This window comes from Burkholderia sp. BCC1993, assembly GCF_905339865.1.
In the GTDB taxonomy this organism is placed as follows: Bacteria; Pseudomonadota; Gammaproteobacteria; order Burkholderiales; family Burkholderiaceae; genus Burkholderia.
The window spans coordinates 1-115,343 of sequence record NZ_CAJPGZ010000021.1; the positions used below are offsets into that span (position 1 = coordinate 1).

The window sequence follows — 115,343 nt, forward strand, 5'->3', positions numbered from 1 at the left end:
GGGGGGGGGGGGGGCGGCTGGGGGGGGGGGGGGGGGGGGGGGGTTTGGGGGGGGGGGGGGGGGGGGGGGCGGGGGGGGGGGGGGGGGCCCGCCCCCCCGCGCCCGGTTTCATGGTCGCGCGTTTGCCTCGGTATTCGGCGTCAGGACGAAGTGCTAGGATGGAACGACACCGACGCCGGAGGCCAACGCATGACCCCCATCCTTTCTCCCGAAGCCATCGTGGCGCTGAAGTGGATCGACCAGTTCGGCGACAGCCGGCCGGTTCCCGCTGCGTTCGACGACGTCGTCTATGCGTTGCTGAACGAAGGGCTGATCTACCAGGCGGCGGCCGACCGTGTCGACCTGACCGCCGACGGCAAATCCGTTTTGTCCAACGAATACGATTGAGCGCACGGCGCCGGCCGCCGCGGCGGCCCGGCGCCGTGTCGCCACGGAGCGAGCGATGGAACCGAGAGGCAGCGATCTCGGCGATTTCAGCGAGCCGTACCGCGGCTACGAGATCGAGGTGAAGACCGAGCAGGTGTGGGACGGCGAGCATGCGCACTACCGCGTGCTGCAGGGCTCGGCCGTGCGGATCGACTGGCGGCTCGTGAAAGTCGACGGGATGCTGCTGACCGAACGGCGCGTGATCGAGCGCGTGCTCGACGAGGCGCGGCGGGCCGTCGACGCCGAACTGGGCGAGGGCGGGCCGGTCTAGTCAGGCTGCCGGGCCGGCCTGGTCGCGTTGCGGTAAAATGGCAGGTTGTCTCCCGCGCCGCTTGCTGCCCCGAATTCCATGTCCGTACCGTCCTCGCTTCCTCCCCGCCGCGTTTCCGTGGCGCCCATGCTCGACTGGACCGACCGTCATTGCCGGTCGTTCCATCGCACGCTGACGCGCGACACGTGGCTGTATACGGAAATGATCACGACGGGCGCGCTGCTGTTCGGCGACGCCCAGCGGCATCTCGCGTTCACGCCGAACGAATCGCCGGTCGCGCTGCAACTGGGTGGCAGCGAACGGGACGATCTCGCGCGCGCCGCGAAACTCGGCGAGCAATGGGGCTACGACGAGATCAACCTGAATTGCGGCTGTCCGTCCGAGCGCGTGCAGCGCGGTGCGTTCGGCGCGTGCCTGATGAACGAGCCGCAGCTCGTTGCCGACTGCGTGAAGGCGATGCGCGATGCGGTGTCGGTGCCGGTCACGGTCAAGCACCGGATCGGTGTCGACGCGGTCGAGGATTATGCGTTCGTGCGGGACTTCGTCGGCACGGTGGCGGAGGCCGGCTGCGAAACGTTCGTGGTGCACGCGCGCAATGCGATCCTGAAAGGGCTGTCGCCGAAGGAAAACCGCGAGATCCCGCCGCTCAAGTACGAGTATGCGTATCAGCTGAAGCGCGATTTCCCGTCGCTGGAGATCGTGATCAACGGCGGGATCAAGACGCTCGACGAAGTCGCGCAGCATCTCGAGCACGTGGACGGCGTGATGCTCGGCCGCGAGGCTTATCACAACCCGTATGTGCTCGCGGGTGTCGATGCGCGCTTCTACGGGTCGACTGCGGCGGTGCCGACGCGCGAAGAGGCCGAGGCGAAACTGATCGAATACTGCGCGGCGGAACTGAAGCGCGGCACGTATCTCGGCGCGATCGTGCGGCATGCACTCGGGCTCTATCGTGGCGTCGCGGGTGCGCGCGGCTGGCGTCGTGTGCTGTCCGACAACAAGAAGCTCGCGCGCGGCGATCTGGCCGTGTTCGACGAGGCGCGCACGTATCTGAACGACGCCGAAGAAATTTTTGAAAAAAATGCTTTGCAAGACGGAAAAGTCTTCGTATAATCTTGTTCTTCGCTGCTGAACACGAAACGAAACGAAACAGCGAAGAAACAAAGCAGTATCAGTGGTGGCTGTAGCTCAGTTGGTAGAGTCCAGGATTGTGATTCCTGTCGTCGTGGGTTCGAGTCCCATCAGCCACCCCAAAATTCTCAAACAAAACAGGCGCTTCGGCGCCTGTTTTGTTTTGTGCGGAAAATTCGATGCGATTGCATCGATTCGATGCCGCGCCATTTCCAGAGCGTTCTGCTCGCCATTCATCCATTTCGCGTCAGCCGACGAAAGCCGTTTCGATACTGAGACTGCGCGCCGGGTCACGTCACTCGTGCGCGGCCGATCCATCAAGCGGCCGCTGCTCATGAGCCCGCAAAGCGAAGCGGCGACCGGCTTCGCTCATCGTCTCGCAGATTGGCGGATTAAACCAATGACTTGGCACGAGCCGCCAATGCTTAATAGTCTTACATTCATGTAATGTATCGATTCCTCGTGCCCTTAGCTTTGCAGGGCCGTTCGGTCCCGACGCCCCGGAAGGCGTCGGGACATTTTTTTTGGCGGCGGTGCTGTCGAGGAATTGGAGAAAGCGGCAGGTGTCACGGTGAACTACGCGATAACCACGGCATGACGCGCACTGCCGCACGCGATTCCCTATTCAACCCGCCGTTGAAACGTCGCGATTGCTACACTTTCCCTGCCTCCATCGCACAACGAGAGCGACCCTCGCATGCCGGAAAACCGCACCATCACGCTGCGCAACGTGACACCACACGACGCGGAGCACATCGCTCGCTTGCACGCGCTGAGCTGGCAGAACGCATATAGCCATATCCTGCCGGCGGCCTATCTCGCCGATGAGGTGCCGACGGAGCACGCGACGCGGTGGCGAAACTATTTCGACCGTACCGAAGCGGAGTGGGGCCTCGTGCTGATCGCCGAGTCCGACGGGGCCCCGGTCGGTTTCGTCAGCGCCGAAAGGCCGGTCGATCCGGCGCGCGGCGTCCTGCTCGATTGCCTTCATGTGCATCCCGCGCATCACGGAGGCGGTACAGGCAAGCGCATGATCGAAGCCGTTCGCGCCTGGGCCCGCCATATCGGCGCGGACAAGGTTCATCTTTCGGTACTCGACGGCAACGTCCGCGCGATTGGCTTCTACGAGCACAACGGCTGGCGGTTGGCAGGCGTCGAAACCAGCGTCATCGGCCGCACGGAGGTCACCGACCGGATCTACGTGATCGATGCCGGCACCGAATCCCAAGGCTGCACGCTGCACGACCGCTGCCGCTGAAGATGAAGCGTCGCGTCCGTTACTCGCCGCAATACCGCACGAGCAAATCCGCTTCCGTTTCATGCACCTCGACAGGCAGGCTCGTTGCCCCTGCAAACGCCAGATAGCGCGCGCGATGCTGACCGTTCCGGAACGACGCGATGCCGACTTTCGATAGGCCCGGAAGGCCAAGCAGCGTCCGCGTTCTCGTCTCGCGAAACGTGATGAAGGGCATGTCGGGAATCCGGTTTTTGGCCGGATCGAGGAAATCGCGGATGCCGGCGGCCTTGCCGGGCGCCCAGTATTGAACCGACGGCAGCACATAGTCGGTCGTGTCGCGATCGGCGCACGCGAGCAGCTTCGTCAGGTCGACCGTCACGACGCGATGCCGCGAGTCGTCGGATGCGAATACCCGTTTGAGATGCGTATAGGCATAGGCCGGGTGTCCCGGAAGCTGGATGATCCAGACATCAACGCCGTCATGTTGTGCCCGAGCGACTGTCATTGTTTCCTTGGGTGGGGCAAGCGTTTTTTGTGGCCGGAGTGTAGCAGCGCGGCTGCGGCCGCGGAGCAGGCAGATACCCGGAATCGACCCGGCGCAATCATGCGCGAAAGAACGCGGCGCGGAATCGATCACGCAACGGGTATCGGGTACTGGACGGGGGCGGCCATGCATTTTCAGTCGAGGTCGACAGCTTGCGAGAATATCGCGATACTGCCTGTCGGCATGACGCGCGGTCCGGAATTCACACAAGATTCACGCGGCACGTGAAACCGGACTGGCGTGGCACATCAATAAGAACTGAGAGGGCGGATTGGCCGCAGAAAATCATGTCGCCTGAACTTGAGATCGAATATCTCGATTACCGCTTCACCGCGACGCTCGAAACCCGGGAAACGGGGCGGGTCGCCGTGGCCGACTGGCAACTGGATTCCGTTTCCCGAAGCAAGACGTTCGCGTGGGTCGTGTTCGACCGTTTTCTGAAACGCAACGACTTCGCCGACGAGGACGACGCGCGCGCCAGTATCGTCGACTGGCTGGAGCAACTGGTCAGCCCGCAGCGCGCGCCGCTCGTCGAAATCCCTGCTGCGAAGGCGGTCGTAGCCGGTGCTGCCGCTGGTACCGCCGGCGCGGTCGCCAGCGATGCTTCAGTCGAAGAAACCATCAGCGACGTCGTCGTCGAAATCGCCAGCGATCTCGACTGGATCGACATGATTGCAGAATGGTTCACGGACGGCCCGGCGTAGCGTCGGGTTCGCGCCGTTCCAGAACGAGTGGGTTAGATCGTGAAACGTCGTTTCACGAAAATCCGGAAAGAAAAGCGCGGATTCACGGAAAAACGGCATCATGCCGCTTTGACAATGCATGCGCGATACCGGAGCCTGGCGCGCGATTTAAAAATCGCCGATATAAATCAAAAAAATCCGGACTCGAAACATGAAAAGAAGAACGCTGCTGACTGCCGGCGCGATCGTCGCTGCGGCCAGTCTGGCAGGATGTACCGCGATGCTGTTCGAAAACGGCCGATACGAAGAGACGGTCGATCGATTCCTCGTCAGCGAGGACGGCAAGAAATTCGTCGTGCTCGGCAACCAATATCACTACATCTTCGACATGCCCGCGCATCTCGGCGCCGTGCTGGCCTCGTCCTACCGGAAGTCGATCCAGGCGGCGCTCTATGGATTCGTCGCGCAGGGCAGCCAGATCTCGGGCGAATACCGGCTCGTGCTTTCCCGCGCCGGCGTGACGGATGACGATTGGGCGCGCGCGCAGGCGGACGGCTTTACGACGTCCCGTCAAGGCGAGCTGAGCATGGAAGGCGCGCTGAACGGTTCGCGCTATCGGGCCGACGGGTTTGAGCAGGGCAAGACGTGGTCGTCGTTTTCCCATACCTACACGATTGAGGTCGACGATCGCCTGACCAAGGGCGACAAGGCCGTTCGCGTGCTCGCGACGCCGGTCACGCTGGCGGCCGACGGCGTGATGATGATCGGGGCCGTCGTGTTGTTCCCGGTGATCGTCGTGGTCGCCGCACCACTCGCCGGTGTCGCGCGCTGATCGTGACGTGCTACATGCGGTGCCGGGGCAGGCGGGCTTTCCGGTTGAAAGGGTGAGTTGCCGCACAGACGGTTGCACGGGCCACGATGACAATCTGGCCGGTTGACCGTTCTACCCCGGCCCGGTCAACCGTTACCCCGCTCGCTCGCGCAGGAGCGGGGGCTTTTTGCCCGCACGACGCATGCAAGCCGCGTCGGCGGAACTGGACAGGCGGACGTTTCGCGTCCCGGCATCCGTTCGCCTGATCCGTATGAATCGCATTCCTCGTGCCTGAGCGATCGCTTGGGCCGATCGCCGGTTGCGGCCGGCGATGCCTGGGTCCCGGCGGTACGCGGTCGCGCCGCCGGGATGCTTTTGGTCCCGAACCCGTCACGGTCCGATCGCGCGTCACGCGCGTGTCAGCGGAATCAGCCTGCCTGCTCGACGCTGGTTTCCCAGCCGTCGTATTCGCCGCCGAGCGAGTGCACCTCGCGATTGATCTCGAGTGTATGGTGCGTGATGTCGGCCAGCACCGTCGTGCCTTCGTGCGCGAACCGCACGGCTGATTTGCCGTCCTCGGTGGGCGCGACCGATTCGACCAGATAGCCTTTCGACTCGGCCCAGTCGGCGAACTGGTGCGCGTCGCTGGGTTCCGGGAAGTAGGCCCAGTGCATCACGCGCCGGCTCACGTCGCTCACGTCGCCTTTCTGCCGCAGCGCCTCGAGCACGCGCATGTCGCGCATCAGTTGCCAGTCGTCGTCGGTCGGGTAGAGCGTGCGCCAGTACGTTTCCTTGTCCGGATCGTCCTGATAGGCGTACTGAAGTGTGTAGGTCGTCTGTTCGGCCAGCGAGTCGACGATCTCGCCCGCGGCTGCTTCGTCGAACGGCACGTAGAACAGGAAATCCTGGTTGCCGTCGACCGTGATGCGGCCGACCTGCACGCCGTTTTTCGCGGTCACCGCGGCGTCCAGCAGATCCTCGATTTTCGTGAGATCGGCGAATTCGTCACCGCTCGGCAGGCCGTCGGGCGTCGGATGCGCAAGCGTGACGCGCACGCTGAGCAGCGACGCTCGCGGGTCGCTTTCGGCGATTTCCGCAAAGCCGTGATTGAAGCTGATGAAGGCCTGATGGTCGCCCATTCTGGCAGGGAAGGTTCCCCAGGCGTCGGTCATGTGTTTCTCCCGTGCACGATTGTCTGTTGACGGTTGCAAAGCGTCCCAATGTATCATCGAAAATCGCGTTGGCCGAAGCTGCGTGCCTGGGTGATCGCGCGTCCGGCGGGTCCGGTGGCGATCGAACGCGTGCTGTCGCGCCATCGCCGGTTTCCATCGTCGGGCGTTCGCCCGGCCGCATCCGTTTCGAAGGAGATTCCGATGTCGATGTTCGCGGTGAATGGTGTCCGAATCGATGTGCTCAGTGCGCGTGTGACGCACGTGCGCTGGGCGGCCGTCAATCCGGCCGACCGGTCGTGGGCGGCGACGCCAAGCGAGGCGTCGGTGGCGGAAGTGGCACGTGCGCTCGCGGCCGGCAACGACGTTCGCGCCGTATTTGACGAAGCGGACGGCACAGCGGTGGGGCCGAGGCTGAAGCGCGTGCTGTATCGCGACGCGTCGGAGGGGATCGAACTCGACATCGATGCGACGAGCGAGTCGCGCACGTTGCGCGACCTTCCGCAGATCTGAGCGGCGATCGGCGCGTGTTCCGACGAGCCGTGCCATCGCGCACGAGGCCATGCCCGGATGCGCGATCGCCCCATTGGAGGTCGCACGCTGCCTGATGCTCGCGCGTTGTCAGGCCGAACCTGTTCCGGCGCTTGTCGCGAACAAAAAAATGTCGTCCGGCGTGTCGATTTCCGTCGAGCCCGTCCGTCGTAGCATCGGAGGCGTGCGCATCGTGCGTCCGTCCCGATTTCCGACACGACAACCGACTGAAGGAGCGACCCCCATGGCCACATCCGTCAACCCGATCCCGGAAGGGATGCGTACGCTGACGCCGCATCTGATCTGCGCCGGCGCCGCCGCAGCCATCGACTTCTACAAGCGCGCGTTCAACGCGACCGAACGGTTCCGCCTGCCGACCCCGGACGGCCGGCTCGCGCACGCATGCCTCGCAATCGGCGATTCGACGCTGATGCTCGTGGATGAAATGCCGGAGCACGGCGCACTCGGGCCGAAGACGCTGAAAGGCACGCCGGTCTGCCTGCACCTGTTCGTGCCGGACACCGATGCGGCGATCGCGCAGGCCGTCGCGGCCGGTGCGACAGTCACGATGCCGGCCGCCGACATGTTCTGGGGCGATCGCTATGGGCAAGTTGAGGATCCGTTCGGCCATCGCTGGTCGATCGCGACCCACCAGCGCGACCTGACGCCCGAGCAGATCGCGGAAGCGATGGCGAGCGCGCCGCCGTGCGGAGCCTGACCGGGCCGGGCGAATCCGGTTGAACGCGACTGAACGTGGCTCATGGCCGCGCGTATCGGCGCGCGGCTCGTCCGCGCTCAGGCTTCACGCGTCGTGCGTTGCTGCCGGCCATGCAATTCGATGCCCGGTGCTCAAGCTGTCCGACGTGATGCCGTAAACAGGGCAAGATCAATCGTTCATCTATCGCACCATGGTTCGAATTCTGTACGCGGGGTATCTGGCGTTGGCGCTGTATCTGCTCTATCCGATGGTCCAGAACACGTTGACCTTCAGTGCGGACTGCGTACTCGATGCGTTGCCTGGCGGTACGCGCGATCGGCCGAAGCCTTCGGCAAGCGATGCGCGTGCGCATGCCGGCCGGTGCGTCGCGGCCACGCAGATCGCCGAGCGATCGCCCGACCTCCACTGATTTCAACTGATTCCAGCGATCGCGGCGCCGTCACGCCCGGTGCGCAGGCCATTCGGCCAGGTTGATCGCCATGCAATGCGCACCGATCATTGACGACATCACGACATCACGACATCACGACATCACGACATCACGACATCACGACATCACGACATCACGACATCACGACATCACGACGTGCGTCGGCTGCGCCGCACGCGAACGGCGCCTGCGATCGCGTGCGGCGAAGCGTCAGTACGACGAGCGGTACGGCGTGCCCTGGTCGAAGCGGCTTTGCCAATGCGCGAGGTAGCGCGACGCGAGTTGCGGATTGTTCCAGACCACGACGACGTTTTCGGAATTGCGGCTGGCTGCCGAAGCGCTGTAGTTGAACGACCCCGTCTCGACATGTTCGGCATCGATCACGAGGTACTTGTCGTGATGGATCGCATAGGCGTCGATCGTGCGCGTCGGAATGCCCGCGTTGACGAGCAGGTTCAGCGCCTGCTTGCTGCTCTTCGCGCGATTGCCCTTGTCGTCCACGACGACCGCGACATTCACGCCGCGTCGCTTCGCGGCGAGCAGCGCGCGCGTGACGGGCGGCGACGTGAACGAGTAGGCGGCCACGCGAATCGAGGTGCGCGCGGCGCCGATTGCCTTCAGCACGAGCGCCTCCGCACCGCCATCGGGCGAGAACGCCGATTCGACGGCCTGCGTGGCGGGCGCTTCATGGGTCGGGGTCGGCAGCAGTTGCGCGATGAAGTCGATCGCCTGCTGCAGCAGCGATTCGTCGTGCGTCTTGCCGAAGGCGGCGAAGGGAGTGGCGAGGAGGGAAGCAGCGAGGCAGGCGGCGGCGAGGCGTTTACGCGACAACATCTTGGACAGCGAATCTTTTTTGAGACAGCGGGCCGTGAGTGTAACGCAGACACGGCGGCGCGGTCACGCCCGGATGCGCATGGAAGACGCTGGATGGCTGCCTGCAGCGCTCGACGTGGTGATGTTCATCATGCCGCGCGGCGCCTGCATCGGCTCGGCGGTCGTGCCGGGTGACGGAAGTCGATGCGGTGCGCGTGTGTGCGCAGACGGCCCGGTCCCTGTGTGACGAAAGGCGCGCACGTGCGGGCGCAGGGTCAATGCGGCGTGCGATCGACGAGATCGGATCGGCAGACAGGGCGCGGCAACACGAACGATGCGCGTCGGGCGAAGACGCATGCAACACGCGCACACATGATGGCCGCGTCGCGCTGTCATGGGCGTACCCATGTGCGTACAGCCGGCGCTCGGCATGACGCGTCAGGCATCGAGCGGTCCGGCCGCCTCGCGTGCGACCCAGCCGGGCCCGGGTTCCGGCTGCACGTCGTGCGCGTCGAGCGGCTCGCCGCACGCCGAGCACACCGCGACCGCATGCATCAGCTGGCCACAGGTGCGATGGCGCAATTGCACCGGCGGCCCCTGGCCGTCGTCCTTCCAGCGATCGCCCCAGGTCATCAGCGCGAGCAGGGCCGGGTACAGGTCGAGGCCTTTTGCGGTCAACCGGTATTCGAAGCGCGGCGGGCGTTCCTGATACGCACGCTTGACCAGTACGCCTTCGTCGACGAGGCGCGCGAGCCGCTCGGCCAGTACGTGACGCGTGAGGCCCAGTTGCGTCTGGAATGCATCGAAGCGGCGACAGCCGAGAAAGGCGTTGCGCAAGATCAGCATGGTCCAGCGATCGCCGAGCACGGCAAGCGTGCGCGCGACCGAGCAGTTCAGCGTACCGATGTCATCCCATTTCATGATCGAGTCTCGTGCGACAGTTCAGCGAAGGAGCGGGTTCGATTATAGAACTGACCTTCGGTTGCACCGGGCGCCGGCTGCATTGACAAGCCCGGCGCGGTTATCAATAATCAGTTCTAATTTGGAACTTACTCGCGCGGCGACGCGCGTTCAATCAGGAGACAACCCGATGAATCCGCTTTCCCTGTCCGGTCTCGAACTGCTGCGCGCAGCGGCGGCAGGCGACGTGCCGCTGGCGTCGATCTCGGAGACGATCCCGATGCGGCCGCTGGACGTCGAGCTCGGTTACGTGAAGTTTTCTGCGCGGGCGGACGGCCGGCACCTGAATCCGCTCGGCGGCGTGCATGGCGGATTCGCCGCGACGGTGCTCGACTCGGTCACGGGCTGCGCGGTGCACTCGATGCTCGACGCGGGCGTCGGCTATGGCACGGTCGACCTGCACGTGAAGATGCTGCGTCCCGTGCCGCGCGACGTCGACCTGATCGCGGAAGGGCGCGTGATTCACCTGTCGCGTTCGCTGGGCGTCGCCGAAGGCACGCTGAAAACGCCGGACGACAAGATCGTCGCGCACGCATCGGCGACCTGCTTCATTCAGCGGCCGCAATAACGGGAGGCGTGGCGTCGTTACGGCCGGCGCGGCCGTTCGGCGTCATCCACCGGACGACGCGCGCGAAGGCGGCCGTATCCGCTCGGCGAGGGCTGAACGCACATCGAAGGCCGCCTGTAAGTGAACGCATCGGCCATCTGAAGCATTCGCTTCAATGTGATAGCGTTTCTGCTTTCCACTGACGCGACAGGAACAGCATGGAATACCGCACACTCGGCGATTCGGGCATCGAGGTCAGCCTGGTCGGTCTCGGCACGATGACGTGGGGCGAGCAGAATTCGGAGCGCGACGCGCACGAGCAGATCGATTACGCGCTCGGGCAGGGCGTCACGCTGATCGATGCCGCGGAGATGTACCCGGTGCCGCCGAAGCCCGATACCCAGGGCCGCACCGAGCAGTACATCGGCACCTGGCTCGCGCAGCATCGTGCGCAGCGCGACCGGATCGTGCTCGCGACGAAGATCGCGGGCCCGGCGCGGCAGCCGCACAATCCGCGCCATATTCGCGGCGAAGGCAACCAGTTCGACCGCAAGAACCTGACCGAGGCGCTCGACGGCAGCCTCAAGCGCCTGCAGACCGATTATGTCGACCTGTACCAGCTGCATTGGCCCGATCGCAGCACGACGACGTTTGGCCGCCCCGCGTATCCGTGGGTCGACGATGCGTACACGGTGCCGATCGAGGAAACGCTCGGCGTGCTCGCGGAATTCGTGAAGGCCGGCAAGATCCGCGCGATCGGCGTGTCGAACGAAACGCCGTGGGGCGTCGCGCAGTTCCTGCGCGCGGCCGAGAAGCTCGGGCTGCCGCGCATCGCGAGCATCCAGAATCCGTACAGCCTGCTGAACCGTACGTTCGAGAACGGCCTGTCCGAATTCACGCATCGCGACGGCGTCGGCCTGCTCGCCTATTCGCCGCTCGCGTTCGGCTGGCTGTCCGGCAAGTACGAGAACGGCGCGCGTCCGGCCGGCGCGCGCATCACGCTGTTCGAGCGCTTCCAGCGTTACAGCAAGCCGCAGGCCGTCGAAGCGACGTCGCGCTACGTCGCGCTCGCGAAGCGCCACGGGCTGTCGCCCGCGCAGCTCGCGCTCGCGTTCGTCAACAGTCGGCCGTTCGTGCGCAGCAACCTGGTCGGGGCGACGTCGCTCGCGCAACTGAAGGAGAACATCGGCAGCATCGGCGTGAAGCTGTCCGACGAGATCCTCGCCGAGATCGACGCGCTGCACGAGCTGCAGCCGAATCCGGCGCCGTAAACGTCACCGTAAACGGCGCGCGGCCCGTGTGGCACGGGTGCCGCGACGGGCCGCGTCAGGCGCGCATTGCCGCGCCGTCGTTTGCTTCGTGAGCGCGGTCAGCGCATCCCGAGCCGCGTGCGCGCGACCAACAGAGCGATGAGACTCAACACAGCGCAACCGATCAGGTACAGCGCCGGCGACAGCCGGTTGCCGGTCGCGCTGATCAGCCACGTGATCACGAACGGCGCGAAGCCGCCGAATAGCGTAACGCCCGTGTTGTAGCTGACGGCGAGACCGGTCGCACGGGTCTGCGATGGAAACAGCTCGGCCATCAGCGCCGGCAGCGCGCCGCAGTACGTCGCCTTCAGCAGCCCGATCCAGATCAGCGCGGCGAGCATCGTCGCGAACGACGCGTGATGCGTGAGCCACGCGAACGTCGGCCAGACGGTGACGAGCATCAGCACGGCGGCTGCCGCCATCACGCGGATCCGTCCGGTGCGATCGGACAGGTGGCCGACGAGCGGCGTGACGAGCGTCAGCACGAAACCGGTCGCGAGTGTCGCCGCGAAGCCCGTCGATGCCGGCAGCCCGAGCTGCTTGATCGCATACGTCGGCATGTACAGCACCATGTAGTTGATCGCGGTCGAGATCACGAGCACGCCGATCGACAGCAGCACGCGCATCTTCTGGTCCGCGAACAGTTCGCGCACGGGCGCTTCCGAGCGCGCCTGCGTCTTGAATTCGACGCCTTCGTCGACGTAGCGGCGGATGTAGAGCCCGACCGGGCCGATCGCGAGGCCGAACAGGAACGGCACGCGCCAGCCCCAGCTTTCGAGTTGTGCGGTGCTCAGCGTCGACGTCAGCAGTGCACCGAAGCCCGATGCGAGCAGCGTCGCGAGACCCTGGCTCGCGAACTGCCAGCTCGACATGAAGCCGCGCCGCTGCGGCGCGTGTTCGACGAGGAACGCGGTCGAGCTCGCGAATTCGCCGCCGGCGGAAAAGCCCTGCATCAGCCGCGACAGCATGATCCCGAGCGGCGCGAGGATGCCGATCGACGCATAGGTCGGCATCAGCGCGATCAGCAGCGTGCCGGCCATCATCATCGCGATCGACAGCAGCAGCGACGCCTTGCGGCCCGCGCGGTCCGCGTAGGCGCCGAGCACGAAGCCGCCGATCGGCCGGATCAGGTAGGACAGCCCGAACGTGCCGAGCGTGAGCAGCAGCGAGGTCGCCTCGCTCGTTGCGGGGAAGAACAGCTTGGCGATCGTTACCGCGAAAAAGCCGTAGACGATCAGGTCGAACCATTCGAGCGCATTGCCGATCGACGCGGCGAAGATGATGCGGCGGATCTTCGCGGCGCTGGGGCGCGCGGCGTCCTGCGAGGTCAGGGTGGTCGTATTCATCGTGTAAGCAGGTCCCGAGAAAGGGGGCGAAGCGCGTTACAGGGCGGCGCCGGCCGCGGCGGGTGCCGCGCGGCGAACGGGCGGCGCGGCGTCGCCGAGATCCCAGAAGAGGCCGGCCATCATCTGCAGTCCCTCGCGCACGACGCTCGCGAGCAGGTGCTCGTCGGGCGCGTGCTGCGAGCACGCCGGATACGAGTGCGGCACCCACAGCGTCGGCAGCCCGAGCGTGTCGGCGAACACTTCGTTCGGCAGCGTGCCGCCGAGGTTCGGCAGGATCGCGGGCTTCTTGCCGGTCGTGCGCGCGAGCGACGCGACGGCCCAGCGGACCCACGGATCGTCCGGCGGCAGACGCGTCGCCGGCGCGCCGCGTTCGACGTCGATCTCGATATCGGCGAAACCGTGCGCATCCAGATGCGCGCGCAGGTGCGCATGCAGCGCCTCCCAGTCGGTGCCGACCACGAAACGCAGCTGGCAGTGCGCATACGCGACGGGGGGAATCGCATTGACCGGATGGTCGGGATTGCCGGCTTTGAACGCGAGAATCTCGAACGTGTTCCAGCCGAACACGCGCTCGGCGGCGGAGAGGCCCGGCTCGCCCCAGTCGGCGTCGAGCGCCGGATCACCGGGGCCGCCGCCGACGGACAGGTCGGCGAGCGCGGCGCGCACGGCGGCCGGGATCGGCGGCGGGCGCAGCCCTGCGACGCGGATCGCGCCGCGCGCGTCGACGAGGCTCGCGAGCGCGTTCGCGAGCACGGTCGCCGGGTTGCGCAGCAGGCCGCCCCAGTTGCCCGAGTGATGGCCGCCGTCGCGGGCGCGCAGGCTGAGCTTGAAGTTGACGGAGCCGCGCGAGCCGAGGAACACGGTGGGGCGTTCGGCGGTGAGGCGGGGCCCGTCGGACGCGATCAGCACGTCGGCCGCGAGCGTGTCGCGCTCCTGGCGGCACAGTGCGTCGAGGCCCGGTGACCCGGTTTCCTCGCCCATCTCGATCAGCAGTTTCGCGTTGAAGCCGAGCCGGCCGCCGCGCGCGGCGAGCACGCTCGCCAGCGCGGCCAGGTTGATCGTGTGCTGCCCCTTGTTGTCGGCACTGCCGCGGCCGTACCAGCGATCGCCGTCGACGGTCAGCGTCCATGGCGACAGCGGCGCGCGCCATTGCGCGTCGTAGCCGCGCACGACGTCGCCGTGGCCGTAGATCAGCACGGTCGGCAGCGCGTCGTCCTCGTGGCGCGAGGCCAGCAGGAACGGGCCGCTGCCGTCGGCCGGGTTCTCGACGATCCGCGACGTGAAGCCCAGGCGCGCGGCCTCCGGTGCGATCTCGTCGGTCAGGTAGGCGCGCAGCGCGGCGCCCGAGCCGCTGTCCTGGCTTTCGGTGCGCAGGCCGACGCGGCGGCTCAGGGTCGTGAAGAACGCGCCCGATTCGAACTGGTTCAGCGCGTGCTGGATGGCGGCGGTACGGCTCAAGACGGGTCTCCTGTATCGGTTTTCCGGCGGGCGCGGCGCGCACGACCGGGAGTGCGATCGATTCTAGGAAGCCGTTTTTTTTGTCACAATGATCGAATTTCGAACATTTCTTTGCCGAAAAGGCAAAGCGGAACGGCCTGGGCGACGGGCCCGGGGGACAAAACGATGGCGGCTTTCCTGCATGGTCTTGCGCTGCGGTATTTCGTCGAAGTGGCGCGCACCGGGTCGATCAGCGACGCATCGGCGCGGCTGCACGTGGCCGTCTCGGCAATCAGCCGGCAGATTGCGAAGCTCGAGAGCGAGCTCGGCGCGCCGCTGTTCGAGCGCCGGCCGCGCGGGATGGCGCTGTCGGAGGCCGGCGAACGGTTGCTGGGCTTCGCGCAGCGCAGCCTGCTGGAGGCCGAGCACGTGATGAAGGAAATCGGCGGGCTGGAGGCGCTGCACGGCAGCCTGCTGAAGGTCGCCTGCTCGGAAGGGTTCGCGATCGATTTCCTGCCGGGTGCGCTCGCGGGCTTCAAGGCGCGCCACCCGGGCGTCGATTTCTCGGTGTGGGTCGTGTCGCCGGCGGAGGCGACGCGGCGAGTGCGCGACGGCGATGCCGACATCGGGCTGACGTTCAGCCTGGCGCCGGAGCAGGGCGTACGCGTCGAACACACGGAGCGTGCGCCGGTCTTCGCGCTCGTGCGGCGCGACCATCCGCTCGCGGCGCGCGACTCGGTGTCGCTCGCCGATGTCGCACGGCACCCGCATGTGCTGCCCGAGGCCGGCACGACGGTGCGCCAGCTGATCGACATCGCGTGCGTGCTCGACGGGCTCATGCTCGAGCCGGAGCTGACCAGCAACAACACCGCGGTGATGTACCGCTACGCGCAGCGTACCGGTGCGGTTATGTTCACCGGGCTGCTGTCGGTGCGGGACCGCTTCGATGCGGACGGCTTCGTCGTCGTGCCCGTCACGAACCCCCAGCTGCGCGAGCGCAGCATCCAGGTGCAGACCATGGCGGGGCGCGATCTGCCCGCGTCGGTGCGCGCGTTTCGCGACCATCTGATCGACGTGATGAGCGCCGCGTCGTCGCCCCCGGTTGCCGCGCGCGGCCCGAGACGCCCGAGCGTGAGATAATCGCGAATCCGCCTTCCATGCCCGTGCGGCTCGCCGAGCCGCATCGCCCCTGTTCGACGCCAAATTGAAGAACCTGATTGTTACCCTCGATCGCGCCGGCGAGTTCGACGAGATCATCGACGTGCGCACGCCGCTCGAATTCGCCGAGGACCACATCCCCGGCGCGCTGAACGCGCCCGTGCTCAGCAACGAGGAGCGCGTGATCGTCGGCACGATGTACCGCCAGGTGTCGCCGTATGAAGCGACGCGCGTCGGCGCGGCGATGGTCGCACGCAACATCGCGCGCCATCTCGACACCACGTTTGCCGACCGTCCGCGCAACTGGCGGCCGCTGATCTACTGCTGGCGCGGCGGCAAGCGCTCGGGTTCGATGACGACCTGGTTCAACCTGATCGGCTGGCAGGCGCGCCAGCTCGACGGCGGCTACAAGGCGTACCGCCACGCGGTGTGCGCGACGCTCGACACGCTGCCGACGCGGTTTCGCTATATCGCGCTCGTCGGTCATACCGGCTGCGGCAAGACGCGGCTGCTGAACGCGCTGCGCGACGAAGGGGCGCAGACGCTCGATCTCGAGGCGCTCGCGCGCCACCGCGGCTCGCTGCTCGGCGCGCTGCCGGGCAAGCCGCAACCGTCGCAGAAGGGGTTCGATTCGGGGCTCGTCGAGACACTCGGGCGTTTCGACCCCGAATGGCCGGTGTTCGTCGAATCGGAAAGCCGCAGGATCGGGCTCGTGCACCTGCCGATCGCGTTGATCGACGCATTTCATGCCGGGCCGTGGGTGCAGGTCGAGGCGGCGCACGACGAACGCATCGCGTTTCTCCTTGACGACTATGCTCACCTGTTCGACGAGCCGGCCGCGTTCAAGGCGCAGCTCCAGCGGCTGATCGGCCTGCACAGCCGTGACGAGGTGGCGCACTGGCATGCGCTGATCGATGCCGACGCGCGGGCCGACCTGTTCACCGAACTGATCGACAAGCATTACGATCCCGCCTATGCGCGCACTTACCGCGCCACGTACAACAAGCCGAACCGCGCACTGACGTTCGCTTTCCGGCCGAATGCGGCCGACGGGCGCGAGCAGGCGCGCGCGCTGCTCGACGCGCTCGCGCAGGCCGGGCTGCCGGCCTCGCCCGCCGCCGGCGGGGCGGCACGAGCCGACACCGACCACAACCCTACGACCACCACACGATGACGACCACACGCACCCAACCCAGTCCGGCGCTCGGCTGGATGACCTTCCTGCTGATCGCAGTCGCGGGACTGTTCTACGTGAAATGGTTCCCGTACTACAACAAGGCGTTCGTCGCCGCCGAGCATCATTCGATCGGCCAGTCGATCCTGATGGGCACGTCGGCGAGCGCGCCCGAGCCGTCGCTGAAGGCGGCGCTCGACTACGCATGGGCGTACGGCAAGGCGATCTGGCAGGCCATGGTGCTCGGCCTGCTGCTCGGTTCGGCCGTGCAGGCGCTGCTGCCCGCGCACTGGGTCGCGCGCGTGCTCGGCCGCACGGGCTTCGGCAGTGTCGCCGCGGGCGGCCTGCTGTCGCTGCCGGGCATGATGTGCACGTGCTGCGCGGCGCCGGTCGTCGCGGGCCTGCGTGCGCGGCACGCGTCGCCGGGCGGCGCGGTCGCGTTCTGGCTCGGCAACACGGTGCTGAATCCGGCCGCGCTGGTGTTCATGGGCTTCGTGCTCGGCTGGCACTGGAGCGCGTTGCGGCTCGTGCTCGGCATCGCGATGGTGTTCGGGATCGGCTATCTGCTGAACCGCATCGCGCGTCCTGAGGACCGCAGTATCGACGACGCGCAACTCGCCGCGCTGGTGGCCGAACAGGCTGCCGCAGGCAATCCGTTCGTCCGCTGGATGAAGCTGCTCGCACGCATGGCCGTGCGGCTCGTGCCCGAATACATCGTGCTCGTGCTGCTGCTCGGCGCGGCGCGCGCGTGGCTGTTCCCGCATATCGGCCCGGACATCGGCAACCATCTCGGCTGGATCATCGCGTTCGCGGTCGCGGGGACGTTGTTCGTGATCCCGACGGCCGGTGAAGTGCCGATCATCCAGGCGATGCTGTCGCTCGGCATGGGCGTCGGCCCGGCCGCCGCGCTGCTGATGACGCTGCCGCCCATCAGCGTGCCGTCGCTCGCGATGCTCGCGCGGTCGTTCAAGCCTTACATGCTGGCGATCGTCACGGGCCTCGTCGTCGTGTTCGGGATCGTAAGCGGGCTGCTCGCGATCGCATTCGGGTTCTGACGGACACCCGGACCGGACCGCGAGCGGGCGCGATGGCCGGACAAGTCCGGCTCGCGTGGCCGATCTCGGCGCGGGGCACGACATGCCCGGCTGCCGGCGACCGGACCTGCGTGATGGCCACTGCGGGCCGCTGCGGCGCGCGCCGACCGGTCCCGTCGCATGACCGTCGTATTCATCCGGCGCCGCCGCCTCACGCGCGCGGTGCCCTTTACAAGAAGCAAACAGGAAAACGCATGACCCAACCGAAGATTCATCCTCGACTCGAAAAGGCGCTGACGCGCGGCGATCTCGCGATCCGCCAGGCCAATTCCGCGCGGGCGACTGCCGTGCTGAACGCGCTCGGCACGATGATCATCGAAGCCTCCGCCACGATCGGCGTCGAGGCCAGCATCGAGATTCCGCAGGGCGACCGCATCTACGATCCGGTGAACGGCCTGTGGCCGCAGAAGATGCTGGTGTCGTTCGACGGTCCGGTCGACGAAGCCGACACGGAAGAACTGCGCGCGGTCTATCTGGTTGCCGACGATCCGGGTACGCAGTTCCGCGTCGAATGGCATCGCGCGGACGGCAAGCTCGGCCGCCACGAAGGCGGCCCGCTGGCGACCGTCGCATTCCTGACCGACGTCGAGATTCCGTGGAGCGACGACGACGAGTAACGCCGCCGCCGCTTCGTCGCCGCTTCGTCGCCGCTTCGTCGCCACTTCGTCGCCACTTCGTCGCAGCGAGCCGGCGCGCCGTGCGCGCCGGCCGTCAGCGCATCATGCGCCGCCGGAACAGCCACGCGGAGACGATGAATCCGCCGACCGCATAGCCGGCGAGCACCGCGAGATGCAGGCCGGCGTCCGTCGCCGGCCGGCCGAGCATCGCGGGCCGGATCAGTTCGACCGCGTTGGCGAGCGGCAGCACGTGCGCTGCATGCTGCGCGACGGGCGGCAACTGCGTGATCGGGAAGAACACGCCCGACAGCAGCAGCATCGGCGTCAGCACGAGCGTCTGATAGAACATGAAGAAGTCGTAGGACGGCGCGAGCGCGGTGACGATCATCGCGGTGCTCGCGAACGCGAGGCCGGCGAGCGCGATCACGGGTAGCGCCGCGAGCATCGACGGAAACCGCGCATAGCCGAGCAGGCCCGCGACGAGCATGATCGCCACGCCCGACAACAGCGCCTTGCTCGCCGCCCAGACGATCTCCCCGAGCACGATGTCGCCGAGCGCGAGCGGCGTGTGCATGATCGCTTCCCAGGTGCGCTGCACGTGCATCCGCGAGAAGCCCGAATACATCGACTCGAAGCTCGCGGACATCATCACGCTCGAACCGACCGTGCCGGCCGCGAGGAACGCGATATACGACACGCCGTCGACGTGGCCGAGCATCAGGCCGAGCCCGAATCCCAGCCCGAACAGGTAGATCATCGGATCGGCGAGATTGCCGAACAGCGACGCGAGCGCGAGCTTGCGCCACACGAGGTAGTTGCGCCGCCACACGGCGATCCAGTTGGTGGCATTCGCGGGCAGCGCGACTGCGAAGCGTGATTCGCGTGGCGGTGCGGACGGCGCGGCGGCGGAATAGTTGCGTGCGTCCATGATCGATCAGTCCTGCATTTCGCGGCCCGTGAGCCGCAGGAACACGTCTTCCAGATTGGCCGGACGATGCAGATAGCGCAATCCCGTGCGACCCTTGAGTCGGGCACTGAGCGGCTCGGGATCGCTCACGTAGCAGAACAGCGTCTCGCCGCTGATCTCGGTGCGTGTCGCGAACGGCGTCAGCTCGTCGCGCAGCGCGACCGGGTCCGGCCCGTAGATCTCGATCACGTCGCAGCCGATCTCCGATTCGATCAGCGCGTGCGGCGCGCCTTCGGCGATCTTGCGGCCTTCCTCGATCACGCACAGCCGGTCGCACAGGCGCTCGGCTTCCTCCATGAAATGCGTGGTGATCAGGATCGTCTTGCCGCGCGCGAGCAGCGAACGCAAGCGCTCCCACATCAGGTGCCGTGCCTGCGGATCGAGCCCGGTCGTCGGCTCGTCGAGCACCAGCACGTCCGGATCGTTGACGAGCGCGCGAGCAAGCGTCAGACGGCGCTTCATCCCGCCCGACAGCTCGCCGACCTTCGCATCGGCCTTGTTTTCCAGCTTCGCGAATTCGAGCAGCGGTTGCACCAGCGCGCGTGAAGCCTGCGCCGACATCCCGAAATAGCGGCTGAACACGAGCAGGTTTTCGCGGACCGTGAAGTCGGGGTCGAGGTTGTCGAACTGCGGGACGACGCCGACGCGCTGGCGCGCATGCCGCGCGCGCGACGGAACCGGTTCGCCGCACAGTGAAATGGTGCCGGCGTCGGGATACACGAGGCCGAGCAGCATCTTCAGCGTCGTGGTCTTGCCGGCGCCGTTCGGCCCGAGCAGGCCGTAGCATTCGCCGGCCTGCACGTGGAAGGACAGGTCGTTGACGACGAGCTTGTCGCCATAGCGCTTTTCGACGTTCCGGAAATCGATCGGTGCAACGGACATGGGCAGGTTGTCGTTGTAAGCGGGCGCGGACGCGTTTCGCGGCCGGCCGGATGGGCATGCCGGTCGGCGAACGGATCGGGCGAATGCGTGTCACATGGGCATGACCGGGGCGAACGCACGTCGAGGACGCGAACGGGCCATTCTAGTGCATCGGCTGCGTCTCTTCAGGGCGTGCACGCGCGGCACGGTGCATGCGCGCACGGATCGTGCACCGCATCATCGCCGACGCGCCCCGCGTGGCGAATCAGCGTTTTCCATCCCTTGCGTCCGGAATTGCGGCGCACCATGATGAGTGCATAGGGCACGTTGTCGCGATAGGGAGGTCTCATGGCTAGCTACAACAAGATTCTGCTGTGCTACGACGGCACGCTCGAAGGGCGCAAGGCCTTGCGGTGCGGTGCGAATCTCGCGCTGGACCTGAAGGCGGAAACGCATTTGCTGTCGGTCGTCGACATGCGCTCGAGCATCGCGCAGAGCGCGGGGCTGCTGACCGACGTCGCGTGCGGCCGCTTCGAGGAAACCGCGCGCGAGATCCTGCAGGAAGGCGTGAACTGGCTGCGCGAGCGCGGCGTCCAGGCGGAAGGCCATTTTGCGTTCGGTTATCCGATCGACGAAATCGCGAATCTCGCGACCGAGTTGAAGGCCGACCTCGTCGTTGTCGGCCATCGGTGCCGCAGCGGATTGTCGCGATGGTGGATGGGGTCGGGCAATACGCAACTGCTCGATCGCGTGAACTGCAGCATTCTGGTTGCGTGTTCGTCGGCGGAAGAGCAAAAGGCCGAGATCGCGCGCGAACGCGAAGCGGCCACCGCGAGCGGCAAGTGACACAGTGATCGTGTGACCGGCCGGGTTGTGCTGCGATCCGCGCCGGTTGCCCGCCATGCCGCCGCAGCGGCATCGATCCGATCGCGACCGCTCACGCGCGCAGGTCGATCGCGGACAGCTTCCACGAAAACAGGCCGAAGCGGTGGAAGATCGCCGCATAGCGCGTGCCGTCGGCACTGCGCTGGTAGGTCACGACAAATTCATCGATATTCCGGTAGCCGGCGCTCGTTTGCTGCGGATGGCGCGTGTCGCCCGGGCCGGCTGGCGCGGGTGCGGGGGCCGGCGCGGAGGCGACCGAGGCGGAAGCATTGCCGCCCGGTACGGGTGTGCTCGCGGGATTGGCCGGCGGTGCGGCCGATACGTTGCCAGGCACACCACCCGCCGGCGGGCCCGACCATTCGGGTGGCCGCTCGCCCGGATTACCGCGCGGGGGAATGCCGCTCATCAGCGCCGCGACGCCTTCCGGTGTCGCATACGCATCGACGAGCGGGCCGATCAATGCAGAGCCGATCAGCGCGCCAATCACCGCGAACGGGTTGTCCTTCTTCACCGCGTCGATCCGGCGCATCAACTCTTCCGTGACCTGCTGCTTCAGACTGACGCGCAGCGACGGAAAATCGACATATTCGCTGACCGATTGCGCATCGCGCGCATCGATCGCCGATTTCAGGCGACCGAGCGCGACATACGGCGATGCATACGCATAGCCGATCGCCACCAAAACGGCGACGGCCAGCACGACGATCAACAGGGGCTTGCGCCGCCACGCGCGGCCCGAAGATCCAGTCACGATGCCTCCGGTGCGGACAGGTTCCGCAATCAGAGACCGCCGTGCGTGGCCGATCGTTCCTCGTCGATGCAGCGATCGATCATCCGGCACACGGCATCGATCGTCCCGACCATGATCAGGCGCGACCGGCCGTGATAAACGCGCACGGGCGCACGGCGCGCCGGTTCCGCGTGATGCAGGCCGGCGTTCAGCGAGACCCGCGCGAAGGCGGGAAGCGCTGACGGCAGCAGCGACGCCTGCCGTTCAACTGCGACTTCTTGGCTCACCACGGGCGCCGCGGCGGACAGCGGCGCGCAGGGCGTGCGGCCGCGCAGGTGACGCAGGCGACCGAATTGACGGAAAGGCAGCAAACGGGAAAGGCGTTCCATGATGTTCTCCTCAGCGAGACCGATTGTCAGAGTTCGCCCGAGCGGATCAGCCCGACGGCGATGCCTTCCAGCGCGAATTCCGCGCTGCCGGCCTTGACGAAGATGTTTTCGTAATCCGGGTTCTCCGCGATCAGCTCGAGGCCGCCTGGCCGGCGCATCAGGCGCTTGACCGTGACGTCATCGCCAAGCCGCGCGACGATGATCTGGCCGTCCTTCGCTTCCGTGCGCTTCTGCACGGCGAGGAGGTCGCCGTCGAGAATGCCGGCGTCGCGCATCGACAGGCCGCGCACCTTCAGCAGGTAGTCGGGCTTGCTGGTGAACAGCGCGGGATCGCACGCGTAATGCTGCGAGATGTGCTCCTGCGCGAGGATCGGGCTACCGGCCGCCACCCGGCCGACGAGCGGCAGCGACAGTTGCATCAGGCCGGCATGCGGCAGCGTGAACTGATGGGGGGCGTCGTCGATGCCGAGCAGGCGGATGCCGCGCGACGCGCCGGCGGCCAGCTCGATCACCCCTTTGCGCGCCAGCGCCCGGAGGTGTTCCTCGGCCGCATTCGGCGAGCTGAAGCCCAGCTCTGCCGCGATCTCGGCGCGCGTGGGCGGGAAACCGGAGCGCTCGATCGCGCGGCGGATCAAGTCGAACACTTGCTGCTGACGGGCAGTGAGTTTGGTCATGGCTGAACTGTATGGATAGACAGTGAGCTGTATTTTTATACAGTACTTCGCGAATTTCAAGTGTTACTTGAAGTTCGACGCGATCGCGCCGGTTCCGACGTGATTTCGTGACGCCCGGGCGCCGGTTCATCTGCCTCAACCGTCCGTCCCGTCTGCGTTAGCACTTTTGAGTATTAAAAAATGAGGAACGATTATTTTTAATCATGTAACCCGTTCGCTAGACTGGCCCGACATCGCAATACCGACAACACTGGAGAACCAAGGATGGCGAAGCGCAATACGGGGCTGGTGGGCGGAGTGGGCCGCCTGATCGCAACACTCGCGCTGGGCGCGGCGGCGGCGCTGGGCGTCGCGACGCATGCCCAGGCCGATACGACGTTCCTGAACGTGTCCTACGACCCGACGCGCGAGTTGTACCAGGACTTCAACCAGGCGTTCGGCAAGGCGTGGAAGGCGCAGACGGGCGAGACGGTCAACTTCAAGCAGTCGCACGGCGGCTCGGGCGCGCAGGCGCGCTCGGTGCTCGACGGCCTGCAGGCCGACGTCGTGACGCTGGCGCTCGCCTACGACATCGACGCGCTCGCCAACAAGGGGCTCGTCAACAAGGACTGGCAGAAGCGCCTGCCGGACAACGCATCGCCGTACACGTCGACGATCGTGTTCCTGGTGCGCAAGGGCAACCCGAAAGGGATCAAGGACTGGGATGACCTGACCAAGCCGGGCATCTCGATCGTCACGCCGAACCCGAAGACGTCGGGCGGGGCGCGCTGGAACTACCTGGCCGCTTGGTCATACGCCGTCCACAAGCCGGGCGGCAACGAGCAGACCGCGAAGGAATTCGTGACGAAGCTCTACAAGAATGCGGGCGTGCTCGACTCGGGCGCGCGCGGTGCGACGACGAGCTTCGTGCAGCGCGGGATCGGCGACGTGCTGATCGCGTGGGAGAACGAGGCGTTCCTGTCGATCAAGGAATTCGGCACCGACAAGTTCGAGATCGTCGTGCCGTCGGTGAGCATCCTGGCCGAGCCGCCCGTTGCCGTGGTCGACAAGGTGGTCGACAAGAAGGGCACGCGCAAGCTGGCCGAGGCCTACCTGAATTTCCTGTACAGCCCGCAGGGCCAGGAAATCGCGGCACGCAACTACTACCGTCCGCGTTCGAAGAACGTGCCGGCGGACCTGACGAAGCAGTTCCCGAAGCTGAAGCTGTACACGGTCGACGACACGTTCGGCGGCTGGACGAATGCGCAGAAGACGCATTTCGCGGACGGCGGCGTGTTCGACTCGATCTACAAGCCGCAGTAACACCAGGCAGCACACCATAACGACAGCGGCGCGCCACGACAGCGCGCCGCATCCCCGACGGCCCGCCGGCGCGACTCCCCGCGCCGGCGTTTGCGTCGGACCCGTGAGCAGCAACGACCCAGCAAGAGCATCCGATGACGACGTACACCTTTCGCAAGCCGAGCGCGCTGCCCGGTTTCGGCGTGACGCTCGGCATCACGGTGGCCTATTTGAGCCTCGTGGTGCTGATTCCGCTCGCCGCCACGTTCCTGAAGACCGCGACGCTGTCGTGGGACCAGTTCGTCACCGCCGTCGCGTCGCCGCGCGTACTCGCGTCGTACCGGCTGACGTTTGCCTCCGCGCTCGGCGGCGCAGTGATCAATGCCGTGTTCGGCTTTCTCGTCGCGTGGGTGCTGGTGCGCTACACGTTCCCGTTCAAGCGGCTCGTCGACGCGATCGTCGACCTGCCGTTCGCGCTGCCGACGTCGGTCGCCGGCATCTCGCTTGCCGCCGTCTACGCGACCAACGGCTGGGTGGGCCAGTATCTCGCGCCGTTCGGCATCAAGATCGCGTTCACGCCGGTCGGCGTGCTGGTCGCGCTGACCTTCATCGGGCTGCCGTTCGTCGTGCGCACCGTGCAGCCCGTGCTCGAGGATTTCGAGCGCGAGCAGGAAGAGGCCGCCGCGTGCCTCGGCGCAACGCGCTGGCTGACGTTCCGCCGCGTCGTGCTGCCGGCCGTGCTGCCCGCGCTGCTCACCGGCTTCGCGCTGGCGTTCGCGCGCGCGCTCGGCGAGTACGGGTCGGTGATCTTCATCGCCGGCAACGTGCCGATGAAATCCGAGATCACGTCGCTGCTGATCATCACGAAGCTCGAGCAGTACGACTACGCGGGCGCGACCGCGCTGGCGGTCGTGATGCTGGTCGTGTCGTTCCTGATGCTGCTGCTCATCAACACGCTGCAGTGGTATCTGCAGCGCCGCACGAGCAAGGGCGCGAGCGGCCCCGCGCCCGCGACCGTCACCGTTGCCGCGAGCGCCGCCGGAGGCCAGCAATGAGCCAGGAGTCCAGTGTCGTGCTGAACGATCCGTCCGCCGTGCGTGCGCGCGGCGCGAAACGCCTCGACCCCGTCAGCGAGCCGCGCGCCGTGCGCTGGCTGCTGATCGGCGTCGCGCTGGCGTTCCTCGCGTTCTTCCTCGTCGTGCCGCTCGCCGCGGTGTTCTTCGAGGCGCTGCGCAAGGGCGTCGGCTTCTATCTCGAATCGCTCGCCGATCCCGACGCATGGTCGGCGATCAAGCTGACGCTGACGGTCGCCGTGATCGCGGTGCCGCTGAACCTCGTGTTCGGCGTGTGCGCGTCGTGGGCGATCGCGAAGTTCGAATTCCGCGGCAAGGCGTTGCTGACGACGCTGATCGACCTGCCGTTCTCCGTGTCGCCGGTGATCTCGGGCCTCGTCTACGTGCTGCTGTTCGGTGCGCAGGGCTGGCTCGGGCCGTGGCTGCAGGGCCACGACGTGCAGATCATCTTCGCGGTGCCGGGTATCGTGCTCGCGACGATCTTCGTCACGTTCCCGTTCGTCGCGCGCGAACTGATCCCGCTGATGCAGGCGCAGGGCACCGACGAGGAAGAGGCCGCGCGCGTGCTGGGCGCATCGGGCTGGCAGATCTTCCGGCGCGTGACGCTGCCGAACGTGAAGTGGGGCCTGCTGTACGGCGTGATTCTGTGCAATGCGCGCGCGATGGGCGAGTTCGGCGCGGTGTCGGTCGTGTCCGGCCACATTCGCGGCGTGACCGACACGATGCCGCTGCACGTCGAGATCCTGTACAACGAATACAACTTCGCGGCGGCGTTCGCGGTGGCGTCGGTGCTGGCGCTGCTCGCGCTCGTCACGCTCGCGCTGAAGCTGCTCGCCGAGCGTCACCTCGCCGCCGAACTGGCCGGCGCACGCGATGACGTTCCCGCTCATGCCGGCCCCGCCGCCGTCATTTCGTCGAAATCGTAAAGAGGCAACCAGAATGGGTATCACCGTCCGTCACCTTCAGAAGCGCTTCGGCGATTTCACCGCGCTCGACAACGTGTCGCTCGACTTTCCGCCGGGCGAGCTCGTCGCCCTGCTCGGGCCGTCCGGCTGCGGCAAGACCACGCTGCTGCGCGTGATCGCGGGCCTCGAGCACGCGGACGCCGGCCAGGTCGTGCTGCAGGGGCTCGACGTCGCGTCGGTCGGCGCGCGCGAGCGCCAGGTCGGTTTCGTGTTCCAGCATTACGCGCTGTTCCGCCACATGACCGTGTTCGAGAACGTCGCATTCGGGCTGCGCGTGAAGCCGCGCCGAGAGCGGCCGTCGGAAGCCGTGATCCGCGAGAAAGTGCACGAACTGCTGAAGCTCGTGCAGCTCGACTGGCTCGCGCAGCGCTACCCGTCCGAACTGTCGGGCGGCCAGCGCCAGCGGATCGCGCTGGCCCGCGCGCTCGCGGTCGAGCCGAAGGTGCTGCTGCTCGACGAGCCGTTCGGCGCGCTCGACGCGAAGGTGCGCAAGGAACTGCGCGGCTGGCTGCGGCGCCTGCACGACGACCTGCACATCTCGACGATCTTCGTCACGCACGACCAGGAGGAGGCACTGGAAGTGGCCGACCGGATCGTCGTGCTGAACCGCGGTCATGTGGAGCAGGTCGGCAGCCCGCAGGACGTCTACGATCATCCGCAAAGCGCGTTCGTCTACGAATTCCTCGGTGCGGCGAACCGGCTGCCGGGCACGGTCGCCGGGCGCGGCTTCGTCGCCGAGGGGGCGGCCGCGCCGATCGCGGTCGACGCCGATTTCGCGGGCCCCGCGAACGCATACGTGCGGCCGCACGACCTGCAGCTGTGGCCGGCCGGCGACGGCCATCGCGACGGCATCGCGGTCGACGTGCGCCGCGTGATCCCGCTCGGCGGCTCGGTGCGGGTCGAACTCGAGGCGCGCACGGGCGGCGCACTCGAAGCGGAACTCGATCGCGACGCGTGGCGTGCGCTCGCGCTGCAGGTCGGCGACGGCGCGACGGCCGTGCCGCGCGCGGTCCGCGTGTTTCCCGCACACTGACGCCCGCCGCGGTAAAGAGAAGAGGGCGGATACCGCTCCGAATCGACATTCAAACAACGACAGCCTAAGAGGCATACCCATGAATTTTCAGCAATTGCGTTTCGTGCGCGAGGCCGTGCGCCAGAACATGAACCTGACGGAAGTCGCGAACGTGCTGTACACGTCGCAGTCGGGCGTGTCGAAGCAGATCAAGGATCTCGAGGATGAACTGGGCGTCGATATCTTCATCCGGCGCGGCAAGCGGCTCACGGGGCTCACGGAGCCCGGCAAGGCCGTGCACCAGCTGATCGAGCGGATGCTGCTGGATGCGGAAAACCTGCGCCGCGTCGCGCGCCAGTTCGCGGACCAGGACAGCGGCCACCTCGTCGTCGCGACGACGCACACGCAAGCGCGCTACGCGCTGCCGAAGGTGATCCGCCAGTTCACCGACGTGTTCCCGAAGGTGCATCTCGCGCTGCGCCAGGGCAGCCCGCAGCAGATCGCGCAGATGATCCTGAACGGCGAAGCCGATCTCGGCATCTCGACCGAGGCGCTCGATCGCTATCCGGACATCGTCACGTTCCCGTGCTATTCGTGGCACCATACGGTCGTCGTGCCGAAGGGGCATCCGCTCGTCGGCCGCGAGAACCTGACGCTCGACGAAATCGCCGAGTACCCGATCATCACGTATGACCAGGATTTCACGGGCCGCTCGCACATCGACCAGGCATTCGCGCAGGCCGGCGCCGTGCCCGACGTCGTGCTGACCGCGATCGACGCGGACGTGATCAAGACCTACGTCGAGCTCGGGATGGGGATCGGCGTCGTCGCGGCGATGGCCTTCGATCCGCAGCGCGACACCGGGCTCGTCGCGCTCGATACGCAGCACCTGTTCGAGGCGAGCACGACGCGGGTCGGGTTGCGCAAGGGCGCATTCCTGCGCGCGTATGCGTACCGGCTGATCGAGATGTTCGCGCCGCACCTGAACGAAGCGGAAATCGCCGGGCTGCTGCGCGAAGCGGTCTGACGGCGGGACGATGTTCCGGGGGCGCGGCAGGCGCCCTTCGGACGCATTGCATCGGGCGCCGATGTTGTATCCGCCATTTCATGGTGTGCCGACGCGTCGGACCTTCGATCGAAGCCGTCGCTGACAAGCCGGGTTGCCGCGAGCGGTGACCGTCACCTATTCGCCGATCAACAGAAAAACAAGACGGCGCATGCGCGTGCGTCGCTTCGACCATGTCGAACGCACCATTTGTATGATTTAATTCGCCGAAGCGCCGCATGCGAACCGCTTCGGCGCGCCGCCGTCGGACGACCGCGACGAAGCGGCGCCCCGGAACACGGTGTAACGCACCGCAATCGGCACGTGCAACCGCGCGCTCCGAATAAACCCTTAAATATTGATCAGACGGGTTGCGCGTCGAACCGAAACGGTACAGCATAGCTTTCGCTCTGCCGGTGTCCCGCCGGCGGTGGCGCGTCGACGACAGCACGCGCCAGGCAGTCGGCCGTCTGCCTCGCTTCCATTCCGTGGTACCGACAAGCAGCATCGATGGCCAATGCCCGGGAAGCGTAGCGCAAACGTTTGCTCACATTAAAACAACAGTCAAACAATAATCTGGCCCGTCGGGCCATCGCCAGGAGATGTGTATGAATGTCCTCTTTCGCCGTCGCTTCCTGACCGCCGCGCTTGCTGCCGTCGCGGTCGCTGCCGCACCGGCCGTCCATGCGCAGGCTGCGGCCAAGCCGAAGGTCGCGCTCGTGATGAAGTCGCTCGCCAACGAGTTCTTCCTGACGATGGAAAACGGCGCGAAGGAATACCAGAAGCACAACGCCGGCCAGTTCGACCTGATCACGAACGGCATCAAGGACGAGACCGACACCGCGAACCAGATCCGCATCGTCGAGCAGATGATCGTGTCGAAGGTCGATGCGATCGTGCTCGCGCCGGCTGATTCGAAGGCGCTCGTGCCGGTCGTGAAGAAGGCGGTCGACGCGGGCATCACCGTCGTGAACATCGACAACCGGCTCGACCCGGACGTGCTGAAGTCGAAGAACCTGAACGTGCCGTTCGTCGGCCCCGACAACCGCAAGGGCGCGCGCAAGATCGGCGACTACCTCGCGAAGCGGCTGAAGGCGGGCGATCAGGTCGGCATCCTCGAAGGCGTGTCGACGACGACCAACGCGCAGCAGCGCACGGCCGGCTTCGAGGACTCGATGAAGGCGGGCGGGATGAAGGTCGTGTCGGTGCAGTCGGGCGAATGGGAGATCGACAAGGGCAATGCGGTCGCGTCCGCGATGCTCAACGAATACCCGAACCTGCGCGCGTTGCTGTGCGGCAACGACAACATGGCGATCGGCGCCGTGTCGGCCGTGCGCGCGGCGGGCAAGCAGGGCAAGGTGTTCGTGGTCGGCTACGACAACATCAACGCGATCAGGCCGATGCTGAAGGACGGCCGCGTGCTCGCGACCGCCGACCAGTACGCGGCGAAGCAGGCCGTGTTCGGCATTGACACGGCGCTCAAGGCGATCGCCGAGCATCGCAAGCAGGCCGACATGTCCGGCGTGGTCGAGACGCCGGTGGATCTCGTGACGAAGTAACGCCGCCCCGTCGCGGCCGCCGGCCTCAAGAATCGGGCCCGGCGGCCGTTATACGGAGTGAGCGCGATCACGGCCACTGCATGCACATGCACTTGTGAGCGTCATACCCGCGCGCCGCGTGCGCGCGGCCGCAACCAGGATCGCGATGGAATCGACCTTCCAACCCTCCCGTTCAGCCGTTCCCGTGCTGTCCGTCTCCGGTGTGGGCAAGACCTACGCCGAACCGGTGCTCGCCGACGTCACGTTGACGCTCGTGCCGGGTGAAGCGCTCGCGCTGACGGGCGAGAACGGCGCCGGCAAGAGCACGCTGTCGAAGATCATCGGCGGGCTCGTCGACCCGACCGCCGGCACGATGCAACTCGGCGGCCAGGCCTACGCGCCGGCGAGCCGCACGCAGGCCGAGGCGCTCGGCGTGCGCATGGTGATGCAGGAGCTGAACCTGCTGCCGACGCTGACGGTCGCCGAGAACCTGTTCCTGAACCGTCTGCCGCGGCGCTTCGGCATCATCGATCGCGCGCGGCTGCGCGACGATGCGCGTGCCGCGATGGCGCAGGTCGGGCTCGATGCGGTCGACCCCGATACGCCGGTCGGCGCGCTCGGCATCGGCCACCAGCAGATGGTCGAGATCGCGCGCAACCTGATCGGCGACTGCCGTGTGCTGATCCTCGACGAACCGACCGCGATGCTGACCGCGCGCGAGGTCGAACTGCTGTTCGAGCAGATCGACCGGCTGAAGGCGCGCGGCGTGGCGATCGTGTATATCTCGCACCGGCTGGAGGAACTCGCGCGGGTCGCCGAGCGTGTCGCGGTGCTGCGCGACGGCCGGCTCGTGCACGTCGGCGACATGGCCGCGACGACGTCCGACGGGCTCGTCACGCTGATGGTCGGGCGCGAGGTCGGCGAGCACATCGACCTCGGCGCGCGCCGCATCGGCGCGCCGCGCCTCGTCGTGTCGGGCATGACGCGCGGCACGGCCGTGCAGGACGTGTCGCTCGAAGTGCGCTCGGGCGAAATCTTCGGCATCTCGGGGCTGATCGGTGCCGGGCGCACCGAATTGCTGCGGCTGATCTACGGCGCGGACACGCCGGACGCCGGGATGATCGCGGTCGGCGATCCGCTGAAGCCGGCGCGCATCGGCTCGCCCGTCGACGCGGTGAAGCACGGCATCGCGCTGATCACCGAGGACCGCAAGGGCGAAGGGCTGCTGCTGTCGCAGTCGGTCACGTCGAACGTGTCGCTCGGCCAGCTCGACCGGCTCGCGCGCGGCGGCATCGTCGATACGACGCGCGAGACGGCGCTCGCGGAGCGGCAGATCGACGCGCTGCGGATCCGCACCCACGGCGCCGCGCAGGCGGTCGGCGAACTGTCGGGCGGCAACCAGCAGAAGGTCGTGATCGGCCGCTGGCTCGCGCGCGACATGGGCGTGCTGCTGTTCGACGAACCGACCCGCGGGATCGACGTCGGCGCCAAATTCGAGATCTACACGCTGATGGGCGCGCTCGCGCGCGAGGGCCGTGCGCTGGTGGTCGTCTCGAGCGACCTGCGCGAGCTGATGCTGATCTGCGACCGGATCGGCGTGATGTCGGCCGGCCGCATGACCGCCGTGTTCGAACGCGGCAACTGGACCCAGGATGCGCTGCTGGCCGCGGCGTTCGCCGGCTTCGGCCGCGAAGCGCTGCACGACGGCGCACGCCATCCGGATGCGGAAAGCGCGCCGCGCGCGGCTTCCGCCTCTTCGACGACAGGACGACAGCAATGACCCAGCCTCCCGTATCCCCGAGCGACGCCGGCGCGCAGCAGGACGTGACCGGGCGCCGTGCGCGCACGCTGTCCGGCACGCGGCTCGGCGTGTCGAACTATCTCGGGCTCGCCGGCGCGCTCGCCGCGATGATCGCGCTGTTCTCGACGCTGAGCTCGCATTTCCTGACCTACGATACGTTCAGTACGATCGCGAACCAGATCCCCGATCTCGTCGTGATGTCGGTCGGGATGACGTTCGTGCTGATCATCGCCGGCATCGACCTGTCGGTCGGGTCGGTGCTCGCGCTGGCCGCGTCGATGGTCAGCGTGGCCGCGCTGAAATGGCAATGGGGGCCGCTGCCGGCCGCGCTGATCGGGATCGCGGTCGCGACCGTGACCGGCTCGCTGACGGGCGCGATCACGGTGGGCTGGCGGATTCCGTCGTTCATCGTGTCGCTCGGCGTGCTCGAGGCCGCGCGCGGTGTCGCGTACCAGCTGACGAATTCGCGCACGGCCTACATCGGCGACGCGTTCGATTTCCTGTCGAACCCGATCGCACTCGGCATCTCGCCGGCGTTCCTGATCGCTGTCGCGGTGATGATCGCGGCGCAGTTCGTGCTCACGCGCACCGTGTTCGGGCGCTATCTTGTCGGTATCGGCACGAATGAAGAAGCCGTCCGGCTTGCCGGGGTTAACCCGCGGCCGTATAAAATCCTCGTATTCGCACTGATGGGCGCGCTCGCGGGGCTCGCGTCGCTGTTCCAGATCTCGCGGCTCGAGGCCGCCGACCCGAACGCGGGCGTGGGCCTCGAACTGCAGGTGATCGCAGCCGTCGTGATCGGCGGCACGAGCCTGATGGGCGGGCGCGGCTCGGTGATCAGCACGTTCTTCGGCGTGTTGATCATCTCCGTGCTGGCCGCGGGGCTGGCGCAGATCGGCGCGAACGAGCCGACCAAACGGATCATCACCGGGGCGGTGATCGTGGTGGCGGTCGTACTCGATACGTATCGCAGCCGGCGCGCGCGCGCCCGGTAGAACTACACAGAAAGCAGACCAGAGAGAAACGGGAAATGGCGACGATCAAGGATGTGGCGGCCATGGCGGGCGTGTCGTTTACGACCGTCTCGCACGTGGTGAACAATTCGCGGCCGGTGTCCGCGGATGTGCGTGCGAAGGTCGAAGGCGCGATCCGCGAGCTGAACTACGTGCCATCGGCCGTGGCGCGCTCGCTGAAGGCGCGCTCGACGGCGACCATCGGCCTCGTCGTGCCGAACAGCACGAATCCGTACTTCGCGGAGCTTGCGCGCGGCATCGAGGACCAGTGCGCGGCCAACGGCTATTGCGTGTTCTTCTGCAACTCGGACGACGATCCCGTGAAGCAGCGCAACTACCTGCGCGTGCTGCAGGAAAAGCGCATCGACGGGCTGATCGTCGCGTCGGCCGGCGAGGACGCGGTGCTCGCGCAGACGCTCGCCGACGCGCATGCGCCCCTCGTCGTCGTCGACCGCAACATCGAGGGGCTCGCGGCCGACCTCGTGCAGATCGACCACGAACGCGGCGCCTACCTGGCGACGCGTCACCTGCTCGAACTCGGGCACGCGAAGATCGGCTGCATCACCGGGCCGACCGACACGGCCGTCAGCGCGATGCGCGTGCACGGCTTCATCCGCGCGATGGCCGAGCGCGGGATCGACATCGTGCCGGGCGCGATCGCGGAAAGCGATTTTTCGTGCCTCGGCGGCTATCACGCGGCATCGCGGCTGTTCGAGTCGGTGCACCCCAGCGCGATTTTCGCGGGCAACGACCTGATGGGCGTCGGCGCGCTGCGCGCGGCGGCCGAGCGCGGCATGCGCGTGCCGGACGACTGCTCGATCATCGGCTTCGACGACATCGAATTCTCCCGTTATACCTATCCGGCGCTGTCGACGGTCGGCCAGTCGGTGCGCGCCCTCGGCGAAATGGCCGCACAGACGCTGATCGAGCGGATCGGCGGCGGCTCGACGGCCGCGCCGAGCCGTCGTCGCGTCGTGTCGCCGCGCCTCGTGCTGCGCGAATCGACGGCGGTCTACCGCGAGCCGGCCGCGCCCGGTGCTCGCCCATGACGGCGCGTGCGGCAGGCGCCGGCCGGGTGACGGTGGTCGGCAGCCTCAACATGGATCTCGTCGTCCGGGCGTCGCGGCTGCCGTTGCCGGGTGAAACGCTCGCCGGTCACGCGTATGCGCAGGCCGCGGGGGGCAAGGGCGGCAACCAGGCCGTCGCGGCCGCGCGGCTCGGCGCGCAGGTCGCGATGATCGGCTGCGTCGGCGCGGATGCCCACGGCACCGCGCTGCGGGCCGGCCTCGAGGCCGAAGGCATCGACTGCTCGCGGCTCGCGACGAGCAAGACGGCGTCGACCGGCGTCGCACTGATCGTCGTCGACGACGCCAGCCAGAACACGATCGTGATCGTCGCGGGCGGCAACGGCGAAGTCACGACGGATACGGTGGCGCGGCACGAGGCGGCGCTGGCCGCGACCGACGTGCTGATCTGCCAGCTCGAGACGCCGCCGGACGCCGTGTTCGCTGCGCTGTCGGCCGGGCGGCGGCTCGGCCGCACCGTGGTGCTCAATCCGGCGCCAGCCGTCGCGCCGCTGCCGGACGGCTGGCTGCCGCTGGTCGATTACCTGATCCCGAACGAAGTCGAGGCGGCCGCGCTGACCGGGCTGCCGGTGCGCAATCCGGCCGAGGCGGAAGCCGCGGCGCGTGCGTTGCGGGCAACCGGCGCGCGCAACGTGCTGATCACGCTCGGCGCGCGCGGCGTGTTCGCGCTGACGGCCGACGGCGCGGCGCGCCACTATCCCGCCCCCGTCGTCAAGGCGGTCGACACGACCGCGGCGGGCGACACCTTCATCGGCGGTTTCGCCGCACGGCTCGCGGCCGGCGCGGACGTCGATGCCGCGATCCGCTTCGCGCAACGCGCGGCGGCGCTGTCGGTCACGCGCGCAGGCGCGCAGCCGTCGATTCCCTCGCTCGCCGAACTGGCCGAATAGGGCTCGATCGAGCATCCCGGCCGGCGCGTGCGACAGCAGGCGGCCGGCCATCTTTCCCCACTTGCCTGACCTCGATGCTCGCCACGCGTTTTCACGTAGCGGGCTGGCGGTGCTTCGCCCCTATTATTCTGAAATCTGTAATGAACTGGTGAATTGCTGAAAAAATTGACGTGAATACCATCAAGCTGCGCAACATCCGGTCGTAAATACATCAGGGCGAAACACTGTTTCGAAAAACGGGCGTTGCCCGTTCACGACGACGCAATACAGGAAGAATGATGGTGATCGGAAACCTGACGATACGTGCGCGCATCGGTTTGACGATGGCGTTTCTCGCGGTACTGCTGGGTGTGATCGGCGTGCTCGGCGTGTACGGGATGACGCGCTCGAACGACGCGACGCGCGAGATTTTCACGAACCAGATGCCGAGCGCGGTCGACGTGGCCGTTGCCGAAATGTACGCGGCGCGCGAGCGCCTGGCGCTCGATCGCGCCGCGCTGCTGGCGGGCACGCCCGACTCGGCTGCCGCCGTGGAACGCAGCCGCGCGATGCGCACGCAGTCCGACGCGTGGTGGCAAAAATACCTTGCACTGCCGCGCGGCCCGGAGGAAGACCGGCTCGCGCAGGACGTCGCCGCGAAGCGGCAGGCGCTGCAGCGCAGTTGCGACGCGTTCGGAGGCCTGGTCGCGGCGGGCGACCACGACCGGATCGGCGAGGGCGCCAAGCAGCTCCAGTCGCTTTACAACGACCTCGCGACCGCAGGCGAAGCGCTGCGCAATTTCCAGTTCTCCGACGGGCAGGCGGGCTTCAGCCGCGCGGAATCGTTGTACGAGACGCTGCGCGTGCTGTCGATCGTCCTGCTGGCGGCCGGTCTGGTTGCCGCTGCGCTTTCCTGGCTGACGCTCAGCCGTGCGATCGGCCGTCCGCTCGCGGACGCGCTCGCGCATTTCGACGCGATTGCCGCGGGCGACCTGCGCCGCTCGATCGTCGTGCATCGGCGCGACGAAATGGGCCAGCTCCTGGACGGTCTCGCGAGGATGCAGCGCGGCCTCGTCGACACGGTGCGCACCGTGCGCGGCGGCAGCGAGTCGATCGCGACCGCGGCGCGCCAGATCGCCGCCGGCAACATCGACCTGTCGTCGCGCACGGAAGAGCAGGCGTCCGCGCTGCAGGAAACCGCATCGAGCATGGAACAGCTGACCGGCACCGTGAAGCAGAACGCGGACAATGCGCGGCAGGCAAGCTCGCTGGCCGCGAACGCGTCGGAGATTGCAAACAAGGGCAATACGGTGGTCGGCCAGGTGGTCGGCACGATGGGCGAGATCAACGACAGCTCCGCGAAGATCGCGGACATCATCGCGATCATCGAGGGAATCGCGTTCCAGACCAACATCCTGGCGCTGAACGCGGCGGTCGAAGCCGCGCGCGCCGGCGAGGAAGGCCGCGGCTTCGCGGTCGTCGCGGGCGAGGTGCGCAGTCTCGCGCAGCGTTCGTCGAGCGCGGCCAAGGAGATCAAGATGCTGATCGACGCGTCGGTGGAGCGCATCCGGACGGGGTCGACGCTGGTCGACGAAGCCGGCCGCACGATGAGCGACGTGATCGGTGCGGTACAGCGCGTGACCGACATCATGGGCGAGATCGCGGCGGCGTCCGAGGAACAGAGCGGCGGCATCGACCAGGTCGCGCGCGCGGTCGCGCAGATGGACGAGGTCACCCAGCAGAACGCCGCGCTCGTCGAGGAAGCGGCGGCTGCCGCTCAATCGCTCGACGAACAGGCCGCGCGCCTGCGCGAGACGGCGTCGGTGTTCCGGATCGACGACGACGCGGCGCAGCCGGTGAGCGCTGCCGCCGCACGTCAGGCGCCGCGCGCGGTGCCCGCACCGGCCGCGGTGCCGGTTTCGCAGTCCGCGCCGGCCGTGGTGCGCGACGATCGTGATGCAGCGCCGAAGCGCGTCGCGCCGGCGCGCAAGCCGGCGGCCGCGGCCGCTGCGCCCGCTCCGGTGGCTGCCGGCGCCGACGACTGGGAAACGTTCTGATTCGCGCGTGCCGCGCATCTTTTCCCGGTAACTCTCCCGCTATCTCTCCCTATTTGGCAGCACACGACGCCCGCGACATGCGGGCGTCGTCGTTTCGACCGATGGAATGTGACAGCGCACGTGAACGTTCGTGCGTCGCCGCGCGCTGCGTGTTCGCATCCGCACTACGGGTATCTCCGGACGATGCGAAAAAAATTTGTAACGGCGCGCATAGCGTGTCGTCGTAAACGACCGCTCGAACGTCTAGGGATGAAGGGGGAGTGAAGGGTGCAGCGACGACGACGGAGGTGTCCAACGCACGAGACATTCCGATGCTCGACGAGACGTGGCGGATGCCGTTTCTGCGACACGGGAGATCGATTGTAAAGCGTCGAAATGTGTTGTCCAAGCGGTGTTGTCGAGAATGACGAACTTCATACGAAGAGTTCGTGAAAAAAAATAAGAAAGGGTTTAGGATGAATTCGAACGCGCTTGCTTCTGCGCAGTCATAGAAGGCAGGCACGTCTTCAGACTCAGGCGAGGGAGGTAGCATGGATATTTACAGCAGCTTCGCGAACCGCTTCGAAAAAACGCGAGAGGAAGAGTTCTCGCTGGAGGAGTACCTCGCGCTCTGCAAGAACGATCCGTCAGCGTACGCTACGGCTGGCGAACGCATGCTGGCTGCAATCGGGGAACCCGAACAAATCGATACCCGCATCGACCCGCGCCTGTCGCGGATCTTCGCGAACAAGGTTATCAAGGTCTATCCCGCGTTCCGTGAATTCTACGGAATGGAGGAAGTGATCGAGCAGGTGGTCGCGTACTTCCGCCACGCTGCGCAAGGGCTCGAAGAGAAGAAGCAGATCCTCTACCTGCTCGGCCCGGTAGGTGGCGGCAAGTCGTCGATCGCCGAGCGCCTGAAGCAGCTGATGGAACGTGTGCCGTTCTATGCGCTGAAGGGTTCGCCCGTCAACGAATCGCCGCTCGGGCTGTTCGACTACGACGAAGACGGCCCGATCCTCGAAGAGCAGTACGGCATTCCGCGCCGCTACCTGAAGAGCATCCTGAGTCCGTGGGCCGTCAAGCGCCTGCACGAATACAACGGCGACATCCGCCAGTTCCGCGTGGTACGCCGCTATCCGTCGATCCTGCGGCAGATCGGCATCGCGAAGACGGAACCTGGCGACGAGAACAACCAGGACATCTCGTCGCTCGTCGGCAAGGTCGACATCCGTAAGCTCGAACAGTACGCGCAGGACGATGCCGATGCGTACAGCTACTCGGGCGGCCTGTGCCTGGCGAACCAGGGCCTGCTCGAATTCGTCGAAATGTTCAAGGCGCCGATCAAGGTGCTGCACCCGTTGCTGACCGCGACGCAGGAAGGCAACTTCAAGGGCACCGAAGGATTCGGCGCGATTCCGTTCGACGGCGTGATCCTCGCGCACTCGAACGAGTCGGAGTGGAAGGCCTTCCGCAACAACCGCAACAACGAGGCACTGCTCGACCGGATCTTCGTCGTGAAGGTGCCGTACTGCCTGCGCGTGTCGGAAGAGATCAAGATCTACGAGAAGCTGATCCGCAACTCGTCGCTGGCTGAGGCCGTGTGCGCGCCGGGCACGCTGAAGATGATGTCGCAGTTCTCGGTGCTGTCGCGCCTGCATGAGCCGGAGAATTCGAGCCTGTTCTCGAAGATGCAGGTGTACGACGGCGAAAACCTGAAGGACACCGATCCGAAAGCGAAGTCGTATCAGGAGTATCGCGACTACGCGGGCGTGGACGAAGGGATGACCGGCGTGTCGACGCGCTTCGCGTTCAAGATCCTGTCGCGCGTGTTCAACTTCGACTCGAGCGAGGTCGCGGCCAACCCCGTGCACCTGATGTACGTGCTCGAACAGCAGATCGAACGCGAGCAGTTTCCGCCGGAGACCGAGCAGAAGTACCTGTCGTTCGTGAAGGACGTGCTCGCGTCGCGCTACGCGGAGTTCATCGGCAAGGAGATCCAGACGGCTTACCTCGAGTCGTATTCGGAGTACGGGCAGAACATCTTCGACCGCTACGTCACGTATGCGGACTTCTGGATCCAGGACCAGGAATTCCGCGATCACGACACGGGCGAAAGCTTCGACCGCGCCGCGCTGAATGCGGAACTGGAGAAGATCGAGAAGCCGGCCGGGATCAGCAATCCGAAGGATTTCCGCAACGAGATCGTGAACTTCGTGTTGCGTGCACGGGCGGCGAACGCCGGGAAGAACCCCGTGTGGACGAGCTACGAGAAGTTGCGCGTCGTGATCGAGAAGAAGATGTTCTCGAATACCGAGGAACTGTTGCCGGTCATTTCGTTCAATGCGAAGGGATCGGCGGAGGAGCAACGCAAGCATGAGGACTTTGTGAACCGGATGGTCGCGAAGGGCTATACGCCGAAGCAGGTGAGGCTGCTTTGCGACTGGTACCTGCGCGTGCGCAAGTCGTCATGACGCGCGCGGTACCGCGCCCGTGCGGCGAGTCCGTACGGGCGCCTTCAGAGGCGCCGCCCGCATGACGGCAGACGGCATGCGCGGCGAGTGCCCCGGCAGATCGACTTTCGAGCGGGAGACCGGGAGTGCTTCATCAAATCATCGACCGCAGGCTGGCCGGCAAGAACAAGAGCATCGCCAACCGCGAACGCTTTCTGCGTCGCGTCAAGAACTACATTCGTCGTGCCGTGTCGGACGCGGTGCGCGACCGTAGCATCAAGGATATCCAGAGCACGCAAAGCATCACGATTCCGCGCAAGGACATCGCCGAGCCGAATTTCCGGCACGCGCCTGGCGGACGTCGCGAATACGTGCACCCGGGCAACGAGGACTACGTGCGCGGCGACAAGATTCCGCGTCCGCAGGGCGGCTCGGGCGGCGGCGGCAGTCAGGCGAGCAACGAAGGCGAAGGGCAGGACGATTTCGTGTTCGAGCTGTCCCGCGACGAATTCATGCAGTACTTCTTCGACGACCTCGAACTGCCGCGCCTCGTGAAGACGCACCTGTTGACGGTGCCGAGCTGGAAGAACGTGCGCGCGGGCTGGTCGGCGGAAGGCACGCCGAACAACATCGACGTCGTGCGCTCGCTGCGCAGCGCGCTCGGGCGACGCATCGCGCTCGGTTCGCCGCTCGTCAACGAGCTGCGCGAACTCGAAGCGCGGCTCGAGGTGATGAAGCTCGATCCGGAAGACCGTCGCGAGGATATCGCGACGCTCGAGGCCGAGATCCATCACCTGAAGGGGCGCATCTGGCGAATCCCGTTCATCGATCCGTTCGACCTGCGCTACATCAACCGCGTGAAGCAGCCGCAACCGTCGAGCCAGGCCGTGATGTTCTGCCTGATGGACGTGTCGGGCTCGATGGACGAGCAGCGCAAGGATCTCGCGAAGCGCTTCTTCATCCTGCTGTACCTGTTCCTGAAGCGCAACTACGAGCGTATCGAGGTCGTGTTCATCCGTCACCACACGCGCGCCGAGGAGGTCGACGAGGACACCTTCTTCCATTCGACCGAAAGCGGCGGCACCGTCGTGTCGAGCGCGCTCGAACTGATGCGCAAGGTGCAGAACGAGCGCTACTCGCCGACCGAATGGAACATCTACGGCGCGCAGGCGTCCGACGGCGACAACTGGACCGACGATTCGCCGAAGTGTCGCAAAATCCTGGAAGAGGATATCCTCACCAAGACGCGTTACTTCGCGTATATCCAGGTCGCACCGGAAGAGCAGAACCTGTGGCTGGAGTACGCACAGCTGGCGCTGTCGCAACCGCACCTCGCGATGAAGAAAGTCGAATCGGCTGCCGACATTTACCCGGTGTTTCGCGAATTGTTCGAAAAGCAGGTGGAAATGTCATGACGACCCGCCATCTGCACAACGAGTCGCGCGGCTACGCGCCGCGCCCTTCCGGCGACGACACGGCCGGCCCTGCCGCATCGCAGCAAAGCGGCCGGACCGAACCGGCGGCGCCGGCCGCCGACTTGCCCGGTGCCGGGCAGAAGGAAGCGCGTATGAACGTTGCCGAACGCAAGCCGCTGCCGTGCCCGTCCGACTGGACGTTCGAGCTGCTCGAGGAATACGACACGCACATCTCGCAGGTCGCCGAGCAATACGAGCTCGACGTCTATCCGATCCAGCTCGAGCTGATCAGCGCCGAGCAGATGATGGATGCGTATGCGTCGGTCGGGATGCCGGTCAACTATCGCCACTGGTCGTTCGGCAAGCACTTCCTCGCGACCGAGAAAAGCTATCGCCGCGGCCAGATGGGCCTCGCGTACGAAATCGTCATCAACTCGAATCCCTGCATCGCGTATCTGATGGAAGAGAACACGATGACGATGCAGGCGCTCGTCATCGCGCACGCGGCGTACGGGCACAACTCCTTCTTCAAGGGCAACTACCTGTTCCGGCTGTGGACCGACGCGCACGCGATCATCGACTATCTCGTGTACGCGAAGAACTACGTCGCCGAATGCGAGGAGCGCTACGGCCTCGATCGCGTCGAGGAACTGCTCGATTCGTGCCATGCGCTGATGAACTACGGCGTCGACCGCTACAAGCGGCCGCAGAAGCCGTCGTTGTCGAAGGAGGCCGCGCTGCGGCGCGAGCGCGAGGCGTACCTGCAGTCGCAGGTCAACGAGCTGTGGCGCACGCTGCCGGGCAAGAAGCCCGAGCAGATGGAGGAGCAGGAAGGACGCTATCCGCCGGAGCCGCAGGAGAACCTGCTGTATTTCGCGGAGAAGAACGCGCCGCTGCTCGAGCCGTGGGAGCGGGAAGTGATCCGCATCGTGCGCAAGATCGGCCAGTACTTCTATCCGCAGCGGCAGACGCAGGTGATGAACGAAGGCTGGGCGACGTTCTGGCACTACACGCTGCTGAATACGCTGTACAACCAGGGCAAGCTGGAAGACGGCTTCATGATGGAGTTCCTGCACTCGCACAGCAACGTGGTCTACCAGCCGCCCGTCACGAAGCCGTACTACAGCGGGATCAACCCGTATGCGCTCGGCTTCTCGATGATGAGCGACATTCGCCGGATCTGCGAGGCGCCGACGGAAGAGGACTACAAGTGGTTTCCGGAGATCGCGGGCACCCCGTGGCTGCCGGCGATGCACTACGCGATGCGCAACTTCAAGGACGAGAGCTTCATCGCGCAGTACCTGTCGCCGAACCTGATCCGCGAGATGCGGCTGTTCTCGGTGCTCGACGACGACATGCGCGATTCGCTCGAGGTGTCGGCGATCCACGACGAGTCCGGCTACCAGTACGTGCGGCAGGCGTTGTCGCGGCAGTACGACATCCATCACCGCGAGCCGAACATTCAGGTGTGGGCCGTGAACACGCGCGGCGACCGCAGCCTCACGCTGCGCCATTTCATGACCGACAACCGCCATCTGTCGAACGACAGCGAGGAGGTGCTCAAGCACATGGCGCGGCTCTGGCAGTTCGACGTGTTCCTGGAAAGCGTCGACGAGGCCGGTACCGTGCGCAAGCGCTACGAGTGCCGCTACGTGCCGCCGGAGGTGCGTGTCTGATGATCGCCCGAGAATAGTTTGCATCGGACGCCAGCCTGAGGGCTGGCGTTTTCATATGACGAACACGCAACGGGAGAAAAATTTTCTACATCCGGACGAACCCGGAAAGCCCGTTACTTTACATTTCGCTAAAATCCCGTAGGCCGTGCCGCCGGAACCGGTGCCACGTGCGACCGCACGCGGCGGCCCCCAGCCGTCTCGCCCAGAAAGCACTAAAAGGAACAGACCAACCCATGGACGTCCAGACCGACCAAGCTGCGCTGTCCGCGCATGACACCCGGCGGCGCGTGTTCGCCATCGTCGGCGCCTCGTCGGGCAACCTCGTCGAGTGGTTCGACTTCTACATCTACTCGTTCTGCGCGCTGTATTTCGCACCGGCGTTCTTCCCGAGCGGCAACACGACCACGCAGCTGCTGAACACGGCCGGCGTGTTCGCGGCCGGCTTCCTGATGCGTCCGATCGGCGGCTGGCTGTTCGGCCGCATTGCCGATCGTCACGGCCGTCGCGCAGCGATGATGACCTCGGTGCTGATGATGTGCGGCGGCTCGCTCGTGATCGCGGTGCTGCCGACCTATGCGCAGATCGGCGCGCTCGCGCCGGCGCTGCTGCTGGTCGCGCGCCTGTTCCAGGGGCTGTCGGTGGGCGGCGAATACGGGACGAGCGCAACCTACATGAGCGAGGTCGCGCTGAAGGGGCGGCGCGGCTTCTTCGCGTCGTTCCAGTACGTGACGCTGATCGGCGGCCAGCTGTGCGCGCTGCTGGTGCTCGTGATCCTGCAGCAGGCGCTGTCGAACGACGAGCTGAAGGCGTGGGGCTGGCGCATTCCGTTCGTCTGCGGGGCGGCCGCCGCGCTCATCTCGCTGTACCTGCGCAAATCGCTCGACGAGACGTCGACGAGCGCATCGCGTGACAAGAAGGACGCGGGCACGATCCGCGGCGTGTGGCAGCACAAGGGCGCCTTCTTCACGGTGGTCGGCTTCACGGCCGGCGGCTCGCTGATCTTCTACACCTTCACGACGTACATGCAGAAGTACCTCGTGAACACGGCCGGCATGCATGCGAAGACGGCCAGCAACGTGATGACCGTCGCGCTGCTCGTCTACATGCTGATCCAGCCGGTGTTCGGCGCGCTGTCCGACAAGATCGGCCGCCGCACGTCGATGATCCTGTTCGGGACGTTCGCGGTGATCGGCACGGTGCCGCTGATGCACGCGCTGAAGACCGTCACGAGCCCGGTGGCCGCGTTCGTGCTGATCACGATCGCGCTGGCGATCGTCAGCTTCTACACGTCGATCAGCGGCCTCATCAAGGCCGAGATGTTCCCGCCCGAAGTGCGCGCGATGGGCGTCGGCCTGTCGTATGCGGTCGCGAACGCGATCTTCGGCGGCTCGGCCGAGTACGTCGCGCTGTGGTTCAAGTCGATCGGCAGCGAGGAAACCTTCTACTGGTACGTGACGGTGCTGTGCGCGATCTCGCTGATCGTGTCGTGGCGGATGCGCGATCCGAGCAAGGAAGGGTATCTGCGTCACGAACCGTGATCGGCAGGGCAGCCCGCCGGGCTGCCCGCATCGACCGGCAACGTGCAACAGGACGGCGCTCCGCGATACAGGCGGCGCGCCGTTTTTTCATGCGTGGCGTTTTCGCATGGGCGCGTGCAAGCTCATCGCGGGACGCGCGATATCGATATCGGAATCGCTTCGTTGTCCGCAGCGGACGATGCGCTTATTCTGAACACGTAGTTCGTGTGACACCTCCTTGACTGGGATTCGCGCCCGCTGCGTGCAGCGGGCGTTTTTTTGTGCGCATGCGCTGCATGCAGCCCTTGCAAGCCTCATCACGAAACCCGCAGAGCAAAGCACCATTTGTTGGTTCGGAATCGCCGCACGCGCTGATACGTTAGCGGCTTCGCGACGACACACAGCGTCGCGATGTTCCTCGAACCGGCCGCCGCGCGATCCGCGGCGGCCTTCATAACAAATCAGGTCGTGCTCATGAAATTCCACACTCTCGCTACGTGGCTCGTCGGGGCCGCACTCGTCACGGCCGGCACGGTCGCGCACGCGGACCGCCTCGACGACATCAGGAAGGCCGGCGTGCTGCGCGTCGCGACCTTCGACAGCAATCCGCCGTTCGGCTATGTCGACGGCAAGAGCAATCACATCGTCGGCCTCGACGTCGACTATGCGAAGGCGCTGGCCGACAAGCTCGGCGTGAAGCTGCAGCTGCAGCCGACCAATCCCGCGAACCGCATTCCGTTCCTGACCTCCGGCAAGGTCGACCTGGTGCTCGCGAACTTCACGATCACCGACGAGCGCGCGAAGCAGGTCGACTTCAGCATCCCGTATTTCTCGTCGGGCCAGCAGTTTCTCGCGAAGAAGGGCGTGCTGAAATCGGCCGACCAGCTGAACAGCTTGCGCGTCGGCGCGGACAAGGGCACGACGAACGAGATCACGCTGCGCGAGAAATTCCCGAAGGCGGCGATCGTCGCGTACGACGACACGCCGTTCGCATTCGCCGCGCTGCGCGCCGGCAACGTGCAGGCGATCACGCAGGACGGGCCGAAGCTGATCGGCCTGCTCGCGAACGTGCCCGACAAGCAGAACTACGAGATCCCGGCATTCACGATCTCGAACGACTACATGGGCGTCGGTGTGCCGAAGGGCGAGACGCGCCTGCTCGGCTTCGTGAACGACACGCTGAAGGGGCTCGAGGCGAATGGCCGCGCGGGCCAGATCTACGACGCGTGGTTCGGTCCGACGACGAAGACGCCGCTCACGCGCATCTTCCGCATCGGCGACAAAACCTGAGTCGCATTCGCATACAGGACGCGCCGCGTTCCGCCATGGGCCGTGCCGGTGCGCGGGGATCGCGGCGTTTTCCGTTTCTCTTGATCGCTTGCTTCGCGCCCGCACCACAATGCTCGGCTTGGCTCCCAAATATCTGTCCTGGCTCTGGCAGGGCTTCCTGCTGACGCTCGGCCTCGCGGCCGCGTCGGCGCTTGCCGCGACCGTCGGCGGACTGCTGCTCGCCGTCATGCGGCATGCGCGCGGCACGGCGCCGCGCACGCTGGCGGCCGGCTATGTCGTCGCGTTCCGCAACACGCCGTTGCTCGTGCAGCTGCTGTTCTGGTATTTCGGCGTCGCGTCGTTGCTGCCCGACACATGGGTCGCGTGGCTGAACGCGCGCCATCAGCTGAGCGTGGGCCCGTTCACGCTCGCATGGCCGTCGTTCGAGTTCGTCGCGGGCTGGTTCGGGTTGAGCGCGTACACGGCCGCGTTCGTCGCCGAGGAATGCGAAGCCGGGCTGCGCGGCGTGCGCCGTGCGCAGCATGATGCGGCCGCGGCGCTCGGCCTCACGCCGATGCAGTCGCTGCGCTACGTCGTGCTGCCGCAGGCCGTGCGCATCGCGCTGCCGCCGTTGTTCGGCCAATACATGAATCTCGTGAAGAACTCGTCGCTCGCGATGGCGATCGGTGTCGCCGAGCTGTCGTACGCGTCGCGGCAGGTCGAGACGGAGACGTTCAAGACCTTTGCGGCCTTCGGTGTCGCGACCGTGCTGTACGTTGCCGCGGTGGCCATGATCGAGGCCGGTGCCTACGCGGCCACGCAATGGCGCGACCGGCTCGGGGCGGGGCGTTGACGATGGATCTCTCGCTGCTGCTCGACAACCTGCCGTACCTGCTCGTCGGCGCATTCCCGGATGGTCCGCTCGGCGGCGCCGCGCTGTCGCTCGTGCTGGCGATCGCGTCGGCCATCGCATCGGCGGTGCTGGGCGTGGCGCTCGGCGTCGCGATGGCGCTCGCGCGCGGCCCGCTGCGTGTGCTGCTGCTCGCGTTCATCGGCTTTTTCCGCGCGATTCCGGTGCTGATGCTGATCTTCTGGACGTACTTCCTGATGCCGATGCTGCTGCACATGGACGTGCCGGGGCTCGCGACGGTCGTGTGCGCGCTGGCGCTGATCGGCGGCGCGTATCTCGCGCATGCAGTGCATGCGGGCATCGTCGCGGCCGGCGACGGGCAGTGGCAGGCGGGGCTGTCGCTCGGGCTCACGCGCTGGCAGACCGTGCGCTACGTGCTGCTGCCGCAGGCGATCCGGATCATGACGCCGTCGTTCGTCAACCAGTGGGTCGCGCTAGTGAAGGACACGTCGCTCGCGTATATCGTCGGCGTGCCGGAACTGTCGTTCGTCGCGACGCAGGTGAACAACCGGCTGATGGTGTATCCGGCGCCGATCTTCCTGTTCGTCGCGGCGATCTATCTGGTGCTGTGCACGTCGCTCGACGGCGCGGCGCGCTGGTTGCTGTCGCGCCGCCCGCGTGCGGCGCGCATCGCGCAGGCTGCGGCCGAGCGTACGGAACCGGTGCGGTGACGGCGCGGTGACGGCGCGCGCGCCGCGTGCGATGCATGCGGCGCGTTTCCGGTGATGAAGGTGAGAGCGTGCGGCTATCCGCAGCGGGCCGCGTCGTCGCCGAGCGAGCGGCGACGGGCGTGAGGGTGCGTTGGTGCTTCAGAACTTCGGTGCTTCAGAACTTCAGCACTTCAGCGCGTCAGCGCGTCAGCGTCAGGACGCGCTGTAGTGCGTATCGAACACCGAACGCAGCGTCGACGGACCGGTCGCGAAATCGCCCCACAGCGGGCCGTCGCTCTGCGCGAATGCAAACGGCGTCGTACTGATCGACGCGAGGCGGAAGCGCCATTGCGCCGCTTCCTGGCGGAACGCGGTGAGCTGCATGTCGGACAGCCCCGTCTGCGCGCTCGCGAGCGTGACGAGCGGATCGACCGGGTCGTTCGCGACGCGTACTTCGAAGTGCAGGTGCGGACCGGTGGCCGCGCCGGTCATCCCGACCGAGCCGATGCGCTGGCCTTGCTTGACGGATTCGCCGGTCTTCAGCCCGCGCGCGAACGCGGACAAATGCGCGTAGTAGGTTGAATAACCGTCCGCGTGATCGACGATCACGTAGTGGCCGTAGCCGCCCGGATCGGTGCCGACGAACGACACGACGCCGTCGGCCGCCGCATTGACGGGCGTGCCGGACGGCGCGGCGAGGTCGACGCCGGTATGGAATGCCATCGCCTGCGACAGCGGGTGGACGCGTTCGCCGAAGAACGAGCTGATGCGCGTCCACTTGACCGGCATCGTGAACGCGGCCGCTTCGAGCGGCGCGCCGTCGAGCGTGTAGTACGCGCCGTGATCGGCGCCCGGCGCGCGGAACCAGATCGCACCGAACGTGCGGCCCGCGACGCGCAGCTCGAGCGCGGTGAGGTGCGGCGTGCCGTTGTTGGTGTCGTACGCGATGCGGTAGTAGTCGCCGCGCTGCGCGCCGGCGCGCAGTGCGACCTTGCCGGTGACGAGATCGCCGAGCTGGATGCGCACTTCGGGCGGCACGTCGAGACGGTTCAGCGTATCGGACAGCGTGAGTTCGATGTCGCCCGCGCGCATCCCGTGCTGCTGCTCGGGCGGCGCGAACTGGAACAGGCTCGTATAGCCGAGCACGTCGTTGCGGTGCGCGCTGAGCGGCGCGAATAGGCCCGGCTGCAGGTTGCGGTCGGTGCGTTCATCGCGTTCGTTGCGCTCGCCGATCGTGCGCGCGAGTTCGCTCGTCACGAAATGCTGCGCGGTGGGAAACGGCGTGTCGGACAGCACGCGCTGCGGCAGCGCGGCCGTGCCCGAATCGACGGCGCCCGGCAGTTGCGAGACGGCCGGCAGCGCGGCGGCGAGACCGAAGGCGGCGAGGGCGCCGAGCACGGCGGCCGGCACGAGCGCGCGCACGAGGCGCTGCGCGCGCCCGGGCGCGAAAGCATCAGGAGTTGCGGCAGGCTTGACCAAAGGTGTCCACATCCAGGAAAAGCGGTTCAAAGAGGTGTGGGCGGGAACCATCGGCGGCAGATACGTCGGGTGACGACGGGGCGGGCGACGGGCGTGCAACAAAACAGGCCCCGCCAGGGGCCTGTGTCGTTTCCGTTCGACCCAACTCGCGGGCAGGCCCGCTTCGAACGGCGGCGTGAACGTTCCGGGTCGAACCCGGTTTATCACGAAGACGCTAAAGAAAGATGACAGCGTCAGTCTACCGATGTTCCGCGAAATGTTAAAAATTTTAATGAGGGTCGGCTCATTCGTTTCGCACTGCGGTAAATCGGGTTAAATCAGCATTTATTGCGCGGCTTTTCGTCAGACAGGCAATTTTTGCGCGCGCACGCGCAACGCGGCGGATGTCCTGACCGCGTCGAAGCCGGCGTCGAGCATCGCTTCCGCGTCGTTCCACAGATTGCCGCGCAAGCGGTTGGTCCAGATCATCGATGCGAACACGCCTTCGAGCAGCGACACGAGATGGACGGCCGCGAGATGCACGTCGAGATCGGCGGCGAGTTCGCCGGCCGCGATCGCGCGGCGCAGCAGCGCCTTGGTGATGCGCAGCATCTGCAGCTCGAGCAGCATGCGGCGGCGCTGCAGCGCGCCGTTCTCCTCGCTCTGCTCGCACTTCGTATAGAGGATCACGAGCACGCGCTGCATCGCGCCCGGCTCGCCGCATTGCTGCAGGTAATGCGACGCCGCGCGGCGCAGCGTGGCGAACGCGGGCAGGCTGTCGACCGCGTCGAACCCTTCCGACGTGCGCGCGAATGCGCGGTCGCACATCGCGAGACACACTTCCATCTTGTTGCGGTAGTGGCCGTACACGGCACCCCGCGACATTCCGGCGGCCTCGGCGAGGTCCGCCATCGCGGTTTGCGCGACACCTTTCTCGAGCAGCACGAGCTCGGCGGCGTCGAGGATCCGGTGCTTGATGGCGAGCGATTCTTCCCGGGTCTTGCGGGCCATGTCGTGAATTTCCTTACAGTTCGCTGTCGTTTTATTGAGACAGTATGGCGGCCGGATGGCAACCGCCTGTATTTAATCAGTCGTGACTGATTATAATCGGCCACCCTGAGCCGCCGCATTGTATCGGCGGCGAACGATCCGAGGTCAGTACATGAATAACAAACGCTCCCTGGGGCGCCGCCTGCGGCTGGCGTCGTTCGCGCTCGCGGCCACGCTGGCCGCGAGCGGATGCGGAAAGGGCGAACAGGACAAGGCGCCGGAGGCCATTCAGAACGCGACGGTCGTGACGGTGCGTCCGACGGCCGTGCCGATGACCGTCGAATTGCCGGGCCGGCTCGACGCATATCGGCAGGCGGAAGTGCGCGCGCGGGTCGCGGGCATCGTCACCGCGCGGACTTACGAGGAAGGCCAGGAAGTGAAGCAGGGCGCGGTGCTGTTCCGCATCGACCCCGCGCCGCTGAAGGCCGCGCGCGACGCCGCGCGAGGAGCGCTCGCGAAGGCGCAGGCCGCCGCGCTCGCGGCGAGCGACAAGCGCCGCCGTTACGACGACCTGGTGCGCGACCGCGCGGTCAGCGAGCGCGATCACACCGAGGCCGTCGCGGGCGACACGCAGGCGAAGGCCGACGTCGCGTCCGCGCAGGCCGAGCTCGCCCGCGCGCAACTGCAGCTCGACTATGCGACCGTCACCGCGCCGATTTCGGGCCGCGCCCGGCGCGCGCTCGTGACCGAAGGCGCGCTCGTCGGCCAGGACCAGGCGACGCCGCTCACGACCGTCGAGCAGCTCGACCCGATCTACGTGAATTTCTCGCAGCCGGCGGCCGACGTCGACGCACTGCGCCGCGCGGTGAAGAGCGGGCGCGCGACGGGCATCGCGCAGCACGACGTCACGGTGACGCTGCTGCGCGCCGACGGCACCGCGTATCCGCTGAAGGGCAAGCTGCTGTTCAGCGATCTCGCGGTCGATCCGACCACCGATACCGTCGCGATGCGCGCGCTGTTCCCGAATCCCGAGCGCGAACTGCTGCCGGGCGCGTATGTGCGGATCGCGCTCGACGCGGCCGTCGACCAGCGCGCGATCCTCGTGCCGCGCGATGCGCTGCTGCGCACGGCCGATCGCACGTCGGTGCGCGTGGTCGGCGCGAACGGCAAGGTGAAGGACGTCGAGGTCGCCGCCGACCGGATGAGCGGTCGCGACTGGCGCATCACGCGCGGTCTCGCGGGCGGCGAGCGCGTGATCGTCGACAACGCCGCACAGTTCGCGCCCGACACTGCCGTCAAGCCCGTCGAGCAGGCATCGCCGACGAAGGCCTCGTCGGCGAAGGCTGCGTCACCGGCGGCCGCCCGTCAAACCTGACCGGTTCATCTAGACCAACATGGCACGTTTCTTCATCGATCGCCCCGTCTTCGCGTGGGTGATCGCACTCTTCATCATGCTCGGCGGCGTGTTCGCGATTCGCGCGCTGCCCGTCGCGCAGTATCCGGACATCGCGCCGCCCGTCGTCAGCATCTATGCGACGTATCCGGGTGCGTCCGCGCAGGTCGTCGAGGAATCGGTGACCGCGCTGATCGAGCGCGAGATGAACGGCGCGCCGGGACTGCTGTATACGTCCGCGACGAGCAGCGCCGGGATGGCATCGCTGTACCTGACGTTCAAGCAGGGCGTCAACGCCGATCTCGCGGCCGTCGAAGTGCAGAACCGGCTGAAGACGGTCGAGGCGCGGCTGCCCGAACCCGTGCGGCGCGATGGCATCCAGGTCGAGAAGGCCGCGGACAACATCCAGCTCGTCGTGTCGCTGACGTCCGACGACGGCCGGATGAGCGACGTGCAGCTCGGCGAATACGCGTCGGCGAACGTCGTGCAGGCGCTGCGCCGCGTCGACGGCGTCGGCCGGGTGCAGTTCTGGGGCGCCGAATATGCGATGCGGATCTGGCCCGACCCGGTGAAGCTGGCCGGGCACGGCCTCACCGCGTCGGACATCGCGTCGGCCGTGCGCGCGCACAACGCGCGCGTGACGGTCGGCGACATCGGCCGCAGCGCGGTGCCGGACAGCGCGCCGATCGCGGCGACGGTGTTCGCCGACGCGCCGCTGAAGACGCCGGCCGACTTCGGCGCGATCGCGCTGCGCACGCAGCCGGACGGCGCCGCGCTCTACCTGCGCGACGTCGCGCGCATCGAGTTCGGCGGCAACGATTACAACTATCCGTCGTACGTGAACGGCAAGGTCGCCACGGGCATGGGCATCAAGCTCGCGCCGGGCTCGAACGCGGTGGCCACCGAGCAGCGCGTGCGCGCGGCGATGGACGCGCTGTCCGCCTACTTCCCGCCGGGCGTGAAATACCAGATCCCGTACGAGACGTCGTCGTTCGTGCGCGTGTCGATGAACAAGGTCGTCACGACGCTGATCGAGGCCGGCGTGCTGGTGTTCCTCGTGATGTTCCTGTTCATGCAGAACCTGCGCGCGACGCTGATCCCCACGCTCGTCGTGCCGATCGCGCTCGCGGGCACGTTCGGCGTGATGCATGCGGCCGGCTTCTCGATCAACGTGCTGACGATGTTCGGGATGGTGCTCGCGATCGGCATCCTCGTCGACGATGCGATCGTCGTCGTCGAGAACGTCGAGCGGCTGATGGTCGAGGAAGGGCTCGGGCCCTACGACGCGACCGTCAAGGCGATGCGGCAGATCAGCGGCGCGATCGTCGGCATCACGGTCGTGCTGACGTCGGTGTTCGTACCGATGGCGTTCTTCGGCGGCGCGGTGGGCAACATCTACCGGCAGTTCGCGCTGGCGCTCGCGGTCTCGATCGGCTTCTCGGCGTTTCTCGCGCTGTCGCTGACGCCCGCGTTGTGCGCGACGCTGCTCAAGCCGGTGTCCGGCGACCATCACGAGAAGCGCGGTTTCTTCGGCGGGTTCAACCGCTTCGTCGCGCGCTCGACGCAGCGCTATGCGACGCGCGTCGGCGCGATGCTGAAGAAGCCGCTGCGCTGGCTGGTCGTGTACGGTGCGCTGACCGCGGCGGCCGCGCTGATGCTCACGCAACTGCCGAGCGCGTTCCTGCCCGACGAGGACCAGGGCAACTTCATGGTGATGGTGATCCGGCCGCAGGGCACGCCGCTCGCGGAAACGATGCAGAGCGTGCGCGAGGTCGAGTCGTATATCCGCAAGGACGAACCGGCTGCGTACACGTTCGCGCTCGGCGGCTTCAACCTGTACGGCGAGGGGCCGAACGGCGGGATGATCTTCGTCACGCTGAAGAACTGGCAGGAACGCAAGGCCGGGCGCGATCACGTGCAGGCGATCGTCGCGCGCATCAACGCGCGCTTCGCGGGCACGGCGAACACCACGGTGTTCGCGATGAACTCGCCGGCGCTGCCCGATCTCGGTTCGACGGGCGGCTTCGACTTCCGGCTGCAGAACCGCAGCGGGCTCGACTATGCGGCGTTCAGCACCGCGCGCGAGCAACTGCTCGCGGCGGGCGGCAAGGATCCGGCGCTCACCGACCTGATGTTCGCCGGCACGCAGGACGCGCCGCAGCTCAAGCTCGACATCGACCGCGCGAAGGCGTCGGCGCTCGGCGTGTCGATGGACGAGATCAACACGACGCTCGCGGTGATGTTCGGCTCCGACTATATCGGCGACTTCATGCATGGCACGCAGGTGCGCCGCGTGATCGTGCAGGCCGACGGGCGGCACCGGCTCGATCCGGACGACGTGCAGAAGCTGCGCGTGCGCAACGCGCGCGGCGAGATGGTGCCGCTCGCGGCGTTCGCGACGCTGCACTGGACGCTCGGGCCGCCGCAGCTCACGCGCTACAACGGCTATCCGTCGTTCACGATCAACGGCTCGGCCGCGCCGGGGCACAGCAGCGGCGAAGCGATGGCCGCGATCGAGCGGCTCGCCGCGAAACTGCCGGCCGGTATCGGCTACGCGTGGTCGGGGCAGTCGTTCGAGGAGCGGCTGTCGGGCGCACAGGCGCCGATGCTGTTCGCGCTGTCGGTGCTCGTCGTGTTTCTCGCGCTCGCGGCGCTGTACGAGAGCTGGTCGATCCCGTTCGCGGTGATGCTGGTCGTGCCGCTCGGCGTGATCGGCGCGGTGCTCGGCGTCACGCTGCGTGCCATGCCGAACGACATCTATTTCAAGGTGGGGCTGATCGCGACGATCGGGTTGTCCGCAAAGAACGCGATCCTGATCGTCGAAGTCGCGAAGGATCTGGTCGCGCAGCGCATGTCGCTCGTCGACGCCGCGCTCGAGGCCGCGCGCCTGCGGCTGCGGCCGATCGTGATGACGTCGCTCGCATTCGGCGTCGGTGTGCTGCCGCTCGCGTTCGCATCGGGCGCCGCGTCCGGCGCGCAGATGGCGATCGGCACCGGCGTGCTCGGCGGCGTGATCACGGCGACGGTGCTCGCGGTATTCCTCGTCCCGCTGTTTTTCGTGATCGTCGGCCGCCTGTTCGACGTCGGCCCGCGCCGGCGCGGCGGGTCGCAGCCGGCGACGATGGAGGGTGCGCAATGACGTTTCACCTGAAGGCGCGCGCGACGCCGCGGGCCCCGGTCGCGCTGGCCGCTGCACTCGCGTTCGCGCTTGCCGGCTGCTCGCTCGCGCCGCGCTACGAGCGGCCGGCGGCGCCGGTGCCGGCCAGCTATGCGCCGGTCGACGGCGGCACGCAGCCGGCGTCGGTCGCAGCGCCTGTCGATGCCGCGCGGCTCGACGACTGGCGCGCGTATTTCACCGACCCGGCGCTGCAGGCGTGGATCGACGCGGCGCTCGCGAACAATCGCGATCTGCGGATCGCGGCCGGCCGGCTCGACGAAGCGCGCGCGCTGTACGGCGTGCAGCGTGCGGACCTGATGCCGTCGGTCGACGCGCACCTCGGCTACGAGCGCACGCGCCAGTACGACCCGGTCGTGCGCGAGAGCGCGGTGAGCGGGCTGTATCGCGCGGGCGTGGGTATCAGCGCGTACGAGTTCGACCTGTTCGGCCGCGTGCGCAACCTGTCCGATGCGGCGCTCGCCGAGTATTTCGCGACGGCCGACGCGCAGCGCACGGTATGCATCGGCGTGATTGCCGAAGTCGCCGGCGCGTATGTTTCCGAACGGTCGTTGCACGCGCAACTGGCGCTGGCGCAGCACACCCTTGACGCGCGCGAGCGCATCGCCGCGCTCACTCAGCGCCGCTATGCGGCCGGCACGAGCGATGCGATCGAGCTGCGCTCGGCCGAGATGCTGGTCGCGTCCGCACGTGCGTCGCAGGCCGCGCTGCAGCGCGAACACGCGCAGTCGGTGCGCGCGCTGCAATTGCTTGCCGGCGATTTCGCGCGCACGGTGCCGGCCGACGGCACCGCGCTCGACGCGCTCGCGATCGCGCCGGTGGCACCCGGCGCGCCGAGCGCGCTGCTCGAACGGCGGCCGGACATCCGCCAGGCCGAGTCGCGGCTCAAGGCCGCGAACGCGCAGATCGGCGCCGCGCGCGCGGCGTTCTTCCCGCGCGTCGCGCTGACGACCGACTACGGCTCGGTCAGCGACGCGTTCTCGAGCCTGTTCGCGGGCGGCACGAGCGTGTGGACGTTCGCGCCGCGCATCACGCTGCCGATCTTCGCGGGCGGCCGCAATCGCGCGAATCTCGACGTCGCGACCGCGCGCAAGCACATCGCGGTCGCCGAATACGAGAAGACCGTGCAGACCGCGTTTCGCGAAGTGGCCGACGCGTTCGCCGCGCGCGACTGGATCGATCGCCAGCTTGCCGCGCAGCAGGATGTGTACGCGGCCGACGGCGCGCGGCTGAAGCTCGCCGAGCGCCGCTATGCGGGCGGCGTCGCAACGTATCTCGAACTGCTCGACGCGCAGCGCAGCACGTACGAGTCGGGACAGGAACTAATCCGGCTCAAGGAACTGAGGCTCGCGAATGCGATTGCGCTGTATCGCGCACTGGGCGGCGGGTGGACGCCGGCGTCAGCTGGCGAGGCCGACGCGTGATTCGCTAGCCGTGCGGGTGGCGATCGCGCATTGCGATGTGTCGTCGTCACCCCGGCCGGTGTGGCTTCTATCGGGCCATCGGCACCGATCGACGATGAACGCATCCGCGCGTCGTCGTCATCCACGTTGTTTCTCCCCGCTGGCGAGTTGAAGCGCGCCTTCAACCCGTCACGCATCCTGGCGACCGATCGCGTCGTCACACGGTCCCGAGCGTGCCGGACTTCCTCCTTTTTCGATTGCATCCAAGGCACCGAAACGTCGCGTGCGCGTCGTCGCGCAGGCACGCCGAATGTCGTGACGGCGCACGGCATTACAAGCGGCTTTTAATCCCGGGTTGACGATTCAATTGATTCTTGTATTGAAAATAATGACGGGTGACGAAGTGTCGCGGTAAAACGTTTGTACGGATTGCGCAATCGTTTGCGCGAGAAATCCGCAGCACCGAAAATCGGCCGTTAATTTCCTCTCAGTTGAAAATCGGTGAATGCATTCGTTGCGATCGGACAACGATGGCAGGATCGGACAGAATTTTGGCATTTTCGGTTGGTAATCAAACGAAGCCATATACAGCAAGGCGGGGCGGGGGATAAGCAATCCCGAAAAGGAAATGTCTTTAATTTTCAGTCGGTTCTTTGAAATCAAAAAGGACTGCGGATGAAAATATCCGGATTGAGAATTTCAAGGAAACAGTGGGTTTGAAAGTGCGCAAAGCGAAGATTGTCATTTGCGATTTAACAATGCTTTACAGAATTCTTTCATTCATATCTCGATAATGCCGCCTCGTGACGGACGGGAGCCAACCACACGCTGCCTTTTGTATCCGCCACGTCTTCCATTCCCTTTGCAATTCTCACGGAAAACGTCATGAAAAAATCCCTCCTGGCCGCTGTCGCACTCGCAGCCCTGTCCACCTCGGCCTTCGCAGCAGGCACCGGCACGATCAACTTCACGGGCGAGATCGTCGCGGGCGCGTGCGGTATCGATTCGGGTTCGGTCAACCAGACCGTGAACCTCGGCAAGGTGCCGACCCACACGTTCAAGAAGGCCGGTGACAAGTCCGAGCCGGTCAAGTTCGACATCGTCCTGACCGACTGCGACACCAGCATCTCGAAGAACGCATTCTTCACGTTCACGGGTACGTCGAACGCGGCCCAGCCGAAGCTGCTCGCCACGATCGGCTCGGCAACCAACGTCGGCATCCGCGTACAGGGCGCAACGGGCGAAGACCTCGACAACGGCGTCGAACAGGCCGCTGCAACCCTGCTGCAGAACGGCAACAACACCGTGCGCTTCGCCGCACGCTACGAAGCGACGGCAGCCGACGTGACGCCGGGTACGGCCGACGGCGTCGCGAACTTCACGGTTCGCTACCAGTAAGCGGCCGTCACGGAGGAGGGGTGCGCGCACCCTTTCTCCGGCTTGTCTTCCTGCCCAGCTTTTTCTCGGACTTCCGGTAGCGCCGCGTGCGAATCAGACATTCCTTCCTTTGCGTCTCCGTGCTGGTGGTCGGCAGCCAGAGCCATGCGACGGAATTCAATTCGTCGTTCCTCGACATCGACGGCTCGAACAACGTCGACCTGTCGCAGTTCGCGCAGGCCGACTTCACGCTGCCGGGCGAATACATGCTCGACGTGCAGGTCAACGACCTGTTCTACGGGCTGCAGGCGATCCGGTTCATCGCGCTCGACCCGTCCGGCGCGGGCAAGCCGTGCCTGCCTCCGGAACTCGTCGCGCAGTTCGGGCTGAAGCCGTCGCTCGCGAAGGACCTGCCGCGCTTCCAGGGCGGTCGCTGCGTCGATCTCGGCGCGATCGAGGGCGCCACCGTGCGTTACCTGAAGAGCGACGGTCGGCTCAAGATCACGATTCCGCAGGTCGCGCTCGAATTCACCGATTCGAACTACCTGCCGCCGGAGCGCTGGTCCGAAGGGATTCCGGGCGCGATGCTCGACTATCGCGTGATCGCGAACACGAACCGCAACTTCGGTTCGGGCGGCGAGCAGACGAATTCGATCCAGGCCTACGGAACGATCGGGGCGAACTGGGACGCGTGGCGCTTTCGCGGCGACTACCAGGCGCAGTCGAACGCGGGCAGCAGCGCGTACGCGGATCGCACGTTCCGCTTCAGCCGGCTTTACGCATTTCGTGCGCTGCCGTCGATCCAGTCGACGGTGACGTTCGGCGACGACTACCTGAGTTCGGACATTTTCGACACGTTCGCGCTGACCGGCGCGTCGATCCGCAGCGACGACCGCATGCTGCCGCCTTCGCTGCGCGGCTATGCGCCGCTGATCGCGGGCGTCGCGCGCACCAATGCGACCGTGACCGTCTCGCAGGCGGGCCGCGTGCTGTACGTGACGCGCGTGTCGCCGGGCGCATTCGCGCTGCAGAACATCAACACGAGCGTGCAGGGCACGCTCGACGTCGCGGTCGAGGAAGAAGACGGCAGCGTGCAGCGCTTCCAGGTGACGACGGCCGCCGTGCCGTTTCTCGCGCGCACCGGACAGCTGCGCTACAAGGCCGCGGTCGGCAAGCCGCGGCAGTTCGGTGGTGCCGGCATCACGCCGTTCTTCGGCTTCGGTGAAGCGGCGTACGGTTTGCCGCTGGATTTCACCGTGTACGGCGGCTTCATCGCCGCGTCGGGCTATACGTCGATCGCGCTCGGTGTCGGCCGCGATTTCGGCACGTTCGGCGCAGTCTCGGCCGACGTCACGCATGCGCGTGCGCGCCTGTGGTGGAACGGCGCGACGCGCAACGGCAACTCGTACCGGATCAACTATTCGAAGCATTTCGACACGCTCGATGCCGACGTGCGCTTTTTCGGCTACCGCTTTTCCGAGCGCGAATACACGAACTTCGCGCAGTTCTCGGGCGACCCGACCGCATACGGCCTCGCCAACAGCAAGCAGCGCTATTCGGCGACGCTGTCGAAGCGCTTCGGCGACACGTCGACCTACTTTTCGTACGACCAGACGACTTACTGGGCGCGCTCGTCCGAGCAGCGCATCGGCCTCACGCTGACGCGTGCGTTCTCGATCGGTGCGCTGCGCAACCTGAACGTCAGCCTGTCGGCGTTCCGGACGCAAAGCGCGGGGACGAGCGGCAACCAGTTCTCGGTGACCGCGACGCTGCCGATCGGCGGCCGTCACACCGTCACGTCGAACCTGACGACAGGCAACGGCAGCACGAGCGTGAACGCGGGCTATATCCATGACGATCCGGACGGCCGCACCTACCAGGTCAACGCGGGCGCGACCGACGGCCGCGCATCGGCGAACGCGAGTTTCCGCCAGCGCACGTCGACCTACCAGTTGACCGCGCAGGCGTCGACGGTCGCGAACGCGTATGCGGCCGCGTCGCTCGAGGTCGACGGCTCGCTCGTCGCGACACAGTACGGGCTGGCCGCACACGCGAACGGCAACGCGGGCGATACGCGCCTCCTGGTCTCGACCGACGGCGTGCGCGACGTGCCGCTGTCCGGCACGCTCACGCACACCGACTCGCGCGGCTATGCGGTGCTCGACGGGATCTCGCCGTACAACGTGTACGACGCGACCGTCAACGTCGAGAAGCTGCCGCTCGAAGTGCAGGTGTCGAACCCGATCCAGCGCATGGTGCTGACCGACGGCGCGATCGGCTTCGTCAGGTTTTCGGCGGCACGCGGCAGCAACCTGTACCTGACGATGACCGACGCGGCCGGCAAGCCGCTGCCGTTCGGCGCATCGGTGCAGGACGCGGCGAACGGCAAGGAGCTCGGCATCGTCGGCGAGGGCGGGGCCGCGTTCCTGACCCAGGTTCAGCCGAAATCCGCGCTCGCGGTGCGCGCGGGCGAACGCACGCTGTGCACGGTGGACGTGCTGCCGAACCAGCTTCAACTCGAAGGCACGCCGATTCCGGTGACGTGCCAGGCATCCGGCGAGTCGCACGCAGCGGCCGCACGGGTCGAACGATGATTTCACGGATCCAGCGATGAACCATGCTTTCTCACTTTCCTTCCTGCGACGCGCGTCGCACATGCTGACCGCGGCGAGCGCGCTGCTCGCCGGTGTCGCGCACGCGGCGATCGTCCCGGACCGCACCCGCGTGATCTTCAACGAAGGCGAACAGGCCGCGATCGTCACGATCACGAACAAGAGCACGACGTATCCGTATCTCGTGCAGTCGTGGCTCGAGGACGCGAAGGGCAACAAGATCGCGTCGCCGCTGATGGTCGTGCCGCCGCTGCAGCGCATCGAGGCGAACGAGCGCAACGTGCTGCGGATCGCGAAGCTGCCCGGTGCCGCGCTGCCGGCCGATCGCGAATCGGTGTTCTACCTGAACATCCGCGAAGTGCCGCCGAAGTCCGATATACCGAACACGCTGCAGATCGCGCTGCATACGCAGATGAAGCTGTTCTACCGGCCGAAGGCCGTGCAGCCCGCGCGCGACGAGGACTGGACGCTGCCGATGACGCTGCGGGTGGACCCGGCCGCGCACACGCTCGTGTTCGACAACCCGACGCCGTACCACGTGACGGTGGTGGAGGTGACGGCAGGCGCGCAGAAGACGCCGGTGCCGATCGAGCCGGTGATGGTGAGCCCGATGAGCACGGCCGACGTGCCGTTCAAGGCCGCGACGCCGTCGACGCTGTTCGTCACGCATATCGACGATTACGGCGGCCAGGTGGCGGTCGAATACGCGTGCGACGCCGGCGCGTGCAAGAGCGTGAAGCGATGAGCGGCGCGATGCGCGAACGGCCGGCAGCATGGCTGCGCTGGCTCGTGCTTGCGTTGCTGGTCGCCGCGGCGCAGCCGGCGTGGGCACTGCGATGCCTGACGAACAGCGGCGCGACCTCGCTGACCGAGCCGATCGGCGGCGTGGCGTCGTATCCGACCGACGCGCCGGACGGCTACGTGATCTGGGTGTCGCCGGTCCGCACGACGTCGGGGTATTGCTACAAGGACCTCGGCGATGCCGACAGCCTGAAAGTCGTCGACAACATTTATTTCTACGCGAATCCGAACCGCACGAACCCGGCCGCGTGGGGGCTGGAGATCGGTATCCGCTACAAGGGCGTCGACTACTTCGACAAGACGAGCAATCGCGGCGGCGGGGTGTTTACCGGCTATGCGGTGCCGCCGTGCAGCAGGGAAGACTTCGATCGCAGGCGTTGCGAGCAGACCCGCATCAGCATCGACTACCAGGTCGTCGTGCGCAAGAAGGGCAACTGGGTCCAGCCGCCGAGCGATATCTATACGGTGTTCCAGTTCGACGGCGAGTTCGGGCTGAATGCATTCGGCACGAGCTTCCAGTACCGCCTGAGCGGCCTGCGCAACCTCAAGCCGACGCCGTGCTTCGTCGACGTGCTCGTGACGCCCGAACCAGGCATCGTCAACTTCGGTCAGGTGCAGGCGGTGGGTAACGGCTTCCTGCCCGCGGTGCCGCGCAAGCCGTTCTCGTTGTCGTTGTCCAAGAAGTGCAACGTCGCGGTGCGGGTCGACGGCTATTTCGAAACGAGCTATCCGCTGCAGAACGGCCTGCTGGTGCCGGCGAAGGACAGCAATTTCGGGATCGGCATCGAGGACAGCAAGGGCAACGCGATTCCGTTCAACCAGCAGTTCACGCTCGCGCAGTTTCCGTCGAACGTGATGAATCAAAGCGTGCGGATGGACGCGGTGCTGAAGTCGTTCGGGCCGCCGAAGATCGGGCGGTTCGATGCGACCGCAACGATCCGGCTGTTCATCTACTGACGCGCGCTGCGCAAGCGGCCGGACGCGCCGCGCGCGCCATGAGAAAAGCGCCGGGATGCCGGCGCCTCTTTGCGGCGCGGCCGACGCTGTGGCGCGCCCACCAAGCGCCGCGAGCCGTTGGCGGTGCCATGCCAATTCCTTTCACGCGGAAAGCTTTCCGCACGCCACGGCTCCGCGGCAGCCATCCCGTCCGACAAAAACACGGATCCCGCCAATTAATCAGACAAATCCTGACGATCTGAAGGGGCATTTCGTAATCGTATTGAGAATGATTTGCGTTTACGTTAAATTGCCCTATCTCGAAATCTGACGGAGCAGATCGATGGCGATGGCGGAAGTGCTCGAACGGCCGGCAGCGGCAGCGGCGAACCCGTTCCTCGGCAGTTGTCCGGAGCGCCCGTCGCGTCCCGCGACGCGTGCGCATCGTGCCGCGGAGTCGCGTGCGCAGGGCGCGCTGCTCGACGTGCTGATTGCCCATCGCGCGATGCTCGTCAACGTCGCGCGCGGCTTCGTCGGTTGTGCGAGCCGGGCCGAGGACGTCGTGCACGACGTGTTCGTGAAGCTCGTCGAATTCCCGAACCAGGACGCCGTGCGCCAGCCGGTCGCGTACGTGACGCGGATGGTGCGCAACGCGTCGATCGACGCGTGCCGCCGGCAAAGCCTCGAGAATGTCTATCACACGGAAGAGGACGACGGCTTCGACGTGCCGTCGCCGGAACCGACGCCCGAGGCCGCGCTGCTGACGCGCGATACGCTGCGCCGCGTATGGGCCGCGCTCGACGACCTGCCGGCGCGCAGCCGCGCGGCGTTCGAGATGGTGCGGCTGCGCGAGGAGACGCTGCAGACCGCGGCGCGCGCGCTGAACGTGTCGCAAACCCTCGTGCATTTCATGGTGCGCGACGCGGAGCGGCACTGCGCGGAATGCCTCGACGCATGCCATCGCGGCGTCGCGTGCCCGGTGTTTCTCGGCGGCCGCGCGCGGCGACGGTAAAAAAACGCGCCGGCCAATCGTCTTCAAGACAGGAGCGGCCGACTCAACGGTCCAACGATCCGATGATCCGATCACTTGCCGCTTCGCATCCTTCAACCGTCTCCCGTTTTTTCGATCATGACGCAAGCCACGACGCCTTCCGCCGACACCGACGACCTCGTCTACACGGTCGTCATCAACGACGAAGAACAGTATTCGATCTGGCCGACGTTCCGGCCCGTGCCGGCCGGCTGGCGCGAGGTCGGCGTGCGCGGCCCGAAAGCCGACTGCCTCGCGCACATCGAGACCGTCTGGACCGACATGCGCCCCGCGAGCCTGCGCCGCGCGATGGACGGCGAACGCGCGACGCGCACGTCGTGACCCGCTGCGCCGTGATCCGGCGCGCCACCTGAAGAGGACGTTGCATGACCCTGCTTTCGTTGCCGACGCTCGACGACCTGCGTATCGAGCCGGGGCTGCCCACCGTCGTGTCGCCGCGCAGCGCCGACGGCATCCCGATCGACGAGATCGCGCCGCTCGCGCAGGCGATCGCGGCCGACACGCTCGAACGGGCGGGCGGTGTGCTGTTCACGGGCTTTCACGTGCCGTCGATCGATGCGTTCCAGCAGTTCGCGGCATCGTTCGGCGATCCGCTGATCGGCTATGAATACGCGTCGACGCCGCGCAGCCAGGTCGAGGGCGCCGTCTACACGTCGACCGAATACCCGCCGCACCGCGCGATTCCGCTGCACAACGAGCAGTCGTACACGCGCGAGTGGCCGCTGCGGATCTGGTTCCATTGCGCGCTCGCGGCGCCGACGGGCGGGGCGACGCCGATCGCGGACAGCCGCGCCGTCTATCGCGCGCTCGATCCGGCGCTCATCGCGCGCTTCGAGCAGCGCGAGCTGCTGTACGTGCGCAATTTCGGCCAGGGGCTCGACCTGCCGTGGCAGCAATCGTTCGGCACCGACGCGCCGGCCGAGGTCGAGCGGATGTGTGCGGCGCGCGGGATCGAATGCGCATGGCGCACCGACGACGACGGCGAACTGCTGCTGCGCACGCGCGAACGCTGCCAGGCCGTCGCGCGCCATCCGCGCACGGGCGACCGTGTGTGGTTCAACCAGGCGAACCTGTTTCACCTGTCCGCGCTCGACGACGACATGCAGGAAGCGCTCGTCGACGCGGTCGGGCTCGAGAACGTGCCGCGCAACGTGTACTACGGCGACGGCGCGCCGCTGGAGGCCGATGCGCTCGCGGAGATCCGCGGCGTGCTCGACCGCCAGCGCATCGTGTTCCCGTGGCGGACGGGCGACGTGCTGATGCTCGACAACATGCTGACCGCGCACGCGCGTGACCCGTTCGAGGGGCCGCGCAAGGTGGTCGTCGCGATGGCGCAGAGTTACACGGTCCCGCGCGCGACAGAACGGAGGACCGATGACGCGTAGTACCGCCGCGCTGGCCGCGCGCGGGCTGAGCGTGGGTTATCGCGACCATGTCGTGATCGACGGGCTGGACCTGTCGATCGCGGCCGGCCGCGTCACGGCGCTGTGCGGCCCGAACGGCTGCGGCAAGAGCACGCTGCTGCGCACGCTCGCGGGCCTGCAGCCCGCGCGTGCGGGCCAGGTCGACGTGAACGGCAAGCCGCTCGCGTCGTTTCGCCGCCGCGTGCTCGCGCGCGAGCTCACGATGCTCGCGCAGTTCAACCAGATTCCGTCGGGCCTGACGGTGCGCGAGCTCGTCGCGTACGGGCGCTACGCATACGGCGGCTTCCTGCGCGGGCTGTCGCGCGCCGATCATGCGGCGATCGACGAGGCGCTCGACACGAGCGGTCTCGCCGGCGACGCCGAGCGCGACGTCGGCGCGCTGTCGGGCGGCGAGCGGCAGCGCGCGTGGATCGCGATGGCGCTTGCGCAGCAGGCGCCGATCGTCCTGCTCGACGAACCGACGACCTATCTCGACATCCATCACCAGCTCGACATCCTCGACGCGCTGCGCGCGCTGAACCGCGCGCGCGGGCTGACGATCGTGTGGGTCCTGCACGACCTGAACCAGGCAGCGGCGTACAGCGACGACATCGTGCTGATGCGTGCCGGCCGCCTCGTCGCGCAGGGCTCGCCCGACGCGATGCTGGAGCCGGCGCGGCTGCGCGCGGCGTTCGGCGTCGACATGCTGAAGCTCGCGCATCCGCAGACGGGTGCGCCGATGTGCGTGCCGGCCTACGGGCCGCCGGCATCCGGCGCGACGGATGCGTTCGATCGCGCCGTTGACCCAGCCGCTCACCCGGACATCGCCGTATGACGACGTTCGCGATGCGCAAGCGGCTCGCGGCGAGCGGGCAGGGCGCCCACGGGGTGGTAGCCGGCCGCCGCGCCGGCGCGCTCGCGCTCGGCCTCGTCGCGCTGATCGTCGTGCTGGCGGTGCTGCGCGTCGCACCCGACCTGCGCGTGTGGTGGAACGCCGTGCCGGGCAGCGACGCGGCCGCGCTCGCGGGCGTGTTCCTGTTCGATCTCAACCTGCCGCGCGTCGCGGCCGCGCTCGTCGCGGGCGGCTGCCTCGGCATCGCGGGCGCGCTGTTCCAGTCGCTCACGCGCAACCCGCTCGCGTCTCCCGACCTGCTCGGCGTGACGGGCGGCGCCCAGCTCGGCCTGCTCGCGGCGATGCTGGTGCCGGCGCTCGCCGGGGTCGCATCGGTGCCGCTGCTGTTCGTCTGCGGGCTGATCGCCGCCGCGTGCGCGATCGTCGCGGCCGGCGGCTGGCGCGTGACGCCGCTGCGGCTGGTGCTCGCGGGCAGCGTCTGCATGCTGCTGTTCGCGGCGCTGTCGACGCTCGTGCTCGCGTTCTTCGAGCAGAACATCGCGGGCGCCGCGCTGTGGACCAACGGCAGTCTCTATCAGCCGGGCGCGACCGGGCTCGCGCTCGCCGCACGCTGGCTCGTCGTGCCGCTGCTGGCACTGCCGTTCGTGATCCGGCCGCTGAATCCGCTCGCGCTCGGTGACGAGGCGGCGGCCGCGGCCGGTGTGCGTGTCGACGCGACGCGGCTCGCGGCGACGATCGTCGCCGTCGCATTCACGAGCGTGGCCGTCAGCATCGCGGGCCCGCTGTCGTATGTCGGGCTGGTCGCGCCGAACCTGCTGCGCCAGGTGCGCGGCGCACGCGCGGCGCGGCTCGGCGTGCTGGTGCCGCTGTCGGCGCTCGCGGGCGGTGCGCTCGTGCTCGTCACCGACAGTGCGGTGCTCGCGTCGGGCCTCGACGCGACGCTGTCGACCGGCGTCGCGATCGCGCTCGTCGGCACGCCGCTGATGCTCGCGATGATCCGGCGCGGCGCCGCGTGGTCGGGCGTGCTGCACGCACAAGCCGAACGCGCGGCCGGCGGCGGGTCGACGCGCATGGTCGGCTGGCTCGAACGGCTCGGCTGGCCGCTGCGCACCGCGCTGTTCGTCGCGGCCGGCGTGCTGGTCGTGTTCGTCGGCGTGTCGGCCGGCCCCGAATGGCTGTCGCCGGCACGCTGGTCCGCCGCGCTGTCGGGGCACGATGCCGTCGCGCGGATGCTGATCGACCTGCGCATGCCGCGGCTGCTGTGCGCGCTCCTCGCGGGTGCGCTGCTGGCGGTGAGCGGGGTCGCGATGCAAAGCGTGGTGCGCAACCCGCTCGCCGGCCCCGAAGTGCTCGGCGTCACGCAGGGCGCGGGGCTCGTCACGCTGTTCGCGTTGTCGACGTGGCCGCTGATGGGGCACGTGACGCTCGCGGCGGCCGCGTTGAGCGGCGGTGCGGCGTCGCTCGCGATCACGCTCGTGCTGAATCACCGGCATCGTTACGCACCGCTCGCGGTCGCGCTGACCGGCATCGTGATCGGCGCGCTGTGGACCACGCTCGCGCAATGGCTGATCACGCAGCAAAGCGTGCAGCCCGCGCGCTTCGTCGTCTGGCTCGTCGGCGGCACTTACGGCCGCAGCTGGGGCGAGGTGTCGATGCTGCTGCCGTGGTGCGTGCTCGCGCTGCCGGTATTCGCATGGCTCGCGCGGCCGCTCGACATGCTCGCGCTCGGTGACGACCAGGCGGCCGCGCTCGGCCTGCCGGTCGCCGCGTTGCGGCCGCTCGCGCTGACGATCGCGACGCTCGCCGCCTGCGCGGCCGTCGCGGCGGTCGGGCCGGTCGGCTTCATCGGGCTGATGGCGCCGCACGTCGCGACGATGCTCGGCGCGCGCCGGCATCGCACGCGACTGTGGCTCGCGGCCGCATGCGGCGCGCTGATTCTCGGCCTCGCCGATGTGGCTGCCCGCACGGTCGTCGCGCCGCGCGAAGTGCCGGCCGGCGTGCTGACCGCGCTGATCGGCGCGCCTTACCTGCTCGGGTTGCTGATCCTCGAGGGGCGCCGCGCCCGGCGCGCGGGGCGATGACGCCGGCGCTCGACGGCGCACGCGCCACGCGATTCTCCGCGTTCGCGCCCGAACCGTTCGCCGGGCATCTCGACGCCGTATGGCTCGGGATGCCCGACGACACGCACGCGCCGGGCCGGATCGTCGTGCCGGTCAGCGCGCTGCCCGATCATCGCGATGCGGTGCTCGACGCGATGGTCCGCCACTACGGCGGCGATCCGGCGCTGCATGCGCGCGCGCTGATGTCGCAATGGAGCAAGTACTACTTCGGCCGCGCGGCACCCGCCGGCGTGGTCGCCGCGCTGACGCTCGGCCGGCCGCTCGACATGGCGCCGGAGCGCACCTTCGTCGCGCTCGACGACGGGATGCCGGCCGCGCTGTATGTCTCGCCGGACGCGCTCGGCGCGCCGTGCGACGAACCTGCGCCGCGCTATGCGGGGCTCGTCGCGCATCTCGGCGCGGTGATCGATCTGCTCGCGGCGATGGGCCGTGTCACGCCGCGCGTGCTGTGGAGCAATGCCGGCAACCTGCTCGACTATCTGCTCGACACGTACCGCGCGCTGCCGTGCGCGGCCGATCCCGTTCGCGATGCCGACTGGCTGTTCGGCGCGTCGTGCGTCGACGGCGAGCCGAACCCGCTGCGGCTGCCGGTGCGCGACGCCGTGCCGCGCTCGCCGCTGCTGCCGACGCCATTTCGCGCGCGCCGCGTGTGTTGTCTGCGCTATGAAATTCCTGGAGAAACGCAACTGTGTGGAAGCTGCCCGCTGCTATTGACGATGGACGACGCGGCGCTGGCCGGGCAGGATGCGATCCGGTGATGCCGGTACCGCATGCCGGCCGCCGTCATGCGCTCGGCGCACTGGCCGCGCTCGGCGCCGCGTGCTGCGGCGCGCTGGCTGCGCCGGCCGTCGCGATCGCGGACGGCGTGCGCGGCGGGCAGGGCGGCATGCCTTCGCAACCGGGCCGCCCGCTCGCCGGCAACCCCGTCGTGTCGCAGGCGAGTGCGACGATGCCCGTGCGGCCGCAGCGCGTGGTCGCGCTCGACTTCATGTTCGCGGAAAGCGTGATCGCGCTCGACCTCGTGCCGGTCGGCATGGCCGATACCGCGTTCTATCCGGGCTGGCTCGGCTACCAGAGCGACCGGCTCGCGCACGTGACCGACATCGGCTCGCGGCAGGAGCCGGGGCTCGAGGCGATCGCCGCGGTGAAGCCCGACCTGATCATCGGCGTCGGCTTCCGCCATGCGCCGATCTTCGCCGCGCTCGACCGGATCGCGCCGACGATCCTGTTCCAGTTCAGCCCGAACGTGTCGGAAGACGGCGTGCCCGTCACGCAGCTCGACTGGATGCGGCAGATCTTCCGGACGATCGGTCGCGTGACCGGGCGCGATGCGCGCGCGCAGGCGGTCGAAGCGCAACTCGACGCAGGGATTGCGCGCAATGCGGCGCGGCTCGCGGCCGCGGGCCGCGGCGGCGAACGCATCGCACTGCTGCAGGATCTCGGGCTGCCCGACCGCTACTGGGCCTATACGGGCAACAGCACGTCGGCCGGCCTCGCGCGCTCGCTCGGGCTCAACCCGTGGCCGAAGAAGCCGACGCGGGAAGGCACGCTTTACGTGACGTCCGCCGATCTGCTCCGGCAACGCGATCTCGCCGTGCTGTTCGTGACCGCGACGGGGATGGACGTGCCGCTCGCGTCGAAACTCGATTCGCCGGTGTGGCGTTTCGTGCCCGCGCTGCGCGAGCGCAGGATCGCGCTCGTCGAGCGGAACATCTGGGGGTTCGGCGGGCCGATGTCGGCGCTGAAGCTGGCCGACGTGATGACCGATACGATGCTGAAGCTGCCGGCCGTGCGCTGAACGCGCAGAGCGTCGTCAGCGGATGGGGCGGCGTGGTCGCGAATTGCATTGTCTTGCGCGTGTTGCGCGAACGCCTATTCCGCCGCATTCCGTCGGCGTCGCGAACACCTACGTACACCGAACGATATATTTCCGGTGCTTCCGGTGCTTCCCGACGCTCGCAATCCTTCGAACCTGAAACCGCCTGCGTGCCGCATTCGCTGCGCGCAGGCGGCCGGTGTTTGACGATACTTACGCGCTCAGCGCATCCGCACCATCGCGTGCACGTGACCGCGCAGGCGTCGTATCGCTGACGATCTGCCCGTTGTCGAGCTTCAGCAGGCGATCGGCGAGATCGAAATAGCGATCGTCGTGCGTGATCACGATCACGGCCTTGCCACGCGCGCGCAGCTCGGGCAGCAACTGCTCGTAGAACACCGCCTTGAACGACGGATCCTGGTCGGCCGCCCATTCGTCGAACAGGTAGAACGGCCGGTCCTCCAGGTACGCGACGACGAGCGCGAGCCGCTTGCGCTGCCCGGTCGACAGCGCGCGGTTCGAGAACGCGCCGTCGACGACCTTCACCTTGTGATCGAGCGCGAGCTTCGCGACCAGCGCGTTCGCGCGCGCATCGGCCTGCGCCCGCGCCGGATCGTCGGGATCGACGATGCCGAGCAGCGCATCGAACAGGTGGAAGTCGTTGAACACCGCGCTGAAACGCTGCCGGTACGCGGCACGCTCGCGCCAGCCGATCGGGCGGCCGTCGACCTCGATCGTGCCTTCCTCCGGCTCGTAGAGCCCCGTCAGCACCTTCGCGAGTGTCGTCTTGCCGCTGCCGTTGCCGCCGACGATGAACACGAGTTCGCCCGGCCGGATCGTCAGGTCGACCGGCCCGATCCGGAACATCCGTTCGTCGCGCTCGTGGAAATACGCGTGCGTGACGCCGCGCAGCGTGACGGCACCGGCCGGTGGCACGTCGGGGGCGTCGCTCGCGGGCGGCACCGTGCGCAGCGCGCCGAATTCGGCCATCACGCCTTCGATGCGCCCAAGCGACACGCGCGCCGCGTTGACGGTCGGCAGGTTGTTCAGCAGACCGTCGAGCGGCACCAGCATGAACAGGAACACGACGACGTAGCCGGCCGCCGTGCCCGCATCGGCATGCACGCCGAGCTGCGGCCAGAACGCGGCCGCGCCGAGGAACACGTAGAACAGGAAGATGATCCAGCCGACGCCGACCGCATACGCGCTGAACGCGCGGCGGCGGTGGTCGCGCACCTCGCCGATCGCGGCGCCGAGCTGGCCGTCGACGAACTGGCGCGCGCGCGCATCGTGCAGCTTCAGTTCCTTCGCGCCGGAGAACAGCGAGCCGAGATAGCCGAACAGGCGGTCCTGCGCGTGGCCGGCCGCCTCCAGCGACGCGATCGCGCGGCGATCGCCGGTGTGGTAGCCGAGCGAGCCGGCGACGATCGCGGTCAGCGCGAGCACGCACACGGGCCACGACAGCCACGCGAGATAGCCGAGGCAGCCGAACACGATCGAGCCGTGCATCACCAGGTTCGGCAGCGCGAAGAACAGCATCGACACGTTGGTCGCGTCGTCGGTCAGCACCGACTGCACGGGCGCCGCGCCGATCCGCTCGATGTCGCGCAGCTCGGCCGCGCCGACGCGCCGCGCGAGATGCACGCGCAGCCGCGCCATCGTGTCCTGCGACAGCCGGGCGAACAGCGTGCCCGACACGATCCGCGTGACGAGCGCGATCACCGCGCACAGCGCGAAGCGCCACGCGAGCGCCGCGTCGGCCGCGCCGGGCGTCGCGAGCGCGCGGTTCAGCGTCGCGACGAGCAGCACGCTCGCGACGCCGTTGAGCACGCAGGCGACGAGCGCCAGCGCGAGCGACGCGCGGCTTTCGCGCAGCAACGCGAGGATCAGGCGGGCCGCGGGGCGGCCGGGGGAAGCGTCGAGGGACGGCGGGGAAGAAGGCTCGTGGGCAGCGGTCATCGGCAACGTCGATAAATGAAGGGCAGGCAAACCCTGCGGAAACGGCAAGACTGATGTGAAAGCGGCGCGCGGGGCGGGCCCGGTTGCGACTTTCCTCCCTGATAGACGAACGGGCCGCGCAAATATTTAGCCCTGCCTTCAAAAAATGCATCCGTGCCGGCTTGGCGCGCAAAACGGTAAAAAATCGGCCGCGCCGTTCGTCACACCAGTGAAGCCGCCCCTTGCGGCCCCGAGACTTGGCCGAAGCGGCCGGACCGAAGGACTTCACGCACATGACGAGTTTCCCGACTGCGTTGCATCACCGAATCCGCGAACTGGCGCGCCGCGCCCCCGACGCGCCTGCGCTCGCCGCGCCTTTCCAGAACGACCTGCGCCTGTCGCGCGGCGCGCTCGACGCGCGTGCGTCGCACCTTGCTCGCCAACTGCGCGCGGCCGGTGTCGGCGCGGAAGTGCGGGTGGGCGTCTGCGTCGAGCGCTCGTGCGAGCTGTTCGTCGCGCTGCTCGCCGTGCTGAAGGCGGGCGGCGTATTCGTGCCGCTCGATCCGCGTCATCCGGCCGCGCGCCTCGACTGGATCGTCCGCGATGCGCAACTGCGGCACGGCGTCGTCGATGCGGCCGGCCGCGCGGCGCTCGGCGCGTCGTTCGAACACGCGTTCGACGCAACCTCGGCGGATGCCGATGCCTGCGTCGACGACGAAGACGTGCCGGTGCATCCGCGCTCGGCCGCCTACATGATCTATACGTCGGGCTCGACCGGCACGCCGAAGGCGGTGGTCGTCGAGCACGGGCCGCTCGCCGCGCATTGCGATGCGCTCGCGGCCGCGCTGCCGATCGCGGGCAGCGACCGCCTTCTGCATTTCGCGTCGGTCAATTTCGATGCCGCGCACGAGTGCTGGCTCGCGCCGCTCGCGGTTGGCGCGAGCGTGACGATTGCGCCGCCGCAACCGTTCGCGCCGGACGCCGCGCATGCGCTGATGGTGCGCGAAGCGGTCAGCGTCGCCGCGTTCCCGCCGGCCTACCTGCGCGAATTCGCGGCCGTCGCCGCGCGCGACGGCGTGCCGCCGGCCTTGCGCGTGCTCGCGTTCGGCGGCGAAGCGCTGCCGCAACAGGCGTTCGAATTCGTGCGCCGCACGTTCCCGTCGGTGCGCCTGATCAACGGCTACGGGCCGACCGAGGCCGTGATCTCGCCGATGCTGTGGCCGGTCGAGCCGGGTGAAATGCCCGTGCTGGCGGCGGACGATGCGTATGCGTCGCTGCCGATCGGTCGCGCGATCGGCCCGCGTGTCGCGCGCATCGATGGCGACGAGGCCGGCGAGTCGAATGAAGCGGGCGAGGGCGGCGAGCTGCTGCTCGGCGGCGTGTGTCTCGCGCGCGGCTATCACGGCCGCCCGGCGCTGACCGCCGAACGCTTCATTCCCGATGCGCACGGCGAACCCGGTGCCCGCGTGTACCGCACCGGCGATCTTGCACGCCTGCGCGTCGACGGTGCGTTCGATTATCTCGGCCGCCTCGACGATCAGGTCCAGGTGCGCGGCGTGCGTGTAGAGCCCGCGGAAATCGCCGCGTGCCTGCGCACGCATCCCGCAGTGGCCGACGCGGCCGTGATCGCCGAAACCGGCGCCGGGCCGACGCGGCTGATCGCGTGCGTCGCGCTGCGCGCGGCCGCCGACGATGCGGCGCTGAAGGCGCACGTGGGCGCGCAATTGCCCGCCGCGTGGCAGCCGCACCGCTTCGTGCGCTGCGACGCGCTGCCGTACACGCTGAACGGCAAGCTCGACCGTGCCGCGCTGCGCGAGCGCAGCGCCGCCGCGCGCGACACCGAAGCACCGGCCGGCGCCGCGCCGCGCACGCCGACCGAAGCGCAGATCGCCGGCTTCTGGCAGACGTTGCTCGGCCTCGACGCGACGCCGTCGCGCGATGACCGCTTCTTCGCGCTGGGCGCCGATTCGCTCGCCGCGATGCAGCTGCAGGCCGCGATCCGCGCCGCGTTGCGCGTGAACCTGCGGCTCGACACGCTGTTCGCCGATCCGGCACTGGCCGAGCTGGCCGCGCACGTCGATCAGGCGGAGCGCGAAACGGGCGAGCCGCTGGCCGCGATTGCCGCACGCCGTGCACCGGACGAAGCCGCCGCATCGGGTGCCCCGTATGTCGATCGCGCGGCATCGCTCGCACAGCAACGCTTCTGGGTGCTCGCGCAAACGCGTGACGCCAGCGCCGCGTATCACATCGCCGCGCACTGGACGATCGACGGCGCGCTCGACCGCGCCGCGCTGCAGCGCGCGCTCGATCACGTGATCGGGCGGCACGACGCGTGGCGCACGACGCTCGTCGACAATGACGACGGCATCGTGATGCAGCGCATCCATGCACACTTGCCGGTGTCGATCGCGACGCTCGACCTGCGCGAGCAACCGCCAGCCGCACGCGACGCGCAAGCCGCGCGTATCGCCGAGCGCGACGCGGGCGCGCCGTTCGATCTGTCGAACGGGCCGCTCCTGCGCGCGACGCTCGTCGTGCTCGCCGACGAGCGCCACCGGCTGCTGCTGACCGCGCACCACGCGATCACCGACGGCTGGAGCTCGCGCTGCGCATTCGACGAATTGTCGGCCGCGTACCGTGCGTATGCGGAAGGCCGCGAACCGTCGTTGTCGCCCCTGCCGATCCAGTACGCCGACTATGCGGACTGGCAGCGCGACATGCTCGCCGGCGGCGAAGGCGAGCGTCAGCTCGATTACTGGCGCGGCGCCTTGCGCGACGTGCCGGGCCCGCTCGCGCTGCCGGTCGATCGGAACCCAGGTGCGACGCGCACGCTGCAGGGCGCACGCGTGTCGGTTCGCCTGCCCGACGCGGTCGCGGCGGACGTCCGGCGTCTCGCGCGCGATGCGCAGGCCACGGTCTTCACGGTACTGCTGGCCGCGCTCGACGCATGGCTGTCGCGCCTGACCGGCGAGACCGACGTGGTCGTCGCGGTGCCGGTCGCGCATCGCCAGCGCCCGGAAACCCGCGCGCTGCTCGGCCTGTTCCTGAATACGGTCGCGCTGCGCGTGCGGGTGGCGCCGACGCTGCCGTTCCGCGCGCTGGTCGACGCGGCGCGCACGGCGGCACTCGACGCGGTCGCGCACCAGGACGTGCCGTTCGAGCGCGTCGTCGATGCGGTGAGACCGCCCGTCAGGCGCGGCGACGAATGGCTGCGTGTGAAATTCGCGCAGCAGTTCGATGCGCGGCACGACAGCGTGCTGCCGGGCGCGACCGCCGTTGCGACGCCGGGGCCCGATCTCGCCGCGCGCTTCGACTTCGCACTGGATTTCACCGACGACGCGCACGGGATTGAACTGGTCGCCGCCTATGCGACCGACTGCATCGATGCCGACACCGCGCGCGCATGGCTCGACAGCTATGCGGCGCTCGTCGTGGCCGCCGCACATGAACCGCACTGCGCGACGGCCGCGCTGCCGTGCGATGCGTCGCCGGCATCGCGCCAGCCGCGCGATGGCCGTGCGTTGCGGATCGAACACGCCGACATCGTCGCCGCGTTCGCGCGGCAGGCCGCCGCGTATCCGCATCGCGTCGCACTCGCCGATGCGTCGGCGTCGCTGACGTTCGCCGAGCTCGACGATGCGTCGAACCGTATCGCACATGCGCTGAAACTGCGCGTCGCGACGGCCGAAGCACCCGTCGTCGTCTGCATCGAGCGTTCGGCCCGCTTCGTCGTCGGCCTGCTCGGCGCATTGAAGGCCGGCGCGCTGGCCGTGCTGCTCGACCCGGCCCAGCCGGCCGCGCGCCTCGCGGCCGCGGCCGCCGATTGCGGCGCACGCTGGGCGCTCGTCGCGCAGGGGCGGGACGGGGCCGCGTGGCTGGCCGGCAGCGCCGCACAGCCGCTCGACGTCGACACGCTCGCGCAGGACGCGACGCTCGCGCATGCGGCCGGCATCCGCGTCGCGCCGCATCCGGAACAGGGCGCCTACCTGATCTATACGTCGGGTTCGACCGGCACGCCGAAGGGTGTCGTCGTGTCGCACGGCGCACTGGCCGACTACGTGCAGGGGATGCTCGACGAACTCGCGTTCGCACCGGACGCGTCGTTCGCGATGGTGTCGACCGTCGCCGCCGATCTCGGCCATACGACGCTGTTCGGCGCGCTGTGCGCGGGCCGCACGCTGCACCTGCTGCCGGCCGCGTGCGCGTTCGATCCGGACCTGTTCGCCGACGAGATGCGCCGCCGCGACGTCGGCGTGCTGAAGATCGTGCCGAGCCACCTGCAGGCGCTGCTCGACGCGTGCGTGCCGGCCGACGTGCTGCCGCGCCATGCGCTCGTGACCGGCGGCGAAACGCTGACGTGGGCGCTCGTCGCGCGAATCGCGGCGCTCGCGCCGGCCTGCCGCGTGATCAACCATTACGGGCCGACCGAAGCGACCGTCGGCGCGATCGCGTGCGACACCGCGTCGATCGCCGCCGATGCGCGCGATCCCGCGAGCGGCGTGCCGCTCGGCGGTCCGCTGCCGAATGCGCGCGCGCTGGTGCTCGACGTGTTCGGCGCGTGCGTGCCGGCCGGCGCGGCGGGCGAACTGTATCTGGGCGGGCCGGGTGTGGCGCGCGGCTACCTGAACCGGCCCGCGCAGACCGCCGAGCGCTTCGTGCCCGATCCGTTCGCGCCCGGTGCGCGCCTGTATCGCACCGGCGACCGCGTGCGCCTGCGTGCGGACGGCCGTCTCGCGTTCCTCGGCCGCATCGACGACCAGGTGAAGATTCGCGGCTATCGCGTCGAGCCGGGCGAGGTGAGCGCGGCGGTACGCGCGGCCGGCCCGATCGCGCAGGCCGAGACGCTCGCGATCGAGCACGACGGCCGCCTGCGGCTCGTCACGTTCGTCGTGATGCGCGACGGCTCGGCATTCGACGAAGCGGCGGTGCGCGCGGCGCTCGGCGCGACGTTGCCCGACTACATGGTGCCCGCGCAGTTCGTCGCGCTCGCGCGCCTGCCGGTGACCGCGAACGGCAAGCTCGATCGCGCGGCGCTGCGCGAACTGGCCGCATCGCCGGTGGCGGTGGCCGCCGGCGATGCGCCGCAGGGGCCCGTCGAAACGGCGCTCGCCGAAGTCTGGCAAGCGGTGCTGAAGGCGCCGCACGTCGGCCGCGACGACAACTTCTTCGAGCTCGGCGGCGACTCGATCCTGGTGCTGCAGGTGATCGCACGCGCCCGCAAGCGCGGCGTGCGCTTCACGCCGAAGCAGCTGTTCGACGGCCCGACGGTCGCCGAACTCGCGCGCATCGCGAAAACCGGGGACGTCGCCGCCGCAACGCCGGCAACGACATCGGCGGCGCCGGTTCGATCCGCAACCGCTGCCGCAGCGGTCCTGACGCCTGCGCAGCAGCGCTTTTTCGCGCTCGACGTGCCGCATCCGGGCCACTGGAACCAGTCGGTCGCGTTCGACGTGCGCGGTCCGTTCGACGCCGACGCATTCGCGCGGGCATTCGACGCGTTGCTCACCCATCACGACGCATTCCGCCAGCGCTTCACGCGTGGTGCGGACGGCAAGTGGCACGCGAGCGATGCGCCGAAACCGTACGACGCGCTGCCGTTCGTCGAAGTCGCCGCACGCGACGAAGCCGATGCACTGGCGCGCTTCGATGCGTTGCAGCGCCGCCTCGACCTCGGCCGCGGGCCGCTCGCGTGCGCATGCGCGGCGCGGCTGCCGGACGGCGCGACGCGGCTGTATCTGGCGATTCACCACGCGATCGTCGACGGCGTGTCGTGGCGCATTCTGCTCGACGACCTCGACGCCGCGTATCGCGCCGCATCCGAGCGCACGCCGGTTCGCCTGTCGCAGCCGGGCCTGCGCGCGGATGCGTGGGCCGCGCGCCTCGCGCGTGCCGCGACGGAGCCGGCGTCGCCGTTCGCCGCTGAAACGGCGTACTGGGCCGGCATGGCACAGGGCGACGACCTGGTGCCCGATCATCCCGACGCGCCGGCGACGAACGCCGACGCGGCCGTCGTCGTGCAGACCATCGACGCGGCATTGACCCGTGCCGCGCTGACCGACGCGCACGCCGCGTATCGCACGCAGACGATCGAACTGCTGGGCGCGGCGCTCGCGCTGGCGCTGGCCGGTGCCGACGCCGCCGCATCGTGCCGCGTCGAACTCGAAGGGCATGGCCGCGAGGCGCTGTTCGACGATGCGGACGCGAGCCGCACGATCGGCTGGCTGACGAGCCACTATCCGGTCACGCTGCCGGTCGAAGCCACCGCGCGCGACACGCTGTGCGCGGTCAAGGACACGCTGCGCGCGGTGCCGCACAAGGGGCTCGGCTTCGGCGTGCTCGCGCATTACGGCGACGCGGCGACGCGTGCGGCGCTGGCCGCCGTGCCGCGTCCGCGCGTCACGTTCAACTATCTCGGCCAGTTCGACGCACCGCGCGACGCGACGCTCGTGCCGCGCTTCGGCGGCACCGGCATCGAGCGCGACCCGCAAGGGCCGCTCGGCAACACGCTCGCGATCCATGCGTACCTCGATACCGACCGCGACGGCGCACGCACGCTGAAGGTTCACTGGGTATACGGCGCACCGCAGTTCGAGCGCGCGACGATCGATGCGCTCGCGGAACGCTTTGCGGCCGCACTGCGCGCACTCGCCGACGCATGCGCGTCGCGTGTCGCGCATCGCGGCGGCGGCGCAACGCCGGGCGACTTCCCGCTCGCGCAGGCTGCCGGCCTCACGCAGGCCGCGATCGAGCGCGCGCCGCTCGACTGGCGCACGATCGACGACGTGTATCCGCTGTCGCCGATGCAGCAGGGGATCCTGTTCCATGCGCTGTTCGCGCCCGGTCATGCGAGCTACGTGAACCAGCTCGTCGCGACCGCGACGGCGCTCGATGCCGACCGGCTCGCGGCCGCGTTCGCCGCATCGGTCGCACGTCACGACATCCTGCGCACCAGCGTGATGCCCGACGAGGCCGCACCGCTGCAATGCGTGCATCGCCATGCGCGGATGCCGGTCGAACAGCTCGACTGGCGCGCGCGCGGCGACACGCTCGACGCCGACTTCGACGCATGGCTCGCGGCCGACCGCGCACGCGGCTTCGACTGGCGCGAGCCGCCGCTGATGCGGCTCACGCTGATCCGCGTGACGGACGACGCGTGGCGCGTCGTGTGGACGCGCCACCACGTGCTGCTCGACGGCTGGAGCACCGCGCGCCTGCTCGCGGACGTGCTGCGCGACTATCGCGACCCCGACGCGGTATCGCCGTTCGCGAGCCGCCCGGCGCTGCGCTATCGCGACTTCATCGCGTGGCTCGGTACGCGCGACCGCGACGCCGACGAACGCTTCTGGACCGGGCGGCTCGCGCGTCTCGACGCGCCGACGCTGATCGCCGAGCGCGCGGCCGACCGCGCGGACGCCGAGATGGTCACGTGGCGCGCGACGATCGACGCGGATGCGACGACGCGTATCGCGCACACAGCGCGCGCGCTGAAGCTGACCGTCAACACGCTGGTGCAGGGCGCCTGGGCGCTCGCGCTGCAGCGCATGACGCACCAGCCGGCCGTCGCGTTCGGCGCGACCGTCGCGGGCCGTCCCGATGCGCTCGCGGACGTCGATACGGTGCTCGGCCTCTTCATCAACACGCTGCCGGTGATCACGGCACCCGCGCCGCAACAACGCGCGGCCGACTGGCTGCAAGGACTGCAGCGCGAGAACGCGGCGGCCGCCGAGCATGCGCATACGCCGCTCGCCGACATCCAGCGCTGGGCGCGCGGCGCCGGCGGCGCACTGTTCGACACGCTGGTCGTGTTCGAGAACTACCCGGTCGACGACACGGTGCGCGACGCCGATCCGCGTGCGCTCGTGCTGAGCGGCGTGCGCAGCATCGAAGCGACCGATTTCGCGCTGACGCTCGTGATCGAAAGCGGCGCCGAGCTGACGATCGACTACGGCTACGACACCGCGCGCGTCGATGCGCACCAGGTCGAGACCTGGCACCGCGCGTTCGCGTGCGCGCTCGATGCGCTGGCCCGCACGCCCGACGCGCTGCTCGGCACGCTGTCGATCGCCGACGGCGCGACGCGCGACGCACTGGCACGCGCGCAGGACACCGCACGGACCTGGCCGGACGCGCAACGGCAACCGCTGCATCTGCAATTCGCGGACGCCGCACGCGCAACGCCCGACGCGATCGCACTCGAATACGCGGATGCCCAGGGCCACGTGCAACGCGCGACCTATCGCGAACTCGACCGGAACACGACGCGCGTCGCCGCCGCATTGCGCCGGCGCGGCGTGCAGCCCGACACGCCGGTCGCGCTGTGCGTCGAGCGTTCGTTCGACATGGTGACGGCGCTCGTCGGCGTGCTGAAGGCCGGCGCCGCGTACCTGCCGGTCGACCCCGACTATCCGGCCGAGCGCATCGCGTACCTGCTGCGCGACGCGCGGCCCGCGGTCGCGATCACGCAGGCGCATCTGCGCGCGCGAGTCGAGGCCGCGCTCGGCAACGACGCGACAACGCAGTTGCTGACGGTCGCCGACCTGCTTGCCGACGAAGCGAACGAAGGCGGCGAACACGTCGAAGCGGGCGATGCCGGCGCCGAGACCGACATCGACGCCGCCCAGCTCGCGTACCTGATCTACACGTCCGGCTCGACCGGCAAGCCGAAGGGCGCCGGCAACTCGCACGGCGCGCTCGCGAACCGGATCGCGTGGATGCAGCACGCGTACCGTCTCACGCGCGACGACGTCGTGCTGCACAAGACGCCGTTCGGCTTCGACGTGTCGGTGTGGGAATTCGTGTGGCCGCTCGCGACCGGCGCGAAGCTCGCGATCGCCGCGCCCGGCGACCACCGCGATCCGGCCCGCCTCGCGGCCGCGATCCATGCGCACGGCGTGACGGTGCTGCACTTCGTGCCGTCGATGCTGGCCGCGTTCGCCGCGTATCTCGACGATTTCCAGGCCGCCGCGCAATGCGACAGCGTGCGCCTGATCGTCGCGAGCGGCGAGGCACTCGCGCCGGAACTCGTCGCGAAGGTCGCGCGGCTGTTGCCGAACGCGACGCTCGTGAACCTGTACGGGCCGACGGAAGCCGCGATCGACGTGTCGCACTGGACCTGCGGCCCCGACGACGCCAACGCATTCGCGGTGCCGATCGGCCATCCGATCGCGAACCTGCAGTTGCACGTGCTCGACGCGGCCTGGCAGCCGGTGCCGGCTGGCGCGACCGGCGAACTGTATCTGGCCGGCGCGGGGCTCGCGCGCGGCTATCTCGGCCGCCCGGGGCTGACCGCCGAGCGTTTCGTGCCCGATCCGTTCGTGCCGGGCGCGCGCATGTATCGCACCGGCGACCTCGCACGGCGTCGCGCCGATGGTGCGCTCGACTACCTCGGCCGCGTCGACACGCAGGTGAAGCTGCGCGGCCAGCGGATCGAGCCGGGCGAAATCGAGGCGCTGCTGCGCACGGCGCCGGGCGTGCACGACGCGGTCGTGATCGTGCGCGACGAGCAGCTGATCGGCTATGTCGCACGCGGCGATGGGGGGCCGCTCGACCGTGCGGCCCTGCTGGATTCGCTGCGCGCGCAGTTGCCGGCCTACATGGTGCCGTCGCAGCTGATCGAACTCGACGCGCTGCCGGTCACGCCGAACGGCAAGTGCGACCGCCATGCGTTGCCCGCACCGGTGCGCGAGGCGGCCGCGGCCAGCGAACTCGCGACCGACACGGAGCGCGCGCTCGCGGCGATCTGGCAGCGCGTGCTGCACGTGGATGCGATCGGCCGCGACGACGATTTCTTCCTGCTCGGCGGCCACTCGCTGCTCGCGACGCAGGCCCATGCGCAGGCGAACCTGCACTGGGGCCTCGCGCTGCCGCTGCGCACGCTGTTCGACACCCGCACGCTCGCACGCTGCGCGGACGCGATCGATGCGGCCTGCGCGGCACGCGGCGCGACCGACGCGGCGAGCGCGATCGACGCGCTGCTCGGCGAACTGGAAACCCAATAAGGACGACGGATGACGAGGATGCAACCCGACTGGCTCGCACTCGCGACGCGTTTCGCGCAACTGCCCGACGCGCAGCGCGCGGTGTTCATCGACAAGCTCGGCGCGGCCGGTATCGACTTTCGCATGCTGCCGATCCCGCCGCGCACGCCGCGCGGCGACCGTGTGCCGGCATCGTTCGCGCAGACGCGGCTGTGGCTGCACGCGCGGCTGATCGACGCGCCCAACGCGTATCACATCACCGAGCGGCTCGCGCTGACGGGCCCGCTCGACGCGCACGCGCTGCGGCTCGCGTGCGACGCGCTGATCGCGCGCCATGAAGCGCTGCGCACGACCTTCGACGAAGCAGAGGACGGCGTCGCGCAGACGATTCATCCGCCGCTGCGCTGCCCGTGGCGCGAGACCGGTCTCGAAGCGCTGCCCGACGCGCAGCGCATGGCACGCGCCGAAAGCATCGCGACGGCCGACGAAGCCGCCGCGTTCGATCTCGGCGCGGCGCCGCTCATGCGCGCGCACCTGATCCGTCTCGACGCGACGCATCACTGGCTCGCGCTGACCGTTCACCACATCGTGTCGGACGGCTGGTCGTCGGACGTGATGCGGTTCGAACTCGCGGCGTTCTATCGCGCGTATGCGTCGGGTGCGCCGGTGCCGCTCGCGCCGCTGCCGATCCAGTATGCGGACTATGCGCTGTGGCAACGCCGCTGGCTCGATGCCGGCGAGCGCGATCGGCAGCTGGCGTTCTGGCGCGAGCGCCTCGACCCGCAACGCGGCGTGCTGACGCTGCCCGGCGCGGCCGCACGGCCGGCGCGCCGCAGCGCGCGCGGCGCACGTCACGTGTTTTCCCTCGACGCACACACCGGTGCGCGGCTGCGCGCGTTCGCGGCCGCGTCGGGCGCGACGCCGTTCGCGGTGCTGCTCGCGGCGCTCGACGCGCTGCTCGCGCGCGCGACCGGCGATGCGCGGATCTGCGTCGGCGTGCCGGCCGCGAACCGCGAGCGCGCGGAAACGGCCGGCCTGATCGGCTTTTTCGTCAACACGCTCGCGATCGATGTCGACGTGCCCGCGCACGGCGATTTCTCGTCGCTGGTCGCGCGCACGCAACGCGCGCTCGTCGATGCGCAGATGCATCAGGACGTGCCGTTCGAGCAGGTCGTCGATGCGCTCGGCGTGCCGCGCAGCGCAAGCCACCATCCGCTGTTCCAGGTGATGGCCGCGTACGGCGAGCGCCGCGCGCTGCCGGCGCTGGGCTCGGCATCGGCAACCTTGCTGCCGTCCGGCACGCCTTCCGCGAAATTCGACCTGACGCTTGCCGTCGAGGCGACGCCCGACGGCACGTTCGACGCCGCCTTTATCTACGCGCTCGATCTGTTCGACGGCGACGCGATCGCGCGGCTGGCCGCGCGCTTCGTCACGCTGCTCGGCGATGCGCTCGCGCGCCCCGACATGCCGATCGGCGATCTCGACTGGCTGCCGGCCGACGAACTCGCACAACTCTTCGCGTGGAATGCGCCGGCAGGCGCGGCCGAAGCAGAACCGTTCGTGCCGGTGCATGCACGGATCGCCGCGCATGCGCAGGCACGGCCCGACGCACGCGGTGTCGCCGACATCGATCGCGCGCTGACGCGCGGCGAGGTCGACGCGCGCGCGGCCCGCATCGCGCGCAACCTCGTCGCCGCCGGGGTGCAGCCGGAAATGCGCGTCGGCGTCGCGCTGCAGCGCTCGGTCGACCTGCTGGTCGCGCTGATCGCGGTGCTGAAGTCGGGCGCCGCGTTCGTGCCGCTCGATCCGGCGCATCCGCGCGAACGGCTCGCGCAGATCGTCGGCGACGCGGGCATCGCGCACGTGCTGACCGACGGCGCGAGCGCCGCGTCGCTGCCCGAGCTGCCGGCGCTGCGCGTCTGGCGCGCGGACGCAGTCGACGCGCTCGACGAAGCCGCGGACGTCGCGCTGCCGGACGTGCTGCCCGGCCATGCGGCGTACGCGATCTACACGTCCGGCTCGACCGGCAAGCCGAAGGGCGTGATCGTCGATCACGCGGCGTTCGCGCGGCATTGCGCGGCGATCGCCGAGCGCTACGGCGCGGGCGAGCACGACGTGTTCCTGCTGTTCCAGTCGGTCAACTTCGACGGCGCGCACGAAGGCTGGTTTTCGCAGTACCTGTCGGGCGCCGCCGTGTCGGTGACGGCCGACGTGCTGTGGCCGCCCGCGCAGACCTGCGCGATGATGGTCCGCGACGGCGTGACGATGACCTACGTGCCGCCCGGCTGCGCCGCGCAGCTCGCCGAATGGGCGCTCGCGCACGGCGCGCCGCCGACGCTGCGCTCGCTGACCGTCGGCGGCGAAGCGACGTCGCGCGAAGCGTTCGCGATGTTGCGCCGCGCGATGCCGAACGTGCGCGTGGTCAACGGCTACGGCCCGACCGAAACCGTGATCACGCCGACGCTGTGGATGTTCCGTCCCGGCGACGATCTCGCGAAGCTCGGCGACGCCGCGTACCTGCCGATCGGCACGCTGGTCGGCGCGCGCACCGCGCACGTGCTCGACGCGCGGCTGCATCCGCTGCCGGTCGGCGTGATCGGCGAGCTGTACCTGGGCGGCGAGGGGATCGGCGTCGCGCGCGGCTATCTCGACCGTCCCGCGCTGACGGCCGAGCGCTTCGTGCCCGATCCGTACGGCGCGCCGGGCGCACGCCTGTACCGCACGGGCGACCTCGTGCGGCGTCGCGCGGATGGCGTATTCGACTTCATCGGCCGCGTCGATCACCAGGTGAAGCTGCGCGGGCTGCGCATCGAACTCGGCGAGATCGAGGCCCAGCTGGCCGCGCACGATGCGGTGCGCGAAGCGTGCGCGGTCGTGCACGGGCAGGGCGCGCAGGCGCAGCTCGTCGCCTACGTCGAACTGACCGCCGACGCGCAGGCGGCCGTGCAACCGGTGGAGGCCGCGACGCTCGACGCGCATCTGCGCCGCACGCTGCCCGACTACATGGTGCCCGCGCAGCTGATCGTGCTCGACGCGCTGCCGCGCAACGCGAACAGCAAGGTCGACCGTGCGCGGCTGCCGGCGCCGGTGCGCGTCGAACGCACCTACGAGGCGCCGCACGACGGCGACGAAATCGCGCTCGCAGCGATCTGGCGCGACGTGCTGAACGTCGAGCGTGTCGGCCGCGGCGATCACTTCTTCGAACTCGGCGGCCATTCGCTGGCGGCGGTGCGCGTCGCGACCCGCGTCGCCGAGCGGCTCGGCCGCGACGTGCCGGTGCGCGCGCTGTTCGAAGCGCCGGTGCTCGCGCAATACGCGCGCCAGGTGGCCGACGCGCCGCGCGCCGCGCACGCCGGCGCCGCGGCGCCGGGCGTCGCGATGGTGAAGCCCGATGCGCACGGCGTGTGGCCGCTGTCGCCCGCGCAGCTCGGCCCGTGGTTCCTGTGGCGCGCGCAGCCGGACAGCGCCGCATACAACATTCCGGTCGCTTTGCGCGTGCGCGGCCCGCTCGACGTCGATGCGCTGCGCGCGGCATTCTCGGCGGCGGCCGCCGCGCACCCGGCGCTGCGCGCACGGCTCGTCGCGCGCGACGGCATGCTGCCGGGCCAGCGGATCGACGCCGCGGCGAGCGTCGCGCTGCCGGTGCTCGACCTGTCCGCGCAGCCCGACGCGCTCGCCCGCGCGACGGCGCTGACCGGCGCCGATGCGCTCGCGCCGTTCGATCTCGCGGCCGACGCGCCGCTGTGGCGCGCCCGCGTGCTGCGGCTCGGCGCGGACGATCACGTGCTGTCGGTGACGATTCATCACATCGTGTCGGACGGCGAATCGATCGAGCTGTGGCTTGACGCGGTGCGCGCGCACTATGTCGCGCTCGTGCGCGGCGAAGCGGCCGCGGTCTCTTCGGCGTCGACGACGACAATGACGCCAGAAAACACGCCGCTCGTACTGCCCGCGCCGTGCCATCCGGCCCGCGTCGCGTACTGGCGCGATGCGCTGGCCGACCTGCCGCCGCCCATGCTGCCGCAGCGCGCCGACGCGCCGGCCGTGCCGCAATGGCGTGCGGCGCGCATCGCGTTCGAATTCGACGCGTCGCTGATCCGTGCCGCGCGCGACGCCGCGTCGGCGGCGCACGCGACGTTGCCGATGCTGCTGCATGCGGCGCTCAATACCGCGCTGTTCCGCATGACCGGTGCGGCCGACCAGCCGGTCGGCGTGCTGGCATCGACGCGCGAACTCACGGGTGAAGCCGCATGCGACGCGCTCGGTCTCTTCATCAATTCGGTGGTCGTACGCACGCGGCTCGATTCCAAGGCCCGCCGCGCGGACGTGCTCGCACAGGTGCGCGATACGGCGCTCGCCGCGTATGCACATGCCGACGTGCCGTTCGCCGACGTCGTCGCGGCGCTGCGCGCGCCGCGTGCCGCGCGGGCCAATCCGCTGTTCCAGGTGATGTTCAACTACCTGCGCCCGACCGGCGCGGCCGAACGCGACTGGGCCGGCCTGTCGCTCGCCGGCTTCGACGACGTGCGTCATCGCGTCGTGTTCACGCTGGAGCTGGACGTCGTCGAGCATCCGGACGGCCGCGTGAGCGCCGCGTTCTCCTATGCGGACGAACTGCTCGACGGCCGCTTCGTCGATGCGCTCGTCGATCTTTACCACGATGAAGTCGCGCGTTTCGCCGGTGCGGCGCAAGCGGCACTCGGCGTGCCCGATGCGCTGTTCGCCGCGCCGGCAGCGGTCGCGGTCGCACCAGCCGGTCACGCGACCCATGCCGCGGCGTCATCGCGCGCGCCGAACACGGCTGCCGCGCTCGCCGCGCTGTGGTCGGACACGTTCGCGACGGCCGCGCCCGCGCCCGATGCCGATCTGTTCGAGGCCGGCGCGACGTCGTTCGACGTCGTGCGTTTCGTCGATGCGGCGAGCCGCGCCGGGCACGCGCTGACGGTGGCCGACGTGTTCGCGTCCCCGACGCTCGCGGCGCTCGGCACGCATCTCGACGCAGCGGCGCACACGCGACTGGAGGTGCGCGATGCTGGCTGAAGTGCGCCCGGACGGATTCACGATGCTCGATACGTACCGCCTCGCGTTCGCGGACGGCCTGTTCGCGGTGCGCGACGGCACGGAGATCCGTGTCGCACACGGCGACGGCATCGGCGCGCAGTTGCTGCGTGCGCAACTCGGCGACGACGGCGCGCTGCGCCTCGTCGCCTACAACCACCGCGCGGCGCCGGCCGACCAGCGCCGCGCGCTGCTGGCCGCGCTGGCCGCGGCGTTTTCGGACAGCGCGCGCCACGCGGCGATCCGGCTCGACCCGGCCGCGTGGCCGGCGGTCGCGCTCGATGCGCTGCGCGCGAGCGGCGTGCTGGCCGACGGCGGCCGGTGCATGCGCGAGGGCTGGGCCCAGCAGGCCGATCTGTGGCGCGTCGGCACGCATCTGCCGTGCGCGACGCTGCCGATGCTGACCGACGGCCGGCGGCATCCGCGCCGGCCGCCCGCGCCGCGCGGCGACGTGTATGCACGCGACCTGCCGGCGCTCGGCGTGCGCTTCACGCTGCGCGGCTGGCAGCCGGAAGAGGATGCCGCGCGCCTTGCGCACTGGTTCGACGAGCCGCGCGTGCGCGACGGCTGGCCGGGCACGCAGCCCGGCGCGAACGGCACGGCGCCCGATACCGATCCGCACGTGAGCCCGCTCGTCGGCTGCTTCGACGGCGAACCGTTCGCGTACGTCGAGGCGTACTGGCTGAAGGAAGACCCGCTCGCGCCGCACGTCGACGCGCGCGACTACGACCGCGGGCTGCGGATGCTGGTCGGCGCATCGCGCTGGCGCGGCCCGCATTGCGTGGCGGGCTGGCTGCCGTCCGTCGTGCATTACCTGTTTCTCGACGACCCGCGCACCGAAGCGGTCGGCTGCGCGGTCCCGGCCGGCCGCGCGCGGGTCGTCGATACCCTCGCGCGGCATGGCTTCGCGCGGCAGCGCCGCCTGGCGCTCGCCGACGGGCAGCCGCTGTGGATGCGCACGCTGCGCGAGACCTTCTTCTCCGGCCGTCACGTCTGACGGGCCGGTTTCACCGACAAGGGAGCTGAGAGACATGCAGAGAGAAACCGTATTCGACCTGATCGGCGTCGGCTTCGGGCCGTCGAACCTGGCGCTGGCCGTGCGCCTCGCGGAACGCCGCGGCACGCGTCCGTTCGCGCATTGTTTCGTCGAACGCCAGCCGGAATTCGGCTGGCACCGCGGCATGCTGCTCGACGACTGCCGGATGCAGATCTCGTTTCTGAAGGATCTCGTCACGATGCGCGATCCGAAGAGCCGCTACACGTTCATCAACTATCTGTTCGAACGCGGCCGGCTGAACGAATTCGTCAACCTGAAGAACTTCTATCCGACCCGCGTCGAATTCCACGACTACCTGAGCTGGGTCGCCGACGCGTTCGACGAGCACGTCCACTACAGCGAAACCGTCACGGCGATCGAGCCCGTGCGCGGCGACGGCGCGCGCATCGACGCGCTGCGCGTGCTGTCGTGCGATGCGACCGGCCGCGAACGCCAGCGCGTGACGCGCGCACTGTCGGTCGGCGTCGGCGGCACGCCGGCGGTGCCGGACGCGTTCGCCGCGCTCGGCCGCGATCGCGTGATCCATTCGTCGTCCTACCTGACCGACATCGACCGGCTGGTCGCGTCGCCGGACGGCGAGCGCCGTCGTGTCGCGGTGATCGGCGCGGGGCAGAGCGCGGCCGAGGTGTTCATCGACCTCGCGCGCCGCTTCCCGCACGTCGACGCGAGCCTCGTGATGCGCGCGGGCGCACTGAAACCGGCCGACGACAGCCCGTTCGTCAACGAGATCTTCAGCCCCGCGTTCACCGACGTCGTCTACGCGCAGCCGCACGACGCGCGCCGCGCGCTGCTCGAGCGCTATCGCGACACCAACTACGCGGTGGTCGACCGGCCGCTGATCGAGCAGATCTACGAAATGCTGTACCTGCAGCGCATCGACGGCACGCCGCGCCACGCGCTGCGCGCGAACAGCGCGATCGAGGCCGCGGTGCGCACCGCCGACGGCCGCATCGAGCTGACGTTGCGCGACCGGATGAACGGCGCGACGCACGTCGAACGCTTCGACGCGCTGGTGCTTGCGACCGGCTACCGGCGCGACACGCATTCGGCGCTGCTCGAAGGACTCGCGCCGCACCTGGGCGATGCGCTCACGCACGGCGACGTCACGCGCGACTACCTGCTCGCGACGCCCGAGCATTTCGCGCCGCGCATCTACCTGCAAGGCTGCTGCGAAGACAGCCACGGCCTGTCCGACACGCTGCTGTCGGTCCTGGCGCGCCGCGCGGACGAGATCTGCGCGTCGCTCGAAGAAGGGATCGCGCCCGGCCATGACGACGGCGCGGTCCGGGCGCTGCATGAACAACGACACCAAAACGGGGCGAGCGCGGGCCGCATGGCTTTCGCTCTTTGACAAAGGCGCGGTCGGAGACCGCATCAAAAAAGTGGAGCAGAGAAAGATGGAGTGGGCAACAGGCACGCGTGTGCGTGCGATCGCAGCCGCGGCGAGCGTGGCGTTCGGGATGGCGGCAGGGCACGCATACGCCCAGACGGCGCCGGCCGTGAACGCAGGTGCCGCGGCGTCGGCCGGCAGTGCGCAGAACGGTGCGACGGCGAGTGCGGCGGCAAGCACGTCGACCGGCGCACAGAATGGCTCGACGACCGGCACGCTGCCGGCGATCAACGTCAACGCGGGCTCGGAAGGCGACGGCACGGTCGGGCTCGTCGCGAAGCGCAGCCGGACCGGCACCAAGACCGATACGTCGATCAACGAAATCCCGCAGACGATCAACATCGTCACCGCGCAGCAGATCGAGATGACCGGCGCGACCGACGTGAACGCGGCGCTGCGCTACGTGCCGGGCTTCTCGTCGTACGGCTCGGACAACCGTTCCGACTGGTACGCGGCGCTGCGCGGCTTCACGCCGACCGCGTACGTGAACGGCCTGCAGGTGCCGAACACGCTGAACCTGTCGAGCTGGCGCGTCGATCCGTACATGATCGACAGCATCACCGTGCTGCGCGGGCCGACGTCGGTGCTGTACGGCGCGGGCGACCCGGGCGCGATCATCGACGTGCAGACCAAGACGGCCGACGGCGAGCGCGTGCGCGAAGCCGGCGTGCAGTTCGGCAACTATGCGCGCAAGCAGTTCATGATCGACGTCGGCGACAAGCTCGACGTGGACGGCAAGTATGCGTACCGGTTCGTCGGCGTCGCGCGCGACGGCAACGCGCTGACGGGCCCGAACAACGACCAGCGCGTCGCGCTCGCGCCGTCGTTCCGCTGGCGCCCGGACGCCGACACGTCGCTGACGCTGTCCGCCACCTACCTGCAGGACTGGGGCGACATCTCGTCGAACTTCCTGCCGGCCGAGGGCACGGTGTTGCCGAACCCGAACGGGCAGCTCAGCAAGGACGTCTACGGCGGCGATCCGAATTTCAACTACTACCGCAAGAAGCAGTGGTCGCTCGGCTACCAGTTCGAGCGGAACCTGGATTCGATGTGGACGTTCCGGCAGAACGTGCGCTGGATGCACCTGTCGCTCGACAACGGCTCGGTGTTCGGCGCGGGCTTCGCGGACGACAGACTGACCGACATCGACCGCTGGGCCGGCGTGTTTCAGACGAACTACAGCCGCTTCGACATCGACAACAACCTGCAGGGCCGCTTCGGCACGGGGCCGCTCGAGCACACGCTGCTGCTCGGCTTCCAGTACAACCGGCAGACCGCGACCGACAGCGAATGGCTGGCCGCCGCGCCGACGCTGAACATCTACAACCCGGTCTACACGCCCGTCACGCTGTCCGTGTTCTCGCCGCCGAACACCACGTACCGCACCAACACGTACACGACGATGAACACGTTCGGGCTGTACGTGCAGGACCAGGTCAAGTGGAACCGCTGGACGCTGACGCTCGGCGGCCGCGAGGACTGGGTCAACCAGCGGATGGACGACCGCGCGGGCGGCACGCAGTCGAAGGCCGACATCTCGGCGTTCACCGGCCGCGTGGGCCTCACCTACCAGGGCGACTACGGGCTGTCGCCGTACGTCAGCTACGCGACGTCGTTCAATCCGCTGATCGGCGTGAACCTGTATGGCGGCGGCCTGCCGCAGCCGACCCGCGGCAAGCAGATCGAGGCCGGCCTGCGCTGGCAGCCGCCCGGCAAGAACCTGATGCTGAGCGCGGCGATCTACCAGATCAACCAGACCAACGTGCTCACGTCGACGCCGCTCAATCTCGATCCGTCCGGCACGACGTCGGTCCAGACCGGCGAAGTGCGCTCGCGCGGGATCGAGCTGAACGCGACCGGCAAGCTCACGCGGAACCTGTCGCTGATCGCGTCCTACGTCTACCAGGACGTGAAGAACGTGAAGGCGAACGACGCATCGCTGAACAACTGGCCGGTCGACGTTCCCCGGCCGCGCCAGATGGCGTCGCTGTGGGCCGACTGGACGTGGCACACGGGGCCGCTCACGGGCTTCGGCCTGGGCGGCGGCGTGCGTTACCAGAGCGCGTCGGCCGGTGCGGCCGACAATTCGCTGACGGTCGCGAGCTACACGCTGTTCGACGCGGGCGTGCACTACGACACGCGCAACTGGCGCTTCGCCGTGAACGGGACGAACCTGTTCAACCGCCACTACATCAGCGGTTGCCAGTCGACGAGCGTGTGCATTTTCGGTACCGACCGCACGGTGCTCGCCACCGCGAAATACAACTGGTGACGCCGCGCGCCGCGGCGCGCCGGCCGGCCTTCGGGCCGGCGCGGGCGGGCCGCGGCGCCGTCGTCCGCTTTTTCCACGACGCCTCCATGCCGAAGAAAAATCTCGTCTACATCCAGTCGCTGCGCAACGGCGCGGCCGATCGCGCCGGCCAGCCGGTCGCCTACCAGGGCGGCACGCGCTACATGAAGGCGCCGCTCGAATTCCTCGTCGAGCGCCTGAACGACTCGCCGCTCGGCGAACGCTATGCGCTCAAGGGCGTGATCGTCGACGACGACGCAGGCTCGCCGGCCGACCGCGCGAAGGTCGCCGACTACGGCTTCGCGCGCACGCCGGGCCGCCCGTGGCTCCTGCCCGACGGGCTGACGGTGCAGGGCCGGCCGGTCGACGAACTGTTCTGCACGATTGCGTCGACGTACCGCCGGCTGCCGCGCGACGCGCGCGAGCGCGTGGCGGGCAAGCAGGCGTTCGAGCGCCGCCTGCTCGAACGCCTGCTCGAACTCGACGCCGACGTGGTCGTGCTCGACGGGCTGCTCGTGATCCTCGACGAGCTCGTGCGTCCCGGCGCACGCTTTCACCGCCGCATCGCGAACATCCACCCCGGCATTACGGCCGACGCTTCGCCGTACCAGCGGCGCGGTGCGTGGGCGACGCTCGACGCGCTGCACGGCGCGCGCGGCGAACGGATCGACTGGGCGAGCGGCGCGACCTCGCGCGTCGAACCGGTGACGATGACGGGTGCATCGTTCCACTACGTCGACAACGGCATCGATTCCGGCGAGGTGATCTGCGACGTGCTCGACACGCCGATCGCGCCGGACGACACGATTCTCGAACTGCGCTGGAACAACTTCCAGCGCAGCCTGTTTCCGGCGCTCGAGCAGGGGCTGCACATCCTCGCCGACCGCCACGACGCGGGAGCACTGTGATGGAAGACACGCTGACGAAACCGGCCAATGCGGCAGACGCGGTCGAAGGCGAGGTGGCCGCGGCACTCGACGGTGCCGCGCACGGGCAGGAGCCGCCCGCCGTCGAGCGCACGCTCGACGCGTGGCGGCCCGGCGATCCGCCGGCGGCGCTGCTCGCGGAATTCGTCGCGCTGTTCAACACGGACACGCGGCACGACGCGGCGACGGTGTCGGTGTCGCTCGGCAGCGCCGATCCGGCGGCCGTCGCGTCGTACGTCGCGCGCGCGGTGCGCGAAGGCGTGATCGACGGCGCGCGGATCGCGGGCGACCGGCTGCGCCTCACCGCATCGCGCGCGACGTTCTGGCAGAACCCGCGGCCGTGGCTGAAGGCCCCCGCGTCGGGCGGGATGCCGCTGCGCTACACGATCACGAACGGCCACCGGCATCCGGTGCGGCCGCCGTCGCCGGCCGACGAGATCTATGCGCGCTACATGCCGCAGGTCGGGATGACGTTCAGCCTGCGCACCGTCGACATCGATGCGCATGCGCCGCTGTTCAGCGACTGGATGAACCTCGAGCGCGTCGCGCATTTCTGGGATCAGCGCGGCACGCTCGACGAGCACGCCGCGTATCTCGCGGAGCGGCTCGCCGATCCGCACATGCATCCGATGATCGGCTATTTCGACGACACGCCGTTCGGCTATTTCGAGTTCTACTGGGCGAAGGAGGACCGCCTCGCGCCGTTCTACGACGCGCACGACTACGATCGCGGGCTGCACCTGCTGATCGGCGACTCGCGCTTCCAGAGCGCGGGCAAGCTGCATGCATGGTGGAGCGGGGTGCTGCACTACATGTTCGTCGACGAACCGCGCACGCAGCGGCTCGTCGGCGAGCCGCGCGTCGATCACGTGCGGCATATCGCGTACATGCACCGGCTCGGGTTCCATACGCTGAAGGAGTTCGATTTCCCGCACAAGCGCGCGGCGCTCACCGTGATGGAGCGCGAAACATTCTTCGACACTTTCCGGTTGCCGTGACGGGGACGGGGGCGCGCAGTGTCGAGGCGTCGACGCGTCGATGCGTCGATTCGCAAGCGTCGACGTTTCGCGCGGCTTGAAGGGGCGCGCATCGGCCGTTCGGGATATGGATCGGGTGGGCGACATGAGGAAGAATGGCCGCTCCCTCATCGCAGACAGGTCGTGACGACATGGCAAGCACACCCGCGACAGCATCAGGCGCGATCCCGTATCCGCGCCGCCAGATATTGACATATGCCAGCATATGCCTAGAATGGGTGCATCGTACTCCGTTGGAGTGGCTCATGCGCACCGTTTCCATTTTCAAGAACGCCCGTAACCAGGCAATCCGCATCCCGAAGGACATGGAATTCGAGGGGGTGACGGAACTCGAGATCCGCCGCGAGGGCGACACGCTGCTGCTGCGGCCGGTGCGGCCGACGTGGCTGTCGCTCGCGAGTGAACCGCTGGCCGATGCCGACTTCCTCGTCGAGCGCCCGGCTGTCGTCGAATCCGGCCGTTTCGACTTGTCCGGCGCCGATGACGCTGCACCGACGGAGTCGGGCCGGTGACCACGCTCTACATGCTCGATACGAACATCTGTTCGTTCATCATGCGCGAGCGACCGCCCGTGGTGTTGTCGCGGCTGCAGTCGTGCGTCAATGCGCAGCACCGGATCGTCGTGTCGGCGATTACCTATGCCGAAATGCGGTTCGGCGCGGTCGGCAGAAAGGCATCGCCGAAGCATGCGGAACTCGTGACGGCCTTTGTCGCGCGGCTGGACGGCGTGCTGTCGTGGGATACCGCGGCGGTCGATGCAACGGCGGCGATTCGCGCCGACCTTGCCGCGCGCGGCACGCCGATCGGCGCAAACGATGCGTCGATCGCCGGTCACGCGATCGCGGCCGGTGCCGTGCTCGTCACGAACAATCGTCGCGAGTTCGGCCGCGTCGCGGGGTTGTCGCTCGAAGACTGGGCGGCCTCGGCCTGAGGTTGTGAATGCGCGGTGGCGTTGCGCTCGCGCGGTCGCACGTCACGCGCGAGGAACAGGCGGATCCGTGAGGAAGGCGCTGCGGAACGCGTCGAGATACCGGTCGGCGTCAGCGCTGAATTCACCCGGCAGCAGCGCGAACGCGCGGGCCTGCAGATCCTGCCCGAGCGTCGCGTAGATTGCTTCGTCGGCCAACAGCGCGCGGATCGCATCGTATGTCTGCGGCGAAGCGATCCGCTGCGCATCGCGCGCCAGCAGCGCAGCCGCCGCCACCTCAGGCTGGAAACCGTGCTGCTCGAGCAGGTCGGGCGCCACCTCCCAGATGCGCTCGCGATTGCCTGCGTCGTGGAAATGCGTGAGCAGGAACAACAGGTCGTACGCGTCGCTGTTCTGGCGCGCGCGCCGGTCCTTCCACGCGAGCAACTTCAACAGCGCAAGGGCTGACAGGCTCGCCACCGGCACCTCGACGTCGGCCGCGATCGACACGACCAGCGCCGTATCGATCGCCTCCTGAAAGCCCAGCACATTCAACACGAAATCGCCGCCAGGCGGCCACGCAATTTCGCCGGGTGGTGTTTCGAGCGGCCCGAACGGCACGAGATCGAGTTCCGTGCGAAAGCCTTGCGTCCCGCTGTCGAACAGCAGTTTCTGCTGATGCTTCGGCGCACGCGCGAATTGCCCGGTCGTGACGAGCGCATCGACGAGCCGTTCGTGAAACGGCCAGCTCACCGCGCACACCGCGACGTCGACGTCCCGCGTCGCACGCACCGGGCGGATGCCGTGGACATGCCACATCAGGATGTCGCGCGCGGTCGCACCGGCGACGACGAATGCCGCGTCGAGCTGCGCGCAGGCCGCGCGGACCGCCTGCAGCAGCGCGACCGCCGCCGGCTCGAGCGGCCGGCGCGAGTCGACTTCAAGCGGGCGGGCGGGCGAGGTATCGGTCATGGATGTGTTCGGCGGCGGCGAGATTGCGGCTGTCCCCGGACGAGACGAGATCCGCGTAGATCAGCAGCGGCGGCACGAGCGGCACGTCCTGCTCGCGCCAGTCGAGCGCCGGCGACGGCGGCCAGAAGGCTTCGAGCAGCTCGACGTCGCCACGCTCGTCCGGGCGCAGGCGCGCCTGGAGCAGCAGGCGGTTCGACACGGCGCCATGCGTATAGACGGTGATCGCGGCCGGCTTCAGGTCGTGCGTCAGCAAGTCGGCCGCGGGTTCGCCGCCCAGCCGCGCGTCGAATGACGCGAAATCGAAGCCGCGCCACCAGTCGGGCGCGAGCCCGGCAAACCGCCGGGCCGGCAGTTTCGCGCGCAGGCGGCTCGGATACAGCGCGACCCATTCCTGCATGAAGCGCGGCCAGTCGGGCATCAGCCGTTCGCCGTTGCGCCGCTGCGCGACAAGGCCGCGCGCGAGCAGGTCGTCCATCGCGAGATTGACCGTGCCGAGCGCGACGCCCGACGCGGCAGCGATCGCCCGGTACGGTTGCGCGACGAGGCCCGGCTGCGTCGCGAGCGCGAACATCACGGCCAGCCCCTTGGGCGTCGTCGCGCGCGATGCCTGCCGGCGCGGCGTGCGGGCGGGTTTCGGGCGGCCGGAGATCATCACGGTCGCTTCCGGCTGGATCAGGCACGCATTGCCGGCCGTATCGAGAAACGGGATGCCTTGATCGGTCAGGCGGGCGGCCAGCTCGACCGATACGTACGGCGCAACCAGCATCAGCGGCCGCTCGCCGGGCAGCGCGGCGCCGCCGCGCCGGCGCAGCGCCGCGCGTGCGTCCTGCACCGATTCGACCCCGACGCTCACCGCCGCCGGCATCTCGAAGGCCTGCCCGGCAATAGCGAAACGGATCATCGCGTCGGCATGCTCGTTATAGGTGGCCGGCACGCGCACGGGCCGCGCATGGAAGCGCCGGGTCGCGCGTTCGAACGCGGCGCAGGCTTCGTCGAGCACGTGCTGTTCCGCTATCGGCAGGGTGGCATTCTCGGGCATCGGGGTGGATCGCTTGTTCACTTTCCTGCCAGCGTACACAAAAAATGTACGGCAGTCAAAAAATGAACAAGAACGCTCAACCCTTTGATGTGACGGGATTATTCCGGAATGACGAACGGAAATCAACGTGCACTCCCACCTGAAAAATCAAGACGAACTCGCAGTGTCGCGCATCCCGATCGTGGACGGCAGTCGCCCGAATGGCCGGTTTCCTCCCGTCGTGCGATTCGTCGTGTGCCGGAGGGCAGGCCGGCAACTCCAGGTTGTCGCTACGACGACTTTCTGTCTGTCCGGTTGCTGCTCAACCGACTATCCTTGCCTGCACATTCCCCACGGAACCCAGGAGACGATACCGTGACGCACAGCGTGATCCCCGCAGGCCTCGCCGACGAAATGATCGAGATCCGGCACCGCATTCATGCCCACCCCGAACTGGGCTTCGAGGAATTCGCGACGAGCGATCTCGTCGCCGGGCAGTTGCAGGCGTGGGGCTACACGGTGCAGCGCGGGCTCGGCGGCACGGGCGTCGTCGCGCAGCTGAAGGTGGGCAATGGCACGCAGCGCCTCGGCCTGCGTGCCGACATGGACGCGCTGCCGATCCACGAGTCGACCGGCCTGCCGTACCAGAGCACGATCCCCGGCAAGATGCACGCGTGCGGTCACGACGGCCACACGGCGATGCTGCTCGCGGCCGCGAAGCACCTGGCGCGCGAACGCCGCTTTTCCGGCACGCTGAACCTGATTTTCCAGCCGGCCGAGGAAGGGCTCGGCGGCGCGAAGAAAATGCTCGACGACGGGCTGTTCGAGCAGTTCCCGTGCGACGCGATCTTCGCGATGCACAACATGCCGGGCTTCCCGACGGGCCAGTTCGGCTTCCTGCCGGGGCCGTTCATGGCATCGTCGGATACCGTGACCGTCGACGTGCAGGGGCGCGGCGGCCACGGCGCGGTGCCGCACAAGGCGACCGACCCGGTCGTCGTGTGCGCGCAGATCGTCATCGCGCTGCAGACGATCGTCTCGCGCAACGTATCGCCGCTCGACATGGCGATCGTCACGGTCGGTGCGATCCACGCGGGCGAGGCGCCGAACGTGATTCCCGACCGCGCGCAGATGCGCCTGTCCGTGCGCGCGCTGAAGCCCGAGGTGCGCGACCTGCTCGAGACACGCATCAAGGAAGTCGTTCACGCGCAGGCGGCCGTGTTCGGTGCGACCGCGACGATCGACTACCAGCGTCGCTACCCGGTGCTCGTCAACGATGCGGAGATGACCGCGTTCGCACGCGGCGTCGCGCGCGGGTGGGTCGGCGAAGCGAACCTGATCGACGGGATGGTGCCGCTCACCGGCAGCGAGGATTTCGCGTTCCTGCTCGAGAAGCGGCCGGGCTGCTACCTGATCATCGGCAACGGCGACGGGGAGGGTGGCTGCATGGTGCACAACCCCGGCTACGACTTCAACGACGCGGCGCTGCCGATCGGCGCATCGTATTGGGTCAAGCTGGCGGAGACATTCCTGGTATGACGCCGCGGCGCATCGACGTGGGCACCGCCGCCCGGTGCGCGCCCGCGCGACCGTGAAGCCGCGGGCGCGGGCTACGCGTGAATTTGACGCTCCTTGACATCGACGGCACGGGCCGCGTGCTACGCTGCGCGCGACGCCGGATCGGCTCGATGAATACAGGTGTGGACAACATGCGAAAACAGTTTCTGACCGTGCTGACGGCTTGCGCGGTCGGCGTTCTGGCGGCCGGGTGCGACGACCAGAAGGTGGCTGACGCGGTAAACGCGATCAAGCCCGATCCGATGGCGTTCGGCAATCTGCAGCCGGGCGTCTCGACGACCGAGGACGTGCTGCGCCAGGCGGGCAAGCCCGAGATGGTCCGGCAGGGCGACGACGGCTCGCAGCGGTTCGAGTATCCGCGCGGCCCGTACGGCACGAGCACGTACATGCTCGATTTCGGGCCCGACGGCCGGCTCGTGTCGATCACGCAGGCGCTGACGGCGGCGAACATCGCGAAGGTCGTGCCGGGGATGTCGAAGGACGACGTACGGCAACTGCTCGGCAAGCCGACCGAGGTCGCGCAATACGCGTTGAGCCATGAGCAAGTGTGGAGCTGGCACTGGGCCGAGGGCGGCGTATCGGGCGACGCGATGTTCAACGCGCATTTCTCCCCCGACGGCACCGTGATCCGGACTTCGCGCTCGGAAGCGCCGGGCCGCGAAAAACCCTGACCGCGCGGCCGCGCGGTGTCCCAGGGTATTTTTCGTCAGAATGCCGTGCCGCCGAACAGCGCGGCCGCCATCTCCGGATTCGACGGCCAGTACATGTGCATGTAGGTCGCGACGATCGGGCCCGCGCGATAAACGGCTTCGCCGCTTCCGGGCGCCCCGTCGGGCCGCGCAGCCGTCGCCACCGGCGCCAGCGGCGTATCGAGCCGCGAATAATGAAACGTATGACCGCGCATCGGCCCGGTGCGCGTGTCCAGCTGCTGCATCCCGAGCGCCGCGAACCGGCGCTGCATCGTCGCATGGCCTGACAACAGGCCGAGCATCGGCGTCGTCGCGCCGTCCACGTCGGTCAGCGATTCGCACAGATACACCATCCCCCCACATTCCGCGACGATCGGGCGGCCGGCCGCCGCGTGCGCGCGAATCGTCCGCGCGGTCACGGCATGCGCGGCGAGCGTCGCCGCATGCAGCTCCGGATAGCCGCCCGGCAGGAACAGCGCGTCGCAATCGTCGGGCACGGGTTCGTCCGCAAGCGGCGAAAAGAACGTCAGCTGCGCACCCAGCGCGTCGAGCAGCGCGAGATTGGCCGGATAGATGAACGAGAACGCGGCATCGCGCGCGATCGCGATCCGCTTGCCGGCGAGCGCGCGCGGCAGCGCGGCGTGGACGTCCGGTTCCGCGAACGCGACGGCAGGCGGCAATTCGGCGAGCGCCGTCTGCGCGAGCACGTCGGCCGCACGCTCGAGCCGCGCGTCGAGATCGTCGATGTCGGCCGGCTGGTGCAGGCCGAGATGCCGTTCCGGCAGCGCGATGCCCGCATCGGCCGGCACGTGCCCGAGCCAGCGCAGGTCGTCCGGCAGCGCCTGCCGCAGTAGTTCCGCATGCCGCGGCGAGCCGACGCGGTTCGCCAGCACGCCGTGAAACGGCACCGCCGGCCGGAATCGCGCGAGCCCGAACGCGACCGCCGCGAACGTCTGCGCCATCGCCTTCGCCGAAATCACCGCGACGACCGGCACGCCGAACGCGGTCGCGAGATCGGCGCTGCTCGGCGTGCCGTCGAACAAGCCCATCACGCCTTCGATCAGGATCAGGTCCGCGTCGCGCGCGGCATCGGCGAGCAGCGCGCGGCAGCCGGCTTCACCGACCATCCCGAGATCGAGCGCATGCACGGGCGCGCCGCTCGCGCGTTCGAGCAGCATCGGATCGAGAAAATCCGGCCCGGTCTTGAACACGCGCACGCGCCGGCCGAGCCGCCGGTGCAGCCGCGCGAGGCCGGCCGTCACCGACGTCTTGCCCTGGCCGGACGCGGGCGCGCTGACGAACAGCGCGGGGCAGGCCGGCATCGCTCAGAACTCCACGCCGGGCTGCGCCTTCACGCCTTGCTCCTTGTACGGATGCTTGACGAGCCGCATTTCGGTGACGAGGTCGGCCGCATCGATCAGCGCATCGGGCGCATGCCGCCCGGTGACGACGACGTGCACCGATTCCGGGCGCGCGACGAGCGTCGCGAGCACTTCGTCGAGCGGCAGGTATTCGTACTTCAGCACGGTGTTCAGCTCGTCGAGGATCACCATCCGGTACTCGCCGCTTTCGATCATCCGGCGCGCCTCGTCCCAGCCCTTGCGCGCGGTCGCGATGTCGGCGTCGCGGTTCTGCGTGTTCCACGTATAGCCGTCGCCCATCGTCACGAAGTCGCATTGCGCGACCGCGCCGAGGAAGTCGCGCTCGGACGTGTGCAGCGCGCCCTTGATGAACTGCACGACGCCGAGCCGCATGCCATGGCCGAGCACGCGCACGGCCATGCCGAACGCGGCCGTGCTCTTGCCCTTGCCGTTGCCGGTGTTGACGATCAGCAGGCCCTTTTCCTGGGTAGCGGCAGCCTGCTTCTTTTCATGGCCGGCGCGGCGGCGTTCGGTCATCCGCTGATGGGATTCGGCATCGGTCTTCATCGGGAATCGTCCTGTCGAAAGCGAAACAAAAGGTTCAGAGCGGGCCGGCGAGCGCGACCGTCACGCCGTCCCGGATGGATTTGGGGCCGAGCAACCGGCCATCGGGCGCCGCGAGCCGCGCGCACGGCTCGGCCACGCCCGCGACGCCGAAACGCGCGAGCGCGGCGGCCGACGGGCCGCTCAACGCCGGTTCGGCGCACTGCGCGAGCTGCGCCGCGTCGAACGCGACGAGCGGCCAGCCGCGGCGTGCGCACAGCGTGCGCAGCGGCCGGGCCCGCGCCTTGTCGGCGAGCGTCGCGACGACGGCCGGCTCGGCGTCCGGGTAGCGCGCCAGCGCCGCGCGGATCGCGGCATCGAGTTGCGCGGCCGTCACGCCCGCGCGGAAACCGACGCCGAGCGCGACGCGCATCATGCGCGGCCGCCGAGCGCCGCGCGCACCGCCGGATCGTCGGCGAGTGCCGCGACGCGGCCGATCACGACGATCGCGGGCGAGCCGATACCGGCGGCGCCGACGCGTTCGACAACCGTGTCGAGCGTCGCGAGCGCGTGCCGCTGCCCGTCGCGCGTCGCGTTCTCGATCGCCGCGCACGGCATGTCGCCGGGCACGCCGCCGTCACGCAGCGCGGCCACGATCGTGTCGAGCCGGCGTATGCCCATGTAGATCACGATCGTCATCCGCGTCGCGGCCAGCGCGCGCCAGTCGGGCTCGTCGGCGCCCGCGCCGTGGCCCGTGACGAAGATCACGCCCTGCGCGTCGCCGCGATGCGTGACCGGAATGCCGAGCGCGGCCGGGGCCGCGATACCGGCCGTGATGCCGTTCACGACCTCGACCGGGAAACCCGCCGCGCCGAGCGCGAGCAGCTCCTCGCCGCCGCGGCCGAACACGAACGGATCGCCGCCCTTGAGCCGCGCGACGCTGCGGCCCGCGCGCAGATGCGCGAGCATCGCGGCGACGATCGCTTCCTGCGGCGTCGACGCGTGGCCGCCGCGCTTGCCGACGTGCTCGATCTGCGCATCGGCGCGCGCATGGCGCAATACATCGGGGTTCACGAGATCGTCGACGAGCAGCACGTCGGCCGCGGCGATCGCGCGCACGGCCTTCAGCGTCAACAGATCGGCGTCGCCGGGGCCGGCGCCGACGAGCCAGGCGCGGCTCATCGGACGCGGCACGGCGCACACCGTGTCGTAGCAGTGGAAAGGGGACAGCGAGCGGCACATCGGCGGCCGGCGGACAGGCAAGGCATGACGGATCGGGCGAAGCCCGCGCGAACGCGGGCGGAAAGCGCATCCCATCCGTCCCCCGCGGATCGGGCGTTCGGCGAGCAGCGGGCTCGCCCCTTGCGTCGGCCGGTATCCGGGCTGGCCGCTTGCCAGGCCGCAGCCTTCCCGCCCGCTGAAGGGCAGTGGCATCGCGGGCGGCCTGGGCGCGTGCGGGGGGAACCGCGGCGCGCGGGCGGCGTACCGTTGCGGGGACAGCACAGGCCGGACGGACTTCCGCCTCCTGTTTCCCGTTTAACTGCGTGCGCGGAATGCGCATGCGAGCACCGAACGCGGCGCATACGATAGCACAGCGGTCGGCCCGCGCGAACCCGCCGCGCGGGCGCCGCAAACGCCCCCGGCGCGATGCCGCTGCCACCCCGAACGCGCCGCGGCGGGCCGTTCCGCCTTGACGCTCCCCGCACCGCCGCCTACACTCGCACGCGTTTCGGTGCTCGCGCGCGCTCCTCCGGCGCGCGCAGTTAAACGGGAAACAGGGAGCCTGCCTGCGCCGCAGTCGGGCCAACCTGTGCTGCCCCCGCAACGGTAAGCGAACGCGTCGCGCCCAGCGCGATGCAGCGCCGCTTCGCCGCATGCCTGCCGCATGCGGACGACCGCCACTGGATGCCGCGCATCCGGGAAGGCGAAGCGGCGTGTTCGTCAGCCCGGATACCGGCCGAAACGTTGGGGTTCAGCGCCGCGGGGAGGCGGCGCATCGTCCACGGCCGCAGTTCGCCGGACGCCCGAGCGTTGCCCTTCCTTCGCCGATCCGTCAGCCGCTGCACGCGTGCGGGCCGGGGCGAAGAACGGCCAGCGCCGCGGGCAGGGCCGACGACGGCCGTGTTGGCATTCATCATGTCGACCGTTCGCAAAGGAGCATCATGCTCGACTCGTTCTTCCGCCTGTTCAACGACAGCCCGTCCGGGCTGCGCGGCAAAATCGTCGCGATCTATTCATTGCTCGTCGCATTCAACGTCGGCGCGTGGATCTGGGCCTTCATCGCGTTTCGCGACCAGCCCGTGCTGCTGGGTACCGCGCTGCTCGCCTACGTGTTCGGGCTGCGCCACGCGGTCGACGCCGATCATATCGCCGCGATCGACAACGTCACGCGCAAGCTGATGCAGGAGGGCCGCAGCCCGCTCGGCGCGGGCCTGTTCTTCTCGCTCGGCCATTCGACGGTGGTGATCGTGATGTCGGTCGCGGTCGCGCTGACCGCGGCGTCGCTCGCGCGCTTCGAGAGCATGAAGACCTGGGGCGGCGTGATCAGCACGAGCGTGTCGGCGTTCTTCCTGCTGGTGCTCGCGGCCGCGAACCTGCTGATCCTGATCTCCGTGTACCGGACGTTTCGCGCGGCCCGCCGCGGCGAGCCGATCGTCGACGCCGACCTCGACATGCTGATGAACCAGCGCGGCGTGCTGGCTCGCCTGTTCCGGCCGTTGTTCCGCCTCGTGTCGCGCAGCTGGCACCTGTATCCGGTCGGCTTCCTGTTCGGCTTCGGCTTCGATACCGCGACCGAGATCGCGCTGTTCGGCATTTCGGCTACGCAGGTGCAGGGCGGCCTGTCGTTCTGGTCGGTGATGGTGCTGCCGGTGCTGTTCACCGCGGGCATGACGCTCGTCGACACGACCGACGGCATCCTGATGATGGGCGCGTACCGCTGGGCATACGTGCGGCCGATCCGCAAGATCTACTACAACATGACGATCACGTTCGTGTCGGTGCTGGTTGCCGCGCTAATCGGCGGCATCGAGGTGCTCGCACTGCTCGCGGACAAACTCTCGCTGCAGGGCCCGGTATGGGATTTCGCGACGATGGTCGCATCGCATTTCGGCATGCTCGGCTACGTCGTGATCGGCCTGTTCGTCGCGTGCTGGATCGTATCGGCCGCGATCTACCGCCTCAAACGCTACGACGAGATCGACGTGACGCTCTCGGCCTGACTCCCTTTTCGACACAGGACCCACCATGACCCTACGCAAGCTTCCCGTCACGATCGTCACGGGCTTTCTCGGCAGCGGCAAGACCACGCTGATGCGCCACATCCTGCAGCATGCAGAAGGCCGCCGCATCGCGGTGATCGTCAACGAATTCGGCGAGCTCGGCATCGACGGCGAAATCCTCAAGGGCTGCGGGATCGGCTGCGAGGATGCCGAGGGCGCAGAAGGCGCCCGCAGCGAAGCGTCGGGCCAGTTGTACGAACTCGCGAACGGCTGCCTGTGCTGCACCGTGCAGGAGGAGTTCTATCCGGTGATGGAAGCCCTCGTCGAGCGCCGCGCCGACATCGATCACGTGCTGATCGAGACGTCGGGCCTCGCGCTGCCGAAGCCGCTCGTGCAGGCCTTCAACTGGCCGACGATCCGCAACAGCTTCACGGTCGACGCGGTCGTGACCGTCGTCGACGGGCCGGCCGCCGCGAGCGGCCAGTTCGCCGAGAACCCGCAGGCCGTCGACGCGCAGCGCCGCGCCGATCCGAACCTCGACCACGAATCGCCGCTGCATGAACTGTTCGCCGACCAGCTGTCGTCCGCCGATCTCGTGATCGTGAACAAGGCCGACCTCGTCGCCGACGCGCAGTTCGCCGCGGTCGAAGCCGCGATTCGCGAGGAGATCCCGCCGCAGGTGAAGATCGTGCGCGCGACGCGCGGCGAGCTCGACCTCGCGATGCTGCTCGGCCTCGAATCGGCATCGGAGGAAACGATCCACCTGCGGCACGATCATCACGGCTCGGCCGACGACGGCGATCACGACCATCACCACGACGCGTTCGATTCGGTGGTGGTGTCGGGCGACGCGGGGTCGCGCGAGGCGACGATCGCCGCGCTGCAGCGTGTCGTCGAGACGCACACGATCTACCGCGCGAAAGGCTTCGCGGCGCTGCCCGATGCGCCGATGCGGCTCGTGATCCAGGGCGTCGGCCGCCGCTTCGACAGCTATTTCGACCGTCGCTGGCAGGACGGCGAACCGCGTGCGAGCCGCTTCGTGCTGATCGGCGAGGATCTCGACGCGGCCGCGCTGCAGCGCGCGTTCGACGTCGCGTGCGCGGCCGAGCCGCAACAGGCGTAACGCACGATGCATCTGCTGCGCACCACGCCGGGCGGCTTCGTCGACGATACCCAGGGCGTCGTCCGGATCGACCAGCAGCCGGCCGACATCGTGATCCTGAGCTCGGCCGACACGACGCTGTCGCTGCTGGCCAGCGTCGTGCCGAAGCTGCCGGCCGGCTTTCCGAGCGTGCGGCTCGCGAACGTCACGTTCCTGCGGCAGCCGGCGTCGGTCGATTTCTATGTCGACGACGTGCTGCGTCACGCGAAGACGGTCGTGATCGATCATCTGGGCGGCGAAGCGTACTGGCCGTACGGGATCGAACAGGCCGTGTCGCTCGCGTCGAAACGCAGGCAGCAGCTCGCGATGTTCTCGGGCGACCTGCAGGAAGATCCGAACCTCGTCGCGAAGAGCACGGTCGCGCCCGACCTGTGCCGGTTGTGGTGGCGCTATCTGCGCGAAGGCGGGATGCACAACGCCGAAGCGTTGCTGCGCAGCATCGCGTTCCATACGCTCGGGGTCGGCGACGAACCCGAGCTGCCGCGCCCGCTGCCGGCCGCCGCGCTGTATCACCCGGCGCGCGACCCGGCGAGCGTCGACGACTGGCGTCCGCGCTGGACGCCCGGCGCGCCCGTCGTCGCGATCCTGTTCTATCGCGCGCACTGGCAGGCCGCGAACACCGCCGTGTTCGACGCGCTGGCCGATGCGCTCGTGCGCGAAGGGCTCAATCCGCTGCCGATCGCCGTCACGTCATTGAAGGATGCCGTGAGCCGCGAAGTCATCACGCGGCTGTGCGACACGCACGGTGTCGCGCTCGTGCTGAATACCACGGCCTTCGCGGCCGGCGCGATCGACAACCCCGAGCCCGACGTGCTCGCCGGCGACGCGCCGGTGCTGCAGGTGATCCTGTCCGGCGGCAACCGCGACGCGTGGGTGGCCGACAACCAGGGGCTGCACGCGCGCGACATCGCGATGCACATCGCGTTGCCCGAGGTCGACGGGCGCATCGTCACGCGCGCGGTGAGCTTCAAGGGGCTGGCATATCGTTGCCCGCACACCGAAGTCGACGTCGTGCGCTACCAGCCGGACGCCGAACGGATCGCGTTCGTCGCGGCGCTCGCGCGCGGCTGGTGCCGGTTGCGCACGCTCGACCATGCCGACAAGCGCATCGCGCTGATCCTCGCGAACTATCCGCAAAGCGAAGGGCGGATCGGCAACGGCGTCGGGCTCGACACGCCGGCGTCCGCACTGCGCGTGCTGGCGGCGCTGCGCGACGCGGGCTATAGCGTGGCCGACCTGCCGGTCGACGGCGACGCGCTGATCGCGCGGCTCACCGAAGGCGTGACCAACGACCCGGCCGTGCGCGCATTGCGCCCGGCGTTCCAGAGTTTCGCGCTGGCCGATTACGTCGCGCATTTCGCGCGGCTGCCGGCCGCCGTGCGCGACGCGCTGAACGCACGCTGGGGTCCGCCCGACGCGGACCCGACGCTGCGGCAGGGGCGCTTCACGATCGCCGGCTGGCGCGCGGGCAACGTGTTCGTCGGCATCCAGCCGTCGCGTTCGCGCGGCGAGAACGACTATGCGAGCTACCACGATGCGGATCTCGTGCCGCCGCACGCGTACCTCGCGTTCTATTTCTGGCTGCGCGATGCGTTCGGCATCGACGCGGTCATCCACCTCGGCAAGCACGGCAACCTCGAATGGCTGCCGGGCAAGAGCGTCGCGCTGTCCGACGCGTGCTGGCCGGACCTGACGCTCGGGCCGCTGCCGCACCTGTATCCGTTCATCGTCAACGATCCGGGCGAGGGCAGCCAGGCGAAGCGCCGCGCGCAGGCGGTGATCGTCGATCACCTGATGCCGCCGCTCACGCGCGCGGAAAACTACGGCCCGCTGCAGGATCTCGAACGGCAGGTCGACGAATACTACGAGGCGCTGATGGTCGATGGGCGGCGCGCGAAGCTGCTGCGCAAGACGATCCTCGCGACGATCGCCGAACACCGGCTGCACGACGAACTGAGCGTGTCGCCGCCGCGCGATGCGGGCGACGAAGATGCGCTGCTGACGCGCGTCGACGCGTGGCTGTGCGAATTGAAGGAAGCCCAGATTCGCGACGGGCTGCATGTGTTCGGCGCGTCGCCGGCCAACCGTCAGCGCCGCGACACGCTGCTCGCGCTCGCGCGCTTTCCGGTCGGCGACGGCAAGGGCGAACGTGCGGGGCTGATCGGCGCGCTCGCGCGCGATCTCGCGCTCGGCGACGATTTCGATCCGCTCGCGGCCGACTGGGCCGCGCCGTGGACGGGCCCGCGGCCGGCCGTGCTGCAGGCGCTCGACACATCGCCGTGGCGCCATGCGGGCGACACGCGCGAGCGGCTCGAACGGCTCGCGCAGCAGTGGCTCGACGGCGTGTGTGCGGCCGGCACGTCCGGCGCTTCCGGGATCGGCACGACGCCGCCCGGCGACTGGCCGCATACGCTCGCCGTCATCGGACGCGTGCGCGCGACGCTGATGCCCGCGCTCGACGCGTGCGGCGGCGAGGAACTGCGCCAGTTGCTGCGCGGGCTCGACGGCCGCTTCGTGCCGCCGGGGCCGAGCGGCTCGCCGTCGCGCGGCCGCCCCGACGTACTGCCGACGGGCCGCAACTTCTATTCGGTCGATACGCGCGCGGTGCCGACGCAGGCCGCGTGGTCGCTCGGGCTGAAATCCGCGCAGCAGCTGATCGAACGTCATCTGCAGGATCACGGCGACTATCCGCGCGCGATCGGGCTGTCGGTCTGGGGGACGGCCACGATGCGCACCGGCGGCGACGACATCGCGCAGGCGTTCGCGCTGCTCGGCGTGCGGCCGAAATGGGCGCACGGCAGCCATCGCGTGACCGACTTCGAGATCCTGCCGATCGAGATCTTCGACCGGCCGCGCATCGACGTGACGCTGCGCGTGTCCGGCTTCTTCCGCGACGCGTTCCCGAACCTGATGCACCTGTTCGATGCAGCCGTGCAGGCCGTCGCCGCGCTCGACGAACCCGAGGAACTGAACCCGATCCGCGCGCGCGTCGAGCGCGAACGCGCAACGTGGATCGAGCGGGGCGTGGCGCCGGACGAAGCGCGGCGCCGTGCCGGCTGGCGCGTGTTCGGCGCGCGGCCGGGCAGCTACGGCGCCGGCCTGCAGGACCTGATCGACCAGCGCCGCTGGCAGAGCGACGCCGATCTCGCCGATGCGTACCGCCAGTGGGGCGGCCATGCGTACGCGCAGAACAGCGCGGGCGAGCCCGCGCCCGACGTGTTCGGCGAGCGGCTCGCGACGATCGACGTCGTCATGCAGAACCAGGACAGCCGCGAACACGACATCCTCGATTCGAACGACTACTACCAGTTCCAGGGCGGGATGACGGCGGCCGTGCGACACCTGTCCGGGCAACAGCCGAGCATCTACCACGGCGACCATGCGAACCCCGTCGCGCCGAAGATGCGCACGCTGCGCGAGGAAATCGCGCGCGTGATCCGCTCGCGCGTCGTCAACCCGAAATGGCTCGACGGCGTGAAGCGTCACGGTTACAAGGGCGCGGCCGAAATGGCCGCGACCGTCGACTACCTGTACGGCTATGACGCGACCGCGCGCGTGCTGTCGGACCACCAGTACGCGCTCGTCGCCGACGCGTACCTGTTCGACGACGACACGCGCGCGTTCCTCGAACGCCACAACCCGAAGGCGCTGCACGGCATCTGCGAACGCTTCGTCGAAGCGATGCAGCGCGGGCTGTGGCAGCAGCCGGGCGACTATCGCGAGCGGATCGAAGCGGTCTGGCTCGACAGCGAACAACTTCAGGAAGGAGGACGGCGATGACCGATCCGACGACGCAGCAAGCACGCGCGGTGTTCCCGTTCGCGGCGCTGGTCGCGCAGCAACCGCTGCAGCAGGCACTGCTGCTCGCGGCGATCGACCCGTCGCTCGGCGGCGTGCTCGTCAGCGGGCCGCGCGGCACCGCGAAATCGACCGCCGCGCGCGCGCTCGCCGAACTGCTGCCCGAAGGGGCATTCGTCACGCTGCCGCTGTCGGCGAGCGACGAGCAGGTCACGGGCACGCTCGATCTCGCGCATGCGCTCGCGGAAAACGGCGTGCGCTTCCGGCCGGGCCTGCTCGCGCGCGCGCATCGCGGCGTGCTGTACGTCGACGAGGTGAACCTGCTCGCCGACGGGCTCGTCGATACGCTGCTCGACGTCGCCGCGAGCGGCGTGAACGTGGTCGAGCGCGATGGCGTGTCGCATGCGCACGACGCGCGCTTCGTGCTGGTCGGCACGATGAACCCCGAGGAAGGCGAACTGCGCCCGCAATTGCTCGACCGCTTCGGGCTGATGGTCGAACTCGGGAACTGCTTCGACGCCCCGCAGCGCGAGCAGATCGTGAAGGCGCGCCTCGCGTTCGATCTCGATCCGGGCGCGTTTCGTGCACGTCACGCGACTGCACAGCGCGACCTCCGCGACCGGATCCACGCGGCGCGGGCAAAGTTGTCGACGCTGGATTTCGACGATGCGGTTCACGCGCGCGTCAGCGCGCTGTGCATCGACGCGGCGGTCGACGGCCTGCGCGCCGACCTCGTGATGCTGCGCGCCGCGCGCGCGCTCGCGGCGCTGGAACAGGCCGACGCGGTGACGGTGTCACATGTCGAACGCGTGGCCGACGCGGTGCTGCGGCATCGGCGTCATGCGGGTGCGCCGCCGTCTTCAGGCGCGTCGCAGTCGAATGCAGAGGGCGGCGGCGACCGCGACGACCCTACGCCGCCGGACCTGCGCCGGCAGCCCGATCATCGACCGGGCGCGGCACGAAACGATGCAACGGCGTCGCAAGGCGACTGGGGCTACCTGCCGCCCGAGTCCGCCGGACTGCGCGACGTGAAAAGCGTGGTGCCGTTGCCGCTAAAAAAACGCTGAGCCATCGAGCCGACGCCGCCGCGAACACCGTTCGCGGTCCTCGATGGCAGCCAGGCGCTGCCGCGCGCGTGCCGGGTACGGTGCGTGCCGGCACGGCCGTTGCATGGCCGGCGACGCTTGCCGCGAAGCGCGGCGGCCCGCTGCACGCCGACCACCTGCGTTTCCGCAAGCAGGCCGGCACGCCGCGCGCACTTCATTGCTTCGTGCTCGACTGTTCGGCGTCGATGCTGTCGCACGAACGGCTCGCGCTCGCGAAAGGGCTGATCGTCGCGTATTTCGACCAGGCCGCGCGCGACCGCGTGGCAACCGCGCTGATCTGTTTCGGCGGCAACGGCGCCGCGCGGCACTTCGGCCCGGCCGTGCCGCGCTGGTGGAATGCGCGCTGGCTCGAGCCGGTGGACGGCGGCGGCGGCACGCCGCTTGCGGACGGCATTGCCGCCGCCGCGCACTTGCTCGCCCGCGCCGCCCGGCGCACGCCGGACCAGCAGCGCTGGCTGTGGGTGCTGTCCGATGGGCGCACGCGCGAAACGCCGCCGAAACCGGCGGCCGCCGATCACGTCGTGTTCGTCGATTTCGACGATGCAGCCGTGCGGCTCGGGCAGGGCAGGCGGCTCGCCGATGCATGGGGGGCGCAATGGATGACGGCCGCGTCGCTGTGCCCCGGGCTGGCCGGCTGATCCGATGATCGGGCGCGCGGGCCGGGCGCGCCGAGCGCCCGCGCTGCGCTATGATCGCCGTTTCTACTCACCGGAATGCCTGCCATGCAAGTACTCGTCGATGCCGACGCGTGTCCCGCCGTCATCAAGGACATGCTGTTTCGCGCCGCGCGTCGTGCCGAGATCTGCGTGACGCTGGTCGCGAACCAGTTCCTGCGCACGCCGCCGTCGCCGTTCATCAAGGCGCTGCAGGTGCCGGCCGGCTTCGACGTGGCCGATGCGCGGATCGTCGAGCTCGCGGCCGCCGGCGATCTCGTGATCACCGCCGACATCCCGCTGGCCGCCGCCGTCCTCGACAAGGGCGCGCATGCGCTCGACCCGCGCGGCAACTGGTTCAGCCGCGAGAACATCGAGGAGCGCCTGTCGACGCGCGCGATGATGGATCAGCTGCGCAGCGCGGGCATCGATACGGGCGGGCCGGCCCCGTTCAGCGCACGCGACGGCAAGGCGTTCGCGTCGCAGCTCGACCGGTTCCTGGCACGCCACGGCAAGCCGTGACACGTCAGGCCCGCGCGTCGGTCGTGCGATACGTCACCGGTTTCGCGTCGAACCGTCCGCTACGGCAGAATACGGATGCTGCCCCGGCATCGATGTCGTGGCGCGAACGACCCACCGGAGGGCATGGATGTCACCGACTCAACTTCTCGTTCCAACGTTCACCCAGATGCTGCGCGCGCAATCCGCGTGGCTCGACAAGGCCGTGGCGCACCGGCAGGCCGGGGGCCACGCGCCCGATGCGGTGCTGACGCTGAAGCTCGCGCCCGACATGTATCCGCTCGCCGCGCAGGTGCGGTTTTCGTGCTTCCAGGCCATGGAACCCGTCTACCGGCTGCGCGGCGAACCGCTGCCGGACGCGCTGCTGGCGTTGCGGGAAGCGGGCTGGCATGCCGATGCGCAGCCCGGCACGCTGGGCGACGCGCAGGGCATCCTCGCCGGCACGATCGCGTTCCTCGGCGAACTCGCGCCCGACGCCCTCGACGGCGGCGCCGCGCTGCCGATCGCCCTCGCACTGCCGAACGGCATCGCGTTCGACATGACGGGCGAGCAGTACGTGCGCGACTGGGCGCTGCCGCAGTTCTATTTTCATTCGATCGCCGCGTACGCGATCCTGCGCCATCACGGCGTCGAGCTGGGCAAGGCCGACTACGTGCCGCACATGCTGGCCTACGTGCGGCCCGGCACGATTCCGCAGGGTTGAACGGTTGAGCGGACGAACCCGCCGCCGCGCACCGGCATGACACGCGCCCTGTTCATCTGCAGCCGCAATCGGCTGCGCAGCCCGACGGCCGAGGCGGTGTTCGCCGCGTGGCCGGGCGTCGAAACCGACTCCGCGGGCCTCGCGCCCGACGCGGATACGCGTCTGTCCGCGGAACAGCTCGAATGGGCCGAGATCGTGTTCGTGATGGAACGCGCGCACAAGGCGAAGCTGTCCGCCCAATTCGGCGCCCGGCTGAAGCACAAGAAGATCGTCTGTCTCGACATCCCCGACCGCTACGCATACATGCAGCCCGAACTGGTCGCGCTGCTCGAGCGCAAGGCCGGGCCATTGCTGCGCGCGTGAGCCGCGCGGGCCGGTTCAGCGCGAGCGAAGCGGCCCGTCCGCGAGCGCGGAAAAGCGGTCGAGGTGCAGCAGCTCGATGATCTTGCGGGTCGGCACGCTCGCACGCAGCGTCTCCAGCCGCTCGACGTCGAACCACTTGCAGCGCGCGATCTCGTTGCTCGCGCGTGGCGTCAGGTGTTTCGGCACGTCGGCCACGAACACGTGATGGAGCTTCGTGAGGCCGCCGAACTGCACCGCGTAGTCGAGCGCGAGCCCCTCCAGCCGCGTCTCCTCCGCCAGTTCCCGCTGCGCGGCCTCCAGCGGCGTCTCGCCGCGCCGGATCGTGCCGCCCGGCAGCGACCAGCGCGCCGCGGTACGGGCGACCAGCAGCACGCTGCTGCGCTGGCGGCACACGATCGTGGCGCGTTCCTTGATGCTGACGACGGTATCCGGCCCGGTATTCATGTTCGGCAAAACAAAACAGGTGCTCAATCGTGGAGGGAAATGCACGTCGGCCGATCGCCGGGCACGACGGCATGCAAGCCGCCGCGCCGATCATACCGGCCGTTCGTGACAGTTCCGTGCGTTGCCGCGCGCAACGCGGATCACGTCACGCGTGCGTGTCGATCCCCGTGCGCGCCGGCTTTCCGGACCGCCCGTGGCGCTGCTTGTGGACGGTACGCCGGTGGTGATGCGGCGGCGTCACATGCGGGCGCACCGGCGCGGGTCGTGCCACCGGCGCGGCGGCCCGCGGCTGCAATTGTCCCTCGCCAAAATGGAAGGTCTGGGTTTGCGCGCGGGCGACGCCCAGCGTCGACGCCAGCAGGATGGCCGCGAGCAGCATGCGTTTCATGAAATCTCCGTCTTTCTTCAGTTGAGCACCGTCCGCCAGCTTAGCGAATCGCGGCCCGGCGCGGCAACCGGCCGGCGTTCGGTGTCGTCCCCACTTGCGGCCGGCCGCGTTCTCGGCGCGGCCGCCGGGACATCTCCGGCTTGACAACGAAATTCGTGAGTGTGAATATAAATTCACGCACAAGAATTATTCTTCAAGTCCGGAAAACCGTGCCGCCGCTGTCGGCACGGCGGAACCGGCGGTCCGATCAACCGGAAGCAGGAGCGAGACGCATGGCGGAACTGGAACAGCAGGGCGCGTTGGCGGGGTTGCGCATCATCGATCTGTCGCGGGTGCTGGGCGGCCCGTATGCGACGCAGATCCTCGCCGACCACGGCGCGGAAGTGATCAAGGTCGAACCGCCGTCAGGCGACGAGACGCGCACCTGGGGGCCGCCGTTCGACGGCGACACGGCGTCGTATTTCCTCGGCGTGAACCGCAACAAGCTCGGCATCGCGCTCGACCTGACGCAGCCGGCGGATCGCGAGCGGCTGCTCGGCCTGCTCGAGCACGCCGATGCGCTGGTCGAGAACTTCAAGATCGGCACGATGGAGCGCTGGGGCCTCGGCTTCGACACGCTGCACGCGCGCTTTCCGCGCCTCGTCCATTGCCGCGTGTCGGGCTTCGGCGCGGACGGCCCGCTCGGCGGGCTGCCCGGCTACGACGCGGCCGTGCAGGCGCTGGCCGGGCTGATGAGCGTGAACGGCGAGGCGGGCGGCGCGCCGCTGCGCGTCGGCGTGCCGATCGTCGATCTCGTCACCGGGCTGAACGCGGCGCTCGGCGTGCTGATGGCGCTGCGCGAACGCGATGCGAGCGGGCGCGGCCAGTTCGTCGAAGCGACGCTGTTCGACTGCGCGCTGTCGATCCTGCATCCGCATACGCCGAATTTCTTCCATTCCGGGAAGGCGCCGGTGCGCACCGGCAACGCGCATCCGAACATCACGCCGTACGACAGCTTTCCGACCGCGAGCGTCGACATCTTTCTCGCGGTCGGCAACAACGGGCAGTTCGCCGCGCTGTGCAACGTGCTCGGCACGCGCGACTGGCCCGACGATCCGCGCTTCGCCGACAACCGCGCGCGCAGCGCGAACCGCGCCGCGTTGCGCGCGCTGCTCGAAACGGCGCTCGCCGCACACGACGGCGCGGCGCTCGCCGAGCAGCTGATGCGCCGCGGCGTGCCATGCGCGCCCGTGCTCGGGCTCGATGCGGCGCTCGACCATCCGCACGTCGCGCATCGGCAGATGAAGGTCGAACTGGGCCGGCATCGCGGCATCGCGTCGCCGATCAAGCTCGGCCGAACGCCGGCCACGTACCGGCGGCCGCCGCCGGCGCTGAACGAACACGCGGCGCAGGTGTTTGCCGACGACGATCGCGACAGCACCGACAGCCGGCCGCGTCGCAACTGACACGCAACACGGCCTGCGGCCGTGCGGTGGCGCCCGACGCCGCCGCACGAGCGCGCGCGCCTTCGGACATCACGCCATGCCGCGCCCGACGCGCGCCGGCACAAGAGGAGACACATCATGCTCGCTTGGATCGGCGCGATCGCGATCGTCGCGCTGTTCGGCCTGATCATCACGAAGCGGCTGGCGCCGCTCGTCGCACTGATCGTCGTGCCGGTGGCCGCGTCGCTCGCGGCCGGCTTCGGACTCTCGACCGGCACGTTCATCGTGCGCGGCGTGCAGAACATCGGCCCGATCGCCGGGATGTTCGTTTTTGCGATTCTATTTTTCGGAATCCTCACCGATGCGGGGATGCTCGATCCGATCATCGCGGGCGTGCTGCGCGTGATCGGCTGCCATCCGCCGCGCATCGTGACGGGCTCGGCGCTGCTCGCGCTGCTGATCCACCTGGACGGCTCGGGCGCCGTCACGTTTCTCGTCACGCTGCCCGCGATGATGCCGCTCTATACGCGGCTCGGCATGGACCGGCGGATTCTCGCGTGCGTCGCGTCGATGGCGGCCGGCGTCAACTTCCTGCCGTGGGTCGGCCCGATGCTGCGCGCGTCGGCGGCCTTGCACATCCCCGGCTCGGCGATCTTCATGCCGATGATCCCGGTGCAGATCGTCGGGCTCGCGTTCGTGTTCGGCACCGCTTACGTGCTCGGCGTGCGCGAGGCAAAGCGGCTCGGGCTCGATCGCGCCGGCGCGGCGTCGCTCGCGATCGCACCGCGCGAGCTGACCGACGCCGAGCGCGCACTGCGCCGGCCCGGCCGCTTCCGGATCAACCTGGCGCTGACGCTCGTCGTGCTCGGCACGCTGGTGTCGGGCATCGTCGACCCGATGGTGATGTTCATGCTCGGCACGGTCGCCGCGCTCGTCATCAACTATCCGGACGTGCAGGCGCAGCGCGAGCGGATCGACGCGCACGCGAAGGCCGCGCTGATGATGGCGAGCGTGCTGCTCGCGGCCGGCGCGTTCACCGGGATCATGTCCGGCACCGGGATGCTGAAGGCGATGGCCGAGGTCGTCGTCGCGCACGTGCCGGTCGAGCATGCGCGCCACATGCCGTTCGTGCTCGGCCTGCTGTCGATGCCGCTCAGCCTGCTGTTCGATCCCGATTCGTTCTACTTCGGCGTGCTGCCGGTGCTCGCGGAAAGCGCGAAGCTGCTCGGCGTGCCGCCGATCCAGATGGCGCAGGCCGCGCTGCTCGGCCAGATGACCACCGGGTTCCCGGTCAGTCCGCTCACGCCCGCGACGTTCCTGATCGTCGGCCTGACCGGCGTCGAACTGGCCGAGCACCAGAAGTTCACGATCCCGTTCCTGTTCGCCGCCACCGTGCTGATGGTCTTCGCCGCGGTCGTGGCGGGCGTGTTTCCGTTGTGAGCGTCCACCTGCCTGCCGCGCCGCGCCGGCTGCCGCCGAGGCCCCTCGAAGGCCGGCGTCGTCTTGAGCGCGGCGCGGCCGTTCACGTTTTCCTGGAGAGCAAATCCATGCAGTTCGACCTGACCGACGACCAGCGCGCGATCGAAAGCGCGATCGAGAAAATCTGCGAACGCTTCGGCGACGACTACTGGCTCGAGCGCGATCGCGCGGGCGGATTTCCATCCGACTTTCACGCGGCGCTCGCCGAGGCCGGCTGGCTCGGCATCGCGATGGACCCGGCCCACGGCGGCGCCGGGCTCGGGATGACCGAGGCCGCGCTGATGATGCGCACGATCAGCGCGTCGGGCGCCGGCCTGTCGGGTGCCTCGGCCGTCCACATGAACATCTTCGGGCTGAACCCGGTGCAGGTGTTCGGCAACGACGCGCAGAAGGCGCGCTTCCTGCCGCCGCTGATCGCCGGGCGCGACAAGGCCTGCTTCGCGGTGACCGAGCCCGACGCCGGCCTCGACACGACGCACCTGAGCACGCAGGCGCGCCGCGACGGCGACCACTACGTGCTGAGCGGCCGCAAGATCTGGATCTCGACCGCGCAGGTCGCGAACAAGATGCTGATCATCGCGCGCACGACGCCGCTCGACCAGGTCGCGAAGCCGACCGACGGCTTGAGCCTGTTCTACACCGACCTCGACCGTTCGCGCGTCGAGGTGCGCGAGATCGAGAAAATGGGCCGCAAGGCCGTCGATTCGAACATGCTGTTCATCGACGACCTGCGCGTGCCGCGCGACGACCTGATCGGCAACGAAGGCGAAGGCTTCCGCTACCTGCTGCACGGGCTGAACCCCGAGCGGATCCTGATCGCCGCCGAGGCGATCGGCCTCGGTCAGGCCGCGCTGCGCCGCGCGACGCAGTATGCGTGCGAGCGCGTCGTGTTCGGCCGGCCGATCGGGCAGAACCAGTCGATCCAGCATCCGCTCGCGCAAGCGTGGATGCAGCTCGAGGCCGCGTGGCTGATGGTGATGAAAGCCGCGACGCGCTACGACGCGGGGCAGCCGTGCGGCGCGGAGGCGAACGCCGCGAAGTACCTCGGCGCGGAAGCCGCGTTCCAGGCGTGCCAGACGGCGATCGCGACGCACGGCGGGATGGGCTATGCGAAGGAATACCATGTCGAGCGCTACCTGCGCGAGTGTATGATTCCGAGGCTCGCGCCCGTGAGTCCGCAACTGATCCTGTGCTACATCGCGGAGAAGGTGCTCGGGCTGCCGAAGTCGTACTGACACGCGGCGGCTCGCCCGGCGCGCGTTTCCCGTTCCGAATCAAGCGCTCGTCATGGACGTCAAACTCGTTGCCCGCACGCTCGATCTCTTCGAGCTGTTCGCCGCCGAACGGCGGCCGCTGCCGCTCACCGAACTCGCGCGCCTGCTCAACGTGCCGGCGTCGAGTTGCCTGGCGATGGCGCGCACGCTCGTGAGCCG

Annotated in this window: 93 protein-coding genes, 1 tRNA gene and 2 riboswitches (1 of these 96 running past the window's edge); of the genes, 72 read left to right on the plus strand and 22 right to left on the minus strand. The window is 68.6% G+C overall.

Features of this window, described 5'->3' with window-relative positions; translation table 11 throughout:
* Positions 1-189: 189 nt before the first annotated feature.
* The 5 genes from U4Y91_RS30280 to U4Y91_RS30300 all read left to right on the plus strand — a co-directional run bounded on the left by U4Y91_RS30280 (position 190) and on the right by U4Y91_RS30300 (position 3,086).
* Complete coding sequence (locus tag U4Y91_RS30280) at positions 190-387, plus strand: hypothetical protein (protein WP_044845064.1); 198 nt, start codon at positions 190-192, stop codon at positions 385-387.
* A 55-nt stretch (positions 388-442) separates the two neighbouring features.
* Entirely contained in the window at positions 443-697 is a 255-nt protein-coding gene (locus U4Y91_RS30285; protein WP_257773145.1) for a hypothetical protein, read from the plus strand.
* Positions 698-823: 126 nt separating this feature from the next.
* Positions 824-1,810 carry a tRNA dihydrouridine(20/20a) synthase DusA gene (dusA, locus tag U4Y91_RS30290; RefSeq protein ID WP_321808142.1) on the plus strand — a complete coding sequence of 329 codons (987 nt, stop codon included), beginning with the start codon at positions 824-826 and terminating at the stop codon, positions 1,808-1,810.
* A gap of 64 nt (positions 1,811-1,874) precedes the next feature.
* Positions 1,875-1,950, plus strand: a tRNA-His gene (locus U4Y91_RS30295).
* A gap of 575 nt (positions 1,951-2,525) precedes the next feature.
* Positions 2,526-3,086, plus strand: a complete 561-nt coding sequence (locus U4Y91_RS30300; RefSeq protein WP_321808143.1) for a GNAT family N-acetyltransferase — start codon at positions 2,526-2,528, stop codon at positions 3,084-3,086.
* Between the two features lie 19 nt (positions 3,087-3,105).
* Here U4Y91_RS30300 and U4Y91_RS30305 read toward each other — a convergent pair whose 3' ends face one another.
* On the minus strand, positions 3,106-3,570 hold the full coding sequence (locus U4Y91_RS30305) for a plasmid fertility inhibition factor family protein (RefSeq protein ID WP_321808254.1): 465 nt from the start codon (positions 3,568-3,570) through the stop codon (positions 3,106-3,108).
* A gap of 263 nt (positions 3,571-3,833) precedes the next feature.
* On the opposite strand from U4Y91_RS30305, the gene U4Y91_RS30310 reads away from it, so the two are divergent.
* Positions 3,834-4,313 carry a hypothetical protein gene (locus tag U4Y91_RS30310; RefSeq protein WP_321808144.1) on the plus strand — a complete coding sequence of 160 codons (480 nt, stop codon included), beginning with the start codon at positions 3,834-3,836 and terminating at the stop codon, positions 4,311-4,313.
* A 190-nt stretch (positions 4,314-4,503) separates the two neighbouring features.
* The gene (locus tag U4Y91_RS30315) at positions 4,504-5,124 is read left to right on the plus strand and encodes a hypothetical protein (protein ID WP_321808145.1); all 621 of its coding nucleotides are present in this window, start codon (positions 4,504-4,506) and stop codon (positions 5,122-5,124) included.
* A 407-nt stretch (positions 5,125-5,531) separates the two neighbouring features.
* On the opposite strand, the gene U4Y91_RS30320 is transcribed toward U4Y91_RS30315, so the two are convergent.
* A complete protein-coding gene (locus tag U4Y91_RS30320) occupies positions 5,532-6,275 on the minus strand; it encodes a DUF695 domain-containing protein (RefSeq protein WP_321808146.1) in 744 nt (247 codons plus the stop codon).
* Between the two features lie 201 nt (positions 6,276-6,476).
* On the opposite strand from U4Y91_RS30320, the gene U4Y91_RS30325 reads away from it, so the two are divergent.
* The 3 genes from U4Y91_RS30325 (at position 6,477) to U4Y91_RS30335 (ending at position 7,930) form a co-directional block, all read left to right on the plus strand.
* Positions 6,477-6,785: a phosphatidylserine/phosphatidylglycerophosphate/cardiolipin synthase gene (locus tag U4Y91_RS30325; RefSeq protein WP_124522221.1), complete on the plus strand. Its 309-nt coding sequence runs from the start codon at positions 6,477-6,479 to the stop codon at positions 6,783-6,785.
* A 262-nt stretch (positions 6,786-7,047) separates the two neighbouring features.
* Complete coding sequence (locus U4Y91_RS30330) at positions 7,048-7,521, plus strand: VOC family protein (protein WP_321808147.1); 474 nt, start codon at positions 7,048-7,050, stop codon at positions 7,519-7,521.
* Between the two features lie 190 nt (positions 7,522-7,711).
* Positions 7,712-7,930 carry a hypothetical protein gene (locus U4Y91_RS30335; RefSeq protein ID WP_321808148.1) on the plus strand — a complete coding sequence of 73 codons (219 nt, stop codon included), beginning with the start codon at positions 7,712-7,714 and terminating at the stop codon, positions 7,928-7,930.
* Between the two features lie 231 nt (positions 7,931-8,161).
* On the opposite strand, the gene U4Y91_RS30340 is transcribed toward U4Y91_RS30335, so the two are convergent.
* Both U4Y91_RS30340 and U4Y91_RS30345 read right to left on the minus strand, forming a co-directional pair.
* Positions 8,162-8,785, minus strand: coding sequence for a phospholipase D family protein (locus U4Y91_RS30340; protein WP_321808149.1), 624 nt, complete (start codon positions 8,783-8,785; stop codon positions 8,162-8,164).
* 417 nt (positions 8,786-9,202) lie between these two features.
* Positions 9,203-9,685, minus strand: coding sequence for a helix-turn-helix domain-containing protein (locus tag U4Y91_RS30345; RefSeq protein WP_321808150.1), 483 nt, complete (start codon positions 9,683-9,685; stop codon positions 9,203-9,205).
* A gap of 169 nt (positions 9,686-9,854) precedes the next feature.
* Between U4Y91_RS30345 and U4Y91_RS30350 the strand changes: the two genes are divergently transcribed.
* Positions 9,855-10,292, plus strand: coding sequence for a PaaI family thioesterase (locus U4Y91_RS30350; RefSeq protein ID WP_321808151.1), 438 nt, complete (start codon positions 9,855-9,857; stop codon positions 10,290-10,292).
* 197 nt (positions 10,293-10,489) lie between these two features.
* Complete coding sequence (locus U4Y91_RS30355) at positions 10,490-11,542, plus strand: NADP(H)-dependent aldo-keto reductase (protein ID WP_321808152.1); 1,053 nt, start codon at positions 10,490-10,492, stop codon at positions 11,540-11,542.
* 98 nt (positions 11,543-11,640) lie between these two features.
* Here U4Y91_RS30355 and U4Y91_RS30360 read toward each other — a convergent pair whose 3' ends face one another.
* Positions 11,641-12,927 (minus strand): MFS transporter, encoded by a 1,287-nt coding sequence (locus U4Y91_RS30360; protein WP_321808153.1) that lies wholly within the window; start codon positions 12,925-12,927, stop codon positions 11,641-11,643.
* Between the two features lie 36 nt (positions 12,928-12,963).
* Positions 12,964-14,385 carry a M20 family metallopeptidase gene (locus U4Y91_RS30365; RefSeq protein WP_321808154.1) on the minus strand — a complete coding sequence of 474 codons (1,422 nt, stop codon included), beginning with the start codon at positions 14,383-14,385 and terminating at the stop codon, positions 12,964-12,966.
* 165 nt (positions 14,386-14,550) lie between these two features.
* On the opposite strand from U4Y91_RS30365, the gene U4Y91_RS30370 reads away from it, so the two are divergent.
* The 4 genes from U4Y91_RS30370 to U4Y91_RS30385 all read left to right on the plus strand — a co-directional run bounded on the left by U4Y91_RS30370 (position 14,551) and on the right by U4Y91_RS30385 (position 18,407).
* The gene (locus tag U4Y91_RS30370; RefSeq protein WP_321808155.1) at positions 14,551-15,504 is read left to right on the plus strand and encodes a LysR family transcriptional regulator; all 954 of its coding nucleotides are present in this window, start codon (positions 14,551-14,553) and stop codon (positions 15,502-15,504) included.
* A gap of 64 nt (positions 15,505-15,568) precedes the next feature.
* Complete coding sequence (mnmH, locus tag U4Y91_RS30375; protein WP_321808156.1) at positions 15,569-16,696, plus strand: tRNA 2-selenouridine(34) synthase MnmH; 1,128 nt, start codon at positions 15,569-15,571, stop codon at positions 16,694-16,696.
* Entirely contained in the window at positions 16,693-17,751 is a 1,059-nt protein-coding gene (locus U4Y91_RS30380; protein WP_321808157.1) for a permease, read from the plus strand. The genes mnmH and U4Y91_RS30380 overlap by 4 nt, the downstream gene beginning before the upstream one ends.
* 233 nt (positions 17,752-17,984) lie before the next feature.
* Positions 17,985-18,407 (plus strand): hypothetical protein, encoded by a 423-nt coding sequence (locus tag U4Y91_RS30385; RefSeq protein WP_321808158.1) that lies wholly within the window; start codon positions 17,985-17,987, stop codon positions 18,405-18,407.
* 94 nt (positions 18,408-18,501) lie between these two features.
* Here U4Y91_RS30385 and U4Y91_RS30390 read toward each other — a convergent pair whose 3' ends face one another.
* Positions 18,502-19,335, minus strand: coding sequence for an ABC transporter permease (locus U4Y91_RS30390; RefSeq protein ID WP_321808159.1), 834 nt, complete (start codon positions 19,333-19,335; stop codon positions 18,502-18,504).
* A 6-nt stretch (positions 19,336-19,341) separates the two neighbouring features.
* The gene (nodI, locus tag U4Y91_RS30395; RefSeq protein ID WP_257773158.1) at positions 19,342-20,256 is read right to left on the minus strand and encodes a nodulation factor ABC transporter ATP-binding protein NodI; all 915 of its coding nucleotides are present in this window, start codon (positions 20,254-20,256) and stop codon (positions 19,342-19,344) included.
* Positions 20,257-20,583: 327 nt separating this feature from the next.
* On the opposite strand from nodI, the gene U4Y91_RS30400 reads away from it, so the two are divergent.
* On the plus strand, positions 20,584-21,081 hold the full coding sequence (locus U4Y91_RS30400; RefSeq protein WP_044843612.1) for a universal stress protein: 498 nt from the start codon (positions 20,584-20,586) through the stop codon (positions 21,079-21,081).
* 91 nt (positions 21,082-21,172) lie between these two features.
* Here U4Y91_RS30400 and U4Y91_RS30405 read toward each other — a convergent pair whose 3' ends face one another.
* The 3 genes from U4Y91_RS30405 to lexA are packed head-to-tail and all read right to left on the minus strand — an operon-like array spanning position 21,173 to position 22,913.
* Positions 21,173-21,871, minus strand: coding sequence for a DUF2939 domain-containing protein (locus tag U4Y91_RS30405; RefSeq protein ID WP_321808255.1), 699 nt, complete (start codon positions 21,869-21,871; stop codon positions 21,173-21,175).
* Positions 21,872-21,900: 29 nt separating this feature from the next.
* On the minus strand, positions 21,901-22,239 hold the full coding sequence (locus U4Y91_RS30410; protein WP_044843610.1) for a hypothetical protein: 339 nt from the start codon (positions 22,237-22,239) through the stop codon (positions 21,901-21,903).
* A 26-nt stretch (positions 22,240-22,265) separates the two neighbouring features.
* On the minus strand, positions 22,266-22,913 hold the full coding sequence (lexA, locus tag U4Y91_RS30415; protein WP_006754655.1) for a transcriptional repressor LexA: 648 nt from the start codon (positions 22,911-22,913) through the stop codon (positions 22,266-22,268).
* A gap of 264 nt (positions 22,914-23,177) precedes the next feature.
* Between lexA and U4Y91_RS30420 the strand changes: the two genes are divergently transcribed.
* The 18 genes from U4Y91_RS30420 (at position 23,178) to U4Y91_RS30505 (ending at position 46,542) form a co-directional block, all read left to right on the plus strand.
* Positions 23,178-24,215, plus strand: a complete 1,038-nt coding sequence (locus U4Y91_RS30420; protein WP_321808160.1) for a sulfate ABC transporter substrate-binding protein — start codon at positions 23,178-23,180, stop codon at positions 24,213-24,215.
* A 134-nt stretch (positions 24,216-24,349) separates the two neighbouring features.
* Positions 24,350-25,249: a sulfate ABC transporter permease subunit CysT gene (cysT, locus tag U4Y91_RS30425; protein ID WP_321808161.1), complete on the plus strand. Its 900-nt coding sequence runs from the start codon at positions 24,350-24,352 to the stop codon at positions 25,247-25,249.
* Positions 25,246-26,193, plus strand: coding sequence for a sulfate ABC transporter permease subunit CysW (cysW, locus tag U4Y91_RS30430; RefSeq protein ID WP_321808162.1), 948 nt, complete (start codon positions 25,246-25,248; stop codon positions 26,191-26,193). The genes cysT and cysW overlap by 4 nt, the downstream gene beginning before the upstream one ends.
* A 13-nt stretch (positions 26,194-26,206) precedes the next feature.
* Positions 26,207-27,265 carry a sulfate/molybdate ABC transporter ATP-binding protein gene (locus U4Y91_RS30435; RefSeq protein ID WP_257773162.1) on the plus strand — a complete coding sequence of 353 codons (1,059 nt, stop codon included), beginning with the start codon at positions 26,207-26,209 and terminating at the stop codon, positions 27,263-27,265.
* A gap of 79 nt (positions 27,266-27,344) precedes the next feature.
* Positions 27,345-28,271: a CysB family HTH-type transcriptional regulator gene (locus tag U4Y91_RS30440; protein ID WP_059606665.1), complete on the plus strand. Its 927-nt coding sequence runs from the start codon at positions 27,345-27,347 to the stop codon at positions 28,269-28,271.
* A gap of 626 nt (positions 28,272-28,897) precedes the next feature.
* Complete coding sequence (locus U4Y91_RS30445) at positions 28,898-29,848, plus strand: sugar ABC transporter substrate-binding protein (protein ID WP_321808163.1); 951 nt, start codon at positions 28,898-28,900, stop codon at positions 29,846-29,848.
* Between the two features lie 145 nt (positions 29,849-29,993).
* The gene (locus U4Y91_RS30450; RefSeq protein ID WP_321808164.1) at positions 29,994-31,607 is read left to right on the plus strand and encodes a sugar ABC transporter ATP-binding protein; all 1,614 of its coding nucleotides are present in this window, start codon (positions 29,994-29,996) and stop codon (positions 31,605-31,607) included.
* Entirely contained in the window at positions 31,604-32,623 is a 1,020-nt protein-coding gene (locus U4Y91_RS30455; protein WP_321808165.1) for an ABC transporter permease, read from the plus strand. Before U4Y91_RS30450 ends, U4Y91_RS30455 begins: the two co-directional genes overlap by 4 nt.
* Positions 32,624-32,658: 35 nt before the next feature.
* Entirely contained in the window at positions 32,659-33,690 is a 1,032-nt protein-coding gene (locus U4Y91_RS30460; protein ID WP_044843601.1) for a LacI family DNA-binding transcriptional regulator, read from the plus strand.
* Complete coding sequence (gene rbsK, locus U4Y91_RS30465) at positions 33,687-34,616, plus strand: ribokinase (protein ID WP_321808166.1); 930 nt, start codon at positions 33,687-33,689, stop codon at positions 34,614-34,616. The genes U4Y91_RS30460 and rbsK overlap by 4 nt, the downstream gene beginning before the upstream one ends.
* A gap of 278 nt (positions 34,617-34,894) precedes the next feature.
* Complete coding sequence (locus tag U4Y91_RS30470; protein ID WP_321808167.1) at positions 34,895-36,652, plus strand: methyl-accepting chemotaxis protein; 1,758 nt, start codon at positions 34,895-34,897, stop codon at positions 36,650-36,652.
* 530 nt (positions 36,653-37,182) lie between these two features.
* Positions 37,183-39,105 (plus strand): PrkA family serine protein kinase, encoded by a 1,923-nt coding sequence (locus U4Y91_RS30475; RefSeq protein WP_321808168.1) that lies wholly within the window; start codon positions 37,183-37,185, stop codon positions 39,103-39,105.
* A 125-nt stretch (positions 39,106-39,230) separates the two neighbouring features.
* The gene (locus U4Y91_RS30480) at positions 39,231-40,499 is read left to right on the plus strand and encodes a YeaH/YhbH family protein (RefSeq protein WP_321808169.1); all 1,269 of its coding nucleotides are present in this window, start codon (positions 39,231-39,233) and stop codon (positions 40,497-40,499) included.
* Positions 40,496-42,175 (plus strand): SpoVR family protein, encoded by a 1,680-nt coding sequence (locus U4Y91_RS30485; protein WP_321808170.1) that lies wholly within the window; start codon positions 40,496-40,498, stop codon positions 42,173-42,175. Before U4Y91_RS30480 ends, U4Y91_RS30485 begins: the two co-directional genes overlap by 4 nt.
* A 233-nt stretch (positions 42,176-42,408) precedes the next feature.
* Positions 42,409-43,713: an MFS family transporter gene (locus U4Y91_RS30490; protein WP_321808171.1), complete on the plus strand. Its 1,305-nt coding sequence runs from the start codon at positions 42,409-42,411 to the stop codon at positions 43,711-43,713.
* A 453-nt stretch (positions 43,714-44,166) separates the two neighbouring features.
* Positions 44,167-44,982, plus strand: coding sequence for an ABC transporter substrate-binding protein (locus U4Y91_RS30495; protein WP_321808172.1), 816 nt, complete (start codon positions 44,167-44,169; stop codon positions 44,980-44,982).
* A gap of 109 nt (positions 44,983-45,091) precedes the next feature.
* Positions 45,092-45,814 (plus strand): amino acid ABC transporter permease, encoded by a 723-nt coding sequence (locus U4Y91_RS30500; RefSeq protein ID WP_321808173.1) that lies wholly within the window; start codon positions 45,092-45,094, stop codon positions 45,812-45,814.
* Positions 45,815-45,816: 2 nt separating this feature from the next.
* A complete protein-coding gene (locus U4Y91_RS30505) occupies positions 45,817-46,542 on the plus strand; it encodes an amino acid ABC transporter permease (RefSeq protein ID WP_321808174.1) in 726 nt (241 codons plus the stop codon).
* Between the two features lie 192 nt (positions 46,543-46,734).
* Here the strand turns inward: U4Y91_RS30505 and U4Y91_RS30510 are convergent, their stop codons facing one another.
* A complete protein-coding gene (locus U4Y91_RS30510; protein WP_321808175.1) occupies positions 46,735-48,012 on the minus strand; it encodes a M23 family metallopeptidase in 1,278 nt (425 codons plus the stop codon).
* 330 nt (positions 48,013-48,342) lie between these two features.
* On the minus strand, positions 48,343-48,990 hold the full coding sequence (locus tag U4Y91_RS30515; RefSeq protein WP_321808176.1) for a TetR family transcriptional regulator: 648 nt from the start codon (positions 48,988-48,990) through the stop codon (positions 48,343-48,345).
* 151 nt (positions 48,991-49,141) lie between these two features.
* Between U4Y91_RS30515 and U4Y91_RS30520 the strand changes: the two genes are divergently transcribed.
* The 14 genes from U4Y91_RS30520 (at position 49,142) to U4Y91_RS30585 (ending at position 67,891) form a co-directional block, all read left to right on the plus strand.
* Positions 49,142-50,344 carry a MexX/AxyX family multidrug efflux RND transporter periplasmic adaptor subunit gene (locus tag U4Y91_RS30520; protein WP_321808177.1) on the plus strand — a complete coding sequence of 401 codons (1,203 nt, stop codon included), beginning with the start codon at positions 49,142-49,144 and terminating at the stop codon, positions 50,342-50,344.
* A 19-nt stretch (positions 50,345-50,363) separates the two neighbouring features.
* Positions 50,364-53,501 carry a multidrug efflux RND transporter permease subunit gene (locus tag U4Y91_RS30525; protein ID WP_321808178.1) on the plus strand — a complete coding sequence of 1,046 codons (3,138 nt, stop codon included), beginning with the start codon at positions 50,364-50,366 and terminating at the stop codon, positions 53,499-53,501.
* Complete coding sequence (locus U4Y91_RS30530; RefSeq protein ID WP_321808179.1) at positions 53,498-54,961, plus strand: efflux transporter outer membrane subunit; 1,464 nt, start codon at positions 53,498-53,500, stop codon at positions 54,959-54,961. Before U4Y91_RS30525 ends, U4Y91_RS30530 begins: the two co-directional genes overlap by 4 nt.
* An 864-nt stretch (positions 54,962-55,825) precedes the next feature.
* Positions 55,826-56,338 carry a fimbrial protein gene (locus U4Y91_RS30535; protein ID WP_044843588.1) on the plus strand — a complete coding sequence of 171 codons (513 nt, stop codon included), beginning with the start codon at positions 55,826-55,828 and terminating at the stop codon, positions 56,336-56,338.
* A gap of 119 nt (positions 56,339-56,457) precedes the next feature.
* Positions 56,458-58,911, plus strand: a complete 2,454-nt coding sequence (locus U4Y91_RS30540) for a fimbria/pilus outer membrane usher protein (protein ID WP_321808256.1) — start codon at positions 56,458-56,460, stop codon at positions 58,909-58,911.
* A 16-nt stretch (positions 58,912-58,927) separates the two neighbouring features.
* Entirely contained in the window at positions 58,928-59,674 is a 747-nt protein-coding gene (locus tag U4Y91_RS30545; protein ID WP_321808180.1) for a molecular chaperone, read from the plus strand.
* Positions 59,671-60,687, plus strand: a complete 1,017-nt coding sequence (locus tag U4Y91_RS30550) for a fimbrial protein (RefSeq protein WP_321808181.1) — start codon at positions 59,671-59,673, stop codon at positions 60,685-60,687. The genes U4Y91_RS30545 and U4Y91_RS30550 overlap by 4 nt, the downstream gene beginning before the upstream one ends.
* Positions 60,688-61,009: 322 nt before the next feature.
* Positions 61,010-61,678, plus strand: a complete 669-nt coding sequence (locus tag U4Y91_RS30555) for an RNA polymerase factor sigma-70 (RefSeq protein ID WP_321808182.1) — start codon at positions 61,010-61,012, stop codon at positions 61,676-61,678.
* 117 nt (positions 61,679-61,795) lie between these two features.
* Complete coding sequence (locus U4Y91_RS30560; protein WP_044843583.1) at positions 61,796-62,038, plus strand: MbtH family protein; 243 nt, start codon at positions 61,796-61,798, stop codon at positions 62,036-62,038.
* Positions 62,039-62,082: 44 nt separating this feature from the next.
* Positions 62,083-63,102, plus strand: a complete 1,020-nt coding sequence (locus tag U4Y91_RS30565) for a TauD/TfdA family dioxygenase (protein ID WP_321808183.1) — start codon at positions 62,083-62,085, stop codon at positions 63,100-63,102.
* Positions 63,092-63,955 carry an ABC transporter ATP-binding protein gene (locus U4Y91_RS30570; RefSeq protein WP_321808184.1) on the plus strand — a complete coding sequence of 288 codons (864 nt, stop codon included), beginning with the start codon at positions 63,092-63,094 and terminating at the stop codon, positions 63,953-63,955. The genes U4Y91_RS30565 and U4Y91_RS30570 overlap by 11 nt, the downstream gene beginning before the upstream one ends.
* Positions 63,952-66,054 carry a Fe(3+)-hydroxamate ABC transporter permease FhuB gene (gene fhuB, locus U4Y91_RS30575; RefSeq protein ID WP_321808185.1) on the plus strand — a complete coding sequence of 701 codons (2,103 nt, stop codon included), beginning with the start codon at positions 63,952-63,954 and terminating at the stop codon, positions 66,052-66,054. Before U4Y91_RS30570 ends, fhuB begins: the two co-directional genes overlap by 4 nt.
* Positions 66,051-66,851: a siderophore-iron reductase FhuF gene (gene fhuF / locus U4Y91_RS30580; RefSeq protein WP_321808186.1), complete on the plus strand. Its 801-nt coding sequence runs from the start codon at positions 66,051-66,053 to the stop codon at positions 66,849-66,851. Before fhuB ends, fhuF begins: the two co-directional genes overlap by 4 nt.
* Complete coding sequence (locus tag U4Y91_RS30585) at positions 66,851-67,891, plus strand: iron-siderophore ABC transporter substrate-binding protein (protein WP_321808187.1); 1,041 nt, start codon at positions 66,851-66,853, stop codon at positions 67,889-67,891. The genes fhuF and U4Y91_RS30585 overlap by 1 nt, the downstream gene beginning before the upstream one ends.
* Before the next feature lie 231 nt (positions 67,892-68,122).
* On the opposite strand, the gene U4Y91_RS30590 is transcribed toward U4Y91_RS30585, so the two are convergent.
* The gene (locus tag U4Y91_RS30590) at positions 68,123-69,868 is read right to left on the minus strand and encodes a cyclic peptide export ABC transporter (RefSeq protein ID WP_321808188.1); all 1,746 of its coding nucleotides are present in this window, start codon (positions 69,866-69,868) and stop codon (positions 68,123-68,125) included.
* A gap of 272 nt (positions 69,869-70,140) precedes the next feature.
* Here U4Y91_RS30590 and U4Y91_RS30595 point away from each other — a divergent pair, with 272 nt between their 5' ends.
* The 9 genes from U4Y91_RS30595 to U4Y91_RS30635 all read left to right on the plus strand — a co-directional run bounded on the left by U4Y91_RS30595 (position 70,141) and on the right by U4Y91_RS30635 (position 92,513).
* Complete coding sequence (locus tag U4Y91_RS30595; RefSeq protein ID WP_321808189.1) at positions 70,141-79,845, plus strand: non-ribosomal peptide synthetase; 9,705 nt, start codon at positions 70,141-70,143, stop codon at positions 79,843-79,845.
* Positions 79,846-79,854: 9 nt separating this feature from the next.
* On the plus strand, positions 79,855-84,864 hold the full coding sequence (locus tag U4Y91_RS30600) for a non-ribosomal peptide synthetase (protein ID WP_321808190.1): 5,010 nt from the start codon (positions 79,855-79,857) through the stop codon (positions 84,862-84,864).
* A complete protein-coding gene (locus tag U4Y91_RS30605; RefSeq protein ID WP_321808191.1) occupies positions 84,854-85,879 on the plus strand; it encodes a GNAT family N-acetyltransferase in 1,026 nt (341 codons plus the stop codon). The genes U4Y91_RS30600 and U4Y91_RS30605 overlap by 11 nt, the downstream gene beginning before the upstream one ends.
* 34 nt (positions 85,880-85,913) lie before the next feature.
* Positions 85,914-87,290: a lysine N(6)-hydroxylase/L-ornithine N(5)-oxygenase family protein gene (locus U4Y91_RS30610; protein WP_321808192.1), complete on the plus strand. Its 1,377-nt coding sequence runs from the start codon at positions 85,914-85,916 to the stop codon at positions 87,288-87,290.
* A gap of 46 nt (positions 87,291-87,336) precedes the next feature.
* Positions 87,337-89,601 carry a TonB-dependent siderophore receptor gene (locus U4Y91_RS30615; RefSeq protein ID WP_321808193.1) on the plus strand — a complete coding sequence of 755 codons (2,265 nt, stop codon included), beginning with the start codon at positions 87,337-87,339 and terminating at the stop codon, positions 89,599-89,601.
* 86 nt (positions 89,602-89,687) lie between these two features.
* Complete coding sequence (locus tag U4Y91_RS30620; RefSeq protein ID WP_321808194.1) at positions 89,688-90,527, plus strand: formyltransferase family protein; 840 nt, start codon at positions 89,688-89,690, stop codon at positions 90,525-90,527.
* Entirely contained in the window at positions 90,527-91,543 is a 1,017-nt protein-coding gene (locus U4Y91_RS30625) for a GNAT family N-acetyltransferase (protein ID WP_321808195.1), read from the plus strand. The genes U4Y91_RS30620 and U4Y91_RS30625 overlap by 1 nt, the downstream gene beginning before the upstream one ends.
* Positions 91,544-91,827: 284 nt before the next feature.
* Entirely contained in the window at positions 91,828-92,094 is a 267-nt protein-coding gene (gene vapB / locus U4Y91_RS30630; RefSeq protein ID WP_044843570.1) for a type II toxin-antitoxin system VapB family antitoxin, read from the plus strand.
* Entirely contained in the window at positions 92,091-92,513 is a 423-nt protein-coding gene (locus U4Y91_RS30635; RefSeq protein ID WP_257773187.1) for a PIN domain-containing protein, read from the plus strand. The genes vapB and U4Y91_RS30635 overlap by 4 nt, the downstream gene beginning before the upstream one ends.
* Before the next feature lie 42 nt (positions 92,514-92,555).
* On the opposite strand, the gene U4Y91_RS30640 is transcribed toward U4Y91_RS30635, so the two are convergent.
* Positions 92,556-93,461 carry a nucleotidyl transferase AbiEii/AbiGii toxin family protein gene (locus tag U4Y91_RS30640; RefSeq protein WP_321808196.1) on the minus strand — a complete coding sequence of 302 codons (906 nt, stop codon included), beginning with the start codon at positions 93,459-93,461 and terminating at the stop codon, positions 92,556-92,558.
* Positions 93,430-94,500, minus strand: coding sequence for a type IV toxin-antitoxin system AbiEi family antitoxin (locus U4Y91_RS30645; RefSeq protein ID WP_321808257.1), 1,071 nt, complete (start codon positions 94,498-94,500; stop codon positions 93,430-93,432). Before U4Y91_RS30645 ends, U4Y91_RS30640 begins: the two co-directional genes overlap by 32 nt.
* Before the next feature lie 354 nt (positions 94,501-94,854).
* Here U4Y91_RS30645 and U4Y91_RS30650 point away from each other — a divergent pair, with 354 nt between their 5' ends.
* Entirely contained in the window at positions 94,855-96,018 is a 1,164-nt protein-coding gene (locus U4Y91_RS30650; protein WP_321808197.1) for a M20 aminoacylase family protein, read from the plus strand.
* A gap of 170 nt (positions 96,019-96,188) precedes the next feature.
* Positions 96,189-96,728, plus strand: coding sequence for an outer membrane protein assembly factor BamE domain-containing protein (gene bamE, locus U4Y91_RS30655; protein WP_321808198.1), 540 nt, complete (start codon positions 96,189-96,191; stop codon positions 96,726-96,728).
* Between the two features lie 35 nt (positions 96,729-96,763).
* Here the strand turns inward: bamE and U4Y91_RS30660 are convergent, their stop codons facing one another.
* The 4 genes from U4Y91_RS30660 to cobA are packed head-to-tail and all read right to left on the minus strand — an operon-like array spanning position 96,764 to position 99,832.
* On the minus strand, positions 96,764-98,068 hold the full coding sequence (locus U4Y91_RS30660) for a cobyrinate a,c-diamide synthase (protein ID WP_321808199.1): 1,305 nt from the start codon (positions 98,066-98,068) through the stop codon (positions 96,764-96,766).
* A gap of 3 nt (positions 98,069-98,071) precedes the next feature.
* Positions 98,072-98,674: a cob(I)yrinic acid a,c-diamide adenosyltransferase gene (cobO, locus tag U4Y91_RS30665; protein WP_044843565.1), complete on the minus strand. Its 603-nt coding sequence runs from the start codon at positions 98,672-98,674 to the stop codon at positions 98,072-98,074.
* Between the two features lie 34 nt (positions 98,675-98,708).
* Positions 98,709-99,086, minus strand: coding sequence for a cobalamin biosynthesis protein (locus tag U4Y91_RS30670; RefSeq protein ID WP_321808200.1), 378 nt, complete (start codon positions 99,084-99,086; stop codon positions 98,709-98,711).
* The gene (gene cobA, locus U4Y91_RS30675) at positions 99,083-99,832 is read right to left on the minus strand and encodes a uroporphyrinogen-III C-methyltransferase (RefSeq protein ID WP_321808201.1); all 750 of its coding nucleotides are present in this window, start codon (positions 99,830-99,832) and stop codon (positions 99,083-99,085) included. The genes U4Y91_RS30670 and cobA overlap by 4 nt, the downstream gene beginning before the upstream one ends.
* A 169-nt stretch (positions 99,833-100,001) precedes the next feature.
* A riboswitch (cobalamin riboswitch) is annotated at positions 100,002-100,238 on the minus strand.
* Between the two features lie 125 nt (positions 100,239-100,363).
* Positions 100,364-100,627: riboswitch (cobalamin riboswitch) on the plus strand.
* A gap of 185 nt (positions 100,628-100,812) precedes the next feature.
* Between cobA and U4Y91_RS30680 the strand changes: the two genes are divergently transcribed.
* The 8 genes from U4Y91_RS30680 (at position 100,813) to U4Y91_RS30715 (ending at position 110,175) form a co-directional block, all read left to right on the plus strand.
* Positions 100,813-101,871 (plus strand): HoxN/HupN/NixA family nickel/cobalt transporter, encoded by a 1,059-nt coding sequence (locus U4Y91_RS30680; protein ID WP_044843562.1) that lies wholly within the window; start codon positions 100,813-100,815, stop codon positions 101,869-101,871.
* Positions 101,872-101,896: 25 nt separating this feature from the next.
* The gene (gene cobW, locus U4Y91_RS30685; RefSeq protein ID WP_321808202.1) at positions 101,897-102,994 is read left to right on the plus strand and encodes a cobalamin biosynthesis protein CobW; all 1,098 of its coding nucleotides are present in this window, start codon (positions 101,897-101,899) and stop codon (positions 102,992-102,994) included.
* Positions 102,995-103,000: 6 nt separating this feature from the next.
* Positions 103,001-106,813 (plus strand): cobaltochelatase subunit CobN, encoded by a 3,813-nt coding sequence (gene cobN, locus U4Y91_RS30690; protein ID WP_321808203.1) that lies wholly within the window; start codon positions 103,001-103,003, stop codon positions 106,811-106,813.
* Positions 106,810-107,898 (plus strand): ATP-binding protein, encoded by a 1,089-nt coding sequence (locus U4Y91_RS30695; protein WP_321808204.1) that lies wholly within the window; start codon positions 106,810-106,812, stop codon positions 107,896-107,898. Before cobN ends, U4Y91_RS30695 begins: the two co-directional genes overlap by 4 nt.
* Before the next feature lie 68 nt (positions 107,899-107,966).
* Entirely contained in the window at positions 107,967-108,575 is a 609-nt protein-coding gene (locus U4Y91_RS30700; RefSeq protein WP_321808205.1) for a vWA domain-containing protein, read from the plus strand.
* Positions 108,576-108,659: 84 nt separating this feature from the next.
* On the plus strand, positions 108,660-109,112 hold the full coding sequence (locus tag U4Y91_RS30705; RefSeq protein WP_044843557.1) for a YaiI/YqxD family protein: 453 nt from the start codon (positions 108,660-108,662) through the stop codon (positions 109,110-109,112).
* A gap of 127 nt (positions 109,113-109,239) precedes the next feature.
* Entirely contained in the window at positions 109,240-109,812 is a 573-nt protein-coding gene (locus U4Y91_RS30710; protein ID WP_321808206.1) for a DUF1993 domain-containing protein, read from the plus strand.
* 36 nt (positions 109,813-109,848) lie between these two features.
* A complete protein-coding gene (locus U4Y91_RS30715) occupies positions 109,849-110,175 on the plus strand; it encodes a low molecular weight protein tyrosine phosphatase family protein (protein ID WP_321808207.1) in 327 nt (108 codons plus the stop codon).
* Positions 110,176-110,190: 15 nt separating this feature from the next.
* On the opposite strand, the gene U4Y91_RS30720 is transcribed toward U4Y91_RS30715, so the two are convergent.
* Together U4Y91_RS30720 and U4Y91_RS30725 are read right to left on the minus strand one after the other, a co-directional pair.
* Positions 110,191-110,619, minus strand: a complete 429-nt coding sequence (locus U4Y91_RS30720; protein WP_124520781.1) for an NUDIX hydrolase — start codon at positions 110,617-110,619, stop codon at positions 110,191-110,193.
* A 145-nt stretch (positions 110,620-110,764) separates the two neighbouring features.
* On the minus strand, positions 110,765-111,007 hold the full coding sequence (locus tag U4Y91_RS30725) for a hypothetical protein (RefSeq protein ID WP_321808208.1): 243 nt from the start codon (positions 111,005-111,007) through the stop codon (positions 110,765-110,767).
* A 272-nt stretch (positions 111,008-111,279) separates the two neighbouring features.
* On the opposite strand from U4Y91_RS30725, the gene U4Y91_RS30730 reads away from it, so the two are divergent.
* The 4 genes from U4Y91_RS30730 to U4Y91_RS30745 form a co-directional block, all read left to right on the plus strand.
* Positions 111,280-112,452 carry a CoA transferase gene (locus U4Y91_RS30730; RefSeq protein WP_321808209.1) on the plus strand — a complete coding sequence of 391 codons (1,173 nt, stop codon included), beginning with the start codon at positions 111,280-111,282 and terminating at the stop codon, positions 112,450-112,452.
* 117 nt (positions 112,453-112,569) lie between these two features.
* Positions 112,570-113,871 (plus strand): citrate:proton symporter, encoded by a 1,302-nt coding sequence (locus tag U4Y91_RS30735; RefSeq protein ID WP_321808210.1) that lies wholly within the window; start codon positions 112,570-112,572, stop codon positions 113,869-113,871.
* Between the two features lie 107 nt (positions 113,872-113,978).
* On the plus strand, positions 113,979-115,145 hold the full coding sequence (locus U4Y91_RS30740) for an acyl-CoA dehydrogenase family protein (RefSeq protein WP_321808211.1): 1,167 nt from the start codon (positions 113,979-113,981) through the stop codon (positions 115,143-115,145).
* Between the two features lie 52 nt (positions 115,146-115,197).
* Positions 115,198-115,343: the start of an IclR family transcriptional regulator gene (locus U4Y91_RS30745; protein WP_124485494.1), read on the plus strand. The gene runs 598 nt beyond the window's last position; 146 of the gene's 744 nt are visible here — the first part of the coding sequence; its start codon is at positions 115,198-115,200; the stop codon falls past the right edge of the window.

Bases quoted from the DNA above. Each gene is read 5' to 3' on its own strand.
- U4Y91_RS30280 (WP_044845064.1), top strand. From the start codon at position 190: ATGACCCCCATCCTTTCTCCCGAAGCCATCGTGGCGCTGAAGTGGATC.
- U4Y91_RS30285 (WP_257773145.1), top strand. From the start codon at position 443: ATGGAACCGAGAGGCAGCGATCTCGGCGATTTCAGCGAGCCGTACCGC.
- dusA (WP_321808142.1), top strand. From the start codon at position 824: ATGCTCGACTGGACCGACCGTCATTGCCGGTCGTTCCATCGCACGCTG.
- U4Y91_RS30300 (WP_321808143.1), top strand. From the start codon at position 2,526: ATGCCGGAAAACCGCACCATCACGCTGCGCAACGTGACACCACACGAC.
- U4Y91_RS30305 (WP_321808254.1), bottom strand. From the start codon at position 3,570: ATGACAGTCGCTCGGGCACAACATGACGGCGTTGATGTCTGGATCATC.
- U4Y91_RS30315 (WP_321808145.1), top strand. From the start codon at position 4,504: ATGAAAAGAAGAACGCTGCTGACTGCCGGCGCGATCGTCGCTGCGGCC.
- U4Y91_RS30320 (WP_321808146.1), bottom strand. From the start codon at position 6,275: ATGACCGACGCCTGGGGAACCTTCCCTGCCAGAATGGGCGACCATCAG.
- U4Y91_RS30325 (WP_124522221.1), top strand. From the start codon at position 6,477: ATGTCGATGTTCGCGGTGAATGGTGTCCGAATCGATGTGCTCAGTGCG.
- U4Y91_RS30330 (WP_321808147.1), top strand. From the start codon at position 7,048: ATGGCCACATCCGTCAACCCGATCCCGGAAGGGATGCGTACGCTGACG.
- U4Y91_RS30335 (WP_321808148.1), top strand. From the start codon at position 7,712: ATGGTTCGAATTCTGTACGCGGGGTATCTGGCGTTGGCGCTGTATCTG.
- U4Y91_RS30340 (WP_321808149.1), bottom strand. From the start codon at position 8,785: ATGTTGTCGCGTAAACGCCTCGCCGCCGCCTGCCTCGCTGCTTCCCTC.
- U4Y91_RS30345 (WP_321808150.1), bottom strand. From the start codon at position 9,685: ATGAAATGGGATGACATCGGTACGCTGAACTGCTCGGTCGCGCGCACG.
- U4Y91_RS30350 (WP_321808151.1), top strand. From the start codon at position 9,855: ATGAATCCGCTTTCCCTGTCCGGTCTCGAACTGCTGCGCGCAGCGGCG.
- U4Y91_RS30355 (WP_321808152.1), top strand. From the start codon at position 10,490: ATGGAATACCGCACACTCGGCGATTCGGGCATCGAGGTCAGCCTGGTC.
- U4Y91_RS30360 (WP_321808153.1), bottom strand. From the start codon at position 12,927: ATGAATACGACCACCCTGACCTCGCAGGACGCCGCGCGCCCCAGCGCC.
- U4Y91_RS30370 (WP_321808155.1), top strand. From the start codon at position 14,551: ATGGCGGCTTTCCTGCATGGTCTTGCGCTGCGGTATTTCGTCGAAGTG.
- U4Y91_RS30380 (WP_321808157.1), top strand. From the start codon at position 16,693: ATGACGACCACACGCACCCAACCCAGTCCGGCGCTCGGCTGGATGACC.
- U4Y91_RS30385 (WP_321808158.1), top strand. From the start codon at position 17,985: ATGACCCAACCGAAGATTCATCCTCGACTCGAAAAGGCGCTGACGCGC.
- U4Y91_RS30390 (WP_321808159.1), bottom strand. From the start codon at position 19,335: ATGGACGCACGCAACTATTCCGCCGCCGCGCCGTCCGCACCGCCACGC.
- nodI (WP_257773158.1), bottom strand. From the start codon at position 20,256: ATGTCCGTTGCACCGATCGATTTCCGGAACGTCGAAAAGCGCTATGGC.
- U4Y91_RS30400 (WP_044843612.1), top strand. From the start codon at position 20,584: ATGGCTAGCTACAACAAGATTCTGCTGTGCTACGACGGCACGCTCGAA.
- U4Y91_RS30410 (WP_044843610.1), bottom strand. From the start codon at position 22,239: ATGGAACGCCTTTCCCGTTTGCTGCCTTTCCGTCAATTCGGTCGCCTG.
- lexA (WP_006754655.1), bottom strand. From the start codon at position 22,913: ATGACCAAACTCACTGCCCGTCAGCAGCAAGTGTTCGACTTGATCCGC.
- U4Y91_RS30420 (WP_321808160.1), top strand. From the start codon at position 23,178: ATGGCGAAGCGCAATACGGGGCTGGTGGGCGGAGTGGGCCGCCTGATC.
- cysT (WP_321808161.1), top strand. From the start codon at position 24,350: ATGACGACGTACACCTTTCGCAAGCCGAGCGCGCTGCCCGGTTTCGGC.
- cysW (WP_321808162.1), top strand. From the start codon at position 25,246: ATGAGCCAGGAGTCCAGTGTCGTGCTGAACGATCCGTCCGCCGTGCGT.
- U4Y91_RS30435 (WP_257773162.1), top strand. From the start codon at position 26,207: ATGGGTATCACCGTCCGTCACCTTCAGAAGCGCTTCGGCGATTTCACC.
- U4Y91_RS30440 (WP_059606665.1), top strand. From the start codon at position 27,345: ATGAATTTTCAGCAATTGCGTTTCGTGCGCGAGGCCGTGCGCCAGAAC.
- U4Y91_RS30445 (WP_321808163.1), top strand. From the start codon at position 28,898: ATGAATGTCCTCTTTCGCCGTCGCTTCCTGACCGCCGCGCTTGCTGCC.
- U4Y91_RS30450 (WP_321808164.1), top strand. From the start codon at position 29,994: ATGGAATCGACCTTCCAACCCTCCCGTTCAGCCGTTCCCGTGCTGTCC.
- U4Y91_RS30455 (WP_321808165.1), top strand. From the start codon at position 31,604: ATGACCCAGCCTCCCGTATCCCCGAGCGACGCCGGCGCGCAGCAGGAC.
- U4Y91_RS30460 (WP_044843601.1), top strand. From the start codon at position 32,659: ATGGCGACGATCAAGGATGTGGCGGCCATGGCGGGCGTGTCGTTTACG.
- rbsK (WP_321808166.1), top strand. From the start codon at position 33,687: ATGACGGCGCGTGCGGCAGGCGCCGGCCGGGTGACGGTGGTCGGCAGC.
- U4Y91_RS30470 (WP_321808167.1), top strand. From the start codon at position 34,895: ATGGTGATCGGAAACCTGACGATACGTGCGCGCATCGGTTTGACGATG.
- U4Y91_RS30475 (WP_321808168.1), top strand. From the start codon at position 37,183: ATGGATATTTACAGCAGCTTCGCGAACCGCTTCGAAAAAACGCGAGAG.
- U4Y91_RS30485 (WP_321808170.1), top strand. From the start codon at position 40,496: ATGACGACCCGCCATCTGCACAACGAGTCGCGCGGCTACGCGCCGCGC.
- U4Y91_RS30490 (WP_321808171.1), top strand. From the start codon at position 42,409: ATGGACGTCCAGACCGACCAAGCTGCGCTGTCCGCGCATGACACCCGG.
- U4Y91_RS30495 (WP_321808172.1), top strand. From the start codon at position 44,167: ATGAAATTCCACACTCTCGCTACGTGGCTCGTCGGGGCCGCACTCGTC.
- U4Y91_RS30500 (WP_321808173.1), top strand. From the start codon at position 45,092: ATGCTCGGCTTGGCTCCCAAATATCTGTCCTGGCTCTGGCAGGGCTTC.
- U4Y91_RS30505 (WP_321808174.1), top strand. From the start codon at position 45,817: ATGGATCTCTCGCTGCTGCTCGACAACCTGCCGTACCTGCTCGTCGGC.
- U4Y91_RS30510 (WP_321808175.1), bottom strand. From the start codon at position 48,012: ATGTGGACACCTTTGGTCAAGCCTGCCGCAACTCCTGATGCTTTCGCG.
- U4Y91_RS30515 (WP_321808176.1), bottom strand. From the start codon at position 48,990: ATGGCCCGCAAGACCCGGGAAGAATCGCTCGCCATCAAGCACCGGATC.
- U4Y91_RS30520 (WP_321808177.1), top strand. From the start codon at position 49,142: ATGAATAACAAACGCTCCCTGGGGCGCCGCCTGCGGCTGGCGTCGTTC.
- U4Y91_RS30525 (WP_321808178.1), top strand. From the start codon at position 50,364: ATGGCACGTTTCTTCATCGATCGCCCCGTCTTCGCGTGGGTGATCGCA.
- U4Y91_RS30530 (WP_321808179.1), top strand. From the start codon at position 53,498: ATGACGTTTCACCTGAAGGCGCGCGCGACGCCGCGGGCCCCGGTCGCG.
- U4Y91_RS30535 (WP_044843588.1), top strand. From the start codon at position 55,826: ATGAAAAAATCCCTCCTGGCCGCTGTCGCACTCGCAGCCCTGTCCACC.
- U4Y91_RS30545 (WP_321808180.1), top strand. From the start codon at position 58,928: ATGAACCATGCTTTCTCACTTTCCTTCCTGCGACGCGCGTCGCACATG.
- U4Y91_RS30550 (WP_321808181.1), top strand. From the start codon at position 59,671: ATGAGCGGCGCGATGCGCGAACGGCCGGCAGCATGGCTGCGCTGGCTC.
- U4Y91_RS30555 (WP_321808182.1), top strand. From the start codon at position 61,010: ATGGCGATGGCGGAAGTGCTCGAACGGCCGGCAGCGGCAGCGGCGAAC.
- U4Y91_RS30560 (WP_044843583.1), top strand. From the start codon at position 61,796: ATGACGCAAGCCACGACGCCTTCCGCCGACACCGACGACCTCGTCTAC.
- U4Y91_RS30565 (WP_321808183.1), top strand. From the start codon at position 62,083: ATGACCCTGCTTTCGTTGCCGACGCTCGACGACCTGCGTATCGAGCCG.
- U4Y91_RS30570 (WP_321808184.1), top strand. From the start codon at position 63,092: ATGACGCGTAGTACCGCCGCGCTGGCCGCGCGCGGGCTGAGCGTGGGT.
- fhuB (WP_321808185.1), top strand. From the start codon at position 63,952: ATGACGACGTTCGCGATGCGCAAGCGGCTCGCGGCGAGCGGGCAGGGC.
- fhuF (WP_321808186.1), top strand. From the start codon at position 66,051: ATGACGCCGGCGCTCGACGGCGCACGCGCCACGCGATTCTCCGCGTTC.
- U4Y91_RS30585 (WP_321808187.1), top strand. From the start codon at position 66,851: ATGCCGGTACCGCATGCCGGCCGCCGTCATGCGCTCGGCGCACTGGCC.
- U4Y91_RS30590 (WP_321808188.1), bottom strand. From the start codon at position 69,868: ATGACCGCTGCCCACGAGCCTTCTTCCCCGCCGTCCCTCGACGCTTCC.
- U4Y91_RS30595 (WP_321808189.1), top strand. From the start codon at position 70,141: ATGACGAGTTTCCCGACTGCGTTGCATCACCGAATCCGCGAACTGGCG.
- U4Y91_RS30600 (WP_321808190.1), top strand. From the start codon at position 79,855: ATGACGAGGATGCAACCCGACTGGCTCGCACTCGCGACGCGTTTCGCG.
- U4Y91_RS30605 (WP_321808191.1), top strand. From the start codon at position 84,854: ATGCTGGCTGAAGTGCGCCCGGACGGATTCACGATGCTCGATACGTAC.
- U4Y91_RS30610 (WP_321808192.1), top strand. From the start codon at position 85,914: ATGCAGAGAGAAACCGTATTCGACCTGATCGGCGTCGGCTTCGGGCCG.
- U4Y91_RS30615 (WP_321808193.1), top strand. From the start codon at position 87,337: ATGGAGTGGGCAACAGGCACGCGTGTGCGTGCGATCGCAGCCGCGGCG.
- U4Y91_RS30620 (WP_321808194.1), top strand. From the start codon at position 89,688: ATGCCGAAGAAAAATCTCGTCTACATCCAGTCGCTGCGCAACGGCGCG.
- U4Y91_RS30625 (WP_321808195.1), top strand. From the start codon at position 90,527: ATGGAAGACACGCTGACGAAACCGGCCAATGCGGCAGACGCGGTCGAA.
- vapB (WP_044843570.1), top strand. From the start codon at position 91,828: ATGCGCACCGTTTCCATTTTCAAGAACGCCCGTAACCAGGCAATCCGC.
- U4Y91_RS30640 (WP_321808196.1), bottom strand. From the start codon at position 93,461: ATGACCGATACCTCGCCCGCCCGCCCGCTTGAAGTCGACTCGCGCCGG.
- U4Y91_RS30645 (WP_321808257.1), bottom strand. From the start codon at position 94,500: ATGCCCGAGAATGCCACCCTGCCGATAGCGGAACAGCACGTGCTCGAC.
- bamE (WP_321808198.1), top strand. From the start codon at position 96,189: ATGCGAAAACAGTTTCTGACCGTGCTGACGGCTTGCGCGGTCGGCGTT.
- U4Y91_RS30660 (WP_321808199.1), bottom strand. From the start codon at position 98,068: ATGCCGGCCTGCCCCGCGCTGTTCGTCAGCGCGCCCGCGTCCGGCCAG.
- cobO (WP_044843565.1), bottom strand. From the start codon at position 98,674: ATGAAGACCGATGCCGAATCCCATCAGCGGATGACCGAACGCCGCCGC.
- U4Y91_RS30670 (WP_321808200.1), bottom strand. From the start codon at position 99,086: ATGATGCGCGTCGCGCTCGGCGTCGGTTTCCGCGCGGGCGTGACGGCC.
- cobA (WP_321808201.1), bottom strand. From the start codon at position 99,832: ATGAGCCGCGCCTGGCTCGTCGGCGCCGGCCCCGGCGACGCCGATCTG.
- U4Y91_RS30680 (WP_044843562.1), top strand. From the start codon at position 100,813: ATGCTCGACTCGTTCTTCCGCCTGTTCAACGACAGCCCGTCCGGGCTG.
- cobW (WP_321808202.1), top strand. From the start codon at position 101,897: ATGACCCTACGCAAGCTTCCCGTCACGATCGTCACGGGCTTTCTCGGC.
- cobN (WP_321808203.1), top strand. From the start codon at position 103,001: ATGCATCTGCTGCGCACCACGCCGGGCGGCTTCGTCGACGATACCCAG.
- U4Y91_RS30695 (WP_321808204.1), top strand. From the start codon at position 106,810: ATGACCGATCCGACGACGCAGCAAGCACGCGCGGTGTTCCCGTTCGCG.
- U4Y91_RS30705 (WP_044843557.1), top strand. From the start codon at position 108,660: ATGCAAGTACTCGTCGATGCCGACGCGTGTCCCGCCGTCATCAAGGAC.
- U4Y91_RS30710 (WP_321808206.1), top strand. From the start codon at position 109,240: ATGTCACCGACTCAACTTCTCGTTCCAACGTTCACCCAGATGCTGCGC.
- U4Y91_RS30715 (WP_321808207.1), top strand. From the start codon at position 109,849: ATGACACGCGCCCTGTTCATCTGCAGCCGCAATCGGCTGCGCAGCCCG.
- U4Y91_RS30720 (WP_124520781.1), bottom strand. From the start codon at position 110,619: ATGAATACCGGGCCGGATACCGTCGTCAGCATCAAGGAACGCGCCACG.
- U4Y91_RS30725 (WP_321808208.1), bottom strand. From the start codon at position 111,007: ATGAAACGCATGCTGCTCGCGGCCATCCTGCTGGCGTCGACGCTGGGC.
- U4Y91_RS30730 (WP_321808209.1), top strand. From the start codon at position 111,280: ATGGCGGAACTGGAACAGCAGGGCGCGTTGGCGGGGTTGCGCATCATC.
- U4Y91_RS30735 (WP_321808210.1), top strand. From the start codon at position 112,570: ATGCTCGCTTGGATCGGCGCGATCGCGATCGTCGCGCTGTTCGGCCTG.
- U4Y91_RS30740 (WP_321808211.1), top strand. From the start codon at position 113,979: ATGCAGTTCGACCTGACCGACGACCAGCGCGCGATCGAAAGCGCGATC.